The sequence below is a fragment of the Rhizobium sp. AAP43 genome, assembly GCF_001296045.1.
In the GTDB taxonomy this organism is placed as follows: Bacteria; Pseudomonadota; Alphaproteobacteria; order Rhizobiales; family Rhizobiaceae; genus Allorhizobium.
Genome location: NZ_LJHS01000004.1, coordinates 111,918 through 227,260, shown reverse-complemented (window position 1 = coordinate 227,260; position 115,343 = coordinate 111,918). Strand labels below are relative to the sequence as shown.

Below are 115,343 nucleotides of genomic sequence, written 5' to 3'. Positions count from 1 at the left end.
CGCATCGCGTGGTGGATCAGCTGGAAGCCGGAACCCTCTGGATCAACACATACAATCTCTGCCCGGTGGAGATCCCGTTCGGCGGATCCAAGCAGTCCGGCTTCGGCCGCGAGAATTCGGCAGCGGCGCTGGAGCACTATTCCGAGCTGAAGACGGTTTATGTCGGCATGGGCAAATGCGAGGCGCCGTATTGAGATGAACGGCGTGCAGGGTTACCCCCCTCTGTCCTCCTTCGATTGCATCGAAGCGCGGACATCTCCCCCACAAGGGGGGAGACGGGATGGCGGCTGGCCGCTCGGACGTTCGGGAAGCACAGCGCTGGCGGCCACTCTCCCCCCTTGTGGGGGAGATGTCGGCATAGCCGACAGAGGGGGGTATCCCCGGCAACAGAAAGACGGGCATGACTTCGCCCCCCTCATCCGCCCTTCGGGCACCTTCTCCCCGATGGGAAGAAGAGGGAGTGCGCGGCATCTGCAGTCACCTGCCACTCTTCGGCGTCAGCAGGGCACGGGCTATTCGCCCGACCCAATTCAACAGGCTACCGATAGTGTAAAAGACGCAGGCAACAAGCGCCACGCACCAGAGCAGAAACAGGGTCCTGGAGAGGCTCGCCGCCAGAAGCCCGAGAAGGGCGAAACCCGCGAACATCGCCAGCGATCGCAAGTCTCTCACGGCCGCCTTGCGCATGTGACGTCCGACATCCTGCCGATATTCGCTCCAGAGATTGCACAAAGCGGCGCTTTGGGCACGCGCTTCGACGTCGTGCCGTCCCGCCTCGATTCTGGCGCGCTCCTCTGCGACAGCTTCCAGTTTGCGTTGAAGCCTGTCCTGAAGACGATCAGATCTCATGCGCTATACCAGTTCCTCAAGATGACCTTATCGGTCATGTCGCCATGGCTCAGGGTAACTTCAACCCCTGCGGGCAATCCCGCACAGATCTCTTTCATCATACTTAGAAAAGGGTGATCAAAGTGACGACGGAACGCGCGAATGGCGCCCACACTGATCAGAAATCCGGAAACCATAACGTTTCCGGAGCTCCTTATCTGCCGGCTCGCTCACACCACGATATCGTCGAGATCGACCTTCAGGGCCGCAGCAATACGCTTCAGCACGTCAACGGAACCGGTCTTCTTGCCGCTCTCGATCTCGGAGAGGTAGGGCTGCGAGATGCCGGCAGCCGTGGCGAGATCGGAGACGGTCATCTTGCGGTAGGTGCGGAAGGTGCGGATGCGGCTGTCAGTTTCCCAGAGTTCTTTCACGAGTTCGTGCGGCCAGGTTTCCTCACCGGCCCGGATGCGCGCCATGATCTTCTCAGCCTCGATGCCGTCGATCAGGTCTTCGTACTCCTCCTCGGGGATGAGGACATAGGTTTCTCCGTCGATGACGGTCTTGCGCAGTTCGCCCATCGCTCACTCCTTGTAGATTCCGCCGCGCGGTCCAACCTCGACAACAATGACCAGCAACGTCTGCTCATCAATGATGACACGGTCGTCACCGACAGGAATTCTCAGAAGGGTACTGCCCTTCAATTTCTTCAGATCGACGCGGTCTCCACGCGCGAAGGCATCGACTTTCGACCGGATCGCTTCCCGTCGACGGGGCTGCATCCGGTCCAAAACCTTGGTCGCGGCCTTGGAATACTACACCCTCTTCATCGCACCAATATAGCAAATAGCTATAATTCTTCAACCGCTCGGACCTGACACCATGCAGAACGCAGACTTCATCATCATCGGTTCCGGTTCCGCCGGCTCAGCCATGGCTTACCGGCTTTCGGAAGACGGGAAACACACCGTCATGGTGCTGGAATATGGCGGATCGGATGTCGGGCCGTTCATCCAGATGCCGGCGGCCCTTGCCTGGCCGATGAGCATGAAGCGTTACAACTGGGGTTATCTGTCCGAGCCGGAGCCGAACCTCAACAACCGGCGGATCACAGCCCCGCGTGGCAAGGTGATTGGCGGGTCGTCCTCGATCAACGGCATGGTCTATGTGCGCGGATCGGCCGAGGATTTCGACGGCTGGGCGGAGAGCGGAGCCTCAGGCTGGGGTTACGCCGACGTTCTCCCCTACTTCAAGCGCATGGAAAATTCACATGGCGGCCAGGAGGGCTGGCGCGGCACGGATGGGCCGCTGCATGTCCAGCGCGGGCCGGCGAAGAACCCCTTGGTGCGCGCCTTTGTCGAGGCGGGCCGCCAAGCCGGCTTCGAGACGACGGAAGACTATAACGGCGAGAAGCAGGAAGGCTTTGGCCTGATGGAGCAGACGATCTGGCGTTCGCGCCGCTGGTCTGCTGCCAATGCCTATCTGAAGCCGGCGATGAAGCGGCCGAATGTGGAATTGGTGCGCTGCTTTGCCCGCAGGGTCGTCATCGAGAACGGCCGCGCCGTCGGCGTCGAGATCGAGCGGAATGGCAGAATAGAGGTGGTGAAGGCCAATCGCGAGGTGATCGTCTCTGCCTCCTCCTTCAACTCGCCGAAGCTGCTCATGCTGTCCGGCATTGGACCGGCCGCACATCTGAAGGCGATGGGCATCGAGGTGAAGGTCGATCGCCCCGGCGTCGGCGCCAATCTGATGGACCATATGGAATTCTACTTCCAGCAGGTCTCCTTGAAACCCGTGTCGCTCTATTCGTGGCTCCCCTGGTTCTGGCAGGGGGTCGCAGGTGCGCAGTGGCTGTTTTCCGGCAAGGGGCTTGGTGCCTCAAACCAGTTCGAGAGTTGTGCCTTCGTGCGCTCGGCACCGGGCGTCAAGCAACCGGATATCCAGTTCCACTTCCTGCCTGTTGCCATTTCCTATGATGGCAAGGCGGCGGCGAAGAGCCATGGCTTCCAGGTTCATGTCGGCTACAATCACTCGAAGTCGCGCGGCTCGGTAACCCTTGCCTCGCCCGATCCGATGGCCGATCCGGTGATCAAGTTCAACTATATGAGCCATGAGGAAGACTGGGTGAAGTTCCGCCACTGCGTGCGCCTCACCCGCGAGATCTTCGGCCAGAAGGCCTTCGATGCCTTCCGCGGCCCGGAGATCCAGCCGGGCGAAGGGGTGCAGACGGATGATCAGATCGACGCCTTCCTGCGCGAGCATCTGGAAAGCGCCTATCACCCCTGCGGCACATCGAAAATGGGCGCCAAGGATGACCCGATGGCCGTGGTCGATCCGGAATGCCGGGTCATCGGCGTCGAAGGCCTGCGCGTCGCCGACTCCTCCATCTTCCCGAAACTCACCTATGGCAATCTCAACGGCCCGTCGATCATGACCGGCGAGAAGGCGGCGGATCATATTCTCGGCCGAACGCCCCTGCCCCGCAGCAATCAAGAGCCGTGGATCAATCCGCGCTGGGAGACGAGCGACCGGTGAGCGGTCAATCGTAGTCTTCCTCACGCTGGTGGCGGATGGCGAGAACCGAGAGGGTCTCGTCGTCGACGACTTCGAAGAGGATGATGTAGCCGGACGAGCCGAAGGGCACTATCAGTTCGCGTAGCATGATTGCTTCGTCACCTGTTTGGACGCGGCGACCGATCATCGGGAAGTCGACCAGAAGTTCGACATGATGGGCTACAGCGTCATAGGCCTTGTCGGCGGCCTGAGGATTGATGCTGGCAAGATGTCGATAGTAGCGCTGCATGTCACGAAAGAAGATATCTGAATAGTGCAGCCTACGCTTCATCGGGCTTTCGCGACCTTCCCCTTCGCCTCGTCGCGAATCTCGCGCATCATTCCGAGCACGTCCTCGGTCGTGTAATAAACGCCCGTGCGCGCCATTTCTTCCCGCGCCGCCAAACCTCTTGCTATAAACGCCGCCTGATCCTTTCGGCGCTCGACTTCCGCCCGGGCGGAGCGGTCGATCAGGTCGGCCACGGTCTCGCCTTCGCGCAGCACATCTTCTGCGGCGGCGAGAAATTCCGCATCGTCGATGACGGCAGGCTTGACGGTCTCGTTCATGCCGGGGCTCCCATGGGGTTCTCAGCTATCATAACGCGAAAACACAGGCCTGATAAGCCGGGGATCAGCGTTGCTCGAGGCGCGCCAGGATCTTCTCCGCCAGCAGCTCGTAATTCTCATCAAAGTGGTGGCCGCCGGGGCGGGCGATGAGGTCGGCACCGCGCGATACGAGGGGGCCGAGCGCCGGGCAGGCTGTGTCTTCTTCCTCCAGTCCATAGACGCACTGGATCTTGCCGGGCTCCACCTCGGCCAGATGGTCAACTGGATCGCCGTGTTTGCCGCTGCCGGCGACGCCCATCCAGCCGGTGACGGCAATCTCGAAATCGGCCTGATGTGAGAGGGCGAGCAGCGACAGGAGATCGACGGACTTTCGATCCTCTTCGGGCAGCAGGCCATAGACCTTGGGCAGGATATTGGCGCCGAAGGAATAGCCGATCAGCACCACGCGGGGGATGCCGAGGCGCTTGCGGTAGGTCTTGATGATGGCGGAGAGGTCGGCGGCGGTCTCTTCCGGCGTCTTCTCGCTCCAGAAGTATCGGAGCGCATCGACGCCAATCACCGGCACGCCGCCCTGATTGAGCCGGGCTGCGATGCGTTGGTCGATCTCGCGCCAGCCGCCGTCACCGGAATAGAAGATCGCCAGCGTGTCATGTTCGGGCGGGACGATATCCTCAACCAGCGGCAGATCGAGGGATGCGTCATCGGGCTTCAGCCGCGCGACCAGAGCGGTTGCTTCCGTGGCCAGCACGCCGTCTGGCGTGCCCTCGCCCGAGGCGATCACGATATCGGGGTGGCCCTGCTGGAGCGCGGCGGCCTGCGCCTTCGCCGCGCCGTCTGCCGCCGGGGAGAACACAATGCGGACGGGATTGGGCAGGGTGCCGGGCGAGAGGCCATAAGCCGTGCCGCTTGCGGTTTCGCGCTTTGGCGCAGGCGTGCAGAGTGGCTTGGGTAAGGCCACGGCCTCGGTTGGATCGATGGCGACGGTTTCGCCGATCGTTTCGGCAAAGCTGCCATTCGGGGTCTGGGCGGCCATTGCGAGCGCCAGCGCCCCGCCTTCACCGAGCCCCAGGATGCGCGGCGGGCGGTAGAAATCGGCCTTGTGGCGGCGGTGGAGTTCGCGGCTGAGGCGTTCAATATCGGCGGGCAAGAAGAGGCAGTCGCGGTCGGTTTCCTGCGCGAGCGCCGAGAGCCATTGGCGCAGGTCAACGCCGACTGTGATGGCACCAGCGCCGACGACTGCATCGCGTGCTGCGTCTTCCTCGGCATCCCAGCCATTGGCATTGGAGATTAGAACGACGACGCCGGACATGGTGCCATCATCGGGCGCAGCAATGCGGTCCTGCGGCAGGCTGACGATCTTGCTTTCCTCTGCTGTCACCGGGTGAATGACGGCGGAAAGCAGCAGCGCTGCGGCTGTCAGCCTATGGCGCATCCGCATTTGGGCAACCTTCGCCCTGCCCTTGTCTCTCATTTCTTCAGCAGGCCCTTGATGCCGCCGCCAATCAGCAGCGTGACATCGAGGAGCGAGACGACCGGGAAACCCTGGCCGGCGACGGCAAGATAACGCGGCTGCCAGTCCGGATCGAACTTTTCCTTGAAGGCGCGCACGCCACGGAAATTGTAGAACTCTTCGCCGTGCTCGAAAATCTGCCGGCCGAGATGGTTCCAGACCGGGGCGCGCTGGTGGTCCGACAGACCGGCCAGCGGTGCCATGCCGAGGTTCAGCGTCGCGAGGCCACGGGCCTTTAGCGTCTCGATGATGCGGACGAAGAGCAGGTCCATCATGCCGCGATGCACGCCCGGCACATGGCGCATGAGATCGATGAAGGCATCCCCCGCATTGGAGGCTGTCATGACCGAGGCAAAGGCGACAATGCGACCTTCAAGACGAATGACGGCGACGGGACCGGCGGCCACATAATCCCGGTCGAAGACGCCGAGCGAAAAGCCCTTTTCGGCGCTCTGATGGGCGGACAGCCAGGTGTTCGAGACGGTTTCGAGTTCGTCCATCACGCCGCTCACAGCATCCTGTTCCAGCCATTCAAAGGCGAGACCGTCGCGCTCGGCGCGGTTGATCGAGCGGCGCAGCTTGACCCAGTCACCACCGGCGAGCGTGAAGCGGGAAAGGTCGATCACCGCCTGTTCACCGAGCTTCAGCGCCTGCAGGCGCAGGTCGATGGCAGTCGGCAGGAAATCGGGCGAGACCTGGTAGAAAACGGGGCGGCACTTCAGGCGGCGGGCTTCGTCGACAAATTTCATCGCAAGCTCTGGCCAGAGGCGCTTCGGGGCGACCGGATCGAAGAGCGCCACCAGCGAGCGGCCCTGGCGGGCATACATGACGAAGCCTTCACCGCATTCGGAAAACAAGAGGCGCTTGTCGCCGAGGCGCACGAGACCGGCACTGGCATTGGGCTGACCGGACAGGATCTCGCAGGCCTTTTCGAGGTCGCCCTCCCCCATCCCGTCCTTGCGGCGTCGCGGCAGGCGGATCAGGCCGCGCGAGGCAACCAGCCCAACGAGCATGGAGAGGCCGAGCGTGCCTTCCACAGCATCGATGCCATAGCGGGCGAGTGCCAGGCCGAGGCTGACCTTCAGGGCGCTATCCCCCAGCGCCACGACCGTAACAATGACACAGCCAGCAATCGCGCCGAGACCGAGGGCCAGGCGCGGCATGCGCAAGGCAAGCCGGAACAGGACGGAAGCGAGAATGACGGAGACCGCCTTGCCGCGCGGCACGGCCGGGGCGACCGAGGTCTGCGGGGCGGCGGACGAAAGCGCAGACTCGACGTCTGACACGGTAGAAGCCATGGGTGAGAACCACTGTTGTAAAAGCTGGCAATTTATTAGCGCAAGCGCATGGACCGAAGCTTGTGACACTGACGGGTAAACAAGTCGGTAAACCGACGCATAAATTGCGCAAGACACCGATTCTTCCTGAAGGGTCAAGTTGACGGAACGCAAGGCAGCCATGCGGCCGACAGCATGTTCGCTGCCGTCGGCCGTCAGTCCATGGCGTTGATTTTACTGGCCGCGCAGGACGGTTGCGGCCAGAGAGAAGGGACTGGAAATCGTCTGGGCGGCGGCATCAAAGACGAAGGCTCCGGCATCGCCGAGCCTTGCGGCAGAGGCTGGCTGGCCTAGCGCATTGGCAAGAACCCGGGCGTCGACGAAGCGGTTGTGATTGGTCTGATCCGCCGCCGGCAAGGAGGAAATATCGATGATGACGACGTTGGTCTCGCGGGCCACATCTGCCACGCTCTGGTTCGTCACATCCAACGATCCGACGCGCTGGGTGCCGGCACCAAGAAAGCGCGACACGAGCAGCGCCCGATCATCCGGAGCAACCAGCACGGTGATTGGCGTCTTCATCCGACCGACGACGCGCATCTGGGCGACGAAGACGTCCTCGTCGATATCAGGGGCGGCGAGAATGACGCGCAGCCGGTCGAGCACGTCCTGCCGGCCTTCCAGTTTCAGCTGGCGCAGCGCCTCGACCGTCAGCCAGCCACCCATGGAATGGGCGAAGACATCGACTTCGCCCCGTTCGGCGGCGACCAGATCAGAGAGCAGCGAAACCAGCGCATCACGCGAATAGGTGGCGGCATCCTTATCGGCCACATAGGCCGGGATCGCGGCGAAGGACGGCCAGGAGAAGAGAACGGGGGTGCCGTCAATATTGGCGTCCGTCTTCAACTGGGCGAGACGATAGAGCGCTTCCTGGAAATTGTAATTGTAGCCATGGACGAAGACGCCGGGGCGCTTGCCTTGCGAGGAGCGGGACCGCACCTCGTCAATGAAGCTCTTGCGCTCCAGTGCGGCCTGCGACAGCACGGCGAAATCCGTGCGCGGATCGACCTTGCTTCCCTTCGGCCATTCGATCGCGGTCGGCTTGTGGTTCGGCGGGATGGAGATGTCGAAACGGGCATAGTTCGACACGCTGGATTTCTCCGCCGTGAAGACGTTCTTGCCCGGTTCCGCCCGGTTGCGGGTGGTCACGGTCAACACGGTTTCGACCTTGGTCGGCTTGAAAGCCTCAGCCGGCACCGTGGCCAGCGTTTCCGGGCCGGGGCGACCGGCACAGCCGGCGAGCATGAACGAGGCCGTCAGCATGGCCAGGAGACCGGCACGACCGGAATTGCGCAAAGGGCCGAGGGGGGAAATGGGCATGTCGGCCAGTCCTTGTCGTCGATGATCATTCGATCCGGAGGGCGACCGGCATCCTGCCGGACGGTTCGGCCGGACCTATAATGTGTTGCGCATGTTTCGCCAAGCAAGATGCGCGCAACAGCCCGTGAACGGTCCGCATGCCGGCGGGGCGGCACATGAAGGCGCCGCCCATGTCGATATGGTTATGCATTCGGCCAAGATTGTTATTTGCGACGCTCAGGAACTTCTGCAACCATAACCAATGAGGGAGAGGTCCGCTGGAGGAGCCAAGGGTTGCAAGCGGAGTGCATTGTCGAGACTTATGATCCGGTTGTGAAATGCAACGCATGCGCGTAGCAATTATGCCTATTCGATCGAACACTTCATGGGAGGAAATTCATGTTGCGTCCAATCTTTCTTGTAGCGCTTTCCGGAGCCGCATTCACGGTGTCCGGGGCTGCGGCCTTGGCGGCCGAAGTCACCCTGAAACTGCATCAGTTTCTGCCACCGCAGGCGACGATACCGTCCAAGGTGCTCCAGCCCTGGGCCGAGAAGATCAAGGCCGATTCGGGCGGTCGGATCGAAGTCGAGCTCTATCCGGCGATGCAGCTGGGCGGCAAGCCGGCCGACCTGATCGACCAGGTGAAGGACGGCGTGGTGGATCTCAGCTGGACGCTGCTTGGCTATACGCCGGGTCGCTTTCCGAAATCGGAAGCCTTCGAGCTGCCTTTCATGGTGACGACAGGTGAAGCCACCTCGCTCGCCTTCCAGGATTACTACGAGAAACATCTGAAAGACGAGCTTGCCGACTACCATGTGCTGGCCGTGCATACGCATGGGCCAGGCCTGATCCACACCATTGCCGCCAAGCCGGTGCAGAAGCTGGAGGATATGCAAGGCCTCAAACTGCGCGGCACCTCAAAGGTGATCAACCAGATGCTGGAGGCCATGGGCGCTTCGCCGGTCGGCATGCCGGTGACGGCCGTTCCCGAGAGCTTGTCGAAAAGCGTGATCGATGGCTCGGTGGTGCCGTGGGAAGTGACGCCGGCAATCAAGATCGCCGAGCTTGCGCCCAACCATACCGGCTTTTCCGGCAAGAGCGGGCTCTATACCGGCACCTTCATCTTTGCGATGAACAAGGACAGTTATGACGCACTGCCGGATGACCTGAAAAAGGTGATCGACGCCAATTCCGGCAAGGAACTCGCCCGCCTCTTTGGCAAGGCAATGGACGAAGGCGACATTCGCGGCAAGGACATTGCCGACAAGGCCGGCAATACCACCTTCATTCTGGACGACACCGAGACGGCGCGCTGGAAAACCGCCGGCGAGGCTGTGACCAAGGCGTGGATCGCCGAGATGGACGGCAAGGGTCTTGACGGTACGACACTGCACAAGGATGCGCTGGCGCTGATCGAACAGCATAGCCAATAATCTCTCCGCCTTTGTCCGGGGGCCCGCCGAAGGTTCCCGGACAGCCTCCCTTGCCCACCGGAGATCGCCGCCATGGACAGCCCCCCTTCCACCACCAGCCTTGACCAGTGGGCGCGCCGCATTGATGCGCTCGCCAGCGCCCTCGTTTTCTTTGGCGGCGTCTGTCTAGTGCTTGCCTGCGGACTGACGGCGGCCTCGATCATCGGCGGTCTTGCGCTCAAACCCCTGCCGGGCGAGATCGAGCTTGTCGAGGCCTTGTGCGGTCTTGCCGTCTTTGCCTTTCTGCCCTTCTGCCAGCTGAAACGCGGCCATGTCGGCGTCGACATTCTGATCTCGGCCTTCGGGCCAAAGGCCATGAACCTGTCACAGCTGATCGGCGACGTGATTATCGCCATCCTGATTGCGCTGATCACCTGGCGGCATGCAATCGGCACGGTCGACAAGTTCGGCAATGGTGAAACGACACCATTGCTGCTGCTGCCCGTGTGGTGGGGCTTTGCCATTGCGCTGGCGCTTCTTCTCGCCAACCTCGCAGTCAGTCTCTTCGTCGTCATCGCCGACTTCAACGACATCCGGAATGGTCGCAGGATCACGGCCGTGATGGGAGCGCATTGATGAGCAGCATTGAAATCGGTCTCTGGTCCTTTCCTCTTCTGATCCTCCTGATTTTCCTGCGTGTTCCCATCGGTGCTGCGATGCTCGGCACCGGCGTCATCGGCACGTATCTCGTGCTGGGCAAATGGACGCCGATCCTTGCCCAGATGAAGGTTCTGGCCTGGAACACCAATGCGAATTACTCGCTGTCGATCATCCCGCTCTTTCTGCTGATGGGCCAGTTTGCCGCGCGCGGCGGCATGAGCCAGTCGCTGTTCAACGCGGCGGCCGCCTTTCTCGGGCATCGCAAGGGCGGCGTGGCCATGGCGGCCGTTGGCGCCTGTGCCGGTTTCGGCTCGATCTGCGGCTCATCGCTGGCAACGGCGGCGACCATGGCGCAGGTGGCGCTGCCGGAGCTGAAACGCAACGGCTATGCCGGCGGGCTTGCCACGGCGACGCTTGCCGCAGGCGGCACGCTTGGCATTCTCATTCCGCCCTCTGTCGTGCTGGTCATCTATGCGATCCTCGCCGAGCAGAACATCGCCAAACTCTTCCTCGCCGCCTTCGTGCCCGGCATCATCGCGGCGATTTCCTATCTCGTCGTGATCGCCATCTATGTCCGGCTGAACCCCGGTTCGGCAGGACAGGCGGCCCGCATGCCCTGGCGCGATCGCCTGCCGGCGGTAATTGCGGTCTGGCCGGTGGTGGCGATCTTCTTCCTTGTGGTGGGCGGCATCTATCTCGGCTGGTTCACGCCGACCCAGGCTGCCGCCATCGGGGCGGCGGGTGCCGGCCTCGTCGCCTTCGTCAATGGCGGGCTCGACCGAAAGGCGCTCGGAGACTGCTTCAAGGAAACGGCCGTCTCGACCGGCATGATCTTCTTCATCATCCTCGGCGCCTCCGTGTTCAACTCCTTCCTGGCCTTTTCCCGCCTGCCGCAGGTGGGGGCCGAATGGGTGACGGCGCAAGGCTTTGCCCCGATGACCGTGCTGATCATCATCCTCGTGCTCTACATCATCTTCGGCTGCATCATGGATTCGCTGTCGATGATCGTGCTGACAATCCCGATCTTCTTCCCGATCGTGACGGCGATGGATTTCGGCATGAGCCCGGAGCACTTTGCCATCTGGTTCGGCATTCTCGTGCTGATGGTCGCCGAGATCGGCATGATCACGCCGCCGGTGGGCTTAAACCTCTTCATCATATCCGCCATGGCGCGCGACGTGCCGATCCGCGAGACCTACAAGGGCATCGTGCCCTTCGTCACCGCCGACTTGCTGCGCATCGTGCTGCTCACCGCCTTTCCGGTGATCTCGATCTTTCTGGTGTGAGGCGGGGAGAACCCGTTTCTCACCAGGTGGCCGGCTGATCGGGACGGCAGCGCAGGCAAGGGCGGAAACCCTCCCCTTTCGCCTGCGTCACCGTTTTATAACAGACGATGCTTTGCGGCCGCGCCGGGCGGGAAGCGCAGGACGGCCGGCAGACAATGCGGGTGGACAGGACGCCGTAGAAGAAGCGACCGTCGGCCCCGCGGTCGCGGGTCAGGATCGCCTGCCATTGCGCAGGTGTCGTATGGGCACTGGGACTGTCGAAACGCATAAGGCCTCCATCGGCAATGGGCTGGTCGGTGGCTGAAAGATGAGCGGGAAAGGCAGATTGCGCCACCCGATTGTTGCGGGACGGCGTGGCTGGCGATGGAGGCGCGGCAGAAAGCCTTGCAATCTCGCCAGAGATCCGAAGAGCGGGGGATTTCCGCTGTATCGAGCGGGCAAGACAACGAGAAAACGGTTCGCGTAGAGATCATCTTAATCATTCGCGAAGACCATCCGGAGGTTGAATTCCCAAAGGATAGTGCATGGCTTTCGGATTGCGCCAAAGACCCGGCAATACCAATCTTCATTTTTACCCACCCGCCGTCGAAAAACGCGACCTGCCGAAAGCGCTCTGGCTTCTGGTTGCATCGATCGTCATCGCCTGCCTGAGCTCCGTCCCGGGTCTCGGCCCTATGCTGGTATTCCTGCTCATTCCCTTTTTGCCGATCTTGCTGGTGAATTCCTGCATGATTGGCATCGTGGGCGAGGTGTTTACAGGTCAGGTCGCCATGGGCTGGCTGGTTGTACCGCTGCTCTATGTCATGGCCTATCTTTCCCTGGTCACGATCAGCCAGGTGGACCTCGCAAGGCTGGAGAGCGCGATACGGCAGCACAATGCAAACCAGTTGATCGGTTTCGCGGCCACCGATGCGCTGGTTGTCCGAAATGGCGTGTCGGATGGTACAGTGAGACGCCTCCTGGAAGATTATGACCTCCCGATCATCTACGAGGAGAGCCCGCATCCGCGGGAACGCCGCGTGACATCGCGTCGGCTTGCTGTCGGTGCGGATTGTCAGCCCAAACCGCGAAAGGCCTATCGCGCCGATGATCCGGTCATATCAGGAATCTATGAACAGGGCACAGCACGACCTGGACGACCGCCAAGAAGTGATCGCGTCGAGGACATGTGCACGATCGAGCAACCAAGCCAGATCCCCACGAATGCTGTGAGGGTGGAGATCAAGGCGGGAGAATGGGATGAAAGCAACTACTTCCTCTACACGAAACAAAGATCGATTAAGATCACGGGCAAGGACGGCAAGACGGCCAATCTGATCTTTGCCGAGACTTATCCGCTGAGCTGGGTCCCCATGCCCTTCTATATGTGTGCGCGAGCGCCGGGGGGCGACAAGGAAACATGCTTCGGCGGCTTCCTGCGTTTCATTGCAACCATGGTTGGCGGCGAGGGCGACACGCCGGCCGGTCTGATCGCCACAAGCCTTGGCATCAAGAAGGCCTCGGCCAGCAGCCGCAAAGATGCGATCATGGCAATGAGGCAAGCCGCACCCGCGCAGCCCTGAGCCGCGGGATCGGCCGCGCCGCCGCCGTCCAGCCGTCGCCAGCACCACGCAATTTCGGCTGTCACCCGCAGCTAAAGCGCTGTAGGTGTCGGGACACTTGCACTCACATCTTCAGGCCCATGGAAACAACGCTCTACCTGCCCGTCAAAACCTTCCTTGAGGAGGCAGGCTACACCGTCAAGGGCGAGATCGGCGGTTGTGATCTCGTCGGATTGAGCGACGAAGATCCGCCAGTGGTGGTCATCTGCGAGCTGAAGCTGACCTTCAATCTCGAACTGATCCTGCAGGCGGTCGACCGCGCGGCAGTCGCGGACGAGGTGTGGATTGCGGCGCGCGTTTCGGCCAGGGGCCGGGGCCGCGAGAGCGACAAGCGCTACCGCGATCTCTGCCGCAGGCTCGGGATCGGCATGCTTTCCGTTTCCGATCAGGGTATCGTCAGCGTCCTCGTCGGATCGGTCACGCCGATGCCCAGGACCAATCCGAAACGGCGCTCCCGGCTGATGCGCGAGCATCAGAAGCGCAAGGGCGATCCGGCCGTTGGCGGCAGCACGCGGACACCGCTGATGACGGCTTACCGGCAGCAGGCGCTGGGCTGCGCTTCGGCGCTGGCCTCGGGTCCGCTCAAGGTCAAGGAGATCAGGGCGCACGTTCCCGATGCTGCGAAGATCTTGCAGGGCAATGTCTATGGCTGGTTTGAACGCGTTGAACGGGGTGTCTATGCGCTGACGCCGGCGGGGCACGAGGCGCTGGGGCGATGGCAGCTCCCCGCCCCTCTCCCCATCACGCCTTCCGCGTGAACAGGATCACCGCAAACAGCAGCACGCCGGCGAAGGTGACCAGCGAAGAGATTGCGACGACGGGTTCAAGCGCCGGGTTGCCGGTGAGCATCAGGAAGAGCGAGGGGCCCATCACCAGAATGCCCAGCGTATAGAGCATGTACTGGATCTTCGCGATGCGGCTTGCGGCCTGGACCGGGTTTAGCGCGTAATAGATGCCGAAGATCGCCATGGTGACCCAGCCGAGCAGATTGATATGGGCGTGCGCGCCGGTGGCCTCGAACTGGTGTGTGATCGACATGTAGATGCCGACGCAGATACCCGCGATCAGGAACAGGATCGCGGTCCGGAAATACCAGACGGATAGTTGTGGCATGTTGGTCTCCCCCCAAATAGCTGGGGTCAGAATAGCACTGGCATCGCGGCGCGCAAGCAATCTGATCTTTGTCAAACCGGGGTACAGCGCCCCCCTGACCAAGGATTTGCCCGCCCTCACCCCATCGCATCCGCCAAACTCGTCGAGAGCAGCACGGCGCGGGTTTTCATCGGCGATGCGGGCCAAGACGCGGCGGACTTCGCAGTCCGTCTCGCCGTCGCATTCCTCTCAGGGGCGGTAGGCGGTGAGCGAGAGACAGGGCAAGGGCGCACGTACCTGATGCTGCCAAGATCTTGCAGGGCCATGTATAAGGCTGGTTCGAGCGGATCGACCGCAGGCGTCTACGCGATGACACCGGAGGGGCATGAGGCCCTGGGGCGGTGGCAGCCAGCGTGACCCGTGCGCCAGCACTATCACCCATTCGCCGAGAATGGTGGATGGGGGGTGTGAGGGGGCCGCCCAAACCAGCGGCCTCATCCGTTCGGCCTCTTTCCCCACGCTTTCCGGGGAGACAGGGGCACTGCGTGAGCGGCCCGGCCCGGCCCGATCAGTAAGCCGTCCATCCGCCGTCGGTCGCGTATATTCCGCCGGTAAAGTTGGATGCCTCGTCAGAGAGCAGAAACAGCATCATGCCAATCTGCTCCCCGACAGTCGCGGGCCGGTGATTCTTATCGGTATAGGCGAGGATGCTGTCGATCTTCAGGCGCCCCATGACCGGCCCAGAGGTCGCCTTTGCCGAAAGAGCCACCAGTTCGCCGGCCCGCGCGACCATCGGCGTATCGGTCGCTGCCATGTTGACCGAATTCACCCGAATCCCGTAGGGCGCGTAATCAATCGCAGCGTTGCGCGTGAGACCGGTGACGGCATGTTTGCTGGCGACATAGGCTGGATTGCCGGCGAGCCCCGTCATGCCGGCAATCGATCCGACATTGACGATCGCGCCGCCGCTGCCCTGGCTGATCAGTTGCTTGAGCTCAGCCCTCATGCAGTAGAACATGCCTGTCGCATTGGTCTTGAAGACATTCTCCCAATAGGCATCGCTCGCTTCGTGGATGCGGGCAAAGATCAGGTCGCGCTGCTTTTCGAAATTGATCGGGTCGCCGGAATAGACGCCGTCCATCACGCCGGCATTGTTGAGCGCACCATCGAGCTTGCCGAAGGTCGACACCGCTGTTGCGACCGCCTTCTCGGCGACGGCCGGATCGCCGACATCGCCCAGGACGAAAACTGATTTGCCGCCGCCCGCCAGGATCGCCTCATGGGTCTCCTCGCCCAGATCCTTGATCCAGTCGACACCGACAACATTGGCACCTTCACGCGCCAGACGGATCGCAGCCGCCTGGCCCATGCCGCGAGCGCAGCCTGTCACGATGAAGGTTCTGCCGGCAAAGCGGCTGGAAATGAAGAAATCTGGGTCGACAGGCTTGATGTCGACGACCGCATTGCCTTCCGGTCGTCCGGCCGCCTGTTGAGCACTGGCCTTGGTCTCTACCACACCGTCGACCGTCGCCGTAGCGGCGACAGCCCCGGCTGCAAGCGTTATTCCCTTCAGCAAATCGCGTCTGTCCATGTCATGTCCTCCCGTACAGAAAGATGGATTCAAAATGCAATGCGCAGAAATGCCATGGCGCTCCACCACGGATCGAGATCGCCAGAGGCAGCCTGTTTGGCGGCTTCGCCCGGGAATGTTGCTGCAACATGGGCCTGAACCATCATCTGTTGAGAGATGAACCATTTGCCCGTGAGATTGGCTTCATAGCCGAGTTGCTCCGAGCCAAGGAAAGACAGTGCCGGATTGCCGCCCAGATTGGTTCCGCTGTCGGCCGTGAAGATCCAGAATTGCGGCACCAGCTCCACCTTCGGGCTTGGCCGGAGGCGCAATTGGATGCGATGGGTCACAAGATTGCTGTCCTGAAACAGCTTGAAGTGGTTGATGCCCTGGACCCACTGCTCGCCGTTGCCACCCGAGAGCAAAGGGTCCCAGCGTTCGAAGCGTGACGTTGCCGGGTCGTCCCCGGAGAACTGCGCGTAGCGATAACTGATCAGCGGCGTCCAGGGGATCTCCTGAAACTGATAGCCGACCTCGCCTGCTATCGCTGTCGCATACATGTCGAAATTGTCGTTTCGCTGAACGGCAAATTCTGCATCGGCAAAGAACTGCCCATCCGGCTGCTTCCAATTCAACCGCGCATCGTAGACCTGAAGTCCGTCGCGACCGAGCGTGGCGGACACCGGGTCAGGCGGCGTGAGAGCGAAATAGGAATAGTCGGATTCGAGCACCTTGATGAAGGAGCCGGCGAGATTGAAGCCCAGGCCGAGATCTGTTTCCAGGTTGATCCCTGCCATGCGTGTCTGCGAGTCGACCACTGGCAGCTCGTCCGGGTCGAGATAGAAGGCTTCCGCCAACGTGTTGTTGTAGCGCAATTGCCCCAGGACCAGCATGTCGGCTGCCCAGCGCGGATTGGATTGGAGCGCGGCCCTTTCGTCTCCGTTGGACGCCGTGTTGCCAATGATCATGCTGTCGCCGATCGCATAGCGCTTGCGTCCGGCCGAGACGTTCCACAGCAAGCGATCGCCTGCCTCCGAAGTCTGGCCCCCGACCAGTCCGAGATAGGCATCTTCGACCCCGATGTGATAGCGGCTCTCGTCTGTAAACAATTCGGTTCCGGCTGACCCACTGAGGATGCCGCTGAGCCCGCCATAGGCATAGATATTCTCGCCCAGTGGCGTCAGTCCGTAGATGCCGGAGTGAATGAACCCCTCCGCCCACGCGCTTGCACCTTCATCCGCCATCTCCCCGGAGGCGAGCGGATTGCCGGCCAGAAACAGATCCGGTCGGCCATACCAGGCATTGGCATTGCCGTAGATCATGCTCAACGTCTCGAGCTTTCCGACGATCACAGTCCCTTCCCTGTCGAAGAGCACCGGCAAATCGCTTCTCTCACCCGTCAGAAGATAGCCCCGGTCCTCGCGCAACACCTTCTCGCCGAGCGAGGCCTTCACCGTGACAACGAGACCGCCAGTTTGACCGGGCAAAACGTCGAGCTGGGCATCCGCGATTGCAGCCTGCCGTGCGGCGCGGGAAACCCCCAGATTTGCCTCGCTTCGATTGAACGGTTTGCCCGGGAAGATATTGATGTTGCGTCGGACAAGGTCGGTGACGCGCTGGTTCACCTGCGGATCGGCCGATGGATTGAGAATCGAAATCTCAACCTTCTCAACAATTTGCCCATCATCAGAGCCGACCGCTTGCGCCAGTGCATCGCTCTGGGTTGAGAGCAACGCGCCCAAGAGGGTCAGGCACCGCACGCCGGACATGCCGCCTTGGTAAAAAGAGGAGATCCAAGGCGGCCGGATCCGGCTCGATGAAGTTCCCCCAGTCACTCCCTGATCCAGCATCATTCGTCCTCGGCAAATGAAGCTCAACCATCGATAGAAACCCCCATCTTGTCAATTATCGCTCATCGGAAAATTCCGACCGGCGACGGATTGAATGAAGATTGGTCAAAGAAACGCAGCTGCGCAGTGAAAATGAGTGATAATAAGTGACATCCGACGTGAAGCGTCCGAGTATCACTCCATCGCATCCGCCAAACTCGTCGAGAGCAGCACGGCGCGCGTTTCATCCGCTACGCGGGAAAAGACGCGGCGGACTTCGCAATCGGTCTCGCCGTCGCAATCCTCGCAGGCGCGGTAGGCGGTGAGCGAGAGGCAGGGCAAGGGGGCGACCGGGCCATCGATCAGGCGCAGCACCTCGCCATAGGTGATGTCACCGGCTGGGCGGGCCAGCAGATAGCCGCCCTGCTTGCCACGGCGGCTTTCGACCATGCCGGCTCGCTTGAGGTCGAGCATGATCTGTTCGAGGAATTTCTTCGGGATCTTCTGCCGCTCGGCGATCTCGGGAATCTGCACCGTCAGGCCCGGTTCGGCACGGGCAAGAAGGCTGAGCGCCCGCAGCGCATATTTGGCTTTCTGCGTGATCATCGATTTCACCGTCCCGGCGACGGAGCCTGCATGATAGCCCCTGATCAGGCTTAGCATCCGGCATTCCGCGCGGCTTTGGCCATAACGCAGATCGGCCGGGTGTTCAAACGCGCTTGGGCAACACGCGGCAGGAATTGCCGCGTTTTTTACCGGTGAGAGAGATATTTGCTCAGAGCGCGCGTCTCAGTGAAAGCTGATTGCTGTCTTCGCAGCCCGCCTTGCCCGATAATGACGAAAAGCAGCAGGAAGACCCGATGACCCTCCACAGCCCAGAGCAATTTGCCAGTGCGCTTGACGCGCGGCTCGCATCCGCGAATTTGAGCGAACGTCTGCGTATCGTCGCCGCCGAAGAGGGCCGCGCCGTGTTTACCACCTCGCTCGGTATCGAAGACCAGGTAATCACGGCAGCGATCGGGCTTGCCGGTCTGCCGATCGATGTCTCGACGCTGGAGACCGGCCGCCTGTTCAAGGAAACGGTCGATCTCATCGCCGAGACCGAGGAGCGCTTCGGCATCACCATCCAGCGCTTTCATCCACACCAGGACGACATCGACGCCTATGCGGCGAAGTATGGCCTGAACGGTTTTTACGAAAGCGTCGAAGCGCGCCATGCCTGCTGTCATGTGCGCAAGCTTGTTCCTCTGGCGGAGGCGCTCACCGGCGCCCGCTTCTGGATCACGGGCTTGCGCCGCTCCCAGTCCGGCAACCGCGCTGCCACGCCGTTTGCCGAATATGATGCCGAGCGCAACCTGATCAAGGTGAACCCGCTGGCCGACTGGTCGATCGAGGACATCAACAGCTTTGTCGAGGCGGAAAGCGTGCCGACCAATCCGCTGCACAAGCGCGGATACCCCTCGATCGGTTGCGAACCCTGCACACGCGCCATCAAGCCGGGCGAGCCCGAGCGCGCCGGCCGCTGGTGGTGGGAGAATGACGAGAAGCGGGAATGCGGATTGCATGTGCCGGAGGCGGCCAGTTCCGCGATCCCGACACCGGCCTGAGTTGAGACTTTAGAATTCACCCCCCTCTGTCACTTCGTGACATCTCCCCCACAAGGGGGTAGAGCGGGACGCCAGCCACTCGCCTCCCTGCCTGGACTGGGCGCTCGGGAAGCGGATTTCGGTCTCCCCCCGTGTGGGGGAGATGCCGGCAGGCAGAGGGGGGTGCCACGAAATGCCATCGTCGATGGCCATCAAGGCAGACAGAGACCATGCACACACACACATCCGAATTCGATCCGCATTCCAAGGATCCCGTCAGCAAGCCGCCGCTCGATCCGCATCTCAAGGCGCTCGAGAATGAGGCGATCTATATCTTCCGCGAAGTGGCTGCCGAGTTTGAAAAGCCGGTGATGCTCTATTCGATCGGCAAGGACTCGTCCGTCCTGCTGCATTTGGCGCGCAAGGCCTTCTTCCCCGGTCGCGTGCCCTTCCCGCTGCTGCACATCGACACGGGCTGGAAGTTCCCGGAAATGATCGCGTTTCGCGATGCGACGGCGGAGAAGTTCGATCTCGACCTGATCGTGCACACCAATCCGCGCGGCAAGGAAGAAGGCATCGGCCCGTTCAGCCATGGCTCGTCCTATCATACCGACGTGATGAAGACGGAAGCGCTGCGCCAGGCGCTCGACGCCGGCAAGTATGACGCGGCCTTCGGCGGCGCGCGCCGCGACGAGGAAGCATCCCGCGCGAAGGAGCGCATCTACTCCTTCCGCACGCCCGACCACAAATGGGACCCGCGCAACCAGCGCCCGGAGCTCTGGAACATCTATAACGGCATGATCCGCCGCGGTGAGAGCGTGCGCGCCTTCCCGCTGTCGAACTGGACCGAAGTCGACATCTGGCGCTACATCCAGGCCGAAAACATCGAGCTGCCGCCGCTCTATTATGCCAAGAACCAGAAGTATGTGGAACGCGACGGCATGCTGATGTGGGCGGAAGATCCGCGCTTTGAAGCGCTTCCGGGCGAACAGATCCAGGAAGGCATGCTGCGCTTCCGCACGCTGGGCTGCTGGCCGCTGACCGGCGGCATCCGGTCCCATGCGACCACGCTGGATGCGGTGATCGCCGAACTCGAAATCGCCACCGTCTCCGAACGCCAGGGCCGCGCCATCGACCGCGACCAGGCCGGATCGATGGAAAAGAAGAAGCGCGAAGGATATTTCTGAGATGACCGCAGCTGCCAACACCGCCCTCGTCTCCGAGGCACCGCACACCGAAGCCGCCCCCGTCATCCGCGACTCGCGTCCGCTGCGCCTGATCACCTGCGGCTCCGTCGATGACGGCAAGTCGACGCTGATCGGCCGCCTGCTCTGGGATACCAAGGCCGTCAAGGAAGACCAGGCCGCGACCCTGCGCCGCGATAGCGGTCAGCAGAACGATCTCGGCCTGCCGGATTTCGCGCTTCTGCTCGACGGTCTTCAGGCAGAACGCGAACAGGGCATCACCATCGATGTCGCCTATCGCTATTTCGCCACCGATCGCCGCTCCTTCATCGTTGCCGACACGCCCGGGCACGAGCAGTATACCCGCAATATGGCGACCGGCGCCTCGACGGCGGATCTGGCGATCCTGCTCGTCGATGCGCGTGCCGGCCTGCTTGAACAGACCCGTCGCCATGCCACCATCGCATCGCTGATGGGCATCAAGCAGTTTGTGCTGGCTGTGAACAAGTTCGACCTCGTGTCTTACGACCGCGCCGTCTTCGATCAGATCAGCCATGATTTCAAGGAACTGGCGCTGACACTGGGCGTGCGCCAGGTCACCGCCATCCCGATGTCGGCACTGAAGGGCGAGAACGTCGTTTATTCCGGCAAGGCCGAAATGCCTTGGTATGAAGGCCCGACGCTGGTCGAGACGCTGGAGCTTGCAACTTTGCGCTCTGGCCAGTCGACCGGCTTCCGCCTGCCGGTGCAGCGCGTGTCGCGTCCGGGCGAAAGCTTCCGCGGCTATCAGGGCACGGTTGCCGGGGGGGCGGTGAAGCCAGGCGACAGCGTCGCCATTCTGCCGTCCGGCCAGATTGCCAACGTCAAGCAGATCGTGACCTTCGACCTCGTGCGCAACGCAGCCGTTTCCGGCGATGCGATCACGCTGGTGCTTGACCGCCAGGTGGATGTGGCGCGCGGCGACATGATCGTCTCGCTCGATGCCCAGCCGCAGACGGGCCTGGCCTTCGACGCCCAGCTCGTGGCACTGCAGCCTGATGGCATCGTGCCGGGCAAGCGCTACTGGCTGAAGGCCGGCTCGCGCCGCCAGCGCGTCCAGGTGGAGCCAGTGCAGCAGCTGGACCTCAAGACCGGCAAGTGGCAGCCGAGCGAAATGCTGCAGATGAATGCGATCGGCAAGGTGCATCTCTCCTTCGATGAGACGGCGATCTTTGATCCTTACGAGCTGAACCGCGGCACCGGCGCCTTCATCCTGATCGATCCGGACACCAACAATACGGTGGCCGGTGGCATGATCTCGGCCAAGCGCACGGAGATTGGCGGGCTGAACAGCCATGACGGACGGGTCATCCTGTCCTTGCCGGCCGATCTCGCCGAGCAGTTGCTGGCAACCGAGCTTCTCGCCAGCCGCCGCGACGAAGTGGAAACCCGCCGCGTGACGACAGCGGCGGCCCGCCAGTTGCTGGACGAGATCGACGGCTGAACGCTGTTACCGCACCATCCAGCCCCGCGCTGAACATCAACCGCCCGTTTCCCGACGGGCGGTTGACTGTTTTCATGCCACCAGAGAAACTTTCTCCTTAACTACATCAATTTTTGCTAATATCCTGCCAAAGGAGTCTTTCGGGAGAATCGGGTGGCGGTTGATCGTCCAGATCCGGACAGGTCCTTGCTGGGTCTTTCAGAGGTGCTGGCCATTGCGGGCATCAGCAAGCTTGTGCTGCATGCCTGGGAGCGCCGCTATGGACTTGCTCCGGCAGGGCGAAGCGACACCGGGCTTCGCTTTTACACACGCGCCCAGGCTGAACATTTACGCTTGCTGAAGGCCTGCTGCGACGCCGGCTATCGGATCGGAACACTGATATCACTGTCATCGGACGAATTGATGCGGATCGAGGAGGATCATGCTGCGAAGCTGAGCCTCGTCACCCTTCTCGAAGCGATACAGGCGCTGGATGGCGAAGCATTGCAGGAGGCACTGTCGGCACGGGCGGCAAGCGAAGGGCCAGACCGCTTCGTGCGGCGCACGGCATTGCCCCTCTTGAGAGAGGTCGGTCTGCTCTGGTCCATGGGCTCCGTGACGCCAGCGGCCGAACATCTCGCGACATTCAAGATCAAACGCATTCTCGGCCGGATGCTGGATGACTGCCCACCCCCTTTGGCCGATGCGCCACGGCTGATCGCAACCACGCCGGAAGGCCAGCAGCATGAAGTCGGCGCACTCGTTGCGGCCCTGATGGCACGCATGGAAGGCTGCAATGTTCTTTATCTGGGGCCGGACCTTCCCGTTGAAGACATTGCCTTCGCTGTCCGCTCCCGACAGGCGGACATCGTCTGCCTCAGTGCGCTGACCGGAAAGCGTCGCGTGCTTGAAAGCCAATTGCGCGACCTGCTTTCAGCTCTGCCGCCAAAGACGGAAATCTGGCTTGGCGGGCCGGCCTATTCCACCATGCCGTCGATGGACCGCCTGCGCGTTTTTGCCGATCTCGACACGTTTGTCCCCGCGCTTCGAATGGCAAAAAAGCCCGCCGCCCAGATCGGTTGATCTCCGAAGCCCTTCCCCCAGGCCTCTCTTCCGCACATCCGCGACGGTGCCCGTCTGGCATGGTGCTGGCATGGCCACCCCATATACAAGATTGCGCTATTTTAGGGATTTATTTATTTCCTGTCGATATGTCTTGTTTTTCTAATTCACGCGCGCAGCCGTGAAAACTGCCGTGGTTTTCTTTCTGGGGGGATAGAATGGGACTCGCCGACTTCGTGAACGCCAAAGCCGCCGCCAAGACACTTGCGCTTGAAGCGCTTCAGGCCAATGTGATGGTTGCGGATGCCAAACTGAACATCACCTACATGAATCCAGCGGTGATCGATCTGCTGAAAGAGGCCGAATCCGACCTCAAGAAGGAATTGCCGAAGTTCAGTGTGGCGAGCCTGATCGGCAGCAATATCGACGTGTTCCACAAGAACCCTTCGCATCAGCGCAACATGCTGGCAGCGCTCAAGAACCGCCACAGCGCGACGATCACCGTCGGCAATCGTGTCTTCGATCTGCTCGTCACGCCGCTCAAGCAGGGGGCAAAGACCGTCGGTTTCGTCGTGGAATGGGCCGATGCAAAAGCCAGACTTCTCAATGTCGACTATGCCGCCCAGATTGCCGCCATCAGCCGCTCGCAAGCCATCATCGAGTTCGATATCAACGGACAGATCATGGGCGCCAACGAAAACTTCCTTGCGCTGATGGAATATGACAATAGCGAAATCGTCGGCCGGCACCACAGCATGTTCGTCGACAAGGCATTTGCGTCTTCCGAGGAATACAAGGCGTTCTGGACCGCGCTCCGCGAAGGTCGCTACCAGGCCGCCGAGTTCAAACGGCTGACGAAAACCGGCCGCGAGGTGATCATCTCGGCATCCTATAATCCGATCCTCGACATTCACGGCAAGGTGGTCAAAGTCGTCAAGTTCGCCACCGATGTGACCGCACGCGTCAACACGGTGTCGTCGTTGGGCGACGCGCTGAAGCGGCTTTGTTCCGGGGACTTCAGCTTCCAGCTCACCGTTCCCTTTGCCCAGGAATTCGAATTCCTCCGGCATGATCTCAACCGCTCGGTCACACAGTTGCGCGACACCTTCCGCGAGATATCGAGCAGTGTCGACATCATCAGCCAGGGCACGCGTGAGATTAGCCAGGGCATTGGCGACCTGTCTCAACGCACCGAAAGCCAGGCGGCAAGTCTGGAGGAAACGGCTGCAGCGCTTGAAGAGATTACCGCCAATGTTACCTCTTCCGCCCAGCGCGCGCAGGAAGCGCGTACCGTCGCAGGCTCCGCCAAGGCAAACGCCGAGCAGTCCGGAGATGTTGTCGCTCACGCTGTCGAGGCCATGAGCCGCATCGAGGATTCCTCTTCGAAGATCTCCAACATCATCGGCGTGATCGATGAAATCGCGTTCCAGACCAACCTTCTGGCACTAAACGCCGGTGTTGAGGCGGCCCGCGCGGGCGAAGCCGGGCGGGGATTTGCCGTGGTCGCGCAGGAAGTTCGAGAATTGGCGCAGCGCTCGGCCAAGGCGGCGAAGGAGATCAAGGATCTGATCCAGAATTCGGCAACCGAGGTTTCGACGGGGGTCAAACTGGTCAGCGATACCGGGGGCGCCTTGCGCAAGATCAGCGCGTTTATCGTCGAGATCAATGACCATGTCGTTTCGATTTCCACGGCGGCGCGCGAACAATCGACCGGACTTCTTGAAGTCAACACCTCGGTAAACGGCATGGATCAGACCACCCAGCAGAATGCCGCTATGGTCGAGGAAAGCAGTGCGGCCGCGTCCACCCTCTCCTCGGAAACACAGAAGCTGCTGGGCATGATCGGGCAGTTCAACCTGGGTAGCCAAAGCATGGCAACCGATTGGCGGAGCCGGGCTGCGTGAGGATAGCGGATTGTCTTGTCGCCGATGGTGCGACAGGCCTTGCGGCAGGCTCTCTGGACGAGCGCGCACCAATGGAGATGCGCGGAACCTGCCGAAAGTCAATCTGAGCGGGGCGTCCGCGCGGTTGACTGCCGCTCGACGAGCTGGAAGCCGAGATCGACCTTGGCCGGCGGCGGGTTGGTCGATCCGCCGGCACGAATGAGCATATCAATGGCGCGGTAGCCGATCTCGTAGCGCGGCAGGCGAACGGAGGTGATAGACGGAAAGGCGGCACCGGCGAGATCCAGATCGTTGAAGCCACAAATGCCGAATTGCTCCGGCACGGCTATGCCGCGCCGCTGGCATTCGAACAGCACGCCGAGCGCCAGATCATCATTGTGACAGAAGGCGGCGTCGGCATCCGGATGTTCGGCAAGCAACCGGGCAAGCAGCTGTGTGCCGAGCGAGACGCTGGTGTGGCCGTCAACCGCCAGCACCAGGGCGGGGTCAAACAGACCGGCCTCCGTCAAAACGCTGCGATAGCCTTCAAGACGACGGCGCGCACGCACATCCCAACGACCACCGACCATGGCGATCCGGCGATAGCCCTTGGCGACCAGATGGCGCGTGGCCACTTCGGCCGCCTTGCGATGATCGATACCGATGGCCATATCGGCCGGCTCATCGCCGAGATCCATGACTTCGACCAGCGGACAGGGTGCGTTGGCCAGCAATTGGCTGACGGCCTCACCATGTTCGGTGCCGACATAGATGATGCCCGCGGGGTTTTGCGAATAGAAGTAACGCAGCTGTCGAGCCTCATCGGCACTGTCATGGCCGGGATTGGCATACTGGATGCGCAGGTCGGTGGAACGCACCCGATCCTCGATGCCGCGCATCAGCGCCATGAAGGCATAATTGGTTAGTCCCGGTGACATCACGCCGACGAAGCCGCTGTTCTTGCTGGCCAGCGCGCGGGCGGCAAGATCGGGAACGTAGCCCAGTCGCTCGACCGTTTCGAGGATTGTTTCGCGCAGATGCGGCGAGACCTTTTCAGGTTCACGCAGAGCCCGCGAGACCGTGATCGCGCTGACACCGGCTGCTGCTGCAACATCCGACAGCGTTATCTTTTCCTGGCGCTGGCGCCGGCGTCGCGTTCCGGATTTCATGGCTGCCCCACTGCCTCATCACAACCAGAAATAGCGTCACTGAACGCAACGAAGCCGCTATCCCTATGTGTCCCCCAGAGAATTTCTAGACCAAATTCACATTGAACGCAACGATTTACCAGAAGCGACTATCGTCGAACATAAATGCGCAGAGCCGTTATGGTTAACGATTATATGCAATATGTGCAACCTATAAGGTATTGAGCTCAATGGGATTTCGCCTCGAAACCCAAGTCATTACGAGCCGTGTAACGGCGTTTGGCGAACCAATTATAAGCTGGGGATAGCGTCGGGATCGCTCTATTAGCTGGTCGGAGTGGCAAGATTCGAACTTGCGACCCCCACGTCCCGAACGTGGTGCGCTACCAGACTGCGCTACACTCCGTGACCAGCGGCGCCTCTATAGACCAGTGATTTTCTGAGCACAAGCAGGCATGTGCAGATTCATCGCAGAAATTTGATGAAATCATGACACCCCAGTCGGGCCAGGGTATTGCGGATGGGAGGCCGAGATCGGCAGCATGGCTGCGGCCGTTGCTGAGAAGCACCATGGCAAAAAATTCGCACCCGCAGTCACACCGGTGATACCGCCCGTTTCAAATTGAGTCTATTGCAGTGCGGAGCAGCGCTACCGGCGGCGCGCGTCAGATGGTGGAGCCGGATGAGCATTATGAAGACTGTAAGGGGCAGTGTGACAATGAATATGCGTTTTGGCATGGCCGTATCGCTGGCAGCCGCATTGGGGCTGGCACTTGCCGGCTGCACGACGACCGCATCGCCGAAGAACGAAATCGAGACCCGCTGGGTGGGACAACAGGCCGGTGCCTTCTTCGCCAAGTTCGGCCCGCCCGCCAGCGACACGGCTGCCGGAAACTCGACCAATTATGTCTGGCGTGGCGGCAACAAGACGCGCGTCGTGCCGGCGACCTATGAGGAGCTGGAAGGCGGCAAGCGCGGCAAGCTTTTGACCCAGGCGCGTACGGTCTATCTGCGTTGCGAAGTGCAGCTGACTGTGTCTTCCGACTACGTCATCCGTGGGATCCGGACGATCGTCGACCGCCCCGGCGTTGACGGTGGCAAGAGCTACTGCGCGGAATTCCTGGCCGGCGCTTAATTGCCGAGGCACAGATGCGATCATTGGGCCTTCGCTCCTTCGGGTGCGGAGGCCTTTTCATAAGATGCTGCAGCCGCGAGGCGGGCCCAAAATCCGGACGACAGATCAAAAGGAAAAACGGCTTTCCAGTCATGCGGAGGGAGGCCGCCGTGGATGACGTCCTCCCTGGTACGCAAAACTGAAACCGGTGCGCTTCTCGACGCGAGACCTTGATGGAAGCCGCTCTGTTATAAGGACATCGCGGTTAACAGATGCCTTACGAGCGCAGGATTTTATGCTTAATTTTCAGTTACCTGCGCATAAATGTCAAAATCGCATGACAGGCATCGGCAAGGTTGGAAAACCCATATTTTCCGGGGATTCCGGGGGCAGCTTCCGCTCGCTCGCTGCTTCAGCACTTGACGATGTTCTTTCTTTGTTCTTATTGTCCTGGCATGACCCAAACGATCGATACGCTTGGCAAGGCGCTGCGCCACAACATGCTGGTGATCGCCACCTGTCGCGATTGCCAGCGTCAGGCGCGATTTCTGGCGAGTGACCTTGCCACTTTTTATGGTCATGGCCGCGACCCCCGGAGCCTGAAATTCCGCTGCACGGATTGCGACCAGCGAAACTGCAAGGTGACGCTGATGGAGAACCCTTATGATCGCACGCCGGAAACGGTGATCTGGCGGCCGGTCAAGGTGAAGCTGTAGTCGGGCACCATGCCCGCTCCATGAGATTTGCAGGACTGAGCAGAGGCACCTGGAAGTCCTATCTCCCTGGCTGCCGGTAGGTTGCCCCCATCTAAAAAAGTTGATAGGCGCGTTCATCTTTGAACTTCGCGCAGCAAGTCGGCCTCGATCGAGCTTGCTCCCACGCGAACGGCATGCGGTATTTTCAAGATGTTTCGACGCCTCCTTGTTGCGATCCCCCTCCTCCTTCTGACAACGCCCGCGCCTGCCGCAGATCCCGGCTGGGATCCGCGCATTGCGACGGGACGACTGGACAACGGGCTTCGCTACTTTCTGCATGACAGTGGCAAGGACAATGATCCTTTCAACATCCGGCTGATCGTACATGCCGGATCGATCGACGAGGCGGTGCCGAGCGGTGTTGCGCATATTCTCGAGCATATGGTGTTCCAGTCGAACACGGCGCGTGGCCGATCGATGCATGCGGAGATCGAGGCGCTGGGCTGGCGCACCGGCGTGCAGGTGAATGCGGTGACGCGCGAAACGGAGACGCAGTTCATGCTCCGGACTCGTCCCGATGATGCGCTCGATCTTGCCGCCTCGCTGAAATTTACCGCGGATCTCGTGCTTCAGCCCTCGCTTCGTGCCGATGATTGGGAGAAGGAACGCTTCGTCATCCTGGAAGAATTGCGCCAGACGGAAAGCCTGCCAGACCGCGTCAGCCGCCTGAAGAAGGCAGCACTGCGGCCCGGTTCGCGTTATGTCGATCGCCCGACCATCGGCACCGCGGCTGGGATTTCAAAGACCTCGATCGCTGATATCCGCAGCTTCTATCAGACCTTCTACCGTGCCTCGAACATGACGCTGATCGTTTCCGGCCGCTTCGACACGGAGACGGCGCGACGGGCTGTGGAACAGGCCTTTGGCGCGGCACCAGCGCGTGAGGCACCGCTTCGCGACTATCGCGTCCTGCCGCTAAAAAAGGGGTTGAACGTGGCACTCGTGCAAGACCCCAATGGTTCCAGCTCGCAGGTGACCTATGCTTTTCGCGTTGCCATGCCGGACCGGCTGACGGAGGCGGGTCAGCTTGCCTATCTGCAGCAGTATTTCCTCACCCGGCTGATCCGTGATGCTGTGGAAGCCGAGGCGCCGCACCACAAGGACGTTGCGGAGGCCCTGACATTTGTGACGCAGGAGCCGACGGAAGAGCGGCTCATCCTGGCCTTCAATGCCCGCACCGAGACGCATGGCGTGGCGACATCGGCCATCCTCGAGACGGTGGAGCGTCTGCGCCGGGAGGGTCTGTCCCGCACCGGCTTCGAGGCGCTGCTCAGCCGCGCCCGCCAGGTGAACGAGAACAACCGCGAAGCCGCCGAAAGCCGGAGTTATGCGGATTGGGAGGACCGGATTGCCTCGGCCGTGCTGACCGGCTCCGTGGTCGATAACCCGGCGACACGGACGCAACGCACAGCCGCCCTGTTCGACCGCATCACGCTGGAGAGCCTGAACGCCCGCCTGCGCGAGCTCTTATCGGCCGAGGACCAGGTTCTGTTCTACCAGGTTCCGGGCGGACGCAATGACGTGGCGCTTCCCGCCGTGGAGGCGGTGACGGCCGAACGCGACCGGCTGGCGGCCATGGATACGCTTCCCGCACATGCGCCGCTGGCCGAGGCCCCGCCGGCGGAAATCGCGCCAACTTGGCCGGCCGACCTGACGGTGGAGACCTCCGGGCGTATCGTCAGCGAAACACGCGCCACTGATCCTGATGTCATCGAATGGCAGCTTTCGAATGGCGACACGGTGGTCTGGCTCGTTCGGGATACGCCTGATGGGAAGGTCTATCTGTCCGGGCAATCGCTGCCCGGCTTCCGCAACAGCGAATTCGGCAGCATTGCATCGCAAGCGGCGTTGCAGCTCTTCACCCAGAGCGGTTTCCGCTTCTGGAACCAGACGCAATATGATCTCTGGGCCGATGCGCAGACGCAGCGCTGGAGCTTCGCGCTGAAGGATGGGCATCTGGATGCGGGTATTGCTGCCGCCGCCGCCGACCTGCCGGCGCAGCTGCGGACCTATGCCGCGACCCTTGCCTATGGCGCGGTGCGGCCCGAGGCGGTGGAGGCCATGCGCGAGCAGATGGGCCATGACGACAATGGCAGCGCTGATGACAGTGAGGACAAGGCATCCGCGATCCGTGAGCAGCTGCTGTATGGCAGCGCATACGAGGATAGCGGCAACCTTGATACGCTCGCGGCCCTCGCCCCGACGGAGATGACGCGGATTGCGGATGCCCATCTCGGCCAGCCGGTGACCTGGTATGCGGTCGGTGCGGCACCGGATAAGGCCATTCGGACAGCCTTCGCGAGCGTGATCGGTGCCGTGCCACGCAAGGCCGTGCTGACGCCAGACATCGCCCTGCAGCAGCCGGGGCGGCATGCAGTGAAAACGCAGGTCTTTGCCGAGAACCGGGCCCGCGTCGAGATCTCCTTCTATGCGCCCCTGGACTGGACGCCGGAGGCGAGCTTCATCGTGTCTTCGCTGACGCCGCTTGCACAGCAGGGCCTGAAGAAGGAATTGCGCAATGTGCTCGGCGGCATTTACAGCCTCGAGTTCGAACTGGCGCTGGAACCGGATCAGGACCGGGCGATCGGCACGCTCGGATTCTATTGCGATCCTGATCGTGCCGACGAACTGACACAGGCGGCATTGGCCGTTCTTGACCGCATGCCGGAAATCGCCCGCGCCGCAGATACGGACAAGATGCGTGCCGACATCGCCTTTGCCGAAGGCAGCCGTCTGACAGACCCGAACACCTGGCTCAGGCGGCTGGCGCTCAGCTATCGCCGCTATGGCGATGCGGGTTATCTCAAGCGCATGCAGGGGCTGGGCGAGAAGATCACGCCGCAGCGGCTTGAGGCGCATGCGAAGCACATTTTCCGGACCGAGAATGTGGCCGTGCTGACCAAGCTTCCACTCGCGACCATAACCGGCAAGACCGAGGTCGAATGATCCTTTTCGCCGTGGTCCGAAACGCTTTGCCGCCATCTTTATCCGTGCCGGGGCTCCTCCCCCGCCGGGCCTTGAGGATGCGCGGATGAGCACGGACACACAGCGCCTGGACGACGCCTATCTCGGCATGCGGCAAACGCTCTATCGGGTCATCCTGCGGATCGTGCGCGACAAGGCCGAGGCCGAGGAGCTGACCCAGGATGCCTATCTTCGGGCAAGGCGGGCGCTGGATCAGGGCAGCCCGGCCAATATCGAGGCCTTTCTCTGGCAGACCGCCCGCAACCTGGCGCTTGACCACATCCGCCGCCGCAAGGTGCGCGCACTGCATGAGCCCGCCGATTTCGGGGCTGTGGAGGCCACCGTGGTGGCCGACCCGCAGCCCAGCATCGAGGACCAGACGATCCAGAAAGATCTCGTCATGGCCTTCAATCGCGCGCTTTTGAAACTGCCGCCCAGGGCGCGCTCTGTCTGGTGCCTGAGCCGGATCGATGGGCTTGCCTATCCGGACATTGCCAGGCGGCTCGGGGTTTCGCCGAATACCGTGTTCAACGACATGAAGATGGCGATGGCCGTTCTCCTCGAAATCAAGGAGCGGCTCGACCGATGATGCGCGGGTGGAGAATGGCGCGACTACAATTTTTAGGAGAAATTTCATGTTGAAACGTCATTGCATATATCGGGACATTTTTTCGGAAGGCCGTCATGTTTCCATCCACTGACGAGGAGCGGGGTTCAGGATACCGGCATGCCGATCCCGTCATGGATCAGGCGCTGGACTGGTTCTTGAAGCTGCGGGCGGAGGATGCCGACCCTGAGGCCTTCGAGGCCTGGATTGCCGGACACCCCGACCGGGCGGCGGCACTCTCGCGCGTGACGGCTCTGTGGGACTGTCCGGAAGTGGCCGCGGCAACGGCGGAGGTGGCGCGCAAGGGCCAGACCGCACAGACCGCGGCTGCCGCTCCGCCAGAGCCTTTGCGCCCAAGGCGGCGTGTTGGGTTTATCGCCGGTTTTAGCCGCATCTCACCGGTCGCCCTTGCCGCGTCGCTTCTCGCAGCCGTGGCGCTGACGACCGTGGATCGCGACTGGTTTTTCGCGTTTCGCGCCGATCATCGCACCGGTGCGGGCGAGATTGCCACGATCACCCTGCCCGATGGCTCACGCATGCAATTGAACAGCCGCACATCCGTCATGCTCGATTTTGAAGACGGCCGCCGTGCCGTGCGGATCATCGAGGGCGAGGCCTGGTTCGAGGTGGCACATGACACGGCCCACCCCTTCACCGTGACTGGCGGTTTCGGGACAGTGGAGGTGACCGGCACGCGGTTCGACGTGGCGCGCAGAGACGAGGCGGATGTGGTGCATCTGGAAAGCGGCGGGGTTCGCCTCACCCGCGACGAAGATGGCGGCCAGACGCTTGCGATGACGCCCGGACAGACCGCAGCCGTCAGCCGGTCGGCGATCTCTATGCTGCCGGATGACGACACAGACATCCGGCTTTCATGGCGCGAAGGCTGGATCCAGCTGTCCGGCGTGCCGCTTCGCCAGGCGCTGGCCGAAATCGGCCGCCACACCGGCGACCGCATCGTGACACTGCCGGGTGCTGCCCTCGACACGCCGGTCAGCGGCAGTTTCCGGATCGAGGCGGCAGAGGCGGCAATCGAGGCGGTTACGACCGCCGCCGGCGCCACACTCGACCGACTTCCCGGCGGAATTCTAATCATTCGCTAAATCATCAAGTTTTTTTGTGAGATCCGCTCCCCTCACACGTCATCCCGTTCAGAGCCGTTGCACATGAGGTGCGGCGGCGGGGTGACAACAGGGTGACAAGGCCTTGTCAGAGGCCGGGATTCAGATGGCAGAGCGTAGCGTATCCTTCGGCAGGCACAGGCTTGCCATGTTCATGGTGTCCACGGCATTGGTCTTAGTCATGACCGGCGCGACAGGGGGCACGACCGGGGCAAGGGCACAGGATGCCGCTCAGAAACCCGCCGCAGCCCAGAGGGCGACGACCGCAAGATCCATCTCCATCCCCGGCCAGTCGCTCGATGCGGCGCTGAAAGCCTTCACGCGCCAAAGCGGCTGGCAGGTCGGTTATGTCACGGCGCTTGTGGCCGGCCGCAGCTCGCAGCCGGTTGCGGGTGAGACCGATCCGCTCGCCGCCCTAAGGACGCTTCTCGCAGGCTCCGGCCTCGACATCCGCGTCACCGGCGCCCGCACCGTCTCGCTTGTGGCCGCAAGCTCCACTGACGCGGCCGGCGTCGACGCTGATGGTTCGACGGTTCTGGAGGAAATCACCGTGACCTCTTCCGGCGGCGGCGTGAAGCTCGGCACCGACAGCGCCGGCGATACCGGAACGACGGTCATGGATTCCACCCAGGTCGGCATCCGCGCCGATGGCAGCGGCGATGCCAACAGCTTCCTGCGTGGCCTGCCGAATGTGCAGTACCAGAATGACACGAATGACGAGGCCGGCGTCGATAGCCAGGCGATCCTCAATACCAAACCGCAGGAATTGTCGATTTCCGGTGGGCGGACCTACGAGAACAATTTCATTCTGAACGGCATCGGGATCAACACGGTCACGGGGACGGAAGAGCCCTATGATCAGGGGAACCAAGGCGAGTTGTCGGACGCGAACAACAGATACGATGCCGACCGAATTTATGGCCTGCATTCGCAGACGCTCTTCGTCCCGACGGAGTTTGTCGAATCCGCCACCGTGATCGACAGCAACGCCTCGGCCCGGTACGGCTCGTTCCAGGGGGGTGTCGTTGAATACAAGCTGAAGTCGCCCGCGACCGACCGGCTGAGGGCGACAGCCTCGGTGGAATATGAGAGCGACGCGCTTGTTGAATATAATCTGGCGACCAAGGATGGGCTTAATCCCAACAATGTGAAAGAGCCGGAATTCTACAAGAAAAAGAAGGCCATCTCGGTCTCAGGTCCGATCACCGACAATATCGCCGTTATCGGCCAGTACAGCGTCACGGATGCCTGGACCAACAAGGCCAAAGACTACATTTACGGCGACGAAGACGTTGAATCCGAATCGAAAAACGAGTTCTATCGCTTGCAGGCCAATGCCGAGACGGATTTCGGCACGTTCAAGCTGGAGGGCCTGCATACCGATTACAGCCAGGATTTCGAGTCGGCCAGCTACCGGGACCTGGAGATCGATACCGCGACCCAAAGCTATGCCGGAAAGCTGGAACACAGCTATGATTTCGAGGATTTCTCGCTTGGCGGCATTGCCCTTTCCAATGTTTCGCTGACCAGCAAGCTGACAGCTTCCAAATCCGATGCACTCAACCTTGGCGGCGACGATACCGTCCGCAATTGGCAATCCACCTTTTTCCGCACTATTTCCGGTGTCACGAAAAACGTGTTTACATCGACCATGCTGGATGACTGGTGCAGGGTCGATCCGAGCTCGACGACGACCACCTCCTGCCGCGAAGGCGGAATGGGTTCCGAGCGCGGCCAGGGGCAAGAGCGCTACACCTGGTCACAGGATTTGGCCGGCGATGTCTGGAACGGTACGTTTCGCACCGGATATGAATTCGGCTTTACCGAAGCACATCGCTGGCGCGCCAAGGACTATGTCAACTACACCTACCGCGTCGCAGCGTCCTATACGAGTGGCCCGAATCTCTGGCAGAATGGCAACGGCGTCAAAACCTTCACCTGCAACACGACCGAGGAATGCTATGCGGAGCAGTTCGCGGCCACGAAAGCAGTCTACAAGGCGTATGATCTCACGGCCCAGATCATGCAGGCGAACAGCTATCTGGAACTCGACCAGACCTTCGACTGGCTGAATATTCGCCCCGGCATTCGCCTCGACTATGACGATTATCAGGGCAACCTCAACATCGCACCGCGTCTGGTCGCAACCGTGACCCCGATCGAGGATTTCAGCATTTCCGCCGGCTACAACCGCTATTATGACGCCGCCAACCTTGCTTATGCAGTCCGCGACCAGCAACCGCGCATCATAACTTACATAAGGACACCGAGCTCCACAGGTGTCGTCGGCAATTTTACCACCACGCCGACGCAGACCTATTACTCCCTCGACGCTTCAGATCTGAAGACGCCTTATACGGACGAGTTCACCGCTGCGATCAACTTTGTCGATCCGCTGACCGAGGGGGACTGGCGCTTGCGCTACATGCACCGCAGCTCGCGCGACCAGTATGCGTCGTCAACGCCGACCTCGACCTCCTACGTGCTGACCAACAACGCCGAAGGATCCTATGATTCCTTTACGGCGGAATATGCCAAGCAATTGCCGACGGCAGCCTGGAACCCGGCGGACAACTCCGTGCTTTCCGCATCGATTACCTGGGCGGACAACAATGTCTCGGCCGACAGCTATTTCGTCGACGAGGACGATCTGGAGGACCGCATCTCCTATAAGGGCATGTCGTACACCAAAGCCGGCTTCAACGCCATTACCGGCAATATGGATATTCCGCTTCGCGCGCAGGTCGGGCTTTCCGGCAGCTTCTTCGAAGAACGACTGAACCTTGGCGTCAGCGCCAACTACAACTTCGCCTATGACGGCGTGGCCGAGACCGGCGACACGGAAGACATTGACGGTATCCAGCACGACATATGGGACGACAAGGCCTTTGCCGCCGTTCTGACCGTCGATCTCAGCGGTTCCTACAAGGTGGCCGAAGTCGATGAGCATGGCCTGACCCTCAACTTCAAGGTGGCCAATGTGTTCAACGAAATGGGCAATGCCACCACCAAATCCGGCCAGCCCTGGGTAATCGGCCGCACCCTTTGGGTCGGCGCTTCGGCTGAGTTCTGACGCCAGTACTCTGGCCCGGTCCACCCCGGGCCATCCCCTCACCGCACTTGGCCATATCCCAAGGCGATCGCCTTCTCTTCCAGGGCCAGCAGCGCGTCGTAATCCGTCTCGTCGAGCACGGCGATACCTCTGAGGCCGAGGATTTCCCGAGCCTCGTCAAGCTCTGGCGCGGTGACGGCAGTGGCGAGCGCTTGGCGCAGGGCGGCAAGTTCGGTGTCGGATGTGTCAAGCCGGGTGATGAAGGGGAGCGACGGGCCGGAGGGTGTGTGCGCAAGGATCTTCAGGCCGTCGATCCCGTCCGGCGCATGGCGCTTCAGAAGATCATAGGTGATGCAGTCGATCGCGGCGAGATCGGCGGCGCCTTTGCGCACCGCCTCCAGGCTGGCCAGATGACCACCGGTTTCAACGACGCCTGAGAAGAACGGCTTGCCGTGTGCATGCGGTGCCACGGCGGCGCGCAGGAGATTATAGCCGGAATTGCTGATCGGCTCATTGATCGCCGCGACCAGGCCGGCGCAGCCGGACAGATCCGTGGGGCCAGCATCGGCCCGCATGACGATGACGCTGGACATGGACGGCCCATCGCAGCCCGGCGCATCATAAAGAGGTGTTGCCACGAGGCGGACCCGGCCGCGCAGGCGCTTGACGTATGGAAAGCCGCAAGTCTGGGCGAGCAAAAGCCGGGGATCGAGCCAGGCCGCATCATGGGAGAGCGTGGCGTCCAGATGATCCGGCACATCGGCGAGCCCCGCTTCGCGCAGGCGGGTAGCCAGGAAGGCCCAGAGGCTTTGCTGTGCCTCAACGACCACGGATGGTGCGACATACATGGCAAGGCTTGCCAGCCGCTTGGGCGACGCTTCTCTCCCGTTTGCCCCCCGGTGTGCGCCCTGGTGTGGGGCCAGTTGCGCGCTCACGGATATCTCGGATGGGTCGGGTCGTCGTGCTTGCGCAACAGGAAACGGCGGGCGACGTCGAAATACCCGCGATAGACGAGGCCGCCATTCAGTCGCACGAGAAAATCCCGGTGTTTTTCATAGACACGCGGCAGCATGTACCAGGGCAGGCCCGGAACACGATGATGCAGCACATGCAGGTTGTTATGAAGAAAGAGCAGGCCGAAAACGGGGCTCTTCTCGACGATGGCCGTGCGCTCTTCATGATTGTCGGCAAAGCGGTGCTCGGCATAGGAGCGCAGGCGGCCCAGTCCGGTGCCGGCATAGATGAAGCCGAAGAAGAACAGAAGGAAGGGCATGTCGCAGACCACAAGCACCCACCACAGGACGATGGCGACACCGAGCGCATGTCCAGCCCAGAGGCGGCGGCGATCGCCCTCGCCGCGGATCACCATCAGGCCTTCGTGCCAGAGGAAGGAACCGAGAATGATCGCCGGCCCCACCGTCAAACGACCGGCCAGCGTCAGGTTGAACTCGCGGAGCCCCCGGCCGAACCAGCCGAACCGCTCCCAATCTTCCCGGGTGAAATAATAGGATTCCGGATCCTCGATCGGATCAGTCAGATGCTCATCGCGATGATGGGCGAGATGGCTTTGCTTGTAGACCCTGTAGGGCAGCCAGAGCGAGATCGGCACAAGGCCGATCGCATCGTTGATAAACGTGTGGCGGGTCGGGTGATTGTGGATCACCTCATGCTGCAGCGAGCCATGCCAGGCAATCAGCCAGGCGCCAAGCGGCACCAGAATATAGAGTGGGATCTCCCGCCAGAACCAGGTGAGCCCCAGGAAGCCCCCATAGATGACAAGGGCCAGCACCACCGTCTGCCATTCGATCCGCGCGATGCGCGGTAATGCGATCTCACCATCGGCAAGATGTGCCATGCAATCCCCACAAACGAGTCCCCTATGAAACACAGGGTATCCGGCTCTTTGCGAAGATAAAGAAAAAATCGCGGCGTCCGACGGCGCAGACAGAGAATTTTATTGGCTGGGGCGCCAGGACCATAATCCAACGACACAACCGACCCAAGCGTCGCAAGCAACGTCAAGATCGCAACGGGCACGCCACCTCAAACCATCCATCATGCGCCCCGGAAAATCCGCCACTTCAAATCCACCCAGATATGCTTCAGGAGAAATGGAACCATGGCTTTGTGAATCTGCTGCTGCGTCGGAACATGACCGTGGATCCGCTGGCGGATACGGTTCATTTCCTGAAACCCGATCTCTGAAATCTCGGCAGAGGTCTTTTGTTGTTGATGAATACGAAAGGCGCCCATGAAACGGGGAATATGCGCGAATTTCGCCCCGGCATCCCGGAAGCGGACCAGAAGATCCCAGTCCATCGCAAACCGGAAGGACTCATCGATCTGCCCACCAACCTTTTCCCAAATCTCCCGGCGCCAAAAAAGCGTCTCCTGCGGCACATAATCTGCCCAGGATAAAATGCTCGAATCGTGACCGGGCATGATCCAACGACCGATTTCAAAACCGTTCTCGTCAACAATGATACGATTACCATAGACCACATCCACCTCAGGGTGATCTGCAAAATATCTGACAACTGTTTCGATGGCTCCGGGTAGAAGTAGGTCGTCCGAGTTTAACCAGCCCATTAAATCACCGCTGGTCCTTTTAAACCCCTTGTTAATCGCGTGAGATTGGCCCTTATCCGGCTCAGATATCCAACCGGACAGTTGACTTTCGTAGGTTTTCAAGACCTCAAGCGTATTATCATCTGAACCACCGTCTTCTATGAAATATTCAAGATTATGGTAATTCTGGCCCAATACGCTGCGGATTGTTTCACCAAGATAATGCCCTTGTCTAAATGACGGCGTTACCAATGAAACGCGCGGGGCGGCATCAATATCAAATGCCTCCCAATTTTCTTTATCTGTAATCTGGAGAAGCGGTCGCGGTGTGTATTGATGAAGCACGCCCAGCCTAGGCCCTAGCAACCGCCAAGCCTTATGTTTAAGCCTATCCAACTTCAGTATCTCGGCAAATGGAATTGAAACACTCATCCCCAGAGTTCTCCCAATTTGAACCCGATGCCTGGCGGCAATCCTGGGTAGGATCGGCCGCTTACAGCAAAATTTGCCGAACGAGTTCGCACACTGGACTGGAACAACTCACCCAAATACTTTACCGGCTTTATATCATAACGAACATATACGCGCCTGATCTCCTCTAGCCCCACCGAAGCAAGTTGCGTAGTAGTCTTCGCGTCATCGTGCATTCGAAACGCTGCCAGAAATCTGTTCACACGCATGAATTTACCCGATCGCATAAAGCGAACGAACAAATCATAGTCCATCGCAAATCGATATGACGGATCGATGTTACCTTCTCTTTCAAAAATCCGACGACGCCAGAAACAGGTCTCCTGTGGTATCAAGTCCCATCGTCGCATCAAAAAACTACTATGTGGCGGAAGAACCCAGTGACCTTTGACAGTACCGTCTGCATCGATGATGCAACGGTGCGAATAAATTACATCAACATCCGGATTTTTTTCAAAAAATTGCACAACATAATTCAAGGCACCCGGCAAGAGGACATCATCGCTATTCAGATAGGCCATAATTTCACCGGTCGTCTTCTCAAAACCGCATGCAATTGCAGCACTTTGACCACCGTCCGGCGCCGTCTGAAAGTATGAAAACCGGGATATGTACGGCTCGACAACATCTAAAGTCTCATCTGAAGAGCCACCATCCATCAAAACATACTCCAAATCTGGGTACCTTTGATCGAAAACCGAGTCCAATGTTTCTTTTATATATCGCCCTTGATTAAACGAAGGGGTAACAATGCTGATGCGTGGAAGACTTTTCATGCTCAATACTCTCGCATTACGACATAGATATAGTCACCGCGACCGAATCGGTCATGCAAGACCTTCTTTGCTACCGAAATTTTTATGGCATTTTGGGCAACATGGCTGGGAACATCGACTTCGTGAGATACAGCCCCTCCCAGCCCTTCCTCATTCAGCATCAGGCTCATACACGTCCAATATGCGTTAGAGAATGTTCTGGACGACAACGCCCTCAATCCGGCTTGCTTGGCCAGCGAATACAAACCATCGCGAGAAAAGATGTGCCGGTGATAAGGCAAATGCCAATGCGCCCACGTCGGACCAAACCATTTAACTTCGGCGGAGTTCAAGTTGGGCGTACTCATCACAATCACGCCGTCAGGGGCCAGCAACAAGCGCAAGCGACGTAAGACTTGAAGAGGATTATCGACATGTTCGATGGTCTGCCCCAAAAATATGACGTCAAATTGCAAACCAGCATCAATCACATTCGGGGCATCTTCTACATGGCAGTTCCAAACTTTATGACCTTTCGCTTCCGCAATTGCAGCAGCTTTAGGATTGGGCTCTAGTCCATAGCCTTTCCAGCCAGTTTCCTTTGCAATCCGATCGAGCAACGCGCCCTCAAAACACCCGGCATCGAGGATGCGCGCGCCCACATTCAACCGCACCCCCGCTGATACCAAGACGCTCTCGAATTCTGGCAGTGTATTATCTGCCCACAAATTCGGAAAAAATCGGGAGAGGCGGTGAAGGGGAAGATGCACCACTGCACGACGCACAATATTACTGCGCCCAAACCCCCTATACGGAGAATTTTCGCCACCCTTTTTCAACTCCACGGGAGGAGAGGAGTAATTTCTTTCGTATAGCCCGTCGAGATATTCAAGTTTAATCTTCGGATGAGCAACCGCGACCTTGGCATCATCATCGAGATACACGTAGGTGAGAACGTCTTCACCGAAACGCGTATCGGGACTACAGAACAAGAACCTTGACAGTGAACTACCGTCAATAGGGTTAGTCGGACCAACATCGGCTCGATCGGGCAAAATACCAGGAGGTGGCGGCATGTTTTGAAAATCGATCGGGTAGTAGAAAGCATCCGAACTTTGAAATCTCGCAATCTTCTTTGAGAGCTTTCGTATCAGCTGGTGGACTTTCCATATACCTCTCTTCAGACTGGAAACGCCGGCAAGGAAGTCGTGGATTGCAGTCTCCTGCTCCCGTGCGTACGAAATCATATCGTTACTGAGCTGCCCAGGGCGCAGCCTAAAGCAACTCACGCGCCCCTTGCGGTGATGGAACTTATATTGAGCGGAAAGCCGCAGCCAAAAATCGAAATCGCCCGCGAGCTTGAAGTCCGACCGGAAGCCGCCGACAGCACGATATGCGCTACTGCGCCAAAAGACGCCGTCTTGAAACAAGATATGCCCGCCAAGTAGGTCTGCTGTACCTACACGTTTGGGCTGGTCGAGATTGCAGAACTTCCAGTTCTCGAACAGAACATGGTCGCTGTGATATATAACTTTTTGATCGGGGTAACGAGCGAAGTGCTGGCCTACACCCCTTAACGCTCCGGGTTCGAACGTGTCGTCAGCATTCAGATAACAAAAAATGTCGCCTGTCGCCATTGAGAAACCCTTGGAAAGGGCGTCGTACATTCCCTTATCACGTCCTGTAACGAGGCGAACATTACGGTCTCGATAGGCGTCACGCCCTAGGATTGAGCGAATTACGTCAAGGGTTCCATCAGTTGACCCCCCATCTACGATAATATATTCAATATCAAGATAATCCTGATCAAGAACGGAAACAACCGCTTGCTCAATAAATTCTACACAATTGTAGCATGGCGTTACGACGCTTATCCTACCAATTGCAGAATACTTCTTCCTCGTATTAAGGCGAGTTAGAGCCACCGTGGCAATATGCTCTAGATAGTTGCGAGGCCGCAGGAGGCTCCTCGTGGCCTCTAACTCTTGCCTTGTAGCCTTCAAAGTTGACTGGACTCTGTCTGCTTCATCTAGAGCCTCTTGGTACAAAGCTTTAAATTCGGCGGCACTTTTAGATGCCAGGACGCCGTCTCTCTGAATTTCCTGCGCCTTTTCATATGCCAATTCTGCCGCTGAATCGTCTTCGGGTGCACGGCTATATTCGAGCGCCGATAGGTATTCATTTGCATACCCTAGGCTTTCAAAGCCACGGCGGCCGAGAGAGTTTACAAGAGTTGCAACATCGGCGGGATCAAAAATCTCTTTCCAACGATCGACAGATTTACTGTGCAGCGTTGATGTATTGATTATTTTCTTGTCTCCAAGACTTGATGCACCAAGATGATTTAACTCCAATCTTGTCTCTTTAGTAATTTTAATCGGATCGACACCTAGGTATTTAAAAACAGCATTCATAACCGCCGTTGGGTCGGACACAAGAGCCTCATACCGAACTACCATGATGTCTTGCTGCAAAAGGAGGTCGGCAAGCCTTCTAAAACCCATCACATAATCGAGATAGAAAGGGGATTTAGCTCGAGCAGACAATATAGCGGGAATATCTACTTCCCACGTATCCTTATATGACGCCGCAACATCCAAAGGATTTCTAAGTAAAACTATCTTCCTTGCATCAGGCACCATATCGATGACATCTAAACAGTGAAAATTTCGCGGTGTCTTGTCTATAAAGATCTTTTTGCCAACCTCCCGAAGACGCTGCTCATAAACGGCTTTGGCGGCTGTTGCCCGCATCCTATTTGAGTCAGCTCCTAGGAAAGCTGCTACGGCTGTATGCATCAGCACTGAGTCCGCCGGATGTTCTGGATATACATCTCCCAGCGACTGAGCTGCCAGCATGAACCAGGGTTCGGCGGGGCAATGAATTTCCGGATGCTGATTCAGCAAAACTGAAAACAACGTGCTGCCGGAGCGCGGTGTCGAAAGAATGTATCCGATGCTCATTCTACAGTGACCGATCCTCGAAGGTTTACCATACCAAAATAACTGCCCGCCTCTGATGCCCTTACGCGGAAATGGGCACAATCAACCATCCGATGGAGAAAGTGGTCCTGTCCCTCGTTTGTTTCACTGACACCGACGGTCAGGAAAAAATCGCCGACCGGGAGAACATTGCGCTCCGGCTTGAACGAGAATTCTACAGTCTGCCCAGGGCGGCCATGGATGAAGGACCCATGCCTCATATGCGTATTGGTTGCATATATGACCTGCCCCTCGGTGTTCATGATCTTGAAGCCGAAAACACATTTGGGCACATCGTCTGCAAACGTAACCTTGTAGGTCAATGAAAAAGGAGCGTCGGAATCTATGACTTCAACGGGTTCCCCGCGCCCATCCAGGACCGCGACATTGTGGATGCGGGCTTTTCCGTTGCCATATTCATTTCGCTTCGACGCAGGTTTTTCGGATCTGCGGGCTTCCTTGTTACTGGCGTCAAGATCAAATTCATAAGCGGCCGAAACCTCAGCCGGGTCACCCATGGCTTTGAGGCGTCCATCCTGGATGTAGATCGCACGATTGCAGATACGCCGAACTGTTTCCAGCGAATGGGATACGAAGAGAAGAGAACCGCCGCGCTCGATGAAATCCTCGATACGGGCGTAACATTTCCTCTGAAACAGCGCGTCGCCAACCGCCAGAGCCTCATCGACGATCAGGAGATCTGGTTCCAGGCATGTCGAGACCGCAAAGGCGAGCCGCATTGTCATCCCAGATGAGTAATTTTTAACGGGCTGATCAATGAAATCGCCAATTTCCGCGAAATTCAGTATCTCATCCATATATTCCGATATCTGTCGGCGGCTGAAGCCAAGTATCGCACCGTTCAGGTAAACATTTTCACGACCGGTGAATTCCGGATTGAACCCACTGCCAAGCTGAAGCAGTGCCGCAACCTTACCAGAAACGGAAATTGTGCCGGTGGAAGGCGCGACTGTGCCGGTGATAATCTGCAGAAGCGTGCTCTTGCCTGCACCGTTGCGGCCCACAATACCAACAGCTTCACCACGGTGGATCGAAAACGAAATGTTCTGGAGCGCCCAGAATTCCCGATCCGTGCCCGTATCGCCACGCGTGAAAAGTTGACGAAAACGATCACCGGCGGATTCGTAGACCCTATATTTCTTCCCGATACCGGCGGCGTTGATCAGAACATCACTTTCACTTTGAATACGGTTTTCCGTCATACCACGTCTCCAAATCCGCGGCGGATCCGTTGGAACCAGGCAAAACCGATGATGGCGACAAGCAGGGAAATCATTAGATACACCAGATACGAATGAAGCGAGGGAACAGTCCCGTTAATCAAAGTGCCCCTGACGCCTTCAATGACAAAGGTTAGCGGATTGAGGTTGAGGACGGGTCGAATGGCCACGGGGACAGCGCTTGCCGGATAGAAGACTGGCGACAGGAAGAGGAGGCCAGCCGAAATGAAACTGACAAGCTGGCCGAGGTCTCGGAAATACACCGTCGTCGCGGCGAATGCCCAGCCAATCCCCAGCGCGATCAAGCATAGCGGGAACATCAGCAAGGGGATCAAAAGGACAGCAGGATGAAGGCCATGATGCGTGAAGGCCCAAATACAGAGCAGAAGCCCCAGACTTATTGCCGAATTAAAAAGAGACGAGAAGAGCGAGACGATCGGCAAGATTTCCAGCGGGAAGACGATCTGCTTCACATAGGATGGATTTCCGACGATCAAATGGGGGGCGCGCATGATCACCTCTGATATCAGCCCATGGACCACCAGCCCAGCAAACAAAGTCAGCGCAAAATCGAACGTTGATTCACCGGCAATTCCCCATCGGGCCCTCAGGACAATGCCGAATACAAACGTGTACATTGCCAGAGACAGAAGCGGACCTATCAAGGACCAGAGGATTCCAGCAAAAGACCCCCGATAGCGCGAAGCGACGTCGCGCATTGTTAGCTGAACGATCAGTTGCCAGTGCCGAAAGAGAGATACACACGCAGTCACGGGCGAGATTGAAAAATCTTTCATGCATCCAACATTGGGTACGAGAACCTTGCGAGCTTAGCCGTCTGTGTCATGTCCAGATCTAACGGATACGCCACGCCAAATCTGAATGCGCTATGTTGTGGCGCAGGCCTGTAATTGGCCTCTGACGTGTCTCCGGCTACCACGGAGACGCGGCATGGCACCAGGTCTCTGTTTCCACGCAATTGCAGAGGCAAAGCCGGTCCGCACTTCTGCGCGAATTGCTCTTGCGTTGAAGCCAATCCGATTGAATTCAAACAGGGCTCAGCGGTCGATTGGACAATCTTCATGACTGAACCTCGGACGAATGGGCTGCCAAATAATCCCATACCCTTGCAGCCAGATCGACTGGCTCCGAATGCTGAGTTTCAAGATGAATTTCTGGCTTCTCCGGTGATTCATAAACGGAGTCAATGCCGGTGAAATTACGTATCTCGCCGGCAAGAGCCCGCTTGTAGAGCCCCTTGGGATCGCGGCGTATGCATTCCTCCAGGGGAGTATCCACGAAGATCTCGATGAACTCCCCCTTTTCCATCATGTCCCTGGCCATTTGCCGTTCCGAGCGGAAAGGGGAGATGAAGGACACAATCACAATAAGCCCGGCTTCCGTCATCAACTTGGAGACTTCGGCTATGCGGCGGATGTTTTCTACACGGTCGGCGTCGGTGAAACCGAGGTCGCGGTTTAGACCATGACGAACATTGTCGCCGTCGAGCAGCATGGTGTGAAGGCCCTCGGCATGCAACAATTGCTCCAGACGATTGGCAATCGTGGATTTGCCGGAACCCGACAGACCGGTGAACCAGAGCACCTTGGGGATCTGCCGTTTCTGCGCAGCCCGGAAAGCCTTGGTGATATCAAACGCCTGCCACTTGATGTTATCAGAACGCCGCAGCGCAAAATCGATCATGCCCGCACCCAGCGTGGCATTGGTGAAGCGATCGATCAGGATAAAGTTTCCCGTGGTACGGTTTTCACGGTAGGCGTCGAAGGCAATGGTCGCTTGAAGAGAGATATTGCAGACGCCAACCTCATTCATTGCGAGTGACCGCGCTGAGGCATGGCTTAGCGTATTGACATCGATGCGGTGCCTCAGACTGCTGACACTTGCCGACACCTGATCACACTCGGTTCGCAAGACATAACTGCGACCAGGAACCATCGGCTTCTCGTCGAACCAGACTACATGCGCTTGGATCTGATCGGCCAGTTGCGGTCGCTCATCTGGTGACGACAACATATCTCCACGCGAGATATCAAGCTGGTCTGAAAGGACCAAAGTAACTGGTTGCCCTGCCAGAGCGACCTCCAGGGACCCGTCCATTGTGACGATCTCGCTCACCGTCGAGGCGCGTCCGGACTTTGCCACGACGACCGGATCGCCAACTCGAATGCTGCCTGAGGCAACTTCTCCATTGAAACCACGAAAATCGAGGTCCGGCCGTGTCACGGACTGTACCGGAAACCGAAACGGCTGCCTTTCTGGCGCCTGGCGATCGGTTATCACCTCTTCGAGATAAGTTAGCAGCGGCGGGCCCACATACCAAGGCGTATGCGGTGATGCAGCAATCACATTATCTCCAAAGCGGGCTGACAACGGAATGGCGGTGACTGTTTCGAAACCCAGGCTTTCGACAAAACTCCGATAATCGGCAGCGATGGAATCGAACCGCGATCGCTCGAAGCCGACCAGGTCCATTTTGTTCACCGCGAGCAGGACATGGCGCACCCCCAACAGCGAAACGATGAAACTATGGCGGCGGGTCTGCTGCAAAATGCCGTGTCTGGCATCCACCAGGACGATCGCAAGATCGGCAGTTGAGGCGCCCGTTGCCATGTTACGCGTATATTCCTCGTGACCCGGTGTATCGGCCACGATAAATTTCCGCCGTTCGGTCGCGAAAAACCGATAGGCGACATCAATAGTGATGCCTTGCTCGCGCTCGGCCTGCAGCCCATCAACCAGAAGGGCGAAGTCAAGATCTTCGCCAGCAGTGCCATGGCGCGCACTATCCGTTTGGAGGGTTGCAAGCTGGTCCTCGAAAATCTGCTTGCAGTCATAGAGGAGGCGTCCAATCAAAGTGGACTTACCATCATCAACAGACCCACAAGTAAGGACTCGCAAAAGTGACTTAGCTTCCCGCCGACACAGATGGTCGGGGACCGTGCTACCTCTATCGGAGGCCTGATGCATCAGAAGTACCCCTCCTTCTTCTTGAGCTCCATGGCCCCCTCTTCGTCTCGATCGATAAGGCGGCCCTGGCGCTCCGAAGTTGTCGCAGTGAGCATTTCCACCACGATGTCCTCAAGGGAAGTCGCATCGGATGGTATCGCACCGGTGAGCGGATAACAGCCGAGGGTGCGGAATCGCACCTTCACCGTCTCCACGCTCTCGCCTGGACGCAGCTTCATGCGGTCATCATCCACCATGATCAACATCCCGTCACGCCGGACGATCGGCCGTTCACGAGCGAAATACAAAGGAACGATCGGTATCTTTTCCCGCTCGATGTATTGCCAGATGTCCAGTTCGGTCCAATTGGAAAGCGGAAACACCCGTATGGATTCCCCGGGGTTGACGCGCGTGTTGTAGGTCTTCCACATTTCAGGGCGCTGCCTCTTGGGATCCCAAACATGCTGGTCGTTTCGGAAAGAGAATATGCGCTCCTTAGCCCGGGACTTTTCTTCATCACGTCGCGCCCCGCCGAATGCGGCATCAAATCCGTACCGTTCCAGAGCCTGACGAAGACCAAGTGTCTTCATGACGTGGGTATGGTGGCTTGATCCATGCAAGAAGGGATCAATTCCTTCGTCAATACCGTCCTGATTGATATGAACGATCAGATCCAAGCCGAGCTCCTCGACGGTCCGGTCGCGAAAGGCGATCATCTCGCGAAATTTCCAAGTCGTATCGACATGCAGAAGCGGAAATGGAGGAGGTGCGGGGAAGAATGCCTTACGTGCCAGGTGAAGCATCACCGACGAGTCCTTCCCAATCGAATAAAGCATCACCGGCTTGGCACAGCACGCCGCCACCTCACGGAATACGTGAATGGATTCGGCTTCCAGTCGCTGCAGGTGCGAGATCGACAAAATTGGGAACTCCACATCTGGTTTGGCAAACCGCAACTCGGCAAGCCTCAGGACTTTGCAGGTCAGGGACATTTCCAAGGCGACAGAGCCTCGGCCAAGGAATGGTGAGGCACCTACCTGCTCAGCCTCGCCTGTTTGCTATACGGTTCAACAGGGCCTTGTACCAAACAGCATACGGCTGGGCGAGCCACCATTTAAGGGGCACTCGCCCGTAGTGCTTGCGAACAGTACTGATGGCCTCATCATAGTGTCGGCGCCGCAAACTGCTGGTTTTCGTCTGCTCATGCTCGCGATTAACGGCGACGAAATCATCAACATAGTGAAACGCTCCTTTGCTTCGATAGAGTCGCCACCAGAGATCATAGTCCATCACCATATGAAGCCTTGCATCCAGGCCGCCCACGCCCTCCCAGGCAGAACGGCGTATCAACGTGGCAGGCTGAGATACGATGCATCGCAGCGCCAGCCGGTGCTCGGAAAACGGTTCGGTCCAGACAGGCGATCTCGCCCCCGTTCGTTCTGCAACATTCAATGCGCGGCCGTATGCCACGGGCGCAGTAGGTTCGTCCTTAAGCGCCCTCAGAAGGCGTGACAGCCCGCCCGGCAGAAATAGGTCGTCGCTGTTGAGCCAGCACACATATGGAGCGCTACCTCGACCTATGCCCTCATTGATAGCAGAAGCCTGACCATCGTCCGCATGGCTTCTCCAACCGCTTAGTTTGGACTCCCACCGGCGAATGACGTCAAGTGAGCCATCCGTGGAGCCGCCATCCATCAGATAGACTTCCACAGGGATATCCTGCGAAAATATGGACGTCAGCGCCTCGTCGAGAAATCGCCCTTGGTTGAAGGACGGAACAGCGACCGTAACCAGCGGCTGATCCGCCATTTCAAGTTTCGCTTAGGTTAGACTGGAAATCTGCATAAGCCTTGGCGATCCCGTCACGCAATTGGGTGGTGGCAGACCATCCGAGATCATTCATCCGGTCCACATTGAGGAGCTTACGAGGCGTTCCATCTGGCTTTGTGCTGTCATACGAGATCCGGCCCTCAAAACCGACGACATCCATGACCGTCTCGGCGAGTTCTCGGATCGTCACATCCTCGCCGGTCCCGATATTGAACAGGCCATCGCTGACGCCCTTCTCCATCAGAAAGACGCAAGCGTCGGCCATGTCGTCAACATAAAGGAACTCTCGCATGGGCTTGCCGGATCCCCAAACAACCAGTTCCTGATCGCCCCTAAGCTTCGCCTCGTGCGCCTTACGGATCAGTGCGGGTAGAACGTGGCTGTTGCTAAGATCATAATTATCATTGGGGCCGTAGAGATTCGTCGGCATCGCCGAAACATATTGCGTACCATACTGGCGATTGTAGCTCTCGCAGAGCTTCACCCCGGCGATCTTGGCGATTGCGTAAGGCTCGTTGGTCTGCTCCAGCGGCCCCGTTAGCAGATACTCCTCTTTGATCGGCTGCGGACAGTCTCGCGGATAGATGCAGCTAGAACCGAGAAACAACATTCGGGTTACACCTGACTGCCAGGCCGCATGCACTATGTTTGCCTCAATCATCAGGTTACGATAGAGGAAGTCGGCTCTCAGGGTATTGTTGGCATGGATCCCACCAACCTTGGCTGCCGCCATGAATATATATTCCGGCTTCTCTTCACCTAAGAAATGCGTGACGTCCCTCTGATCGACAAGGTCAAGTTCGGCATGTGTCCGCGTGACAATATTGGAGTAGCCGAGACTGGATAGTCGGCGAACAATTGCCGAACCGACCATGCCTCTGTGCCCGGCAACATAAATCTTTGCGTCTCTGTCCATGACCTACTCGTGATAATCGTAAGCGGAGAAACCGTGGCGCTTGACCAATTCATCGCGCTCGGCAGCCTTCATATCTTCGCGCATCATCTCAGCCACAAGCTCCTGGAAGGTGATCCTGGGTGTCCATCCCAGCTTCTCTTTGGCCTTGGATGGATCACCAAGAAGCGTTTCGACTTCCGTCGGCCGAAAATAGCGCGGATCGACCGAAACGATACAGCGACCCTTGTCGTCAAACCCCTTCTCTTCGACCCCAGAACCCTTCCACTCGATCTTCATGTCGATCTCGGCAGCGGCGGCATTCACGAAGTCGCGGACACTATATTGCACGCCAGTGGCGATTACGAAATCTTCAGGTCTCTCCTGTTGCAGCATCAGCCACTGCATTTCCACATAGTCTTTGGCATGCCCCCAGTCGCGCATAGCGTCCATATTGCCGAGATACAGGCAATCCTGGAGACCGAGTTTGACGCGCGCCAGGGCTCTTGTGATTTTCCGCGTCACGAAAGTCTCACCGCGAACCGGGCTCTCGTGGTTGAAAAGGATGCCGTTGCAAGCATAGATGCCATAGGCTTCACGGTAGTTGACAGTGATCCAATAGGCATAGAGCTTCGCCACAGCATAGGGCGAACGCGGATAGAAAGGTGTCGTTTCTCGCTGCGGGATCTCCTGCACCAAGCCGTAGAGTTCAGAGGTGCTAGCCTGATAGAATCTTGATTTCCGCTCTAGCCCCAGGATCCGGATCGCTTCCAAAATGCGAAGGGCGCCAAGTGCATCGGAATTTGCCGTATACTCAGGCTCCTCGAACGACACCGCGACATGCGACTGTGCTGCAAGGTTGTATATCTCATCAGGCTGAACCTGCTGGATAATGCGAATTAGACTCGAGGAATCCGTCATGTCGCCGTAGTGCAACACAAGCCGCCGGTCATTCTCGTGCGGATCCTGATACAGATGATCGATACGGTCGGTGTTAAAAAGCGAGGTTCGGCGCTTGATCCCGTGGACAACGTATCCCTTGGCAAGCAGAAGCTCGGCGAGATAGGACCCATCTTGGCCCGTAATTCCCGTGATCAATGCGACTTTTGGCGCGACACTCATGCCATATCTCCGTCAGAATACTGCCATCGTCATCGATTGAGAACGAATGAACTCATAGAATCGGCAGCACCCAAAATTGTTCGAACTGAACTAGGCTCTAGCTGACTGCGCTAGGATCGTCCAGCAATGGCCCGAGCGCACTGGCAGCGTCACGAAAAGTTGCCCATCGACCTTCCTTCCGAGAAATGACGCCAATCAATGAAGAAGGCGCCATGTCGATTTCAATCCGCCTACCGAATCATTTGTAGTCTGTCATCGCTTCGTCCTAGTCGAGCCGAGCCCGAAAGCTCGCGATGCGTTCTAGTCCATGCGACGGAAATTCCTACCCTAGATATCCATTGGTTTTGCCACCGACATGTGTGGGTTTTGCTCCGCAGCGTGAAGCCATCCTGCAACAATTTAGAAGCCTGACCAACAGGCTGGCATCGCTGCGTACTGACCCCACCTCCATTCACTGAGATGAATGCGCCTTTAGCGGAAACGTTAAAGAGAAAGCTGGGTTGTCAGAATTATTCAGTCGTTGCGGTGGAATCGCTCTAGAAGCCAAATCCTTGATGCCAGATGCTCGTTTAAACGCCGCATCGATAAGGCCTACACTGAAAATCCAACTTGCGTGTATTTACAAATGCCGGGCGTACCCACTACCCAAAGAAGCAAGCGCGACGGAGCGCACACGGGCAAGAGGAATGAGGGGATCTGCAAGATGTCGAGCCAAAGCAACATCTATCGGACGATCATCCTGTGTCTATTTCTGATTTACATCACAGTGCTTCTAGGTGAAGTGACGCTTGACCCTAGGCTTGCCGACGGAACTTTTTTCAACAAGGAGAGCGCCCTTCTCACGACAATGTCCGGCGGAATATCTTTAATATACCTAGGTTTATTGATCTTCATAACACGTCGAATCATTTTCTCGACCGCAATCGTCATCCTTACGTTCGGAACACTGCTGGCAATATCGAGAACAAAGCTCTCCTACCTCGGGGTACGACTATCCTACCAGGATCTTTACTACTATCTTCGGGATTACTCGGAAGTTTCTTTCTTTATAGATCACTATTTTGGACTTGCGCTATTGCTTGGCGCTACCGCATTTCTCGTGCCACTCGCCGCCTATGTCGTGTTTCAACTAGATGGGAACCATGTTCGGAGGGGACTCTCGATCCCCGCCATATCTCTCGGCGTATGCTTGGTGATAATCGGGTGGACGGCGGTCACGCCCCAAGTCAAAGCAGACATCTTTTTTCGCTCAGCTTATGACCAGCGGCACTTTTCAACACTCTTCATCTCAGCAGTGGCCTTCTCGGAAGCCATCGCTCGCCCGATGGAGATCATGGCCCCCCAACCGGACCTCGCGACCGCCCCGCCCCTCAAGCTGAGCGACTTGCCACAGCCCTCCACCGCACAGGAAGACGAATATCCTGACATAATTGCGATCCTCCACGAGTCGTCTGTCGACCCCGGCATCTATTTCGATGGCGAGAGGTATCAGGTTCCGTCAGACTTCTTTGCATCGGGCGATGGAGTAAGGCGAAGGCTCCATGTCGAGACCTTCGGAGGGCGCACCTGGATCTCCGAGTACGGCTTCCTGCTCGGTCTGAACGCTTCTTATCTGGGGCCTACATACGAATTTCTCGGTATCATTCGTGAAGGCAAATTCAAGAATACCCTGCCAGCGCGTCTGCAGGAACTGGGGTATACAACAATTGCGAACTATCCCAGCCCACCAACCTTTATGAACACAGGCAGATTCTACAAAACGTTAGGCTTCGAGGTCATCAACGATCCCAAGAAACTGGGCCTCAAGATCATTGAAAACAATCGCCCCCGCGATCGGGCGTATTTTGAACGCGTCATCGCCGAGATCGAGGAGCGGGGTATCGAGCCCAATGGTCGTCCCGCGTTTTACTTTGTCTGGACCACAGCGACGCACTATCCATACAGGCAGCCCATGCATCCCGACATTCGGGCAAATGAAATCATGGCAGGTGATGATGGAGCCGAATTTGCACGGCGCCAACGAATAGCTCGAGACGATCTCAAGTGGTTTGAAGGGGAATTGAAAACGAAATTCCCGAACAAAAAATTCTTGGTGGTTGGGTTTGGAGATCATCATCCGCTGATTACAGCCGGGTACTTCAGCGAGAAACCGGAGCTGAATTTTCGGCCTAAGGACGCCAAAGAGACAAACACCATGACCTATTATCGGATAAACGGGATCAATTTCGAACCGGACTACAAACGCCTGAATGACGAGATCGAAATTGGCTTCCTTGCCGACAGCATCATGGCTGCAGCGCGTTTGCCTCTCGGCCCTTCCTTTGCCGTTCGATCCTGGCTGCGCCAGCGCTGCAATGGCCAGTGGCTGAAATGCCCTGACGCCACTGCTGTGCGGCAGGTCAATACCCTCCTGTCCAAGGGACCGACGTCTCTGTTTAAGTAAGTAGTTTCAGCCGGCGACTGATTTCGCCTGAAACGAACTGCTGGCATGGCACAAGCTCTCGCTTGTCTGCCCAAATGATAAGCCATGGATGGACCACATGCCAAGCGAGGCCCTCCCTCCACCTGCAGCCGGCCGTTCAGGCACTAGAAGCAGGCAGATCCGCTCGTTGATGTACTTCATTGCCCCGTGACAACCTCCCAGGATTCTGCTTTCCAAGGCGCTCCAGAGAGACGATACTGGGTGACAGGCAGGTATTCGGTCTGCCAGTAATCGTTCGTCCACTCATAGTAGTTGTACAAACGTTTTTCGCCAGCGGTTGCCAAGGACGGCTGGCATGCACGCGTAATGGCGCAAACTATGGATGGAACCTCAGGAAGCCAGCGCCTCTCGGATGAGAACTGCATTTCGCCCTGAGCGCCAATGGGCTTGACCACCAGTAGAGAATTCGCTGAACCGGATAGTTTTACCCAACCACCATCGCCGTCAGCTTTCCTGTTTGGGAGATCCTGCCCATGATCGGACAACAAAATAATCGCAGTCTTGTCATACAGCTGCTGCTGCTTCAAAGCCGTAATCAAGGCACCAAATGCACTGAGAGCACATTCAGCTTGTGTAACAAAGGCCTCTCTCGTCACAGCAAGTGGTTCTGTGGAATAGCCACACTCCTCGCCGAAAACCACGGGCAGATGCGGTGAGAAAATATGCAGGAACCTCGCCGTTGGCTGGCCACCATTCGGATTGAGATTGTCCGCAAACAGCTTGAGCAACGCCCGACCTTCGACATTGTGATCGCTCAACCGCGCATCAGCGACATATCGGGGGAAAAGCCATCGGCCCTCATCATAGGCGAATTCCTTCAGCAGTAGAGGCGCGGCTTTAAAGAAAGACAATCCAAGCAGGCGCGCGATCCCCGTCTTTCTCATAAGCGTATGGTCATTCAGGATCATGCCTCCTCCAAGACACATCGTCCGTCTCGGGCAAGCGCCGTTAATCGGGTTCACCAGAAGCGATGAATATCCCGCGCTAGCGAGCTCACTCATGAAAGAATGTTGTTCGATAGCCTCTCTAAAGAAAGGTTGAACCGCCGTCCCGGGCGAATACACTCTCCCGCTATGGATTGATGGAAGGGCGAGGAACGTGGTTCGCGAAACACCGACCATATCTGGATAGTAAGTAAAACCGGACAAGTGACGCATCCAATCGCCATTCGCCTCTATGATTTCTTCGAACACATCTGAAGGGAAGCCATCCAGGAGCACCACGATGAGGTTCGCTTCGCCCATATCGAACAGCGCATTTTCGTCTGCCACTTGCGGTGTGAGCTTTGTCTCCATAGCGGCGGACCACAATGCCGGGATGGCAATCACGCCCGCGATGAGAAGAAAGAACAGAGAACCAACCTTGGGTGCTTTCACCCAATTTCGCAACACGACGGCAGCGATGACAAAAGCGCAGACCTCGAAGGCATAACGCGCTGGAGATATTGCCAAATTTACCTGAGCGCCAGTAAACGTACCGAAATCGGGCATTAAAACGAAAACTTCAGCGCAGGCCATAATCGCCGCCAGCGATAAAATATATGCTAGCCATTTTCGCCCCCGCGCTGGCAAAAACAACGAAAACAACGCAACAACGCACGTGATTATTAGAGAAACAGCCAAAAGAGGGGCAATGTAATCCAACAAGGAGAGAGGAAAATCAATTTCATCGCTACCGAAATATACAGAGGCCGGGGAATATATAAAAATTACTGAGACGATCAAAACGATTGCTGAAATTGCCAAAAGCATTGCATGTCTCCGCGACGCAGGGATTGTTCGATTCTCGCGTTAATTTCTGATCAGGACATTCGTCTTGATCCGAGCCCGCCACATGCTTTCAAACAGGGTCGCCGTCACCCGACGATCCCGGAGGATTTGACCTTTGGACGGATCAGGATCGGTTCGTGTCAAGCCGCATCGTTAAAACCTGCGTCTGTATTGAAACAAGATCCTGCCCGACTGCGACACGACCTGTGAACGAACTATCTCGGCTACGGTTGCCAATTGTCGCTCGAACTCACTGGTTTCATAGTTGAAGAAGATGTCATCCCTGAGGGCGAGCATCTTCTGGACAGTGGTATCGGTCTTCGGGACGAATTCGATGATCCCGGTTGGCGCCAAAGAGACCAACCAACTGACCAGTTGATCAAGCGGCACGTTGTGGGCAATCGCCAGATGGTGCTCAAACGCCAGCGCGAGAAGACCATCAGCCTTAACTCGCTCTCCAAAACCGGTGCGCTCTGTTCCCAACCATCCTTGATTTGGCGAAGGGTTTCGTGCGTCGAGAAACAAGGGTAACAGGGCCAACCCCTTGTTGATGGCTCTCCCATAGGCACGGTCGAGCGCCTGGACATCGTAGTCGAAGCCAATGACCGCTTCAGCGCCCGCCGCCAATGCCCGCTCAGAATATTCGCCAGTATTACAACCGAGATCCACAACGGTTCTCGGCTTCGCCTCTGTTACATATTCAGCAACAAACCGATGCTTCGCATCTCTCTCGGAGTCACTGTACGTGTTGGTGAGCGAGTAATCAGCCCAGACCGTTTTAGCCTTATCACCGGGGCTAAGAGAGTTGATCCAGCTCCTCAATTGCCGCAGCATCGCTGCGAACGCATGCTTCGGTAGGCTCTTGCCCGTGACTGAGATCTTGACAGCGTCTCCGCTGGTACCAGCCTGGAAACGGTTTTGAAGAACCACATTCGTGAAGACGTTCCATGAAAATTTGCGGCGAGTTGGGATGATGGCCGCCATGTCTGCAACGGCTACACCCTCCATGGATCCCCTATACCAAGCATTGTGGGGACGACCTAGGTAAGCTCGCAGCAGCAGCGGATTGAGGAATTGCTCACAGAACTGTCGGTGCCCATTCCAGAACTCGCCATCGCGGTAAGGACGGATCGACAAATGGTCGATGAAAACAGGTTTCGAACCGATAAACTGCACGTTGTACGCGGTTGCATCTGACAAGGTGAACCCTCGCTCAAGGAGCTCAAGATGCAGATCCAGATGAAAAAGTGCTGCTGAGCGCAACAATTCAAACGACCACTCATATGGATAAGTGATCCATGGAATGCGATCGACCTTCAGAATATAGGCGGCGCAATCTGCTCCCGCGAGTTCATCGCAGATCGGAGTCAGCCATCCTCGTGCAGAAAGCTCTGAAAATATTCCGGCGTCTCTGGCTGCCTCATAATTTGAAGCGCCATGTGCGGTTACCGCACGAAAGACGCCTCCATCTCGTTCAAACACGTATCCAGCAGGGTCTCGAAATGACCCTGGAACGCGAATTCCTGCAGACGATGAGACGTCAGCCATCCTGACTGCCGTCACGCTTTTTGGCAGCAGCTTTGCGGATTCCGAGAAATGATTTTATTTTTTGGATGTACAGGGAACCGGTCGCAAGGGCGACGGCGGCACCTCCGAGGAGGGCCTGAAGAACGATGCTTCCAGTACCAGGATCAAGGTATGCAAATGCGCTTTCGGTTGAAGCCATGAGAAGCAGCCCCCCCGACATCAAAACGGTGATGATCTTCATTCGCAAACCCCTCAAAAATTGAGAATTTCATTAGCGATACATCATGTTTTGTCATGGTTGTGTCATAAATGGAAGGACGAACGAGACCTATGCACACGTTTGAGTAGCGCAAAGACCTCAACGCATCGGTTACTGGTGGTTTGCGTCACCTCGGTGGTTTCTGGATGCAACGCTCACGAAGGTGCCAAGTTCATTGCTTGGTACCGACCGACGTCAAATTTGAGGAGCGATGCGCAAGTACGCCTGGAGCGAGCTGGTCTAAATCAGGAACCAGCTCTGGCTCTCCACAATGCAAAATACGCATTCGCGTAGGATCGAACCATCAGAGCTGATCGTAGTTTCTGCGAATATTGGCTGGCAGCATTTCGCGAAAAACGTCCCGCAACGTTCTGGCCCATCATCTCGAGCATCGCGCCCGCCAACGCCCCCGCATCCTCAGGCGGCACCACAATTCCCGTTTCGCCATGCTTATTGACGAAGCTTGTCCCCGTCCCAATCTCGCAGCTGATCATCGGCTTGCCGAACATCGCCGCCTCGACCAGCGACAGCCCGTAGGCCTCCGACCGCATATGAGACGGAAACACAAAGGCTGTACAAAGCTCGAGCAATGCCGCCTTGTCGAGGTCACTGACGGCGCCGAGGAAATGCACATTGGTAAGGCCCGCACCTGTCGCTCGCGCCTTCAGTTGCCCTTCCATGGGCCCCTCCCCCGCAATCAAGATGTCGGCATCCACGTTCTTCGCGGCCTCAATCAGCGTGTGCAGGCCCTTGTAATAGCGAAGCACGCCAACAAACAGGAAGAACGGCTTGGGAAAGCGTGACCTCCAGTGATCCTTGAGCTCCTGCGGTGCGCGGGGGTAATCCACCTCGTCGAGGCCGATCGGGATGACGTCTGTCTTGTCGCGATATCGCTGCAGCACCTCGCTGCTCTCCAGGTAGTTCGGCGAGGTCGCAACAATCCGCGTCACGCTCGACAGGAAGCGATGCATCAACGGCTTGTAGAGCTGCAACAGCAGCTTCTGCTTCACGATGTCGGAATGATAGGTGACGATGGTCGGCTTTCCCGGCGGATGCAGGAGATGCAGCAGATCCATGAGCGGCCAGGGAAAGTGGTAGTGCACGACATCGGCTTTTGCGCTCAGGTTTTTGAACATTGAAAAAGCCTCGCGCGAAAAGCCGGTGGAGGCGAATTCAAGATCGAGTTTCGCTTTGTACGCCATGTGACCGTCGAACTCGACTGTGTTGGCAGCCGGATCGCGGCTGAGCGACAGCACATCGGACTGGATACCGTGCGCCAATGCCCCCTTTGCGATTGCGTGGATTGTCCGCTCAACACCGCCGAATGTATCCGGATGATAGGTCTTGAAGACATGAAGAACGCGCATTTCAAGATCCTCGAATTCAATCCGCTACGGCGCCACCAGCCCGGTCGATGCCTCCATTCTCTGGAAGCAGCAGCTAGCCGCGTCCGAAGTCGTCGGACACTCGGACGATATCATCTTCGCCGAGATAAGACCCAGTCTGCACCTCGATCATCTCCAGCATGATCTTGCAAGCGCGCTAGAGCGCGACAAGGGCCAGACCCGCGTGCCTTTGCCACTAGCCATGGTAACAGGAATGATTTTTTTGCGTCATAACACTCTCTCCGCGGGTCGACGGCTTGAGGTTGTATGGGCTCGGCGTCGACTTGGCAAACCACCGAGAACCGGTTTGCCTTGGCTCTGTTGTGGAAAAGTAGCCGAGGTAGGCGGTCAGGCAATCATAGAATAAACGCCGCAACTAACCGCACTCACAGGCGCTCTCTCATGCCTGGGCAGCATGGCCGGCTCATCGCTCGCGCTTCAGGAAGCCTTCCATCAACAGGGAGACGATATGGGCGCGGACAATCAATAGGTGCAACCGGCCCAGTTTTTTTCACTGACGGTCTCGACGAATGGCAATACTGCTAACGTTGACAGGGCGGCCGGTCCCTCAAATCGCTGTCACCATCTGGAACGATCTCGCTGATGCGCAGTTGAACCTGCAATTCTGGTCAGGAGAGTTGGCGCAATGGCATCCCCGAGAGCGAATTGGAAGGGTTATATCAAGTTCGGGGAAGTGTCTTGCCCCGTGGCGCTCTATACGGCCACCTCTTCGTCAGAGCGCATCGCGTTCAACACGCTCAATCGCAAAACCGGAAACCGCGTCAGCCGCGAGTTTATCGATAGTGAAACCGGGGAGGTGGTCGAGCGTGACGATCAGGTGAAAGGCTATGAGGTTGAGGATGGCCGGTATGTCATCTTCGAGCCGGAGGAAGTCGCAGCCATCGTGCCCGAGAGCGACAAGACGCTCAGGATCGGCAGCTTCATTCCCTGCTCGCAGATCGACACAACCTATTTCGACAAACCCTATTATCTGACGCCGGACAAGATGGGGCTGGAAGCGTTCGTCACCCTGCGTGATGGCATGAAACAGGCGAAGGTCGCAGCACTCGCAACAACCGTGCTTTTCAGGCGGCTACGCACGGTGCTCATTCGCCCGCATGGCAAAGGCTTGATCGCATCCACGCTCAATTTCGACTATGAGGTCCGCTCGGCGGCCGAAGCCTTCGAGGATCTGCCGGATCTCAAGATCGAGGGCGAAATGCTTGAACTTGCCGAGCACATCATCGGCACCAAGAAAGGCAGCTTCGACGCCAGCACATTCGATGATCGCTATGAGGAGGCTGTCGCCGAGCTCGTGAAAGCCAAGATCGAAGGACGCGCCCTGCCGAAGAAGAAAAACGTGAAGGCCGCCAAAGCCGTTGACCTCTTGCAGGCGCTGCGGGAAAGCGCCGGCGTCAAGTCGAAGAGCAAGACCTCAACGCGCAAAGCGGCAAATGCAAACAGCAGCGCCACTCGCGCCAAACCGAGCAGGAGCGCGTCCAAATCGAAGAGTGCGAAAGCACCCTCGCGGCGCGCGGGTTAAGGGAGGGAAGTATCCATGGTGGTTCGCCCCTATTGGAAAGGCTATCTGAAGCTCTCCCTGGTCACATGCTCGGTGCAGATGATGCCGGCAACATCCGAAGGCGAGAAGGTCCGGTTTCACACGTTGAACCGCCAGACGAAAAATCGCGTGCTCAACCAATATGTCGATACTGTCACCGGCAAGGAGGTGGCCGCTGACGATGAGGTGAAGGGATATCGGCGCGGCGACGACGAGTACGTCATTCTCGAGGACAAGGAGCTGGAAAACGTCGCGCTCGAAAGCACGAAAACCATCGACATATCCACTTTCACGCCGCGCGATAGTATCGAGTGGATCTGGCTGGATACGCCGTATTATCTATCCCCCAACGATGCCGTGGGTGAGGAAGCATTCCTCGTCATTCGCGACGCCATGAAGGCCCAGGATATGGTGGGCATTTCGAGGCTCGTGATATCCCGGCGAGAGCGGGCCATCATGCTTGAGCCTCGCGACAAGGGCATTGTGCTCTGGACGCTGCGCTTTGGCGACGAAGTGCGCGATGAGAAGAGCTACTTCGATGCGATCGGCGATGAGAAGGCGGATGACGAGCTGATGCCGCTCATCCAAAAGCTGATCAAGCAGCAGACACGCGACTGGTCGCCCGAGATGGTCTCGGACCCGGTCCAGGACAATTTGTTGCAGCTGATCAAATCCAAGAAAAAGGCGTTGAAAAAGCCGGCACGACGGAAGGCCACGTCGGCGGAGACCCCGCAGGAACCCAGCAATGTCATCAACATCATGGAGGCGCTGAAGAAGTCGCTGAAGGCGCAATCCAGATCCCCGAAGTCATAAATGTGGTCTGGCCCTCCTGTGGGCCAAACTTACTTTCCCCGCCGCTTTATCGCTTGGTCCAGCGAGCGCTCTCCATCGCAATAGTCCTGCCATGCTCGGGATTTGGACAGGAGTGCCGGAACCGTCCGGATGGTGAACCGCTTGGGATCAAGATCTGTCTTAACCTGTGCCCAGGTCAGCGGCATGGAAACAGGCGCGCCAGCTCTCGCACGCGGCGAAAGCGGTGCCACGGCAGTCGCCATCCGATCATTGCGGAGATAGTCGAGAAAAATCCGACCTTTGCGCAGGCTCTTGGTCATCTTGATCAGGTAGCGATCGGGATCTTCCGCAGCCATTTGCTGGCAGACATCTCGCGCAAACCCTTTGGTTTCGTCCCACGAGAGCGGTTTCTTCTTGTTCACGGCCAGGGGCGAGACAACATGAAGTCCCTTGCCGCCCGTCGTCTTGCAGAAGCTGACCAGTCCAAGTTCCTCGAGGCGATCACGCATTTCCCGCGCGGCGTCCACGACCGCAGAGAAAGGAACATCCGGGCCTGGATCAAGATCGAAGACCAGCCGGCCGGGAACATCGGGCTGTCCAGGCGCGCAGTTCCAGGGATGAAGCTCCAGACCACCGATCTGGGCTATGGCGATCAGACCTTCGACACGATCCAGCTGCAGATAGGGTTTCTTATCGCCCGAGACTTTGACGAGATCCACAAGATTGGAGGCGCCCGGCATGGCGTGGCGCTGAAAAAACTGCTCCCCTCCGATGCCATCAGGGGCGCGAATGATCGAGCAGGGACGGCCCCGAATGTGCTCGATGAGCCAGGAACCTACCGCTTCGTGATACCGGGCTAGGTCCTCCTTGGTCACAGGCTCGCCATCACCCGCGTCTGGCCAGAGCGCTTTGTCGGGGTTCGAGATCATTACGCCCATCACCTCGGACTTCGCGCCCTTGCGCTGTGCCTTCTTAACTGCAACCAGTCGGGCGGGATTTGGGGCGTCTTCTGCCTCCGGCGATACCGGGCGTTCGGCTTCGACTTCGTCTGCGGGTTTATCCTCGCGCAAACCCTTGAAGGCGGCCTGACGTACCTGTCCATCACCCGTCCATCCGGCAAACTCAATTTCCGCAACGAGTTCCGGTTTAAGCCAGGTGATGTCGGAGGACGTCTTCGGCGCACCAATCCCGGTGAATGGAGATTTCGAGCTCTCGTGCTCCTGCAGCTTGGGCAGGAGCTGAGCCACGACCTTGGCGCCATACCCTGTGCCGACGCGACCGACATAGACGAAGTGATTGCCGCGGTTGACCCCGACCAGCAAGGAGCGGAATTTGCCATTGGTCGTGGCATAGGCACCGATCACGACCTCATGGCCCGCCCGACACTTCGATTTCGCCCAGCTGTCACTGCGGCCCGATCGATACGGTGCGTCAGATTTCTTGGAAACGATGCCTTCAAGCGACAACCGACAGGCGGATTTGAGCACGGCATCACCGCCGGTCTCAAAGTGTTCGGCAAACCGCAAACGTGGATCCTCGCCCGCTTCCGTCAACAGCCTTTGCAGACGCTCCTTTCGTTCGATCAACGAAAGCGCTCGCAGGTCTTCGTCCCCGCTGAAGAGAAGGTCGAAGCCAAAAAAGACGAGGTCGTCGGTTTTCCCTTCCGAAAGGGCGGCCTGCAGCGCTGCAAAATCGGGCGCGCCGTTTTCATCGAGCGCACAGATCTCGCCGTCGATCAGACAGTCGGGAAGGACTGAAGCCGACGCCGCGATTGCCGGCCACTTCTCCGTCCAGTCCAAACCTTTGCGGGTTTTAAGCGTCACCTTGCCGCCTTCCACCCGCATCTGAATCCGGTAGCCGTCGAACTTGATCTCGTGGACCCAATTGGCGCCAGATGGCGGGCGGTCGAGCGACTGGCAGAGTTGCGGTGCGACAAAGGCCGGCATTGTCGACTTCGCCGCGTTCTTTTTCGCTTTCGTCTTCCTCCCCTGTGGCTTCAGGTTCATGCCCGCCTTGCGCTCGTCGGCAGCCAGGCCTTCGCTGCTGTCCCAGACGGCATCAGCTTCAACAGCGGCTGCATTCAACAGGAAAGGCTTCGGTTTACGACCCTTGCCAGAGGCGATGGCCTCCATGGTCCGGCCTGAGGCAACCGATGTCAGATTGTCTTCAAGGATCGCTGCGCCGTCCTCGGTCACTGAATGCGCGTCTTGGTGCTTGATCAAAAGCCAGTTGGTGCGTTTCCCACCCTCACGATCGTTGCGCATTCTAACCAGCACGAAACTCCCATGAAGGCACTGTCCCTCGAGCGTGAATTTGAAGTCGCCCTTTTCGAGCGCTTCCTCCGGCGTCCTGTTGCCTTCCGGTTCCCAATAACCTCGATCCCAGAGCATGACGGTTCCGCCACCATATTGCCCTTTCGGAATCGTGCCTTCGAAATCACCATAGTCCAGCGGATGATCCTCGACCTCGACCGCGAGGCGCTTGTCCTGCGGATCAAGCGATGGTCCCCTGGTGACTGCCCAGGACTTGAACACACCATTGAGTTCAAGCCGCAGGTCATAGTGAAGCCGTGTCGCATCGTGTTTCTGGATGACGAAACGCCGACGGTTCGAAGATTTAACCTCAACCTCTCCACTGGGCTCATTGGTCTTTTTGAAGTCGCGTCTGGCGCGGTAGGTTTTGAGATTGTCTGCCATTACAGCACCTCTAAGCAATCTACAGAAACGGTCGGTGGCCGCTGGGTATCACCCGCCAGATACGCGAATGGCGCCAACCTCGCCGAAACTGCGCTGGACAGTTGGAACAAGGTTGCTCGCAATATCAACCGACACCTCGATCTCGCCTTCGTGCGGTGCATCGCTGCGGTCCACATCTCCTCTTGAGGATCGGGTCCCGGTGGTATTCTGATCCGAGGTCGATTGGATGAAGATATCGGGACGAGAAATCCCATGCTGCTGGACCAGATGTTCAACGGCGAGATCCGCCGCCTCACGCGTTTCGAAGGTCGCACGTAGGGTCTTTGTTGCATTGTCTGCCATGGCGAGGCTCCTTGACGATTTCCGCTGAAGGCAGCAACGCCCCCAGGGTCAAGGAGTTTCACCCCGAAAAAGATTTAGGAGGCGGCAGGGCTCGGCAGTTGCAGCTGCAGCAAACCGATCGCGCACGGCCGGAATCTTCACGCTGAATGCAGTCTCAAACGGGGTCGAATGGAACGCGCTAGAGAGCGTGTTCCGCTGGGTCTTTGCCCTGCGCCTGATTTGACCGGAAACATGCGCCGCTAAACTGTTCCGGTAACGAATTTTATCAACTCGCAAACCATTGAAAAATAACGACTTTGGGAAGATGGCTGGGGCGCCAGGATTCGAACCTGGGAATGTCGGTACCAAAAACCGATGCCTTACCGCTTGGCGACGCCCCAGCAGGGCTTCGAAGCGCGTTTGCGCTCCGCAAGCGAGGCCTGATTAGCAAAGCGAAAGGCGGGCGGCAACTCTTCTTGTCGGGTGGTTTGCAGTTTTTCCGGGGAACGATGGGGCGGTTTCGGTGTTTTCCTTTCATCCCTTGCCAAAATGACAGACGAAAGGACATCCCATGCCTTCCATTCAATCCGCCCGCATCCTCATTCTTGCCACCCATGGTTACGAGCGCTCGGAACTGCGCGTGCCGCTGGACCAACTCACCGCCCGCGGCGCCAAGGTGTCCATCGCCTCCCTCACGAAGGAGCCGATCAAGAGCTGGGACGAGAAGAACTGGGGTGACACGGTTGCCGTCGACCTGACGCTCGAAGAGGTGTCGATCAATGATTTTGACGCGCTGGTCATTCCCGGCGGCCAGATCAATCCCGATCTCCTGCGCAAGGAGCAGAAGGCGGTCGACCTGGTCAAAACCTTCGTGAACTCCGGTAAGCCCGTCGCCGCGATCTGCCATGGGCCTTGGCTTCTGGTCGAGGCTGGTGCCGTCAAGGGCCGCAAGGTGACCTCTTATGATTCCATCCGGACCGACCTCATCAATGCGGGCGCCGACTGGCGCGACGAAGCCGTGGTCACCGACCAGGGCATTGTCACTTCGCGCAACCCCGGCGATCTCGATGCCTTCGTGGCCAAGATCGTCGAGGAGGTCGAGGAAGGCCGTCACGAGCGCCGCGCCGCCTGACAGGCAAAGTGCACTCCGCTCCTGATTCGATGCTTCTGATATGATGAAATAAGACCCCGGTCATTGCGGCCGGGGTCTTGTCGCGTCCGGGCCTGTGTCCGATCCCCGGTGACAAAACGGGCCTGTTGTGGAATAGGCTCTGGCGAGAACGGGATCGCAGGCGGTTGAGATGAAGAAGCAAAAGCAGCAGCGCGGCCAAGCCAAACCCCGGCCCTCCACGCCCCAAGCATCCGCGGCTCACGCGGCAAGCCATGCGAACGCCCCTTCCCAGCCCCTGCCCGCTGCTGGTGGCAGGTCCGGAGCCGCCGTGGCACGGCTGAAGGCAGGCGCGCGGACGACGGGTTTCAAGGTCGCCTTCGCCGTCTTTCTCGCCGGCGTGGCGATGGTTGCCACCTCGCTCAGCATTCAGCACGACTTTGCCTTTTTTGAACTCGGCTACCTGTTCACGCTGTCGATCTATGATCTCGTGCTTGCCATGCTCGGTCTGTCGATCGCCATCGGCATGGCCGGCACGATACGGCAGGTGCAGGCGATCACGCTCGGCTTTCTTGCGCCCCTTGTGCCGATGCTCGCCTTCTTCGATCCAATCTTCAGCGTCATTCTGGCAAGCCCGCTGGGTCACGAACTCTTTCTGATTGCGCCAGCAGCGGTGATGCTCTCGGGGGCCGTTCTCTGGCTTCCGGAACGCCTTCGCCGATACGGCGCGCCGCTCGCGGCCGCTGTCGTCGGCTTCTCGCTGTCGCTGTTCATCGGGCTCGACGATTTCGGCATCGGCATCAAGGACTTCATGCTTTCCGCCGTGCTTGGCGCCCTGTGGATCCTGATCGTGCCCGGCATGATGCTGCGGCCGTTCCGGGGCGAGTGGCTGACCATTCCCGCCCGCATCATCGGTTCGTGGCTCGTGGTGATCGGCATCATCGTGACCGTGTCGCTTTATGTGCCGCTTGCGCCCAATGCCCCAACGCCACCCTTGCCGACCGGGAGCCAGCCGGATGCGCCTGCCTTTCCACCGCTCGATCCGGCCATGGAGGAAGGCCTGATCGTGGCGCCGGACCTGTTCAGCGACGAAGCGCTTCAGGCCGATCAGCCGCCATTGCCTGAAGAGCCCAGCATGCCGAATGAGGGGGAGAACCCGCTTTTCAACAGCCGCCCCGAGGCGCCCAGCTTTGCGCCATCCATCACACCGCCTGCCCTGCCGTGATTGGCGGGGTGTGCAGCCTTGTCGACGCCCCGCCCGCCAGCGGTTACAAACGCTTCCGACCTGCCTCCTGATTCCGGTGATGCCGCATGATGATCCGCTATGACCGCCCCGTATCGCGATCCGCATTCCTTGCGCGTCGGCTGGGTTTGCTGTCGCTGGGGCTTTTGACCGTCGTTCTGCTCCTGCATCGGTTCGGGCCGCTGAAAACGCCGGAATTTGTGCTTCTGGTGTTGTTCTGCGCGATCCCGGCCGCCCTGGCCCTGCCGCTTGCCCTGGTCGCCTTTGTTCGGCTCTGGCAGATCGGGGCGCTGGGCGGACTGGCTGCGGTCTCGGCGGTCGTCTATGCGGCCCTGCCGCTCGCCCTGCCGGGCTATGCTGCCTATCTGTACCAGACCAAGCCGCAACTCACCGAGGTCTCGACGGATCTAGCCGACCCGCCGGCCTGGGTTTCTGACCCAGCCACCGACCAGCGTTTTCTGCCGCGTGCCGTAAAGGCCGCCGAGGGGGCGGGTGCTCAGGGCCGCGCCTATCCCGGCCTCAACGGACGCCGCTACGAGGGTGCAATCGACCGCGTTTACGAGGCGGTGCGCAAGGTGGCCGCTGACAGTCGCCTTGTGGTGACGGCCACTCGCGGCGAGGAATATGGACTGCCTGACCTTTCGCTGCGGACCGGGACCGACGATGGCGTTGCGGCCACCGGGGCTGAGACGGGCGCCGGCCCCACAGATACGGACCCTGCCGGAGAACCGGACATCATCCCGGGTGAGGCCCTGCCGGAAACCGGGCCGCTGCCGGTGGCCCGCCCGCTGCCGGAGATCCTGGCGATGGAGGCCGAGCGGGCACGGGCCGACGGCGAGCCGGAAGGCACCGCACGGATGCAGCTTTCAACCCGCACGCTTCTGCTCGGCCTGCCCTTCGATGCTGTGATCCGGCTGCGCGAAGAGGCGGAGATGACCCTTGTCGATATGCGCGTTGCCGCACGCTATGGCCCGCACGACCTCGGCATGAGCGACCGCATCGCCGAAGACTTCCTGCATGCGCTCGATGCCGAGCTCCTGGGCATAGCCGGCAACTGAGCTGCGGGACTGCGTCACCCCATCAGGCCGGGCGAAAAACGCCCGTCAAACGCGGCGGGCCGTCGGTGGCGACAAGGCCCTTTTCGACCAGATCCTCGATATGGGCGAGCACGGAGAGGGCTGCCGCCCCATGCAGCCGCGGATCCGTGCCGGCATAGATCGCCCGCACCATATCCGGGATCTTCCGGTCTCCCTTGCCGATGCGCTCCAGCACGGCGCGCGCACGCATGCGGCGATGGGTTCGCAAACCGCGGATAAAAGACTGAGGCTCCGTCACCGGACCGCCATGGCCGGGCAGATAGAGCCGGTCCTCGCGCTCCAGAAGCCGTTCCAGCGAGGCCATGTAATCGCCCATGGCACCATCGGGGGGTGCCACGATCGAGGTGGCCCAGGCCATGACATGATCGGCGGAAAACAGGATGCCGGTGCCATCAAGCGCAAAGGCTGCGTGGTTGGCAGTGTGGCCGGGTGTGTGGATCGCTGTCAGAGACCATCCGTCGCCCGCGATCCGCTCTCCGTTGCCAAGCGCGAGATCAGGCACGAAATCCGTATCAGAGCTTTCGGCAAACGGGTTGACCTCGCCTTCGAACAGCGGCCGCGATGGGCGATGCGGCCCCTCTGCCACCAGGATCGCACCGGTTTTTTCCTTCAGGCGGCGGGCGAGCGGAGAATGGTCGCGATGGGTGTGGCTGACGGCGATATGGGTCACCTCCCTGCCCTCAAGCGCCGTCATCAGGGCGGCGAAATGCGCATTATCCTCCGGGCCGGGATCGATGACGCAGACGGACTTTCGCCCGACGATATAGGTGTTGGTGCCGTGGAAGGTGAAGGGGCCTGGATTGTTGACCGTTACCCGCTGCACATCATGGGCAACCGGGACCGCCTGCCCATGATGCGGTTCGAATTCAGTGGTGAAGACCGGCGGGCGATCCTGATCGGCAGACTTCATTTGTATTCGATCTCGATGAAACTCATCGGCTGCTCGCCGCCATTGACGACATTGTGCTCAACACCGGCATCGCGGCGATAGGCCTCGCCGGCGCGGCTGGTGACCCGGCGCTCGCCGGCCGCATCCTCGATCAGGAAATGGCAATCGGTGAGCGGCACGACGACATAACCGAGGCCATGGGTGTGATGGCCGGTCGCGGCACCGGGCTCAAAATCCCAACGGGTGATGCGGGTGACGGCATCATCGAGCACCACGGTGGGAATGGCGGGCGGACGGGCGGAATAGCCGGGCATGGGTGTCTCCAGAATTGAGAGGATGACGACTGCGGCGCGGTACCGACTGGCATGAAAGGATCAGTAGCCACCACCGGACTTACCAACAATCGTTGAAACAGCAAGCGTATCACGCAGCGGCACCTTCACGCGGGGCTCCATAGCGCGACGGCGGGACGCCGACGAAGCGGGTAAAAGCGGTGGAGAAGGCGCTGGCCGAGCCATAGCCGATGCGGCCGGCGATTTCCTCCATGCCCAGATCCCGCTGATCAAGATAGGTCTTGGCCAGCGCCATGCGCCAGGCGGTGAGATATTCCATCGGCGGCATGCCAAGGGCTGCGCGGAAGCGCTTGTAAAAGGCCGAGCGTGAGAGGGACGCCTCGCGGGCGAGGCTCTCGATCGTCCAGTCCTGCGCCGGGTCACCATGCAGGCACCGCAGGCTTGCCGCCAGGCGTTCATCTGCCAGGCCGCGCAGGATGCCGGAGGGGGGCGTTTCGCCCGGTGCCGTCTCATCCGGTGCTGCACGCAGTGCTTCCAGCAGGATCACGTCGAGCAGGCGGGCGAGGATCATCTCGCGCGCCGGACGGGCTGCCCGCGTCTCGTCCGTCAAAAGCCGGACCAGGGCCGAAAGCCTTTCTGCCCCGCGCAGATGCAGGAGGCGCGGCAGGAGCTGGACGAGCAGACGCGCATCCGGCGAGCCGAAATGGAAATGGCCGACCAGCAGCCTGGCATTGACCGACCCTTCCGGATCGCCATGGCGGATCTCGCCCGGCAGCGGCGTTGCCAGCGACGGGTCGAGGACCGTCAGGCCCTCCCTTGCTGTCCCCTCTTTGCCTGCTCCCTCCATTTCCATGCTCTCCATGGCAAAGTGGAAGAGAGACGGCACAAGGACAAAATCGCCGGCCTGCAACTGCACGGCCGGATGTCCGTCGACGGTCATACGAGCGGCGCCATCCAGCACGACACAATAGAAGGGTTCGCCATCCAGCTCCCGTGTCACACGCCAGCGGCCTGCCCCGCTTGCCACCTTGGCAAAGCCGGCGCGCGGCCTGAGCAGAGAGACGATTTCGCCCAATGGATCGCTTGTGGGATCGGCCAAACGACACTCCTGATAATGAAGATTAGACTTTGTATTATAGATAAGATTTCGACCGCGATCTAGTCTCCGTGCATCCCATAACGGACAGGAGACGACACATGAACACGGTACTGATCACGGGCGCTTCAGCGGGCTTCGGGCTCGAAACGGCGAAACTCTTCCTCTCAAAAGGCTGGCGGGTGGTGGCCGGCATGCGCAGCCCCCGCGAAGACCTGCTGCCCGCCTCTGAACACCTTGAGATCGTCAAGCTTGATGTTACCGATCCGGACAGCATTGCCGCTGCGATCTCTGCGACCGGGCCGATCGACGTTCTGGTCAACAATGCCGGCATCGGCTGGATGAATGCGGTCGAGGGAACGCCGATGGAGACCCTGCGCGGCCTGTTTGAGACCAATACATTCGGCCCGGTCGCGATGATGCAGGCCGTGCTGCCGCAAATGCGCGAGCGACGCTCGGGCGTCATCATCAATGTCTCCTCCAGCGTGACCCTGAAACCGCTGGCTCTGCTGTCGGCCTATACCGCGAGCAAGGCCGCGCTGAACGCGCTGACCGAGGTGTCTGCGCTGGAACTTGCCCCCTTCGACGTGCGTGTGCGCATCGTGCTGCCCGGCCGTGCGCCGACCACCAGCTTCGGCGACACGGCCCGCGCCAGGGTTCAGGGTGCAGGCGGCTTTCCGGAACCCTATCTGCCGGTGGTGAAGGCCGTGTTCGACGCTTGGGCCGAGGAAAGTGCGTCCGAGGTCACGCAAGCCTCCGACGTCGCCGAAGCCGTGTGGTGGGCCGCCACCGATGCAACATCGCCCTTGCGTATTCCGGCTGGTGCCGACGCGGTAGCGCTGGTCTGGTAAAATCTGCGAAGGCGACCCGGGTGGTCGGGTCGCCTTCGTCAATCCATGGGGGGGGTGGACGGTCAGTCCGCCATTTTAATGCAGGTGCTGGAGCTTGTCCGGATTGCGCATGACATAGATGGCGGTGATGGCAGCGTCCTCGATCTGCAGCGCCGTGGTCTGCAACTCGCCGTCCGCCTCCCGCGTGACGAAGCCCGGCAGGCCGTTGATGAGGCCGACACGCAGGAGTGTTGATCCTGACGGCCAGATCTTCTCCGCGAGATAGGTATGAACTTTCATCACGGCGGCATGGCCGAGGATCGGTGTGATCGCGGCCTGCCGCTTGCCGCCGCCATCGGAATGCAGGCCGACATCGGCGGCGAGCATGGCGGAAAGCGTCGTCATGTCGCCGCTGCGCGAGGCGTTGAAAAAGGCCTGCGCCATCTCCAGCCCGCGCTTGGAGTCGACCGTGTAGCGGCTCCGTGCTTCCCGCACGTTCCGCCGTGCTCTGGTTGCCAGCTGGCGGCAAGCGGCGATATCGCGCTCCAGGGTATCGGCTATCTCCTCAAAGGGCAGGCCGAATACATCGTGGAGCAGCAGGGCTGCTCGCTCCAGCGGGGAGAGCCGTTCCAGCGCCAGCATCAGTGGCAGGGTGACGTCCTCTGGCTCGTCCTCGTCTTCGACCACCGGTTCCGGCAACCATGGGCCGATATAGGTCTCGCGCTTCAGGCGGGCCGATTTCAGCTGGTCGAGACACAGCCTTGTGACGACGCGGCGCAGAAACGCCTCGGGCTCGCGGATCTCGCGGCGGTCGGCCCTCATCCAGCGGATGAAGGCCTCCTGCAGCATGTCTTCGGCATCCGTGACCGAGCCCAGCATGCGATAGGCGAGCCGCATGAGCTTCTGCCTCAAGGGATCGAAGCTCGCTGCCGCATCCGTGTGCTGGGAAGACAACATCAGGCGGCCACTCCCTGGGCTCGGGTCGCCGGTGTCTCGATCCAGAGGCCGAAGCCCACCGCGAGCCTGTTCCAGCCGTTGATGACATTGATCATCAATGTCAGATTCACCTGCTCCTCGTCGGTAAAGGCCGCCTGCAGATCCCGGCGCGCCGCCTCCTGCGGATGGCCGGCGGAAAGTGTGGTCAGCGCTTCGGTCCAGGCCAGCGCCGCCCGCTCACGCTGCGTATAACACGGCGCCTCGCGCCAGGCCGAGAGGAGATAGATGCGGTTCTCGGTCTCGCCCTTGGCCCGGGCTTCGGCCGCGTGCATGTTGAGGCAGTTGGCGCAGGCATTGAGCTGGGACGCACGGATCTTGACGAGTTCGACGAGGCTTGGCTCAAGGCTTGCGGCGATGTCGGTCGAGACGGCCATCCATTTTTTCATCAAGGCGGGAGAGGCGGCGAAAGGATCGAGTGTTGCGGTCATGAGGTCGTTTCCTTCTGTGGGGTACGAGATCATGACGAGCGGGGCAGCGTCAACGTGACATGGGCGGGGATATTTTTTCGGCACCCTCATCTTCGCGTAAGGGCAGGATTATCCAACAATCATGTCTTTGGTAGCAGGAAGCGTCGAAGGGCGGCAAAGTCTTGCGCGCATGTTAGTTCCGGCTCATTTTAGGGGGCGTTTTGAGATGGATATTTAGACGCTACTGGAAATCGCCTAACATTCGGACCGGAACCATCCTCGAAGGGACAACCATGAAAAAACTTCTCATAGCCTCTGTTTTCGCGATCTGCATTCCGTTTGCCGCATCTGCTGCTGAACTCGTGTTCCCCAGCGACGCTCCTGTGGCGTCTATTAGCATTCCCGACAGCTGGGGACCGAAGGAAACCGAAACCGGCGTTGACGCCACATCTGAAGACGGGGCCATCTATTTCTCTATCGATGTGGCCGACGCCAGCTCTGCCGACAAGACGACAGATATCGCTATCGACTTTCTGACCAAGAATGGCGTGCAAATCGATGCTCAGTCGATGAAAGAAACTGGCGAGACCGATGTCAACGGATTGAAGATCTCGGCTCTCAGTTACGAGGGTACCGACGAGGAGGGTCCGGTCGAAATATCTCTCGGCTTTGCCGCAGCCGGCGACAAGGTTTTGATCTTCACCTATTGGGGTTCGAAGGGCACGTATGAAACCCACCAGAAGGAACTGGGAGACATTCTGGCCTCTCTGAAGCCAGCGAGCTGACGGCGAAAAAGAAAGCTGTTTAGCCCCACACTGTTTAGAAACCCGCCGGCCGTTCGGCGGGTTTTTCTTCTTTGCGCGGCCGGGCGATCCAGACGAACGAGGTCTTTGGCATCGAAGAGGTCCGGATGCGGCAATCCTCCTTCGACCGCGCGCAACACGTCACTCGTCAGCGTCAAAGCTTTCATCTTCGGCGCTCAAGCACATGTCGGCACCCTCTGCGAGATCAGTCTCGCTCAACCCATCAAAGAAGGCGACGCTGCTGCCGATCATCTGGTTTGCTGCGTCCTCGCCACCATTCAGTTCCACTGACGTCTCACGCATGGTCTCGGCAGCATCCCTGTACGCCTGCTGGTCAGCGGCATCGATGACGCCTTTGTCGAGCGCAAGTCCAATAAGCACCACGCAGACCGAAGGAGACGCATGGTCGGGCAGCGCGTCTTCCTCGGCATGCACTGGAGCGGAAAGCGTCGCGGCAAGCAGGAGGACGTATAGCGGCAATCTCGGCACTTCTGGACATCCCCATGACATTTGAGAGAGATTTTGTCTGGAGGATCTGCCACATCTGCTGTTTAAAAACCGTGAAGTGGTGAGGTTACCCACGGTCTCAAGGATTGCCTGTGTGAGGGGCTGGCGGGTTCCGCACAGTGATGTAGACTCAGCGCGATCATCAGGTCGATCATGTTCCACGCAAGGTGAGCAACGAACTCCCCCTCACCCCCGCGCTTTGATCGCCGCCTGGGCCGCAGACAGCCGCGCAATCGGCACGCGGAACGGCGAGCACGAGACGTAATCCAGCCCTACATCCTCGCAGAAGTGGATCGAGGTCGGGTCGCCGCCGTGTTCGCCGCAGATGCCGAGTTTCATGTCAGGCCTCGTCTTGCGGCCGCGTTCGGCGGCGATGCGGATGAGTTCGCCGACGCCGTCGAAATCGAGCGAGACGAAGGGGTCGTGGATGATGATGCCCTTCTTCTGATAGGTCGGGATGAAGCGGGCAGCATCGTCGCGGGACATGCCGAAGGTGGTCTGGGTCAGGTCATTGGTGCCGAAGGAGAAAAATTCGGCGGCTTCCGCGATGATATGGGCGCGGATCGCAGCGCGCGGCAGCTCGATCATCGTGCCGACGAGATAGGAAATCGATAGCTCCGCTTCGGCCATGACCTCCGTCGCGACACGGTCGATGACGGCTTTCACGTAGTCGAGCTCGGAGCGAAGGCCGACCAGTGGCACCATGATTTCAGGCACGACAGGCGCGCCGGTTTCGCGGGCGGCGCTCACTGCGGCCTCGAAGATGGCGCGGGCCTGCATTTCGGCGATCTCAGGATAGGAGATGGCAAGCCGGCAGCCGCGATGTCCGAGCATCGGGTTGAACTCGTGCAGGGCATCGATACGACGGCGCATGAAGCCGGGTTCGAGCTCCATGGCATTGGCCACTTCTTCGATTTCGTCGTCGCTCTTCGGCAGGAATTCATGCAGCGGCGGGTCGAGCATGCGGATGGTGACAGGCAACCCGTGCATGATGGTGAAGAGCTCGGTGAAATCAGAGCGCTGCATGGGCAGGAGCTTGTCGAGCGCTGCGCGGCGACCGGCCTCGTCTTCGGCGAGGATCATCTCGCGCATGACATGGATGCGGTCGCCCTCGAAGAACATGTGCTCGGTGCGGCAAAGGCCTATGCCTTCGGCGCCAAAGGAGCGTGCGGCGCGGGCATCGCCCGGCGTGTCGGCATTGGTGCGCACCGTCATGCGGCGCGTGGCGTCGGCCCATTCCATCAGCTGAGCAAAGTCGCCGGAGAGTTCCGGCTGCAACATGGGCACTTCGCCCTTCAGCACCTGGCCGGAGGAGCCGTCAATCGTGACGATATCGCCCTTGGTGAGCGTGACGCCCATGCCGACCAGTCTTTCATTGCGCAGGTCGACGCGCATACTGCCGGCACCGGCCACGCAGGGAATACCCATGCCGCGGGCCACGACCGCCGCATGGCTGGTCATGCCGCCACGGGTTGTCAGGATGCCTTCGGCGGCATGCATGCCGTGAATGTCTTCGGGGCTTGTTTCGACGCGTACCAGAATGACCTTGCGGCCCTCGCCTGCGGCATCGACCGCCTCTTCCGCCGTGAACACAATTGCGCCGGTTGCCGCGCCCGGTGAGGCGGGCAGACCGGAGCCGATAACGTGGCGGGCGACGCGCGGGTCGATGGTCGGATGCAGCAGCTGGTCGAGCGAGGACGGCTCGATGCGCATGACTGCCTCTTCCTCGGTAATCACACCTTCCGCGACCATATCGACGGCAATGCGCATCGCGGCCTTGGTGGTGCGCTTGCCGGAGCGAGCCTGCAGCATCCACAGTTTGCCGCGCTCGATAGTGAATTCCAGATCCTGCATGTCGCGGTAATGGGCTTCGAGCCGCGTGCAGATCGCGCCGAATTCGGCAAAGGCTTCCGGCATCAGCTTTTCGAGCGAGGGCTTTTCCGAACCGCTGTCGATGCGGGCGGCCTCGGTGATCGATTGCGGTGTGCGGATGCCGGCAACGACATCTTCGCCTTGCGCATTGACGAGGAACTCGCCGTAAAGCTCCTTGGCCCCGGTCGAGGGATTGCGGGTAAAGGCGACGCCAGTGGCAGAGGTGGAGCCGAGATTGCCGAAAACCATGGCCTGCACGGTGACGGACGTGCCCCATTCCTCCGGGATGTTGTGCAGCATGCGATAGGTCTTCGCACGCGGGTTCATCCACGAGGAAAACACCGCGCCGACCGCGCCCCAGAGCTGCACATGCGGATCCTGCGGAAAGGGCTCGCCCAGTTCCTGCTCCAGCATGTCCTTGTAGAGCGAGACGATATGCTGCCATTCCACGGCTGAGAGATCGGTATCGAGTTCGTGGCCGAGACGGGCCTTCTCGTCTTCGAGGATTTCCTCAAAGACCTCGTGGTCGAGGCCCATGACGACGTCGGCATACATCTGGATGAAGCGGCGATAGCTGTCCCAGGCGAAGCGCGCATCGCCGGAATGATGGCCAAGCGCTTCCACCGTGTGGTCGTTCAAGCCGAGGTTCAGCACCGTATCCATCATGCCTGGCATTGAGGTGCGGGCGCCAGAGCGGACGGAGAGCAAAAGCGGATGGCTGGTATCGCCAAAACCGCGACCGGTCGTGGCTTCGATGCCGGCAATGCCGGTGAGGACCTGCGCCTTCAGGTCATCGGCAAGCGTCTTGCCGTTCTTGTAGAAAAGGGTGCAGGCATCCGAGACGATGGTCAGGCCGGGCGGCACGGGCAAACCCAGGCTCGCCATCTCGGCCAGATTGGCGCCCTTTCCTCCCAGCTGGTCGATTTCGGCCCTACTCCCCTCGGCCGCTCCTCCGCCGAAGGTGTAAACCCACTTCCGCATTGCCCTCTCCACCCAAACAGGCTTTATTTTCCATCGTTTACAGCAATTGTGACGGATTGGAAATGCTGCCCTGTCAAGTTTATGCTGCATTGCATCATAATTGCGGCAATCGGCAGGCGTTTGTCTCACGGCGATGTGAAACGGCGTGGACAGACGTGAGAAGCGGCGCGAGGGACGGCGGTGTATGCGAGCCTATCGGGGACACGCGATATTGGACGGGGATACAGGAATGTCGATGACATGGACGCGGCGTCAGCTCTTGCGGCTGGCGGGAACGGCAACGCTTTCAGGCGCAATGGCCGGAGCGCTCAGGGCGGAAGGCGCGGAAGGCACAGGCGAAATCCCGACGGAGCTTCGGGATGGCGCGGCCAAACTGCCGTTTGCCCTGACGCGGCCGATCCATGTCGACGCCGTCTGCCTGCGGGTGCGCGACCTCAGACAGATGACCGATTATTACAAGAGCGTGCTCGGCCTCGAAACCCTGACCGACGGCACAGATCTCGTCACGCTCGGCGCGGGTGGCGTTGCCCTTCTGCATCTTGCCTCCCACCCCAATGCCGAACCTCAGAGCGGCAATCAGGCCGGGCTCTATCACACGGCCTTTCTCATGCCGGATCGCGCGCATCTCGCCCGCTGGCTGGTGCATGTGGCGCGCGCCCAAGTGCCGCTGACCGGCTTTGCCGATCATTCCGTGTCGGAAGCCGTCTATCTCGATGATCCCGAGGGCAACGGCATCGAGGTTTACTGCGACCGCCCCGAAGATCGCTGGCTCTGGGCCGGCAATCAGGTGTCCATGGGCACAAAAGAACTCGACATCGACGACATCTTCACCAAGACAAAAACGGCGACCGACCGGGATCTCTATAAGGGAGCGCCCGAAACCTTGAGGATCGGCCATATCCACCTGAAGGTCGGCGCCCTTTCGCGCGCACGCGACTTCTATGCGACCGGGCTTGGGCTCGATGTGGTGGCGGGCAGCGACCAGCGCGGCGCGACTTTCCTCTCCTCCGGCCGCTATCACCACCATATCGGCGCCAATATCTGGCAGAGTGAGAATGCGGGGCCACGCCAGGACACGATGACCGGGCTCGACTGGTTTTCACTGAAGGCGGAGAACGAAGCGATCCTTGCCGCATGCAAGGCGGAACTTGAAACCCGCGGCTATGCCGTCAGCGCGATCGATGGCGGGTTCGAGGCGAAGGATCCCTGGGGCACGCGGGTGCGGCTGATCAAAGCCTGAGCGGCGCAGTTCGGCTCGCAATTGTTACAGTCGATCACGTCTTGCAATGAACGGTCACGCAAAATGACCAGGAAATGCAACAGAGGACGGTGCCATGTCGATCAGGGTTTGCTAGTGGGCATGTGCAGATATTAAAAAACTGGAATCAATTGGCACATGAAGTCCCCCGTTTCCCTGACGCAGATCTCCGAGAATACCCTGTATCGCAAGGGTGATGTCTTTGTCCTGTTCGGCGAACTGTTCGGTCGCGGCTATGTGACCGGCCTGCTCGACCAGGCCAAGAAGGCCGGCATGGAGATCATCGGCATCACCGTTGGCCGCCGTGACGAGAACAACAAGCTGCGTCCGTTGACGGCAGATGAACTGGCCCAGGCGGAAGCCAATCTCGGCGGGAAAATCATCAATGTGCCCGCCATGGCCGGTTTCGACCTCGATGCGCCGGAAGGCGAACCGACGCCGACCGATCTCCTTTCCTCGCTGACGCTGGAAAACTGGGAAACCGAAAAACTCGACTGGGCGCATATCGAAAAGTGCCGCCAGGTTGGCGTTGAGCGTTTCCAGAATGCCGTGGCCAAGATCATGGCCGAGCTCGAAGGCATGATTGCCGACGGCAAGAACGTGCACTTTGCCCACACCATGGCTGGCGGCATTCCGAAGGCCAAGGTCTTCCTCGTCATCGCCAACCGCATCTACAAGGGCCGTGGCGCGCGCCACATGTCTTCGCAGGTGCTGCTGGAAAGCGATCTTGGCAAGCTGATCCTGCAGAACTTCGACGAAGTCTCGGCCAATACCTTCCGCCACCTGATCGAGGGTAGCGCTGCGATCCGCGAGCGCATTGAAAAGAGCGGTGGCCAGGTTCGTTACTCGGCCTATGGCTATCACGGCACCGGCATCTTGATTGGCGACGAATATCGCTGGCAGACCTATACCAACTACACGCAGGGCTATGCGAAGATCCGGCTCGAGGCGATTGCCGAAGAGGCCTTTGCATCGGGCATCAAGGCGACCGTGTTCAACTGCCCGGAAATCCGCACCAACTCGTCGGATGTGTTTGCCGGTATCGAGCTGCCGCTCCTGCCGCTCCTGAAGGCACTCAAAAAGGAACATGGCGGCGCACGGGCCGAGAAGATCTGGGCTGACTGCGAAGCGCTACTGGTCGAAGGCGCGACGATCGACGACGTGCTTCAGAAGATCGCCGACTTCCAGGCCAGCGACGTGATGATCCCGTTCTACGACTTCAACAACTGGCCGATGCCGAACAGCCAGGGCCAGTCCGACATCACCATCGGCACCTCGGCCGAAATCGCCCAGATGCACAAGGACAGCAAGGCGCTGATCTCGGACTATCTGAGCGTGCTCGTGGTCGAGGCGACCGGCGCACTGATCTTCGGTGAGGTCGCGAACCCGTCTGCACCTGTTCTCTGGCTCAACCACGACATGGTTGCACGGCAGATCAATTCGGCCGACTGAGCGAATAGGCCGTCACCAATAGAAGGATGCCGGGAGCTTGCTTCCGGCGTTTTTCGTTTGAATGGATCGTCATCCTCGGGCCTGCCCCGAGGATGATGGCGCGTAGGGGCACGCCCCCTGCCCGCCAGAAGTCTCGGCGCGCAGCACCAATCAAAAGGCCTTTTCCGGGGGCGAACCGATTGGCGGCGTCGATGGCTGGACTTGCCGGACTGATGCTGGCAGGTCGGTATCTGGTTGTCTGACAAATCGAGTCGTCCCGATGCATATCCCCCCGCAGTTTCGCGTCTACATCGCCTTCTTCCTGTTCGCCATGTCGACGGGATCCTTGTTTTCGCGGCTGCCCGACTTGCAGGCGCATCTCTCCGTCAACAAGGCGGAGCTGGGGCTGACGCTGATCGGCATGGCGATCGGGTCGCTGATTTCGCTGACCTTCTCCTCGCCGCTGATCGTGAAGCTCGGCACGCGGGCGACGCTTGCCATCTCGCTGCTCGGCGTCATGGCGCTTCTGGCGACCATTCCGCTCCTGCCGAGTGCGCCCATGGTGTTTTGCGTGCTCTTCTCCATCGGCCTTCTCGCCGGGGCGCTGGAAATCTGTCTCAATGTCGAGATTGGTCGCATCGAGGCGGAGGTCGGCTTTGGCATCATGAACCGGGCGCATGGCTGCTGGAGCCTCGGCTTCTTCGTCACTGCCATTACCGCTTCACTGGTTCGACAGGCCGGCATCGGCATGCAGATGCATATGCATCTGCTGCTCGGCATGATGTTCGTCATTGGCGCGATCACCATTGCCGGCATGAAGAATGCGCCGCATGTGGTGAGTGCGACCACGCATGAGAAGCAGCCGCATTTCGCCCTGCCGACACTGGCGCTGCTGCCGCTCTGCATCATCGGCACCTCGGCCTTCCTGATCGAGGGGGCCGGCATCGACTGGTCGACGATCTACATGGAAGAGGTCTTCGACGTTTCGCCCTTCATCTCGGGGTCCGGCCTGACGCTGTTTGCCTTCTTCATGGCGCTGGCGCGCCTCACCATCGATCCGGTCGTCGACCGGCATGGTGCAAGGCTGGTCGGTCGCGTGCTGCTCTCCATCGCCGCCTTCGGCATTGCGCTGGCCTGGCTTGCACCGCATCCTTATGCCGCGCTTCTGAGCTTCGCGCTGATGGGCGCCGGCTGCAGCGCGGTCTATCCGATGGCGGTGTCGGCCGCCGCCCTGCGCACGGATCGCCCAGCGGTCATCAATGTCGCGGCAATCGCCCAGATGGCTTTTGTCGTCTTCTTCCTCGGACCACCACTGCTCGGTTTCGTCGCGGAAGCCTTCGGCATCCGCAATGCCTATCTCGTCTGCCTGCCGCTGATCCTCGGCTCGATCTTCGCCAGTGCCGCCCTGCCGGCAGGCCCGGCACGGCGCGAGGCGGTGGCTGAGTGACGGCGGCTATGGCCGGGCGATGAAGGCCAGCTCCTGCGGCGTCGGATCGCCGAAGATCTTGATGCCGAGTTTATCGTCAGAGATGTAAAGAAGCGCGCGCTTGCCATCAGCCGAAAACAGCGCCCGAAGCCAGCTTGCCTCGCATCGGCGCGCCTCGCAGGCGCGGAACAACTGCATTGGCGTGTCCTTCACCCGGATCTCCTGCGAGGCCAGCGCCACATAACGCGGCTGGCGCACCAGCGATCTGACCCAGTAGGGCAGTCCGGGCTGCCCCTTGATCATCGCCGTCAGACTGTCGCGATGGGCTTGCGACGCGGCAAGCACCTGCGGCAGGTAGTTGCCGGACAGTGGGGCGGAGTTGGGTTGGGCCGCAAGTGAACTGGCCAAGAACATGCCGGCGATCAGCACAATCCCGCGCCCCTTCACGCCAGATCTTTCTCGCGCAAGGCTTCTGCCATCTGCAGATCGACGGAGACGAGCTGGGAGACGCCCTGTTCGGCCATGGTGACGCCGAAGAGGCGGTTCATGCGGGCCATGGTGATCGGATTGTGGGTGATGATGACGAAGCGGGTCTCGGTCGAGGCGGCCATTTCGTCCATCAGGTTGCAGTAGCGCTCGACATTGTGGTCGTCGAGCGGTGCGTCCACCTCGTCCAGCACGCAGATCGGGGCTGGGTTCGTCAGGAAGACGGCGAAGATCAGCGCCATGGCGGTCAGAGCCTGTTCGCCGCCCGAGAGCAACGTCATGGTCTGCGGCTTCTTGCCCGGTGGGCGGGCGAGGATTTCGAGGCCGGCTTCCAGCGGGTCGTCGCTTTCGATCAGCTGCAGTTCGGCCGTGCCACCATTGAACAAGTGGGTGAAGAGGCGCTGGAACTGAGCGTTGACCACATCGAAGGCGGCGAGAAGGCGTTCACGGCCTTCGCGGTTGAGGCTCTGGATCGCACCGCGCAGCTTGCGGATCGCATCAATGATGTCGTCGCGCTCCTTGACCAGGGCTGCGAGCTTGTCCGCCAATTCCTTCTGCTCTTCTTCGGCCCGCAGGTTGACGGCGCCGAGGCGTTCCCGCTCGATCTTCAGGCGGTCGAGATCGCGCTCAACCTCGCGCAGATCGCGGATTTCAGAAGGGTCCTTGAGGCCCGTGAGGCGGAAAGCCTCGTGCGGCGGCACGTTCAGCGTTTCAGCGATACGGGTCTCGGCCTCAATGCGCCATTCGCGGGCAGAGACAAGGCGCTCTTCGGCGCGGCCCCGCTTTTCACGGGCTTCGGCAAGGGTGGCGAGCGCGGCTGCCGCCTTCTGGTCGGCCTCGCGCTGGCGGCTTTCCGCCTCGATCAGCCTGTCTCCCGCCTCGCGGCGGTCCTTGTCGGCCTTGTCCAGCGCGCTCAACAGTGCGCGACGCTTGTCCTCGAATTCATCCGGCGCCATTTCGAGATCGGTGATCTCCTCGCGCGCCTCGGCCTCGCGCTCGCGCAGCGTCGCGATATGGTCTTCCGCAGACTTGGCGCGGTTCTGCCAGTTCTGCTTTTCCTGGCGGATCGACAGGATGCGGCGGCGACGCATTTCGTCTTCGCGCGCAAGGCCTTCAAAGCGAGCACGGGCTTCGGCCAGAAGGCCGCGATCACGGGCGACAATCGCCTCGGCGTCACGCAGCTTGACGTCGAGGGCCGATAGATCAGGCGTCTCCTCCATCTCGATGCGCGCGGATTCTTCCTGCTCGACGATCTCTTCGATCTGGCCCTTCAGGCCATTCACCGCCTCCTCGATCACCTCGCGGCGGCGGATCAGATCGCCGGAGGCCCGTTCGGCCTGGGTCAGCGCCTCGCGAGCTTCGGCGAGTGCGCGCACCGTAAGGCGGCTGCGGTCGCGGGCATCCGTCAGGCGGGCCTCTTCAGCGCGAATGGCCTCTGCGGCTTCGGCGAGGCGATCTTCGGCCTCGACCATCTGGTCGCGGGCTTCTTCGGTTTCCAGCTCGATTTCGGCAAGGCGGTTCTTCTGAGCAAGCCGTAAAGCCGCCGCACTCGGGGCATCGGCACCGGTGACATGACCATCCCAGCGATAGACGGCACCGTCACGGGTGACGAGGCGCTGGCCGGGGGCGAGTTTTGCCATCAGGGCGAGCGCGTCCGGCTCTTCGACCACGCCGATCTGGCGCAGTGACCTCGAAAGCACATCCGGTGCGCGGACATGGGCGATCAGCGGTTTGGCACCCTCGGGAAGGGCCGGATCCCCTGCCCCGTCGCCATTCCCATGCCAATGGGCGGGGGCGTCGAGATCAAGCGCACTGTCGAGATCGTCGCCAAGGGCTGCCCCCAGCGCCGTCTCATAACCGCGATCGACGGAGAGTTCGTCGGCCACGGCGGCAAAATCACCTGTCGTGGTCGAGGCCAGGATGCGGGCGATGGTGCGGGCTTCGGTCTCCAGACCGTTGACGCGGGCACGGGCGGCTTCGAGCGGCTGGCGCAGATGGCTTTCGGTGCGGCGGGCTTCGGTCAGCGCTGCCTCGGCCTCCATGGCAGCACTTTCGGCATCGGCGACGGCCTGTTCGGCGATCTCGACCATTTCGCGCTTTTCGTCCGGATCGGGCAGCGATGCGATGCGGTCAGAAATCTCGGAGAGTTCGCGGGAGGCCTCCGACACCTGACGCTCGAGACGGGCACGGCGTTCGCTCAGATCACGGATGGCGCGTTCCAGTTGGTTGCGGCCGGCAGCGGCCTCGGCGCGCTCGGCGGTCAGCCGGGTGAAGTCGCGTTCGCTGTCGGCAAGCGTTGCCGCAGCGGCGTCAAAGCTATCCTTCGCCTCTTCGGCAAAGCGTCCGGCATCGGCAAGGATTTCCTCAAGTTCTGACTCTTCTTCCGAAAGCCGGCCGATGACCTCGGCATTCTCGGAGACGAGGCGCTCCTCGCGGCGGATATCCTCATCGAGCTGGGCAAGCCGGCGGGTGAGTTCGTCACGGCGGCGCATGAGGCGCGAGGCCTCTTCGTCCAGCTGGGTGCGGGCGATCTGCAGGCGCTGCAGGGCAGCGGCGGCCTTTGCCTCCTCCTCACGCAGTTCCGGCAGCTTGAGGCTGGCAATCGCCTGGAGCTTGGCCGCTTCCATCTGAAAGTTGGCCTTTTCAGCCACGATCGACATGGCCTGATTGAGCGCGCTTTCCGCCTCGCCCTCGGCCTGTTTAGCCTGAGCCCAGCGAATGTGGAGAAGCATCGCATCATGCGCGCGGATATCGGCGGACAATTGCTTGAAGCGGTTGGCTTGCCGGGCCTGGCGCTTGAGGCTCTCGATCTGCGTTTCGAGCTGGGCGGTGATGTCTTCGAGGCGCTCGAGATTGGTCTCGGCGGCGCGCAGGCGCAGTTCGGCCTCGTGGCGGCGCGAATGCAGGCCGGAAATACCCGCAGCTTCTTCAAGCAATTGCCGGCGGGCCTGCGGCTTGGCCGCGATCAGCTCACCAATGCGGCCCTGGCCGACCATGGAGGGCGAGCGGGCACCGGTGGAGGCATCGGCAAAGAGGAGCTGCACATCCTTGGCGCGGGCTTCCTTGCCATTGATGCGGTAGACCGAACCATTGCCGCGCTCGATGCGGCGGGTCACCTGAATCTCGTCGGCATCGTTGAACGCGGCGGGTGCCGTGCGGTCGGAATTGTCGAGATAGAGGCCGACTTCGGCCGTGTTGCGGGCCGGGCGATTGCCCGAGCCGGAGAAGATCACGTCGTCCATGCCGGACGCGCGCATGTTCTTGTAGGAATTCTCGCCCATGACCCAGCGCAGGGCCTCGACGAGGTTCGACTTGCCGCAGCCATTCGGCCCGACAATGCCGGTCAGGCCGCGCTCGATGACGAATTCGGAGGATTCGACGAAGGACTTGAAGCCGACGAGGCGCAGACGGTTGAACTTCATCGAGCCCTCTCCTTCGCGGAGAGGGCGGAAACGGGCGCGCAGATATCACCGGCGCCCGTCATCATGACGGAACGTCGATTAGAGCAGGCTGTCGATGAGGGCCGACATGGAGTCAACCGACATGTCTCCCGAATAGGCCTTGCCATTGATCAGGAAGGACGGCGTGGACTGGATGCCGAACTCCTGTGCGCCGCGATCGCGGATCGCGGACACATCAGCCGCAAGCTTCGCGTTCGTCAAGCACGCATCGAAGCTCTCCTGTGTAAAACCACCGAGCTTGGACAGCTGGAGCATGGCGCCGCGCACATCACCATCGGTCGGGGCGGCCCAGGCGGCCTGCTGCTTGAGGAACATCGAGACGAAGGGGAAGAACTTGTCTTCCGTGGTGCAGCGCGCCAGCATGAAGGCGGCAAGCGAGGCCGTGTCCTGCGGGAAGGGGAATTCGCGCAGCACGAAATAGACCTTGCCGGTGTCGACATATTTTGTCTTGATCGTGTCGAAGGTCTTTTCATGGAAGTTGGCGCAGTGCGGGCAGGTCATCGACATGTATTCGATGATCTTGACCGGCGCATTGGGATCGCCGAGCGCCATTTCCTTCAGCGCGCCGGGCTTCAGCGCCTCTTCCATATCAACATCGCGGTCGGATGTCGGAAGGTCCACGGCAAATGCCGTTGACCCAGTGGATGCGGCGAGAGTGACGCCGACGGCTGTGGCGGCGATGCCGCCCAGAAGGCGGCGCTTGGTGATCGAGAGTTCGGAAAGGGACATCTGTGTCTTACCTGCTGGGAGATGAAAGGCGTATTTCTCGTTATAACGCGAAGTCGCGGCAAACAAGGCAGCCCCACCTTAGAAAAATCAAAGTTGCGTGACAGAGCTCGGTCCTGAATTTGTCCGACCTGGAGTCGCACCCTGCCTTTGGCCACCGACAAATGGACGGCCAGCGGTCCTTTTCGGCACTGATCTACACTTACTTTCGAAATTGATTGAACAGAGACTGTTCAATTAACCAGACACACGGGAAAACCTTACGTAACGGAAGTTGACAGGATTGCGTTACCGCCTGCTCACGATTAAGTTACGCTTCGCTGAGGTACAGAGGGACGCGAACAAGATCCCAGACTTGGTCGTTAACCCGTGAAAACTCGGTGTTTAACAGAGCTTTAACTTGCACTAGAAACAATTTACGACTTCGTAACCGAGTATACCTTCATGGCGTCGCCCCTCCCCGCCGTCTCCCGTTTTTCCGTTACGGCAGCCGTTAATATTCTGGCAGTCCTCACCACCGTCGTTGGTTCGCCGGCGCTTGCGCAGTCGTCGGAAAACGTGGCTCCGCGGACTGGCGAGCTGTCGGCAGACGCCATCCAGGCAGAGCGAGACCGGCTGTTCCAGCTGATGATGGAACGGCCCGACGATCTCGACGTCGCCTTCCAGTATGCGGCTCTCTCGTCGCGCGCCGGGGATCTCGAAGGCGCCATCTCGACGCTGGAACGGATGCTGATCTACGCACCTGGCCTGCCCCGTCTGCAGCTTGAACTCGGCGTTCTCTATTTCCGACTAGGCGCTTACGAGACGGCCCGACAATACTTCGATGCCACGCTTGCCGGGCCGGATGTGCCAGCGGAAGTGCAGACGCGCGTGGCGCAATATATTGCCGCGATCGATCGCCAGGGATCGTCGGCCTCCGACTTTGCCGGATCGGTTCGCAAGGGGTTGCGCTACCAGAGCAATGCCAATGCCGGCCCGACAAACTCGACCGTTACCCTGAACGGACTTCCCTATCTGGTCGACGACCTCACCGTCGCCGGCGAAGACGTCAACGCCTATGCCAATGGATCGGTGCGCTATCGTCACGATCTCGACGAGCAGGGCATTGCGATCGAAGCGGGAGTTTCGGGTTATGCGGCCGGCTACGACAAACGCGACACGCTGAATACGGCAGCGGCTGAAGTCTATCTGGGGCCGACCTTCGATCTCGCCCGATTCGGGCTCGATGATCGCTCTCTGTCGGTCTTCCTCGTGTCGAGCGGCGTGCTGCTCGAAGGGGATCGCTATCTGGGTTCGCTTGGCGCATCGACGACCTTCGACTGGCAGATCTCGCCGATCGATGCCTTCAGCTTCCAGTTCACCTATCGCTACGAAGACTATACCAACACGAAGACACGACTGACCGCCGAACAGCAGAGCGGCAACCGGTTCGACACGCAGGTCTCCTATTCGCGCTACCTTACCGAGAGCCTCAGCGTGACCGGCAGGCTTCTGGCCTCGCGCAAGGAAGCACGTGACGGCTATCTCGCATCGAGCGATGTCGGGGCGGTGATCAGCACGGCCCTGCGCTACAAGGCGCCGGTCGGCGAAGGCCCGGCCTGGATCCTGGCGCTCGATGCCGGTGTTTCGCGGCGCAATTACGACGACCCCGACATCATGATCAATGCGGAAGAGCGCCAGCAGGATACGGAGCTTTCACTCAACCTGCGCCAGATCATGCCGTTCACCGAACGGGTCGCGCTCGTGACCGAGGCGGGGTATCGCAAGGTCTGGTCCAACTACGACATCAAGGCCTTCGACAACATCACGTTGTCGGTGGGCGTGCAATCTGCCTTCTAGGACGCGTGCAGTGAGCGCAGGATCACTGGACAAATTCTGTCTGTTTGTATTTTCGCCTTTCTGGACACCAGGCCGCTGAGGCGGTTCGCCGGAAATGTTGCAGGAGCCGAGACTTGAGCAAGATGATGACGATCAGAACAGCACTCGCCGCGTCGACGGCTCTCTTCTTCGGCTTGTCGGGTCCAAGCTTCGCCGAGGGCGAACGCGCCGGTGTTGCAGCGGCTGTTAACCCCCAGGCGGCTGCGTATGACGGTCAAGGCAAGGGCAAGCTGATTTCGCTCGGTGACCCCGTGATCCGTAATCACCGGATCGAGACAAGTGCCGAGGGACTTGTCCAGATCCTGCTCGCCGACGGTACCGCCTTTACGATCGGGCCGAACTCTTCCGTCGTCATCGACAACTTCGTTTACGACCCGAAATCCAAGACGGCATCGCTCACCGCGACCATGACCAAGGGCGCACTGCGCTTCATCGGCGGCAAAGCCTCGAAGAAGGGTGGCAATGTCACGATCAACACGCCGATCGGCACCGCTGGTATTCGCGGTGCGGTCGTCGACATCAATCTCGACGGCCGCGATGCGCAAGGCCGCAGCATGCCGCCGCACATGTCGCTGGTCTATGGCAAAGAGGTTGAGTTGACCGGCCGTGGCCGGCCGCAGCGGCTGTTCAAGTCGGGTTTCTCGATCATCTCGGACGGGACCAATTCAAGGGTCAGCCGGACACCTCTCGATTGGGTGAGCGGCTTGCAGCAGCATCTTGCCGGTCGCCCGGGCTTCGATGGCGGCTCGATCAACCGGCCAAACGACCAGACGGTGGAAAAGAGCCGGCTGGAGCGGAGCAATTCCGGCGTCGCACCGAACCAGAACAAGATCCCCGTTCCGCAGCCGAAGCCAGCCACCAAGCCCTCTGACCAGCTGGCCGGTGATTCGACCCGAGACACGCTGCGTCCCGTGCCCGTCACGATCGTGACCCCGGATACTTCCGGCAACGTCAATCAAGCTGTCGGCCTGATTACCGAGGGCGCGAACGGCGGGTCGAAGGGGACCTATGGCACCAGTGGCCGGTTTACCCTGCCGACGCTTGCACCGACCGCAACGCTGACCGAACACCATGTTTCTGGTTATGCGCGGGGCGTCGGCCGGGTCTCCGGCACGGCCTATACAGGCACCGGCGATTTCGTCGCATACATGCTGAAAAACGCCAATAACAAGCCATTCTACGTGATTGGTGGCACGCCGGCGAATGCTGTCACAACGCTCGCCAGCGGCGAAATCCTGCGCTACAGGCTTGAACCAGACGCACTGGCTTCCCTGACAAATGGCGAGGGGACGACGATCCCCTTCGTCGGTGATGCAAGCGGCTTCACCGACAACACGGTTTCAAGCGACCTCTATGTCATGGGCGTCCAGCCCACGGCGGGCAGCACTGTGATTGGTCGGTCGCTGCAGGCATCGCTCGACATCAGCGGGACCGGCGCCACCCAGACCAGTGCGATCAACGTCTTTGCCGGCACTGTCGGCCTGCTTCAGGGCGGCGGCTATGGCCTGACCGGCGGCATGGCTGGATCGAGCCGCACCGATGCAACGGACACGGCAAGCCATAATCAGGGCGCGGCCGAGACGATCGGATCGCAAGTGGGCAAGGACCAGTTCCTCGGCGCCAACGGCGAATATCTGGTGATCGGTTCGGGCGACTTGCCGGATGTCGTTGCCGGCGGGGTCGAGCAACCTCTCAGCGGTTATGACAATGTCCATGTTGGCTCGCGTACGGATGTGGCAACCGACGATACGCGCAGCTTTGGCAGCAATGACACGACGGGCTTTGCGTCGGGCGTCGGCACCATGGGCAACAGTTCCTCCGTACTGGTCGGGCGCACCGATCTCGACTTCAATGCTGGCAACGGCAGCCTTTCCGGCACGATTGCCGTCGGCGCTTCGGGCGAATTCCTGGTCGACTTCGATGCCGGCGACGATTCGGCCTATCTCTCCGACCAGTTGATGGCCGCGACGACCCGCGACGGCAGCTACATGGTCTCATCCGACGTGGTCGCGGCGAAGATCTTTGACGACAGCACAGTCAACGGCGGCAAGACAGCCGAAATTTGCCAGGCCTGCGATTTCATGACCTGGGGCTGGTGGGGCCGCAATAGCTCCGCGACCGCTGACAAGACGGTGCATCTGGGCAACTGGATCGTCGGCAAGCAACCGGAATACGCAGCGGTACCGGCGACAGGCACTGCCACCTATAACGGCAATGCGGTGGGCACGGTCGTCAATGGCGGGTCGCAGTATATCGCGACCGGCTCGATGGAAGCGACAATGAATTTTGCCAGCCGCGATGGCCGCGTCACCATTTCCGATTTCGACGGGAAAACACTCGCCACGGATGTCGGCTTCGGCTCCAATACGGCGACGTTCAGCGGAACGGAAACAGTTACCGGCGTGACCACAACAGTTGACGGAGCCTTCGCGTCCAATGGCGCAGATCCGGTCAAGGGTGTGATGGGCAATTTCACCGCTGTCGATGGCACATGGTCGGCAGGCGGCATCTTTGCCGGAAGCCGCAACAGCCAATGACGATCGGGCTTCGGCGCCGTCGGCGGCTCTCCGGTGCGCAGAGACGTCGACTGGGCACTGTGCTGATCGGCGCAGCTGCACTGGTTGCCATCATCCTTGTTCATGCCCTTCTGGAGCGGCAGGCTTTTCGCCTCGCCGCTCTTGTCTTTGACACATACCAGGATCTGAAGCCGCGCGAGGCGACCGATCCGCCGGTCGCTGTCGTCGACATTGACGAAGCCTCGATCGCAAGACTTGGGCAGTGGCCTTGGTCGCGCCGCATCGTCTCGGACATGGTGACCTCGGCAAGCGCGCTAGGGGCTGCCGCCATCGGCTTCGATATCGTGTTTTCCGAACCCGACCGGACCGCGCCCATGCGCATGGCCGAGGAAATGCGCCGACAAGGTGTGGCCCTCGATCTGCCGGCCAGCCTGTTGCCGGATCCCGACCGGCTGCTGGCCGAGACCATCAATGACGATCCGGTGGTGATCGGCATCGCCCTCACCAATGAGCACTCGTCGCCGGTGCCACCGCCGAAGGCGGGTTTTTCCTTTCTCGGCGCCGATCCGTCTTCTCGCGTGAACGACTATAGCGGCGCCCTGGCCAATCTCTCAGTGCTGACGGACGCCGCCGATGCGATGGGCTATTTCTCGTTTCCGCCGAGCTCCGACAACATCGTGCGCAGCTTCCCGCTCGTTTCGCGGGCGAATGGGCATCTCTACCCAGCGCTGTCCGTTGAGACGCTCAGAATTGCGCAGCAGGCCGGCAGCTACATCATCCGTACCGCCGGAACCGACGCCAATCCGGCCATTACCGATCTCAGGGTCGGCGCCCTCGACGTGCCGGTCAGCGCCGGGGGCGAGTTGTGGATCTATTACTCAGGCATGCCGAGAATGCCGGTCATATCTGCGGCAGATCTCATTGACCCGGCAAAACGGGCGGCCATCGCGCCGCTGATCGAGGGCCGCATCCTGCTCGTCGGCACGAGTGCGGTCGGCTTGCGCGATCTGGTCGCCACACCGCTCGATCCGGCCATGCCTGGCGTCCGGGTCCATGCGGAGATCATCGACCAGATTACCAGCGGCATCTTCCTGCAGCGGCCGGACTGGATTACCGGGGCCGAACGGAGCGCGACGCTCGCCGCAGGCCTGATCATGCTGTCTGTGCTCTGGCTCGCGTCACCGGCCATTGGCGCGGTTGCGGCGGTGGTTCTGGCGACGCTCGTCGCCTCCGGATCATGGATTGCCTTTTCTCGCCATCTCCTGCTCTTCGACCCTCTGCAGCCCCTTTTCGGCATTGCCGCTATTCTTCTGACCACGCTGCCACTGCTCCTGATGGTCAGTCATCGGGAAAAGCGCTTCGTGCGCGAGAGCTTCGGGCGCTATCTGGCGCCGGCCCTTGTGGAACGGCTGTCGGAACATCCCGAGGCGCTGCGACTGGGCGGCGAGGACCGGGAACTGACGATCCTCTTCTCCGACATCCGCGGCTTTACAGCACTTTCGGAAACACTTGAGCCGACCGAGCTGACCAGCCTGCTCAACGGCTTCCTGACGCCAATGACCGATGTGCTTTTGAAGCGCGAGGCAACGATCGACAAGTATATCGGCGATGCGATCATGGCCTTCTGGAATGCGCCGCTCGACATTGCCAACCATCCGGCCAAAGGCTGCCAGGCGGCCCTCGACATGGTCGCCGCCGTCGATGCGCTGAACCGTGACCGGGGCACGCATCTCAAGATCGGCATCGGTCTCAACACTGGCATGGCCTGTGTCGGCAATCTCGGCTCAGACCAGCGCTTCAGTTATTCTTGCCTCGGTGACAGCGTCAATCTTGCCTCGCGCGTCGAAGGCATGACCAAACTCTATGACCTGCCGGTGCTGGTGACAGAAGAAGTCCGCCTGCGCACAGAGGGGTTTGTCTTTGCGGAAATCGATCTGGTGCGGGTCATCGGACGCAAGGCGCCGGTGATGTTGCATGCTCTGATCGGGCAAGAAGGCGACCCGGCGCTAGCGGCCAGTGCCGAGTTGCTCAACCGGCATGCTGGCCTGATTGCGGCCTGGCGCTCCGGTAACTTCGAGGCAGCGCGGGCAGCACTCGTCGAACTGGCAGAGATGGCAGGACGAAAGCTGACGCCGCTTTCCGGACTGTTCTGCGGAACACATCGGATCTACCGCGACCGGCTGGAAGCCTTGCCAGCTGACGCCCCGGCCGACTGGGACGGGATTTACGCGGCGACACGGAAGTGATGCCGGGGAGGTCGCTCCTGGCCGCTTGGGAGGCTGGCCACCCGGACGTCTGCCGGGTCGTGTGAAGGGTTCGTCGATCGACGCCCGAGCTTGGCGCTATTTGCGCTTCGCCTGCAGCACGGCTGTGCCTAGGCGCTCGATTGCGCGACGGAGATTATCGTTTTCGATACCCTCCATCATCTCGTCCAGCCGACGGGCCTTCTCGCCTTCCAGCTTGCGGGGCCGCCTTCGCTTTGGCGGGGCGGCAACCGGTTTCTGGACGATTCGGATCTGGCCAATAGCGGGATAACCGAAAAAGCCGTTGATACGCGACACGAGTTCATTCTGGGTGTGGGAGAGGAAGAGCGCGCGGGCGCCCTCGCAGGCAATGGTGAGCACGCCCGGGCGATGGCCGCCATCATCGGGGAGATCCGAGCGCCGGGGCCAGGCGATCTTTTCCGGCCGGGTGCAATCGGCAAAGTTCTCGCCGACAATCTCATCCCAGGAGCCGAGCAATGCGGTATTGATGCCCGCACGGCGTGCGAGCACCGGATCGACGATGCCATTGGCGATCTCTGAAATCTGGTTGGCGCCGTAGCGCCTAGGCGGAGAGCTCATCTGTGATCGGATCCGGGGTGGCACTGACGGCTATGACGATGCCCGTCCAGAGAAAAACCGCGTCATAGATGTCGTGGCCGAAGATGAAGTTGGTCAGACCACCGATAGCATAGGTCGCGACCAGAGAGAATGCGAGAAACAGCCGCCTTCCATAGAGCGTATTGCGTGGCGCGCGCCAGGCAATGTAGAGCGGCGATAGCAGCAATCCGAGCAAGGCGACCAGGCCCAGAACGCCATTATCGACCATGGCGGTCAGATAACCATTATGCATGTGCGAATAGGCATAGCCGAAGCTTTGGATGACCGACCGACGGTTCTGAACGCCGTGACCTTCCAGAGGCGCATCGGCAATCGCACTCACGGCCTTCACCCAGATGTCCCATCTGACGGAATAGGATGCATCCAGTTCGACATGCTCGTCACCCATGGCTCTTTGTGCGACATCGTGGAAGCGTTTGTGGCTGCCTGAACCGTAGAGGCCGGCGACCACGAGTGTGCTCAATAAAACAAGCAGGCCGACGGCCTGTCCAATCCTTATCCTCTGGCGGAAAAAGACGATTGCGAAGACGAGAGCACAGACCAGCGGAACCGGCATCAGACCCTTGGTTTGGGCAAGGAAGACACAGATGTAACCACTTACGAAGCCTGCGCCCGCCAGAATTCGAAACCGTCTGTTATCATCGAGAAGCCCGGCAAGCGATGTGACGCTCAAGAGTGCGCTGGTCAATGCGAAGGGAATGGCGTTTCCGCTTCCGCCCTCGGCACGCTCTCCGAGCCCATACAGCTGGAAAAGCGCCAACGGCAGAACAGCGATGGCACCGATTGCAGCCCCCCTCCAGAGCGCAGGCAGAAGGCTTTCCCCAGGCGAAATCGCAAGGCGCCACATTATGGGGATTGCTGCGAGGAACAGGATTTGCGGTGCAATCTTACGAAGCTCCACAAGAGGCTCCGTGAAGACTTTGCCAAAATTTACAATGAAAAACAGAAGGTTGACTGAAACGTACGCCAGAAGAACAATGGAGAAAATTGCAATGCCTGCGGAAAATTTCGGGCGGATGCGCCCGATGAGAACATAGACCAATGCCCAAAACGCCGACACAATCAGCAGTCCCGTGATCACGGACCCACCCAGCGCAGCCAGCACGAAAACTGCATAAATCGCCGCCAGGTTGTTTGCAGTCATCGATCTCTGGAATACATGCATGGATTACCACCTTCATTCATGCGCGACAGGTAGCGGCAAACGTGGCAGGCGACAAGACGGCAATCAGGGCGAGTGCCCTTCTCTCCTGGTACGACCGTCATCACCGCGATTTGCCGTGGCGGATCTCGCCGGCCATGGCCAAGCGTGGTGTCACGCCCGATCCATACCATATCTGGATGTCGGAGGTGATGCTGCAACAGACGACGGTTGCAGCGGTGAAGGCCTATTTTGCCAAATTTACGCAGCGCTGGCCGACGGTGCGCGATCTTGCCGATGCGCCGAACGAGGATGTCATGGCCGCCTGGGCGGGACTTGGCTATTATGCCCGGGCGCGCAACCTGAAGAAATGTGCGGAGGCCGTCGCCTTCGAACATGGCGGGGTCTTCCCCGATACCGAGGAGGGGCTGAGGGCGCTTCCCGGGATCGGCGACTATACATCGGCTGCGGTCGCGGCAATCGCCTTCAACCGGCCGGCAGCGGTGATGGATGGCAATGTCGAGCGGGTCATCTCACGTCTCTACGCGATCGACGCCCCCCTGCCCGGGTCGAAGCCGCAGATGAAGGCGCGGGTGGCCGAACTGACGCCGCAAGACCGGCCCGGCGATTTTGCCCAGGCAATGATGGATCTTGGGGCGACGATCTGCACGCCGAGGCGGCCGGCCTGCGCGCTCTGTCCGTTCAACGATGTCTGTATTGCGTTGGCGACCGACGAACCGGAACGTTTTCCCGTGAAGGCCGCAAAAAAGGCGAAGCCGGTGCGGCTGGGGGCGGCCTTCATTGCGGTGGATCGCGACGGGCGACTTCTTTTACGCAAGCGGTTGGAGACCGGTCTTCTCGGCGGCATGACCGAGGTGCCAACGACAGCCTGGACATCACGCATCGATGGCGAAACGGGAACGGAGGCCGCCCCGTTTGTTGCCGACTGGCAGGCTGCGGGCAGCATCTCCCATGTCTTCACCCATTTCGAACTTCGATTGTCGATCTTCCGCGCCGGGCCGCTCGACGCTCCCGAGGGCGATCACGGTTTCTGGGTGCCGGTCACCGAACTTGATGGGGAAGCGCTGCCGACTGTCATGAAGAAGGCAATTGCGGCGGCTATTCCGACAGCCTTTCCAACACTTAAGGGATAACACATGACTGAGATCCGCCACATCGTCTTCGACATCGGCAAGGTGTTGATTCACTACGATCCCAATCTGCCGTTTTCGCGGATCATTCCCGACGAAGCGGAGCGCGCCGATTTCTTTGCCAGGATCTGCACCCATGACTGGAACCTCGAACAGGATCGCGGCCGCAGCTGGGATGAGGCCGAAGCGCTGCTGATCGCCGATTTCCCCGAGCGCGAGGCGCATATTCGTGCCTTCCGCAAGCATTGGGCCGAAATGGTGCCGCATGCCTATGACGACAGCGTTGCGATCATGACCGGCCTGATCGAAGCCGGCCGGGACGTGACCATGCTGACCAATTTCGCCGCAGATACTTTCAAGGAAGCGCGGCAGATGTATCCGTTCCTCAACGCGCCGCGCGGCGTCACCGTGTCCGGCGAAATCGGGCTGATCAAGCCGGATGTGGCGATCTACGAGCGTCATGCGCAGGATTTCGGGCTGGAGCCGGCCCATAGCCTCTTTATCGACGACAGTCTGGCGAATGTCGAAGGCGCACGCGCTGCCGGCTGGCATGCGGTGCATTTTACAGGCGCTGAAAAGCTGAAAGCGGATCTTGAAGCGCACGGCGTCACGGTCTGAGCGGTGCCTAAGGCGCTGGCGCGGGCGGTGTTGGCGGACCCCAGCCCGCGCCAGATCGATCGCAAGCGACCGATGTCTGTGTGCCTTAGTGACCCCATCTTGCACGAAACTGGTCAGTCGTATGTGACCGTGCGCACTCAGCGCTCAAAATGGGACACCCGGCGCAAGAGACACCGGGTGAACTAGACCGAGATGTGACCGGTATCACGCCAAATGGCGCCTTGGTCCTTATTCGAGGCCGGCCATACGGGCGCGGATGACGCTGCGCAGATCATCGATCGGGCGAATCACGCCCTTCTCTTCGAAATGCCAGAAGGTCCAGCCATTGCAGGCATCAAGCCCCTGCACCTTGGCACCGAGGCGGTGGATCGAGCCAGCCTCGCCGCCGGAGACCAGCGTACCGTCGGCGCGGATGATCGCCGAATGGCGGCGCTTGGCATCGGTCAGAACCTGACCGGGCTTGACCAGACCGCTTTCGACCAGCGTGTTGAAGGCAACGCGTGCTTCACCCTTCTTGCCGGTCAAGACGGTCAGTTCGACCTTGCCGAGCGGTTCGACGGCGGCGATGCGGGCCGAGGCTGCATCGATGTAATCCTGCTCGCGTTCGATGCCGACGAAATGGCGACCGAGACGCTTGGCAACGGCGCCCGTGGTGCCGGAGCCGAAGAAGGGATCAAGCACGATGTCGCCCGGCTTCGTCGAGGCCATCAGGATGCGTGCAAGAAGCGCTTCCGGCTTCTGGGTCGGATGGACCTTCTTGCCGTCATCACCCTTCAGCCGCTCGCCGCCCGAGCAGATCGGGAAGAGCCAGTCGGAGCGCATCTGCACGTCGTCATTCGAAGCCTTCAGGGCATCGTAGTTGAAGGTGTAGCCCTTTGCCTTCGGATCCGGCGAGGCCCAGATCATCGTTTCATGGGCGTTCTGGAACCTGCGGCCCTTGAAGTTCGGCATGGGGTTGGTCTTGCGCCAGACGATGTCGTTGAGGATCCAGAAATTGAGGTCCTGCAAGGTCGCACCGACGCGGAAGATGTTGTGATAGGAGCCGATCACCCAGATGGTGCCGGTCGGCTTCAGCACGCGTCTGCAGGCAAGCAGCCAGGCGCGGGTGAAGGCATCATAGGCCTGAAAGGAGGCGAACTGGTCCCACTCGTCGTCGCAGGCATCGACCACGCTCTGGTCAGGGCGGTGAAGCGCACCACCAAGCTGCAGGTTATACGGCGGGTCGGCGAAGATGACATCAACGGACTTGTCCGGCAGCGCTTCAAGGGCTGCAACGCAATCCCCCTTGATGATGCTGTCGACCCAGGAAAACGGGTCCGAAGAACGGCGGAGTTCGGCAATCGGGAATACAGAAGCCATCGGTTACTCACTCTTACGCTGACGCAGCACGGGGTTCGATGCTTATGGTTACCGAACTTGGTTACTGAAGGGTGAACGGGGCGTGAGATTTTGTGCGGCGGTGGGATGCGTCACCGCCGGAAGGCCGAGCCACAGGACGAACTCGCCAAGGGAAAGACACAGCAAAATGCCCTGATCGTAGGCGAGCAGTCCGGCGCGCCATTTCCGTATGTTTTTGAAGCGTTCGAAGCGCGCAGGTGGGGGCGTTCCTTTGGAATCCCCTTCATCCGGCGCTACGCGCCACCTTCTCCCCGCCGGGGAGAAGAGGAGAATCACCGCCCAGCATCCCAGGCCTTGACCACCGTCTTCTTCGCCTGATCGCGCCACACCCGCATGAGATTGGCTCGCACCCATTCCACATCGACACTGTCCGGGCGGGCCAGCACCATGGGATAGGGCCTGTGGTGGTCTGTCGTGAAGAAGGTGCCGGGATCCCGCTCAATCAAATGATCGCGCTCCTCGAAAGGCAGCTTGAAGACCGGGCAGCCATGTTCGAGGTTCCAGAAGAGCATGGCCTTGCCATTGACCTTGAATGAGGGATTACCCCAGGACGAGGTCTCCTCGGTGCCGGGCAGCGCAAGGATGATCTCGCGGATTGTGTCGAGGGTGATCATGGCGTGGCCTCCGGCGTATCGTCTAAAGTCTGCCAGAGGTTGCAGGTCGTGTCATCCACCTCAGCTTTGCCGGCCGTCACCCGTCACGTGCAGCGAAAAGATAGCGCATGCCTCAAGGCGCGACCCGCACGCCCAGATAGCCTTCCTCTGCCACCGTGTCGCACAATCCGCTCCATTCGCAGCCCGAACACGCGCTGCGGATCTCGCCGGTTGCGAAGGTATTTCTGAGATGCGCCAACAGCGTGGCCGACGGCGTGATGCGGGCGCCTGGGCCAAGCGGGCCACCCAGAAGCCGAGCCACCGATGCTTGCGCTTGCGCATCGCGGGCCGTCACGCTTGCGCCATGGCAATGGGCCTCGGGATCGGCGTTGAGTGGCGCGCAGATGTCATCGGGGCCTTCGATGAGCTCGATCTCTTCACCCGCCGAAAGCCGGGCGGCGATCCGCTCGTAATTCTCCACGAAGGTTGGAGAATAACCCTTGCCGACATAGGTCAGCATGCAGAGGAGATGATGGGGGCGAAGGCGGATGGTCATGCAGGCCTCAAGAGCGGCCGAGCGAGCTTAGAGCCGGCGCGGCACAAGGAGAGCCACGTGCATGGCTTTCACTCCCTTAAAGCAGAGTTTCTCCGCTTGTCGAGTTTACCGGTGACCTCGCACCTCCCTCACCCATGCAGAGGCCCGGGCAATGCCGTCGCGACCCGTAAGGACGAACCGCGACGGGCTGAGATCAATTCAGGCTGTCGATGAATTCGACCTTGCCGGTGGCAATGTCATAAACGGCCGCAACCACCTGGACTTCGCCTTTTTCGACCAGTTCGCGCATGATCGCACTTTCATTGGCGATCCGCACGGCGCCACTGATCGCGTTGCGACGAACCGTGTCGGCGATCAAATCAGACGCGCCGGCGCTGCGGGCGGCGATGGCGGCGGGAAGGATCGGCTGGATCATCTTGCCAATCGAACCGCCGGGCTCGCTGCCCTTTTCGACTTCCTCGCAAGCCGCGCTCACAGCACCGCACTTGCTGTGGCCCATGACGACGACCAGCGGCGACTTGAGGTGCTCTGCGCCGTATTCGATGGTGCCGAGCGCACCGGTGTCGAGCACGTTGCCGGCATTGCGGACGACGAAGAGTTCACCGAGCGTTGCCCCACCGAAAACCAGTTCCGGGCTGACACGGCTGTCTGAACAGGTGAGAATGGTTGCCCAGGGATGCTGACCACCAGTGAGTTCGCCGCGCAGCGAGGCGAGGCCTGCGGCACAGGCATCGGCATCTTCGACGAAGCGGCGATTGCCTTCCTTGAGTTTGGCGAGCGCTTCAGCCGGCGAGCTGACTGGTTTTGTTGGCGTCCGGGCAGCCGCCGTTGTCGCGCCGCCCGTCAGGGCGGCTGCGGTGAAGCCTACGCCGGCGAGGCCTGCAAGCTTGAAGAGATTGCGGCGGTTAAGGCCATTGGTTTCGCATTCCTGGCACATATTCGATGTCCTGTTGACGAGTATAGGCGCCCTCGGCGCCGGACGGGAACTCGCTCCGCGATGGCGGCAAAATTGTGATGCTTACTTACAATTATACTTACCTTGTTCTTTCGATAGGCAAGTAGTGTGGCTGCGCACGTCGACACGTCACAAACGCCAGGTCAGCTCTTGTGAACAAACCGACCATTCGGTATGTTTGAGGGGTCACTCAATCGAGATCGCTGCCATGAACCCTCTCCTGCCCGCCTATGGCGCGCTTGCCGCCGCCATCCTGCTCGAAGTCATCGGCACGACGTTGCTGCAGAAGTCTGACCAGTTCAGCAAATTCCTGCCGACAGCCGGCATGATCGCCTTCTATGCCGCGTCCTTCTACCTGCTCAGCCTTGCACTGCGCAGCATGCCGCTGGGCGTCGCCTATGCCATGTGGAGCGGGCTTGGGATCGTGTTGACTGCTGCGATCGGCTTTTTCGTCTTCAAGCAGACGCTGGATGTGCCTGCCATGCTTGGTATCGGGCTGATTATTGCCGGTGTTATCGTGATGAACACGCTATCCGGGTCGGTATCCCATTGAGCGCGCCGGCTGACAGCGCCTATCGGCGTCGCAAGCAGCCGGAACAGGTGCGCCGGGCGCTGATTGACTGCGCTGCCCGGATTGCGGCGGAAGACGGACTTGGCCGTCTGACACTTGAGGCGGTGGCCCGGGCAGCGGGCGTGACCAAGGGCGGTCTGCTTCATCATTTCGACAGCAAGCAGGCCCTGATTGCGGCCCTCTTCGCCGATCTGCTCGGGAAGCTCGGCGACGAGATCGCGCAGAGCATGGAGACCGACTCGAAAGCTGACGGACGGTTTACACGGGCCTATGTGAGAGCCTGTTTTGCCGATCGCCTGATCGGTGCGCAGAGCCTGTGGGCGGCCCTCTCGGTGGCGATCCTTTCGGAGCCGGCACTCCGGGCCCTTTGGTCGGACTGGCTCGATGAACAGCTGACGGCGCATCGGCAGACGGATGCAGACCCGGCACTTGCCGTCGTGCGGCTTGCGGCCGACGGGGTCTGGCTTGCCGACATGCTGGAGCGGGACCGGGCGCTTGAACGCTATCCGCAAGATTTAGAGACACGCCTGCTGGCGCTTGCCGGCGGCTGACACTGGCGCGGTGTGCGCGTCTGCTGGCCGAAGAGCTGCCATGCAGCCGCCTGCATTGTCCTTCAGGGCGTGATCGTGTAGGGAGGCGCCATCCTCGAACATCACCACGGATTGTCCAGCATGAGCGGTTTCGACCTTATCCTTTTCGATTGCGACGGCGTGCTCGTCGATTCCGAAATCATCGCCGCCAAGGTCGAATCGAAGCTGCTCAACGATGCCGGCTACCCGATCTCGGTGGAGGAAATGGGCGAACGCTTTGCCGGCATGACCTGGAAGAACATTCTTCTGTCGATCGAGAAGGAAGTCGACATTCCGCTGTCTGCCAGTCTCATCGACAAGTCGGAGCAATTGCTTGACCAGCGGCTTGCCCGCGAGGTGAAGGCAATCGAGGGCGTGGCCTTTGCGCTTGCACGGCTGAAGACCCCACGCTGCATCTGCTCCAATTCATCTTCACAGCGGCTCGACATGATGCTGACAAAGGTCGGCTTCAAGGAAGCCTTTGCGCCGCACATCTATTCCGCCAAGGATCTCGGCGCCGACCGCGTCAAGCCGAAGCCGGACATCTTCCTGCATGGCGCCAGCCAGTTCGGCGTCAGCCCTTCGAAATGCATCGTCATCGAAGATTCCGTGCATGGCGTGCATGCGGCCCGCGCCGCAGGCATGCGGGTTGTCGGCTTTACCGGTGCCTCGCACACCTATCCTTCGCATGCCGACAAGCTGACGGATGCGGGCGCTGAAACCGTGATCGCGCGTATGACCGACCTGCCGGGCGTCGTTGCCGCCATGGCCGAATGGGAAGGCGCCTTCTGAGGCGCTGAACCTCCTCAGAAACGCAGATTTTTCTCAAGTTCGGATTGTCAGCGCGCCGGGCAGGATTTCGGCGACGAAACCGCCCTGAATCGGCATCTCGCCGTCAACCTCGACGGGGAAACGCGCCGTGTCAGTCGGTCGGAACTCGACGCGGCGGCCGCGATGAAAGCTCAATTGCGGATGGCCGACATGGCCAGCCTTATAGAGGCTTTTCAAAAGACGGATCAGCCCGCTTACCCTCTCCTCCCGCATCACCGCCACATCGAAAAAACCATCTGCAACGTCTGCCTCCGGCGTGACATGCATGCCGCCGCCGAACCAGCCGCCATTGGCAACGGCCGTCAGCGCCAGGCGGCCGTCATGCACCTTCATGCCGTCGATGAGAACGTCGAACGTGTAAGGGCGGTAGCGCAGAATGGTGAGCAGCGAAAAGACGAAGAAACGCACCGGGCCGGAGAGCCAGCGTCTGGCACCGGGCGCATTCACCCTTTCAACGATCTCGCCGGAAATTCCGACACTGGCGATGTTGGCGAAGTGGCGATGAAATTCTTTCCCCCCGGCATCGCGGGCCGTGATCCGGCCGGCATCGATCTGACGCGGGGCGGATGCTGCAATCCGGGCGGCCAGTTGCTGCGGATCGGCCGGCAGGTCGAAGTTTCGGACGAAATCGGAGCCGGTGCCGAGCGGCAGAAATGCGAGGGGTGTTTCCGGCCGGCTCGATGACAGGATGCCGTCGACGACATCGCTGATCGTGCCGTCACCGCCAGCAGCGATCACGAGGTCCACGCCAGAGGCGGCGAGATCCATGGCGAGCCGGCGAGCGTCTCCGGCTGAACGGCTTTCATGCACGGTGAGATCGGGAAACTGCTGTCGGAAGGCGTCAAGCGCCCGGGCCCAGCGGACCGGCTGGCCATTGCCTCCGGCCACCGGATTTCTGACAATCGCAACCATCAATTCCGCATTCCCCAAAACTCGTTCTCGTCGCGCCACATGGAACCATGCAAGGCGCGATGCGACAGATCTAGTACAGATAAGGGTCGGAAAACAACCTCCTGTATTCGCGAGGTTTTCCAGCAGTCAGCGGCGCCCGCCCGCCAGTCGCCGGGAGACGGGATCCCGTCGCAACAGGAGCATGGCAAGGGTGCCGATGGCGGGGCCAGGCACAAGGAAAAGGAAGACCCATTGCCAGCTGCCAAGGGCGGCGGCGAGCACCGGGATCAGCCAGATCGCCAGAACTGTCAGCAGGAAGCCGAGAGCCATCTGCAAGGAAAGGGCGGTGCCGACCAGATGCTGATCGGAAAGTTCGGTCACGGCTGCGGAGAATTGCGCGGAATCGCCGATGATCGCCGCGCCCCAGACCAGGATGACGAGGGCAAGCAACCAGGCGGGACCCGTGAAGACAAGGCCGACCAGTGCGGCACAGGTGCCAGAGGCAATCATCATGCCGGCGGTGGTCGCGGTGCGGCCGTAGCGATCGGAGAGCACACCGCCCGCGAAACAACCGAGCACGCCGGTCGCAATGGCGGCGAAGGTGAGCATGGAGGCTGCCGATTGGGAGAGGTGCGACAGGGCGGGCGCCGACCTCAGATAGGTCAGCAGCCAGGCCCACATGGCATAGAGCTCCCACATGTGACCGAAATAGCCGAGATTGGCCAGGAGCAGCTTGCGATCCGTCATCACTTCGCGGATCTGGCCGAGGCGAAAGACAGCGCGGGAAAAGGGGTAAGGCCCCTCGCGGACCAAGGTTGCGAAGAGCACGGCGGCCGCGACCAGCGCAAGGCTGGATAAGGTAACGACGACCTGCCAGTCGATTGCCCCGGCAAAGGCCCGCGTCAGATGCGGCAGGGCCGATCCAGCCGTCAGCGCTGCTATCACGGCAGCGAGCGCCAGCCCCCGGCCTCGAACGAACCAGGTGGCGGTCAGCTTCATCGCCGGCGGATAGATGCCGGCTAGCGCCATGCCTGTCAGGATGCGGCTGGCGAGCGCGAGTTCTGGCGACGGCGACAGGAGAAGAGCGGCATTGGCGATGGCAGCAACCAGTGCTGCCATCGCCATCAGGCGGTTGAGGCGGACGATGTCCGGCAGATTGACGAAGCTCGACAGGAGTGCACCGGTGACGAATCCGATCTGCACGCCATTGGTCAGCCAGCCGGACATGGCCGGTGAGAGCGACCAGAGACGCACGAGGTCCGGACCGATGGCCGTTGCGGAAAACCAGGCGGTCATCGAGAGGACGACGGCGAGGCACAGGATCGACAGGTGACGAAGCGCGCCCGTTCCTTCAGCCACGACGCACCCGATGGCTGGCGGCAATATGGCTTTGCGGCAGGCGCGGTGCGCCGAAGAGTTTCTGGCGCAGCGGGCCTTCGGCATAGGCGGTCTTATAGAGACCCTTTTCCTGCAGACGGGGGATGACGAGTTCAATGATGTCATCGAAGCATTCCGGGACCACCGTACGCGACAGGTTGAAGCCATCGACGCCGGTATCCTCCACCCAGTCGACCAGCCAGTCGACCACCTGATCGGCGGAGGCGACCAGCGGCGGCTGGCGGCTGCCGAGCACCATCTGCTCAAGCAGCTTGCGCTTGGTCCACTGCGGCCCGGCGGCGCGGTCCATGGCCTTGATGTTGGAGGTGATCGCCTGGCTCTTGGCCGTTTCGACAGGCTCATCCAGATCGAACTTGTCGAAATCAATGCCCATGGAGGCGGCCGCGTGGGTGAGTGCCGCCTCGGAACTCACATAGCGGCGATAGTCTTCAAACTTGTCGCGGGCTTCCTTGTCGGTTCGCCCGGTGACGATGGTCGCGCCGAGAAAGACCTTGATGTCATCCCCGCTTCGGCCGAGTGCTTCAGCGCGGGCGCGGATATCGCCGACGATCTCGCGCACGCCGTCCTTCTTCTGGCCGTTGACGAAGACGCATTCGGCATGGGTCGCGGCGAAATGCCGGCCACGCGGCGAAGATCCGGCCTGATAGAGCACAGGGCTTCGCTGCGGCGAGGGTTCGCTCAGATGCACCGCATCAACACGGTATTGCCGTCCATGATGGTGGACGGCGTGGACCTTGGTGGGATCAGCATAGAGATGGGCGGCGCGGTCTGCGACCACGGCATCATCTTCCCAGCTGCCCTCCCAGAGCTTGTAGACGACCTCCATGTATTCATCGGCCAGATCATAGCGATCGTCATGGGCCATCATGCCATCCAGCCCGATGGCGCGGGCCGCACTGTCGAGATAGCCGGTAACAATGTTCCAGCCGATCCGTCCGCCCGTCAGGTGATCGAGCGTGGCCATGCGGCGGGCAAAGAGGAAGGGCTGTTCATAGGTGAGGTTGGCGGTGACGCCAAAACCGAGATGGCTGGTGACCGAGGCCATGGCCGGCACCAGCATCATCGGGTCATTGACCGGCACCTGCACCGCGCCGCGCAGGGCGGGTGCCGGACTTCCGCTCAGCACATCGTAGATGCCGACGACATCGGCAAAGAAGATGCCGTCGAACAGGCCCTTTTCCAGCCGCTTTGCATAGTCGGTCCAGTAGCCAAGCCGGTTATACTCCATCGAGCGGTCGCGCGGATGGGCCCAGAGGCCCTGCTGGATATGGCCGATGCAATTCATGTCGAAGGCATTGAAATGGATCTGGCGTGGCACGGACAGCGCTCCCGTTCGAGGTGGTGGGATCGATGACTTGCCTGAAGTCATCCCCTATCGTATTCTTTCGTCCACTATAGAAGACGAAGTCTTTGCAGTTTGGCAAGAGGGATTGGATGGCGGACAAGGAAGAGGCAGGCGTAGATGCGGATGACGGGGGCCAGGGCCGCGCCATTGCTGCGCGCATCCGGCTGGAGCGCGAACAGCGCGGCTGGTCCCTCTCCGAGCTTGCGACGCGGTCCGGTGTTTCCAAGGCCATGATCAGCAAGGTGGAGCGGGTGGAAGCGAGTCCGACGGCAACGGTGCTCGGGCGACTTTCCGGCGCCTTCGGCCTGCCGCTGTCGGCACTTCTGGCACTGGCGGAGCGCGATGCCGAGCGGCTGGTGCGCCATGCGAGCCAACCAGTCTGGACCGATCCCGCTACCGGCTATACGCGGCGCACCCTCTCACCTGGTAACGGCGGTCATCTGGAATTGCTGGAGGTCGTGCTTCCGGCGGATGTCGAGGTGCCGTATCCGGCTTCCGCCTTCAGTTTCCAGCACCAGCAGATCTGGGTCATCGATGGAGACCTCGATTTCATCGAGGGCGAGCGGCGGCATCAGCTTAAAGCCGGCGACTGCCTGCAACTCGGGGCGCCGGTCGATTGCGTCTTTGCCAATCGCTCGACGCTGCCGGTGCGTTATCTTGTAGCGTTGACGCGGCGGGGCTGACCCTGACGCATCCGGCGATTCGAAATGCCTTATTTTTTCTTCTTCGCCTTGCCGTCGTCAAAGCCGATATGGACGCGGGTCAGGCCAGAGACATTGCCGGGAACGGTGACGGCGCGGCTGTAGATGAACTGGGTCGGCTGGTTGACGTCGGCAATGGTGACGCTGAATGGCTCGATCTCGGAATAAACCTGCTGATCGCCATCGATGACGGTGATGCGGACCGGAAGGTTGATCGTGCCGGCCGTGCCCTGCGGGCCCGAAACCAGACGGCCCTGGGCGAGCACATTCACGGTCAGCGTGGCTTCGGTGCGTGAGCAGGAGCGCGTCGTATCGGCAATCGAGGCCTGGTAGACCACCTGGGTCGGATCATTGTCCTTGCCACGCGCATAGACGCGGTGAACGGTCGTGCCGTCGCGAAGCGCAACCTGCGGGCAGAAACCCTGGACGAAAGCATCGGAGCCAACTGGGGCGGCAGCGGTCGCGGCCGGAGCGGCCGGCTGAGGTGCCGACTGGCCCATGAGGCCGGATACGGGATTACCGGTATTGCAACCGGCGAGAGCCATCAGGAGCGAAACGGCCAGAACACCGCGCGACATGACTAGGGACACCAGACTCCACCTTCCGCATGCTCGGCCTCGCAAGGCCGGAAAAACAGTCCAATTCACGGGTTTTCACGCCCGGCGCCGATGGTCTATAGCAGCGGTGCGGCGAAAAATCGATTGGGTTGCCGGCAATTTGCGTGGATTTTCGATTGCGCGCAAGAGAGTGGTACGCACCGCCCTTCGCGCCGCGAAAAACACAATGCGCCGGCTTGCGAAATTCAACGGACCGGACTGGCGCAAAACGGCAAACCTCTTTATCGGAAACGCCATAGGTTCTTCTGGACATCGGCTGCGACTGTTCAACTTCGAGGATAAGCGACGTGGAATACATCTCGACCCGCGGAGAGGCCCCGAGCCTCGGCTTTTGTGACGCGCTTCTGGCAGGGCTTGCCCGCGACGGCGGCCTTTATGTGCCGCGTGAATGGCCACAGATGTCGAAAAAGGCGATCCGCGGCCTGCGTGGCAAAAGCTATCAGGACGTCGCCTTCGAGGTGCTCCTGCCCTTTACCAATGGCGAGATCGAGCCTTCCCTCTTCCGCAGCATGATTGACGAGGCCTATGCCACGTTCAAGCATCCGGCCGTGGCACCGCTTGTGCAGACGGGGGCCAATTCCTTCGTGCTCGAGCTTTTCCACGGCACCACGCTGGCTTTCAAGGATGTCGCCATGCAACTGCTCGCGCGGCTGATGGACCATGTGCTGGAAACCCGGGGTGAGCGCGCCACCATTGTCGGCGCGACCTCCGGCGATACGGGCGGGGCGGCGATCGACGCCTTTGCTGGCCGCGCGCGCACCGACATCTTTATCTTCTTCCCGCATGGCAAGGTTTCACCGGTGCAGCAGCGCCAGATGACCACCTCGAAGGAAGCCAATGTTCACTCGATCGCCGTCGAAGGCAATTTTGACGACTGCCAGAACCTGGTGAAGGCGATGTTCAACGATGTCGCCTTCCGCGACCGGGTGAAACTGTCGGGCGTCAATTCGATCAACTGGGCCCGCATCATGGCGCAGGTGGTCTATTACTTCACGTCCGCCGTGGCACTCGGGGCGCCGGACCGCAAGGTATCGTTCACGGTTCCGACCGGCAATTTCGGCGATGTCTTTGCCGGCTATGTGGCCAAGAAGATGGGCCTGCCGATCGACAAGCTGGTGATTGCGACGAACGACAACGACATTCTCGCCCGCACGATGAAGACCGGGCGCTACGAGATGAAGGGCGTGTCGGCCACCACGTCGCCGTCGATGGATATCCAGATATCCTCGAATTTCGAGCGCCTGCTGTTTGAAGCCTATGGCCGCGATGCCGCCGCCATCCGTTCGTCGATGGAAGGATTGAGGCAGTCCGGCGCCTTCGAAATCCAGCCGGATGCGCTCAAATTCATCCGCAAGGATTTCCGCGCCGGCCGCGCGACACAAAAAGAAGTGGCAAAGACCATCCGAGCCGTGCTTGACGAGACTGGTTATCTGCTCGATCCGCATACGGCCGTCGGCGTGCATGTCGCGAAGAAGTTCGAAAAGCCGCAAAGCCCGATGGTTGTGCTTGCCACTGCCCATCCGGCAAAATTCCCGGCGGCAGTAAAATCGGCCTCCGGTATTGACCCCGCGCTTCCGACATGGCTTGCTGACCTGATGGATAGGGAGGAGCGCTTCGAGGTTCTGTCGGCGGACTTGAAAACCGTCGAGAATTTCGTCGGCAAGCGTTCTCGTGCCGCCCAGTAGGAAGCGCAGAAAGACGGACCATGAGTGTTGAGTGCACCCGACTACCCTCGGGTTTGACTGTCGTTACAGAAAACATGCCGCATCTTGAAAGTGTGGCATTGGGAACATGGATCAAGTCCGGGTCACGCAACGAGACGGAGAGCGAGCATGGCATCGCGCATCTGCTCGAGCATATGGCCTTCAAGGGGACCAGCCGACGCTCTGCCCGTCAGATTGCCGAGGAAATCGAGAATGTCGGGGGCGAACTGAATGCCGCGACCTCGACCGAAACGACCTCCTATTACGCCCGCGTGCTCAAAGACGACGTACCGCTGGCCGTCGACATCCTCACCGACATCCTGACGGATTCCGTCTTCGACGAAGAGGAACTGGCGCGCGAAAAGCATGTCATCTTGCAGGAGATCGGGGCTGCCGACGACATGCCTGACGATGTCGTCTTTGACCGCTTTTCCGAACGCGCCTTCCAGAACCAGACGATCGGGCGCAGCATTCTCGGCACGCCCGATACGGTGAACTCCTTCACCAGCGACCAGATCCGCGGCTATCTTTCACGCAATTACACAACCGACCGCATGTTTGTCGTGGCGGCCGGCGCAGTGGACCATGACGCCTTCGTCAAACAGGTCGAAGAGCGATTTGCCTCGCTGCCGACACAGCCGTCCGCGCCGCCCGTCATGGACGTTGCCCGCTATACCGGCGGTGAAGCGCGTGAAGAACGCGACCTCATGGATACCCAGGTCCTGCTCGGTTTTGAGGGCAAGGCCTATCACATGCGTGACTTCTACTGTTCGCAGATCCTGGCCAATATTCTGGGCGGCGGCATGTCGTCCCGTCTGTTCCAGGAAGTGCGCGAGATCCGCGGCCTTTGCTATTCGGTCTATGCCTTCCATTGGGGCTTTTCCGACACCGGCATCTTCGGCATCCATGCCGCGACCGGCGGCGACAATCTGCCGGAACTCGTGCCTGTGATCATCGAGGAGCTGCGCAAAGCGTCGCAATCGATCGACCAGCAGGAAATCGAACGCTCGCGTGCCCAGATCCGGGCGCAGCTTCTGATGGGCCAGGAAAGCCCGGCCGCACGTGCCGGCCAGATCGCCCGCCAGATGATGCTCTATGGCCGGACCATTCCGAACCAGGAAATGATGGAGCGCCTTGCCGGAATTACCACCGAGCGCCTGACCGACCTTGCCGGACGGTTGTTCTTCGACACCGCACCGACGCTGTCGGCCATCGGCCCGGTTGACCAGCTGGTGTCGCTTGACGAGATCGCCGGCCAGCTATCGACGACATCGCCGGGAAGCCGCAAGGTCGCAGGCTGAACCTGCTGCACTCAAGTTTGGCCGGTGGATATTTCCGCCGGCGTCCACGGGGATAGACGATGACGCGCTCGGTCTTTCGGTTTCTGTCGCGGCAGCCGGAGCCACCGGTTCTATCTGGGCGTCAGGTGACGCTCAGACTTCCCCGTTTTCGTGACTTCGATCAGTGGCACAAGCTGCGCCGGGAGAGCCGCGCCTTTCTGCAGCCCTGGGAGCCGACCTGGCGTGCCGAAGACATGACCGAGCGCGCCTTTCGCCAGCGCGTGATCCGCAACGAACAGGAATTCATCACCGGCATGGCCGTGCCGTTTTTCCTGTTCCAGACTGAGACCGATGATCTTCTCGGCGGATTGACGATCGGCCTGATCCGGCGTGGGGCGGCGCAAAGCTGCATGATCGGATATTGGATGGGCGAGTGTCATGCGGGCAAAGGCCACATGTTTGCCGCACTTGAGCTGGCAATACCCTATATGTTCAAGGTGCTCGAGTTGCACCGGATCGAAGCAGCCTGTATTCCGGACAACGTCAACAGCCTGCGCCTATTGGAAAAGACAGGTTTCGAGCAGGAAGGTCTCTTGCGGGAATATCTCAAGATCAACGGGGAATGGCGCGACCATCTGCTGTTTTCCAGGCTGAGCGAAAGCCCCTCGTCACGCAAAGGCAAGTCGGGCTGATGGAAAGCTTGCGAAACACAGGATACCGGATGCCACGTCTTTACACTCACGCGCTATCCGGCCTGATGGCACTCGTCTTCTGGCTGACCGCGACGATGGCGCAGGCCGTAGAGCCGGTGAAGATCGCCCGTGACGACAACGCGCTCGACCTCACCGGCACCACCGAAATCTACACCAACCAGGGCGAGGCCTTCCAGGTTTCGACTGCCGCCGGCGCCGACGGCATTCGTCGCCGCATCGAGGTGCGTTCCAGCACGCCCGAGCATCAAGGTGACTGGGCTGTCTTTGCGCTCGCCAATGTCTCTGAAGAACAGCTGGAACGCGTGATCGTTGCGCCGCATTTCCGCCTGTCCGGCTCGAAGATGTTCTGGCCCGATCTCGGCTCGCAGCGGATCATGGCGATCACGCCGTCGGAAGGCTTTGCGCTCGACCGCGTCGCAAGCGCCGATGCCGACGTCTTCCGGATCACGCTCAATCCGGGCACGGTGATCACCTTCGTCGCCGAACTTGCGACACCGGAACTGCCGCAGATCTATCTGTGGGAGCCGGACGCCTACAAGGATACGGTCAACGCCTTTACGCTTTATCGGGGTATCGTGCTCGGCATTGCCGGCCTGCTCGCGGTCTTCCTCACCATCCTCTTTGTCGTCAAGGGCACATCGATGCTGCCGGCGGCGGCCGCTCTTGCCTGGGCTGTGCTTGCCTATATCTGCGTCGACTTCGGCTTCCTCGAAAAGCTGATCTCGCTGACAGCGAGCGATATAAGGGTCTGGCGTGCGGGAGCTGAAGTGGCGCTTGCCTCCTCGCTGGTGATCTTCCTCTTTACCTATCTCAACCTCAATCGCTGGCATGTGCATCTCGGCTATGCGACGCTTGCCTGGATGCTCGGCCTTGCCGTTCTGTTCGGGGTTGCGGTCTTCGATCCCTCGATTGCCGCCGGTATTGCCCGCGTCTCCTTTGCGCTCACCGGCGTCGCAGGCATTGGTCTCATCATCTATCTCGGCATCAACCGCTATGACCGCGCCGTGCTTCTTGTGCCAACCTGGGCGCTGATCCTGGTCTGGCTGTTTGCCGGATGGCTGACAGTGACGGGCCAGCTCGACAACGATATCGTCCAGCCGGCGCTGGGCGGCGGCCTTGTTCTGATCGTTCTCCTGATCGGCTTTACCGTCATGCAGCACGCCTTTGCCGGCGGCGCCTATCAGCAGGGCCTGTTTTCCGACCTCGAGCGCCAGTCGCTGGCGCTGACCGGGTCCGGCGATACCGTCTGGGACTGGGACGTGGCCCGCGACCGGATGGTGACGAGCCCTGACATTTCCATGCGCCTTGGCCTGTCGCCTGGCACCATGCACGGCGCTGCACGCAATTGGCTGCCGCGTCTGCATCCCGATGATCGCGACCGTTTCCGCGCGACGCTCGACGTGCTTCTGGAGCACCGAAAGGGTCGGCTCAGCCATGAATTCCGAATCCGCGCCGAAGACGGTCATTATCACTGGCTGAAGATCCGGGCGCGGCCCGTGCTTGGCTCGAATGGCGAGGTCATCCGCTGCGTCGGGACGATCATCGACGTCACCGAGCAGCGCAATTCGATTGACCGGCTGCTGGCCGATGCGATGCATGACAACCTGACCGGCCTGCCCAACCGCGAGGTTTTCCTCGATCGGCTGCAGGCCATCCTGTCGATTGCCGGAAGCACCGAGGCCGTGCGCCCGACCGTGCTTGCGATCGATATCGATCGCTACAAGACGGTCAATGACTCGCTCGGGATCGCGGCTGGCGACAATATCCTGATCGCCATCACCCGCCGCCTGCGCCGTCTCTTGAAGCCGCAGGACACGCTGGCGCGTCTTTCCGGCGACGAATTCGGCCTGATCCTCGTCTCGGAGCGCGACCCGGCCAAGATCGCCGATTTTGCCGATGCGATATCGAAGGCGATCATGGTGCCGATCAACTTCGCCAATCGCGAGATTGAACTCACCGCCTCGATCGGTCTTGTTTCTTGGATCGACCAGCAGGAAAGCGCGTCCAGCCTGCTGGCCGATGCGGAGCTTGCCATGTACCGGGCCAAGCGTGCCGGGGGCAATCGCGTCGAGCCTTTCCGCCCGGCTTTCCGCACCGTCAGCACCGACCGGCTGCAGCTGGAAACAGATCTGCGCCGCGCCATCGAGCGCAAGGAACTCTCGGTCGCCTATCAACCGATCGTGCGTCTCGGCAATGGCGAGATTGCCGGCTTCGAGGCACTGATGCGCTGGGATCACCCAAAGCGCGGCAATATCCCGCCGCTCGAATTTATCCCGATTGCCGAAATGACTGACCTGATTGGTCCGCTCGGCATGTTCGCCCTCGAACGCGCCTCGACCGACCTGATGGACTGGGAGCGCCAGACCGGCGAACTGCCGATCTTCGTCTCGGTCAATCTCTCTTCGGCCCAGCTGATCTCCAGCGAACTCTACAATGACGTTCGTGCCATGCTGACCAAGACCCAGTGCGATCCGAGCCGGATCAAGCTGGAACTGACGGAGACGGTGGTCATGGAGAACCCGGAACAGGCACGCCTGATGCTGGAGAAACTGAAGGCGACAGGCATCAGCCTCGCGCTCGACGATTTTGGCACGGGCTATTCCTCGCTCTCCTACCTGACCCGCTTCCCCTTTGACACGATCAAGCTCGACAAAGCGCTGGTCTGCGACCAATCCGACAAGCGCTCGGTGCTCTTGCGCTCCGTCGTTTCCATGGCACGCGGGCTAGACATGCAGGTGGTGGCTGAGGGCATCCAGTCCGATCAGGACGCAGCCGACCTTGCGATGATGGGCTGCGAATTCGGCCAGAGCTACCTGTTCGGCCCACCACTGGGCGCCGAGTCTGTCTTGCGCTTGCTGAAGGAACGGTTTCCGCTGATGAAGCGGGCGTGAGGTTTCACCCCCTCACATGCGCTGGAAAGCAATGTGCAGGCCAAGGCCGCACGCGAGTGCGACGCGGCCTTACGCGTGCCCCACATCCATCGATAGCATGGCGGGGTTGATGCCCATCATGGCAAGCGCTCGGTCATACTTGTCGTCGAGGAAGCGATCGAAGATCAGGTCTTCGGTGGCGGCGCAATGGAGCCAACCGTTGCGGGCAATCTCCTGTTCGAGCTGGCCTGGCCCCCAGCCCGCATAACCGAGCATCATCGTGGCGTGGCGCGGTCCGCGGCCGTCGGAAATGGCCCGCACGATGTCGAGCGTGGCTGTCAGCGAGATATCGTCGCTGACGGGAATGGAGCTGTCGGAGAGATAGTCGTCGGAATGCAGGACAAAGCCGCGGCTCTGATCGACCGGGCCGCCGCACTGGATCGGGAAATGGCGGGCGTGATCCGGCAGCATGATCGCATCATTGCGGTCGATGAGTTCCAGATGCAGCAGAAGATCGGCGAAGGTGACCGGTTGCGGGCGGTTGATGATGAAGCCCATGGCGCCGGCATCCGAATGGGCGCAGATATACACGACGGAGCGGGCGAAATCGCCACTCGTCACGCCGGGCATCGCGATCAGCAAATGGCCGTCGAGAAATCCCCGTTCCGTCAGTTCCATTTTCGACGACGGTGCCATGCCTGCCTCCTTGGTGTGCCATTCGGCAACCGGCTTGCTGCGTGGTTGAATGTGGTCTGAATATGAAACATGGGGCAGAAGCCCGTTGCGATCAACCCAAAATGATGTGACCCGCGCAAGCTTGACTGGCAAAGGCAGGGACAATCTTCTAGAGCCATTGCGGTTCAACCGGTATCGGCAGGTCCATGATCGTCTCGCGCATCACATTCCGTCTCGCCGTTTTCGTCCTCGGTCTCTGTGGCCTTGTCAGTTCGGCCAGTGCCGCCAGCAGTGACTGGGCGGTGAACGAAGGCGGCCGCATGCGGCTGATCCTGCTTGCTCCCGACGAAAGCGGCGACCGCCAGGGCGCGCTGGTGATCGAGCCTCAGCCCGGCTGGGTTACCTATTGGAAGGAGCCAGGCGATGTCGGCATTCCGCCCTCGCTGACGGTGCCTCCGGGGGCGCCGTATGCGGTTGAGCATATCGCTTTTCCAGTGCCGAAACTGCTCGATGCAGGCGATATCCGCGATGTGGGCTATGACGCACCGGTGGTCCTGCCGCTCACACTGTCCGGGAGCACGGCAGACATGCCGGTGACGCTTCATGCCTTTATCGGCGTGTGCCTCAATATCTGCATACCGTTTCAAGCCGATCTCACCGTCGCGCCTGCCGTCAGTGCAGCCACCAGTGCGGAGGAGCAAGCGCTGATTGCCGACGCGCGGAGAAAATTGCCGCAAGCGCCCTCCCCCGAGTTTTCTGTCAAACAGCATGTGCTGCAGCCCGATCTGAAACAGTTCGACGTGACGCTCACCATCCCGCCATCCGCGACCCCGCCAAGCTTCTTCCTCCGCGGGCCGAGCGGCTTCGTCTTCGTCAAGGGCACATTCACCACGACGGCGACAGGGGACACGCAGTTGTCCATACCGATCCGCAAACTGCCGAAGAATTACAAACCCTCGGGCAAGACCTGGGACCTGCTGGTCGTTGCCGGCGAGCGGGCAATGGAAACAACACTTACCCTTGAGTGACTTGCCCGGTCGGGCTTGTCCGGTCCGGCTTGTCCTCGTCCGCCTTGCCTTTAAGGAACCGCCTTCTATATTCGCCCACGATCCGATGACCGGCATAACCGGCATCCCAACCGGAACGAGGGACGATTTTCATGACCATTGCAATCGGCGACAAGCTGCCCCAGGCGACCTTCAAGGAAAAGACGGCCGACGGCGCAGCCGAGATTACAACCGAGCAGCTGTTTGCGGGCAAAAAGGTCGTACTTTTCGCCGTTCCCGGCGCCTTCACCCCAACCTGCACGCTGAACCATCTGCCCGGCTATCTCGAAAACCGGGATGCGCTCATGGCGCGCGGCGTCGACGACATTGCGGTCGTCTCGGTCAATGACTGGCATGTTATGGGCGCCTGGGCACAGCATTCCGGCGGCATGGGCAAGATCCACTTCCTCGCCGACTGGGATGCCTCGTTCACCAAGGCGCTCGGCCTTGACATGGACCTGTCTGCCGGCGCGCTCGGCGTGCGCTCGAAGCGCTATTCGATGCTGGTTGAGGATGGCGTGGTGAAGAGCCTGAACATCGAGGAAAACCCAGGCCAGGCCACCGTATCCTCGGCTGCGACCATGATCGAGCAGCTCTGATCGACTGTATCCGTTTTTGAAACTGATGAGGCCGTCCGCTCTGCGGGCGGCCTTTTCATTGGGGCGAGCCCCGTAAGCAAGCCTCAGCAGGCGAGGTCGAAGACCAGGATGCCGGCCAGACCGCCATCCGTTGCCCCGACAATGCGCTCGCCGACTTCGACATGTTTCGGATGCTTGAGATAATAATCGCGGACCATCTCGTCCTCGAAGGTGACGATGAAGCCGTCATTATAGCCGCCGCTCAAGCCCTCCGGCGAGACATTGGCTCCGGCCTTCACCTGCAGCATGCCCGGCACCACGTCCTTCAAGGCTGCGATCGCGGCATAGATCGCCTGCTTCTCGGCCTCCTGAACGGCCGACTTGAAGCGCAGGAACACGCAGTGCTGGATCATGGAAGTCTCCCGGTTTGTGTTTTGCCGGAGCATAGGGAGAATGGGGCAAAGGGCAAGGGCGGGCCGATGGGTGGCGTGACCGGTGAAGGTCTTGCAACGCGCATCGGTTATGTCTGCCGGGGTCGAAAAGGACCGCTCATAGTGGCATTCATCCAGCTACGTCCGTGGCAGGCAAAGATTGCCGATGCGGTTCGAAGGCAAGATCTTCACTTCACCAGGAGCGACTTCGGGAAACCGGATTTCTTGAAGGGCTCCATGCCCTTGCGGGCAAGCTCGTCGGCGCGTTCATTTTCCGGATGGCCGGCATGGCCCTTGACCCAGTGCCACTTGACCGTGTGGCGCTGGTTGGCGGCGTCAAGCGCCTGCCAGAGTTCGCCATTCTTCACCGGCTTCTTGTCGGCAGTCTTCCAGCCGTTTTTCTTCCAGCCGAAGATCCACTTGGATATGCCGTCCATGACGTATTTGCTGTCGGTGTAGAGATCGACCTCGCATGGGTCCTTCAGGGCGTTCAGCGCGCTGATGGCAGCCAATAGTTCCATGCGGTTGTTGGTCGTGTCCGCCTCGCCGCCGTTCAGTTCCTTTTCGGTCTCGCCGTAGCGAAGCACAGCACCCCAGCCGCCGGGACCGGGATTGCCCGAGCAGGCACCGTCGGTGAAGATATCGACATGTTTCATGAAATCAGTCCGTATTCCGAGGCATTGGTGACGGCGCGGTGGAAGCGCAGCTTTTTCAGGTATTCGAGCGGGTCCTTCTTCACCACGAGCGCGCCGGCGGGCGTCGTCAGCCAGTCGTAGAGACGGGTGAGGAAGAAGCGTAGCGCCGAACCGCGGCAGAGAATGGGCAGCGCCTCGATTTCATCGCCAGAGAGTGGCCGCACCGAGAGATACCCCTCGATCATCGCCTTGCCCTTGGTGATGTTGTAGGCGCCGTCCTTTTCGAAGCACCAGGAGTTCAGGCAGATCGACAGGTCGTAGACCAAGAGGTCGTTGCAGGCGAAATAGAAGTCGATGAGGCCCGACAGGCGATCGCCGAGGAAGAAGACATTATCGGGGAAGAGATCGGCGTGGATGACGCCGGACGGCAAATCCTTCGGCCAATGGGTGGCGAGGAAATCAAGCTCGGCGCCGATCTCGGCCTCAAGCCCCTCCTCCACCTCGTCGGCGCGCGCTTCAGACTTGGCCCAGAGGGTCTGCCACCCCTCGAGCGAGAGTGCGTTGGGGCGGGTGAGTGTGAAGCCCTCACCGGCGATATGCATCTTGGCGAGAGCAGCCCCCACTTCGCGGCAGTGCTGCGCCTCGGGCTTTCGCAACCACATACCTTCTAGGAAGGAGATCAACGCTGCCGGACGGCCGGAGAGTTCGCCAAGCAACTGACCATCATGACGCGGCAGGGGCAGCGGGCAAGTCAGCCCGCGCTCCGAGAGGTGATGCATCAGCCCGAGG

The 115,343-nt window shown here is 60.1% G+C and carries 100 protein-coding genes, 2 tRNA genes and 1 pseudogene (2 of these 103 cut by a window edge); 44 read left to right on the top strand and 59 right to left on the bottom strand.

Annotated elements, in window-relative coordinates; translation table 11 throughout:
- A protein-coding gene (betB, locus tag IP76_RS03135; protein ID WP_054156713.1) for a betaine-aldehyde dehydrogenase crosses the window boundary here: on the top strand, positions 1-194 show its final stretch. It extends 1,270 nt beyond the left edge of the window; the window shows 194 of its 1,464 coding nt (coding positions 1,271-1,464); its start codon lies off the left edge, out of view; its stop codon occupies positions 192-194.
- A 283-nt stretch (positions 195-477) separates the two neighbouring features.
- Here the strand turns inward: betB and IP76_RS03130 are convergent, their stop codons facing one another.
- The 3 genes from IP76_RS03130 to IP76_RS03115 all read right to left on the bottom strand — a co-directional run bounded on the left by IP76_RS03130 (position 478) and on the right by IP76_RS03115 (position 1,610).
- Positions 478-849, bottom strand: coding sequence for a hypothetical protein (locus tag IP76_RS03130; RefSeq protein ID WP_054156712.1), 372 nt, complete (start codon positions 847-849; stop codon positions 478-480).
- A 209-nt stretch (positions 850-1,058) separates the two neighbouring features.
- Positions 1,059-1,409, bottom strand: coding sequence for a helix-turn-helix domain-containing protein (locus IP76_RS03120; protein WP_054156710.1), 351 nt, complete (start codon positions 1,407-1,409; stop codon positions 1,059-1,061).
- 3 nt (positions 1,410-1,412) lie between these two features.
- Entirely contained in the window at positions 1,413-1,610 is a 198-nt protein-coding gene (locus tag IP76_RS03115; protein WP_245281370.1) for a type II toxin-antitoxin system RelE/ParE family toxin, read from the bottom strand.
- Between the two features lie 100 nt (positions 1,611-1,710).
- Between IP76_RS03115 and betA the strand changes: the two genes are divergently transcribed.
- Complete coding sequence (gene betA / locus IP76_RS03110) at positions 1,711-3,363, top strand: choline dehydrogenase (RefSeq protein ID WP_054156709.1); 1,653 nt, start codon at positions 1,711-1,713, stop codon at positions 3,361-3,363.
- A 4-nt stretch (positions 3,364-3,367) separates the two neighbouring features.
- Here betA and IP76_RS03105 read toward each other — a convergent pair whose 3' ends face one another.
- From IP76_RS03105 to IP76_RS03085, 5 genes are all read right to left on the bottom strand, one after another.
- Positions 3,368-3,673, bottom strand: a complete 306-nt coding sequence (locus tag IP76_RS03105) for a type II toxin-antitoxin system RelE/ParE family toxin (RefSeq protein ID WP_054156708.1) — start codon at positions 3,671-3,673, stop codon at positions 3,368-3,370.
- A complete protein-coding gene (locus IP76_RS03100) occupies positions 3,670-3,948 on the bottom strand; it encodes a hypothetical protein (protein WP_054156707.1) in 279 nt (92 codons plus the stop codon). The genes IP76_RS03105 and IP76_RS03100 overlap by 4 nt, the downstream gene beginning before the upstream one ends.
- A 64-nt stretch (positions 3,949-4,012) precedes the next feature.
- The gene (locus IP76_RS03095; RefSeq protein ID WP_054156815.1) at positions 4,013-5,386 is read right to left on the bottom strand and encodes a virulence factor family protein; all 1,374 of its coding nucleotides are present in this window, start codon (positions 5,384-5,386) and stop codon (positions 4,013-4,015) included.
- A gap of 29 nt (positions 5,387-5,415) precedes the next feature.
- Complete coding sequence (locus tag IP76_RS03090; protein WP_054156706.1) at positions 5,416-6,756, bottom strand: phosphatidylglycerol lysyltransferase domain-containing protein; 1,341 nt, start codon at positions 6,754-6,756, stop codon at positions 5,416-5,418.
- A 213-nt stretch (positions 6,757-6,969) separates the two neighbouring features.
- Positions 6,970-8,115: an alpha/beta hydrolase gene (locus IP76_RS03085; protein ID WP_054156705.1), complete on the bottom strand. Its 1,146-nt coding sequence runs from the start codon at positions 8,113-8,115 to the stop codon at positions 6,970-6,972.
- Positions 8,116-8,493: 378 nt separating this feature from the next.
- On the opposite strand from IP76_RS03085, the gene IP76_RS03080 reads away from it, so the two are divergent.
- From IP76_RS03080 to IP76_RS03070, 3 genes are all read left to right on the top strand, one after another.
- Positions 8,494-9,528: a TRAP transporter substrate-binding protein gene (locus IP76_RS03080; protein ID WP_054156704.1), complete on the top strand. Its 1,035-nt coding sequence runs from the start codon at positions 8,494-8,496 to the stop codon at positions 9,526-9,528.
- A gap of 72 nt (positions 9,529-9,600) precedes the next feature.
- Positions 9,601-10,143, top strand: coding sequence for a TRAP transporter small permease (locus IP76_RS03075; protein WP_054156703.1), 543 nt, complete (start codon positions 9,601-9,603; stop codon positions 10,141-10,143).
- Positions 10,143-11,453 carry a TRAP transporter large permease gene (locus IP76_RS03070; protein WP_054156702.1) on the top strand — a complete coding sequence of 437 codons (1,311 nt, stop codon included), beginning with the start codon at positions 10,143-10,145 and terminating at the stop codon, positions 11,451-11,453. Before IP76_RS03075 ends, IP76_RS03070 begins: the two co-directional genes overlap by 1 nt.
- Positions 11,454-11,472: 19 nt before the next feature.
- On the opposite strand, the gene IP76_RS03065 is transcribed toward IP76_RS03070, so the two are convergent.
- Positions 11,473-11,721: an Ada metal-binding domain-containing protein gene (locus IP76_RS03065; RefSeq protein ID WP_054156701.1), complete on the bottom strand. Its 249-nt coding sequence runs from the start codon at positions 11,719-11,721 to the stop codon at positions 11,473-11,475.
- 256 nt (positions 11,722-11,977) lie between these two features.
- Between IP76_RS03065 and IP76_RS03060 the strand changes: the two genes are divergently transcribed.
- On the top strand, positions 11,978-13,015 hold the full coding sequence (locus tag IP76_RS03060) for a hypothetical protein (protein WP_054156700.1): 1,038 nt from the start codon (positions 11,978-11,980) through the stop codon (positions 13,013-13,015).
- A gap of 119 nt (positions 13,016-13,134) precedes the next feature.
- Positions 13,135-13,812, top strand: a complete 678-nt coding sequence (locus IP76_RS03055; protein WP_054156699.1) for a DUF2161 domain-containing phosphodiesterase — start codon at positions 13,135-13,137, stop codon at positions 13,810-13,812.
- On the opposite strand, the gene IP76_RS03050 is transcribed toward IP76_RS03055, so the two are convergent.
- The 4 genes from IP76_RS03050 to IP76_RS03035 all read right to left on the bottom strand — a co-directional run bounded on the left by IP76_RS03050 (position 13,796) and on the right by IP76_RS03035 (position 18,151).
- Positions 13,796-14,167 (bottom strand): hypothetical protein, encoded by a 372-nt coding sequence (locus tag IP76_RS03050; RefSeq protein ID WP_054156698.1) that lies wholly within the window; start codon positions 14,165-14,167, stop codon positions 13,796-13,798. The two genes, IP76_RS03055 and IP76_RS03050, sit on opposite strands and share 17 nt — an antisense overlap.
- 547 nt (positions 14,168-14,714) lie before the next feature.
- Complete coding sequence (locus IP76_RS03045; protein WP_054156697.1) at positions 14,715-15,737, bottom strand: SDR family NAD(P)-dependent oxidoreductase; 1,023 nt, start codon at positions 15,735-15,737, stop codon at positions 14,715-14,717.
- 29 nt (positions 15,738-15,766) lie between these two features.
- A complete protein-coding gene (locus tag IP76_RS03040; protein ID WP_054156696.1) occupies positions 15,767-17,485 on the bottom strand; it encodes an alginate export family protein in 1,719 nt (572 codons plus the stop codon).
- 255 nt (positions 17,486-17,740) lie between these two features.
- Positions 17,741-18,151 (bottom strand): Rrf2 family transcriptional regulator, encoded by a 411-nt coding sequence (locus IP76_RS03035; RefSeq protein ID WP_054156814.1) that lies wholly within the window; start codon positions 18,149-18,151, stop codon positions 17,741-17,743.
- A gap of 254 nt (positions 18,152-18,405) precedes the next feature.
- On the opposite strand from IP76_RS03035, the gene IP76_RS03030 reads away from it, so the two are divergent.
- The 5 genes from IP76_RS03030 to IP76_RS03010 all read left to right on the top strand — a co-directional run bounded on the left by IP76_RS03030 (position 18,406) and on the right by IP76_RS03010 (position 24,743).
- Entirely contained in the window at positions 18,406-19,152 is a 747-nt protein-coding gene (locus IP76_RS03030) for a phosphoadenylyl-sulfate reductase (RefSeq protein WP_054156813.1), read from the top strand.
- Between the two features lie 209 nt (positions 19,153-19,361).
- Positions 19,362-20,318 (top strand): sulfate adenylyltransferase subunit CysD, encoded by a 957-nt coding sequence (gene cysD / locus IP76_RS03025; protein ID WP_054156695.1) that lies wholly within the window; start codon positions 19,362-19,364, stop codon positions 20,316-20,318.
- Between the two features lies 1 nt (position 20,319).
- Positions 20,320-21,798 carry a sulfate adenylyltransferase subunit CysN gene (gene cysN, locus IP76_RS03020; RefSeq protein WP_054156694.1) on the top strand — a complete coding sequence of 493 codons (1,479 nt, stop codon included), beginning with the start codon at positions 20,320-20,322 and terminating at the stop codon, positions 21,796-21,798.
- Between the two features lie 153 nt (positions 21,799-21,951).
- Positions 21,952-22,860, top strand: a complete 909-nt coding sequence (locus tag IP76_RS03015; RefSeq protein ID WP_054156693.1) for a cobalamin-dependent protein — start codon at positions 21,952-21,954, stop codon at positions 22,858-22,860.
- Between the two features lie 197 nt (positions 22,861-23,057).
- Positions 23,058-24,743: a methyl-accepting chemotaxis protein gene (locus tag IP76_RS03010; protein WP_054156692.1), complete on the top strand. Its 1,686-nt coding sequence runs from the start codon at positions 23,058-23,060 to the stop codon at positions 24,741-24,743.
- Between the two features lie 98 nt (positions 24,744-24,841).
- Here the strand turns inward: IP76_RS03010 and IP76_RS03005 are convergent, their stop codons facing one another.
- Together IP76_RS03005 and IP76_RS03000 are read right to left on the bottom strand one after the other, a co-directional pair.
- Positions 24,842-25,891 (bottom strand): LacI family DNA-binding transcriptional regulator, encoded by a 1,050-nt coding sequence (locus tag IP76_RS03005; RefSeq protein WP_054156691.1) that lies wholly within the window; start codon positions 25,889-25,891, stop codon positions 24,842-24,844.
- A gap of 308 nt (positions 25,892-26,199) precedes the next feature.
- Positions 26,200-26,276 (bottom strand) — tRNA-Pro (locus IP76_RS03000).
- Between the two features lie 312 nt (positions 26,277-26,588).
- Here IP76_RS03000 and IP76_RS02995 point away from each other — a divergent pair.
- The 6 genes from IP76_RS02995 to IP76_RS02970 all read left to right on the top strand — a co-directional run bounded on the left by IP76_RS02995 (position 26,589) and on the right by IP76_RS02970 (position 35,504).
- On the top strand, positions 26,589-27,005 hold the full coding sequence (locus IP76_RS02995) for a hypothetical protein (protein WP_054156690.1): 417 nt from the start codon (positions 26,589-26,591) through the stop codon (positions 27,003-27,005).
- A 434-nt stretch (positions 27,006-27,439) separates the two neighbouring features.
- Positions 27,440-27,700: a hypothetical protein gene (locus IP76_RS02990; protein ID WP_054156689.1), complete on the top strand. Its 261-nt coding sequence runs from the start codon at positions 27,440-27,442 to the stop codon at positions 27,698-27,700.
- A 189-nt stretch (positions 27,701-27,889) separates the two neighbouring features.
- On the top strand, positions 27,890-30,685 hold the full coding sequence (locus IP76_RS02985; protein WP_054156688.1) for a M16 family metallopeptidase: 2,796 nt from the start codon (positions 27,890-27,892) through the stop codon (positions 30,683-30,685).
- An 85-nt stretch (positions 30,686-30,770) separates the two neighbouring features.
- Positions 30,771-31,292: an RNA polymerase sigma factor gene (locus IP76_RS02980; RefSeq protein WP_054156687.1), complete on the top strand. Its 522-nt coding sequence runs from the start codon at positions 30,771-30,773 to the stop codon at positions 31,290-31,292.
- Between the two features lie 95 nt (positions 31,293-31,387).
- Positions 31,388-32,413: a FecR domain-containing protein gene (locus tag IP76_RS02975; RefSeq protein ID WP_054156686.1), complete on the top strand. Its 1,026-nt coding sequence runs from the start codon at positions 31,388-31,390 to the stop codon at positions 32,411-32,413.
- 124 nt (positions 32,414-32,537) lie between these two features.
- On the top strand, positions 32,538-35,504 hold the full coding sequence (locus IP76_RS02970; RefSeq protein WP_156318454.1) for a TonB-dependent receptor: 2,967 nt from the start codon (positions 32,538-32,540) through the stop codon (positions 35,502-35,504).
- A 38-nt stretch (positions 35,505-35,542) separates the two neighbouring features.
- On the opposite strand, the gene IP76_RS02965 is transcribed toward IP76_RS02970, so the two are convergent.
- The 12 genes from IP76_RS02965 to gmd form a co-directional block, all read right to left on the bottom strand.
- Positions 35,543-36,418 carry a phosphate/phosphite/phosphonate ABC transporter substrate-binding protein gene (locus IP76_RS02965; protein ID WP_245281369.1) on the bottom strand — a complete coding sequence of 292 codons (876 nt, stop codon included), beginning with the start codon at positions 36,416-36,418 and terminating at the stop codon, positions 35,543-35,545.
- Positions 36,415-37,338, bottom strand: coding sequence for a fatty acid desaturase (locus IP76_RS02960; RefSeq protein ID WP_054156683.1), 924 nt, complete (start codon positions 37,336-37,338; stop codon positions 36,415-36,417). The genes IP76_RS02965 and IP76_RS02960 overlap by 4 nt, the downstream gene beginning before the upstream one ends.
- 200 nt (positions 37,339-37,538) lie before the next feature.
- A complete protein-coding gene (locus IP76_RS02955) occupies positions 37,539-38,483 on the bottom strand; it encodes a glycosyltransferase family 2 protein (protein ID WP_054156682.1) in 945 nt (314 codons plus the stop codon).
- Positions 38,480-39,298, bottom strand: a complete 819-nt coding sequence (locus tag IP76_RS02950; protein ID WP_054156681.1) for a glycosyltransferase family 2 protein — start codon at positions 39,296-39,298, stop codon at positions 38,480-38,482. The genes IP76_RS02955 and IP76_RS02950 overlap by 4 nt, the downstream gene beginning before the upstream one ends.
- Positions 39,299-39,300: 2 nt before the next feature.
- On the bottom strand, positions 39,301-42,240 hold the full coding sequence (locus tag IP76_RS02945; RefSeq protein WP_054156680.1) for a glycosyltransferase: 2,940 nt from the start codon (positions 42,238-42,240) through the stop codon (positions 39,301-39,303).
- Positions 42,237-43,481 (bottom strand): ABC transporter ATP-binding protein, encoded by a 1,245-nt coding sequence (locus tag IP76_RS23245; RefSeq protein WP_054156679.1) that lies wholly within the window; start codon positions 43,479-43,481, stop codon positions 42,237-42,239. The genes IP76_RS02945 and IP76_RS23245 overlap by 4 nt, the downstream gene beginning before the upstream one ends.
- A complete protein-coding gene (locus IP76_RS02935) occupies positions 43,478-44,296 on the bottom strand; it encodes an ABC transporter permease (RefSeq protein ID WP_054156678.1) in 819 nt (272 codons plus the stop codon). Before IP76_RS02935 ends, IP76_RS23245 begins: the two co-directional genes overlap by 4 nt.
- Positions 44,297-44,579: 283 nt before the next feature.
- Entirely contained in the window at positions 44,580-46,487 is a 1,908-nt protein-coding gene (gene cysN / locus IP76_RS02930; RefSeq protein WP_054156677.1) for a sulfate adenylyltransferase subunit CysN, read from the bottom strand.
- Positions 46,487-47,389, bottom strand: a complete 903-nt coding sequence (cysD, locus tag IP76_RS02925; RefSeq protein ID WP_054156812.1) for a sulfate adenylyltransferase subunit CysD — start codon at positions 47,387-47,389, stop codon at positions 46,487-46,489. Before cysD (IP76_RS02925) ends, cysN (IP76_RS02930) begins: the two co-directional genes overlap by 1 nt.
- Positions 47,390-47,507: 118 nt before the next feature.
- Complete coding sequence (locus tag IP76_RS02920) at positions 47,508-48,275, bottom strand: glycosyltransferase family 2 protein (RefSeq protein ID WP_054156676.1); 768 nt, start codon at positions 48,273-48,275, stop codon at positions 47,508-47,510.
- 1 nt (position 48,276) lies between these two features.
- Positions 48,277-49,212 (bottom strand): GDP-L-fucose synthase, encoded by a 936-nt coding sequence (locus IP76_RS02915; protein ID WP_054156675.1) that lies wholly within the window; start codon positions 49,210-49,212, stop codon positions 48,277-48,279.
- A 3-nt stretch (positions 49,213-49,215) separates the two neighbouring features.
- Entirely contained in the window at positions 49,216-50,310 is a 1,095-nt protein-coding gene (gene gmd / locus IP76_RS02910) for a GDP-mannose 4,6-dehydratase (RefSeq protein WP_054156674.1), read from the bottom strand.
- A gap of 703 nt (positions 50,311-51,013) precedes the next feature.
- On the opposite strand from gmd, the gene IP76_RS02905 reads away from it, so the two are divergent.
- Complete coding sequence (locus IP76_RS02905) at positions 51,014-52,753, top strand: sulfatase-like hydrolase/transferase (protein ID WP_156318453.1); 1,740 nt, start codon at positions 51,014-51,016, stop codon at positions 52,751-52,753.
- Positions 52,754-52,929: 176 nt separating this feature from the next.
- Here IP76_RS02905 and IP76_RS02900 read toward each other — a convergent pair whose 3' ends face one another.
- The 5 genes and pseudogenes from IP76_RS02900 to IP76_RS22685 all read right to left on the bottom strand — a co-directional run.
- The gene (locus IP76_RS02900) at positions 52,930-54,543 is read right to left on the bottom strand and encodes a sulfatase-like hydrolase/transferase (protein ID WP_054156672.1); all 1,614 of its coding nucleotides are present in this window, start codon (positions 54,541-54,543) and stop codon (positions 52,930-52,932) included.
- A 171-nt stretch (positions 54,544-54,714) separates the two neighbouring features.
- Positions 54,715-56,043 carry a class I SAM-dependent methyltransferase gene (locus IP76_RS02895; RefSeq protein ID WP_245281368.1) on the bottom strand — a complete coding sequence of 443 codons (1,329 nt, stop codon included), beginning with the start codon at positions 56,041-56,043 and terminating at the stop codon, positions 54,715-54,717.
- Positions 56,044-56,101: 58 nt separating this feature from the next.
- Positions 56,102-56,329: a hypothetical protein gene (locus IP76_RS02890; RefSeq protein WP_054156670.1), complete on the bottom strand. Its 228-nt coding sequence runs from the start codon at positions 56,327-56,329 to the stop codon at positions 56,102-56,104.
- 263 nt (positions 56,330-56,592) lie between these two features.
- A complete protein-coding gene (locus IP76_RS02885; protein ID WP_054156669.1) occupies positions 56,593-57,714 on the bottom strand; it encodes a glycosyltransferase family 4 protein in 1,122 nt (373 codons plus the stop codon).
- Positions 57,715-57,787: 73 nt separating this feature from the next.
- A pseudogene (locus IP76_RS22685) lies at positions 57,788-57,880 on the bottom strand (hypothetical protein); the annotation flags it as partial.
- 498 nt (positions 57,881-58,378) lie between these two features.
- On the opposite strand from IP76_RS22685, the gene IP76_RS02880 reads away from it, so the two are divergent.
- On the top strand, positions 58,379-59,275 hold the full coding sequence (locus IP76_RS02880; protein ID WP_054156668.1) for a Ku protein: 897 nt from the start codon (positions 58,379-58,381) through the stop codon (positions 59,273-59,275).
- Positions 59,276-59,290: 15 nt separating this feature from the next.
- Complete coding sequence (locus IP76_RS02875) at positions 59,291-60,106, top strand: Ku protein (RefSeq protein ID WP_054156667.1); 816 nt, start codon at positions 59,291-59,293, stop codon at positions 60,104-60,106.
- A 29-nt stretch (positions 60,107-60,135) separates the two neighbouring features.
- On the opposite strand, the gene ligD is transcribed toward IP76_RS02875, so the two are convergent.
- From ligD to IP76_RS02860, 3 genes are all read right to left on the bottom strand, one after another.
- A complete protein-coding gene (gene ligD, locus IP76_RS02870) occupies positions 60,136-62,781 on the bottom strand; it encodes a DNA ligase D (protein ID WP_054156666.1) in 2,646 nt (881 codons plus the stop codon).
- Between the two features lie 48 nt (positions 62,782-62,829).
- Positions 62,830-63,123 carry a hypothetical protein gene (locus tag IP76_RS02865; protein WP_054156665.1) on the bottom strand — a complete coding sequence of 98 codons (294 nt, stop codon included), beginning with the start codon at positions 63,121-63,123 and terminating at the stop codon, positions 62,830-62,832.
- Positions 63,124-63,428: 305 nt separating this feature from the next.
- A tRNA-Gln gene (locus tag IP76_RS02860) sits at positions 63,429-63,503 on the bottom strand.
- A gap of 170 nt (positions 63,504-63,673) precedes the next feature.
- Here IP76_RS02860 and IP76_RS02855 point away from each other — a divergent pair.
- The 3 genes from IP76_RS02855 to IP76_RS02845 all read left to right on the top strand — a co-directional run bounded on the left by IP76_RS02855 (position 63,674) and on the right by IP76_RS02845 (position 66,511).
- Positions 63,674-64,234 (top strand): type 1 glutamine amidotransferase domain-containing protein, encoded by a 561-nt coding sequence (locus IP76_RS02855; protein ID WP_054156664.1) that lies wholly within the window; start codon positions 63,674-63,676, stop codon positions 64,232-64,234.
- A gap of 307 nt (positions 64,235-64,541) precedes the next feature.
- Entirely contained in the window at positions 64,542-65,435 is an 894-nt protein-coding gene (locus IP76_RS02850; RefSeq protein WP_197278299.1) for a hypothetical protein, read from the top strand.
- Between the two features lie 86 nt (positions 65,436-65,521).
- Positions 65,522-66,511, top strand: a complete 990-nt coding sequence (locus tag IP76_RS02845; RefSeq protein ID WP_054156662.1) for a DUF1499 domain-containing protein — start codon at positions 65,522-65,524, stop codon at positions 66,509-66,511.
- A gap of 22 nt (positions 66,512-66,533) precedes the next feature.
- Here IP76_RS02845 and IP76_RS02840 read toward each other — a convergent pair whose 3' ends face one another.
- From IP76_RS02840 to IP76_RS02830, 3 genes are all read right to left on the bottom strand, one after another.
- Positions 66,534-67,460, bottom strand: a complete 927-nt coding sequence (locus IP76_RS02840) for an MBL fold metallo-hydrolase (RefSeq protein WP_054156661.1) — start codon at positions 67,458-67,460, stop codon at positions 66,534-66,536.
- Positions 67,457-67,753 (bottom strand): cupin domain-containing protein, encoded by a 297-nt coding sequence (locus tag IP76_RS02835; RefSeq protein WP_054156660.1) that lies wholly within the window; start codon positions 67,751-67,753, stop codon positions 67,457-67,459. The genes IP76_RS02840 and IP76_RS02835 overlap by 4 nt, the downstream gene beginning before the upstream one ends.
- 109 nt (positions 67,754-67,862) lie before the next feature.
- A complete protein-coding gene (locus IP76_RS02830) occupies positions 67,863-68,831 on the bottom strand; it encodes an AraC family transcriptional regulator (RefSeq protein WP_054156659.1) in 969 nt (322 codons plus the stop codon).
- Positions 68,832-68,929: 98 nt separating this feature from the next.
- Here IP76_RS02830 and IP76_RS02825 point away from each other — a divergent pair, with 98 nt between their 5' ends.
- Complete coding sequence (locus IP76_RS02825) at positions 68,930-69,679, top strand: SDR family oxidoreductase (protein WP_054156658.1); 750 nt, start codon at positions 68,930-68,932, stop codon at positions 69,677-69,679.
- Between the two features lie 75 nt (positions 69,680-69,754).
- Here IP76_RS02825 and IP76_RS02820 read toward each other — a convergent pair whose 3' ends face one another.
- Positions 69,755-70,615, bottom strand: a complete 861-nt coding sequence (locus IP76_RS02820; protein WP_054156657.1) for a sigma-70 family RNA polymerase sigma factor — start codon at positions 70,613-70,615, stop codon at positions 69,755-69,757.
- A complete protein-coding gene (locus IP76_RS02815; RefSeq protein ID WP_054156656.1) occupies positions 70,615-71,082 on the bottom strand; it encodes a carboxymuconolactone decarboxylase family protein in 468 nt (155 codons plus the stop codon). Before IP76_RS02815 ends, IP76_RS02820 begins: the two co-directional genes overlap by 1 nt.
- A 272-nt stretch (positions 71,083-71,354) precedes the next feature.
- Here IP76_RS02815 and IP76_RS02810 point away from each other — a divergent pair, with 272 nt between their 5' ends.
- Positions 71,355-71,846, top strand: coding sequence for a histidine kinase (locus tag IP76_RS02810; protein WP_054156655.1), 492 nt, complete (start codon positions 71,355-71,357; stop codon positions 71,844-71,846).
- A gap of 159 nt (positions 71,847-72,005) precedes the next feature.
- On the opposite strand, the gene IP76_RS02805 is transcribed toward IP76_RS02810, so the two are convergent.
- Positions 72,006-72,344 (bottom strand): hypothetical protein, encoded by a 339-nt coding sequence (locus IP76_RS02805; protein ID WP_054156654.1) that lies wholly within the window; start codon positions 72,342-72,344, stop codon positions 72,006-72,008.
- Positions 72,345-72,557: 213 nt separating this feature from the next.
- Positions 72,558-75,224 carry a pyruvate, phosphate dikinase gene (ppdK, locus tag IP76_RS02800; RefSeq protein ID WP_054156653.1) on the bottom strand — a complete coding sequence of 889 codons (2,667 nt, stop codon included), beginning with the start codon at positions 75,222-75,224 and terminating at the stop codon, positions 72,558-72,560.
- Between the two features lie 235 nt (positions 75,225-75,459).
- Here ppdK and IP76_RS02795 point away from each other — a divergent pair, with 235 nt between their 5' ends.
- The 3 genes from IP76_RS02795 (at position 75,460) to IP76_RS02785 (ending at position 79,360) form a co-directional block, all read left to right on the top strand.
- The gene (locus IP76_RS02795; protein ID WP_054156811.1) at positions 75,460-76,464 is read left to right on the top strand and encodes a VOC family protein; all 1,005 of its coding nucleotides are present in this window, start codon (positions 75,460-75,462) and stop codon (positions 76,462-76,464) included.
- Between the two features lie 156 nt (positions 76,465-76,620).
- On the top strand, positions 76,621-77,934 hold the full coding sequence (locus tag IP76_RS02790; RefSeq protein WP_054156652.1) for a hypothetical protein: 1,314 nt from the start codon (positions 76,621-76,623) through the stop codon (positions 77,932-77,934).
- A 259-nt stretch (positions 77,935-78,193) separates the two neighbouring features.
- Entirely contained in the window at positions 78,194-79,360 is a 1,167-nt protein-coding gene (locus IP76_RS02785) for an MFS transporter (protein ID WP_054156651.1), read from the top strand.
- Between the two features lie 6 nt (positions 79,361-79,366).
- On the opposite strand, the gene IP76_RS02780 is transcribed toward IP76_RS02785, so the two are convergent.
- From IP76_RS02780 to IP76_RS02770, 3 genes are all read right to left on the bottom strand, one after another.
- Complete coding sequence (locus tag IP76_RS02780; protein WP_054156650.1) at positions 79,367-79,786, bottom strand: Ivy family c-type lysozyme inhibitor; 420 nt, start codon at positions 79,784-79,786, stop codon at positions 79,367-79,369.
- Entirely contained in the window at positions 79,783-83,247 is a 3,465-nt protein-coding gene (locus IP76_RS02775) for a chromosome segregation SMC family protein (RefSeq protein ID WP_054156649.1), read from the bottom strand. Before IP76_RS02775 ends, IP76_RS02780 begins: the two co-directional genes overlap by 4 nt.
- A 78-nt stretch (positions 83,248-83,325) precedes the next feature.
- Entirely contained in the window at positions 83,326-84,015 is a 690-nt protein-coding gene (locus IP76_RS02770; protein WP_054156648.1) for a DsbA family protein, read from the bottom strand.
- Between the two features lie 441 nt (positions 84,016-84,456).
- Here IP76_RS02770 and IP76_RS02765 point away from each other — a divergent pair, with 441 nt between their 5' ends.
- The 3 genes from IP76_RS02765 to IP76_RS02755 all read left to right on the top strand — a co-directional run bounded on the left by IP76_RS02765 (position 84,457) and on the right by IP76_RS02755 (position 90,652).
- Entirely contained in the window at positions 84,457-85,851 is a 1,395-nt protein-coding gene (locus IP76_RS02765; RefSeq protein WP_054156647.1) for a tetratricopeptide repeat protein, read from the top strand.
- Between the two features lie 122 nt (positions 85,852-85,973).
- Positions 85,974-88,427 carry a FecR domain-containing protein gene (locus tag IP76_RS02760; protein WP_245281374.1) on the top strand — a complete coding sequence of 818 codons (2,454 nt, stop codon included), beginning with the start codon at positions 85,974-85,976 and terminating at the stop codon, positions 88,425-88,427.
- Positions 88,424-90,652 carry a CHASE2 domain-containing protein gene (locus IP76_RS02755; RefSeq protein ID WP_054156645.1) on the top strand — a complete coding sequence of 743 codons (2,229 nt, stop codon included), beginning with the start codon at positions 88,424-88,426 and terminating at the stop codon, positions 90,650-90,652. The genes IP76_RS02760 and IP76_RS02755 overlap by 4 nt, the downstream gene beginning before the upstream one ends.
- 96 nt (positions 90,653-90,748) lie before the next feature.
- On the opposite strand, the gene IP76_RS02750 is transcribed toward IP76_RS02755, so the two are convergent.
- Both IP76_RS02750 and IP76_RS02745 read right to left on the bottom strand, forming a co-directional pair.
- Positions 90,749-91,249 (bottom strand): DUF721 domain-containing protein, encoded by a 501-nt coding sequence (locus IP76_RS02750; RefSeq protein WP_054156644.1) that lies wholly within the window; start codon positions 91,247-91,249, stop codon positions 90,749-90,751.
- Positions 91,233-92,189, bottom strand: coding sequence for an O-antigen ligase (locus IP76_RS02745; RefSeq protein ID WP_197278298.1), 957 nt, complete (start codon positions 92,187-92,189; stop codon positions 91,233-91,235). Before IP76_RS02745 ends, IP76_RS02750 begins: the two co-directional genes overlap by 17 nt.
- 305 nt (positions 92,190-92,494) lie before the next feature.
- Between IP76_RS02745 and mutY the strand changes: the two genes are divergently transcribed.
- Both mutY and IP76_RS02735 read left to right on the top strand, forming a co-directional pair.
- On the top strand, positions 92,495-93,583 hold the full coding sequence (mutY, locus tag IP76_RS02740; RefSeq protein ID WP_054156642.1) for an A/G-specific adenine glycosylase: 1,089 nt from the start codon (positions 92,495-92,497) through the stop codon (positions 93,581-93,583).
- A gap of 3 nt (positions 93,584-93,586) precedes the next feature.
- Complete coding sequence (locus IP76_RS02735; RefSeq protein WP_054156641.1) at positions 93,587-94,198, top strand: HAD family phosphatase; 612 nt, start codon at positions 93,587-93,589, stop codon at positions 94,196-94,198.
- A gap of 228 nt (positions 94,199-94,426) precedes the next feature.
- Here the strand turns inward: IP76_RS02735 and IP76_RS02730 are convergent, their stop codons facing one another.
- From IP76_RS02730 to IP76_RS02715, 4 genes are all read right to left on the bottom strand, one after another.
- Entirely contained in the window at positions 94,427-95,557 is a 1,131-nt protein-coding gene (locus IP76_RS02730) for a site-specific DNA-methyltransferase (RefSeq protein WP_054156640.1), read from the bottom strand.
- A gap of 311 nt (positions 95,558-95,868) precedes the next feature.
- On the bottom strand, positions 95,869-96,210 hold the full coding sequence (locus IP76_RS02725) for an MmcQ/YjbR family DNA-binding protein (RefSeq protein ID WP_054156639.1): 342 nt from the start codon (positions 96,208-96,210) through the stop codon (positions 95,869-95,871).
- 112 nt (positions 96,211-96,322) lie between these two features.
- Entirely contained in the window at positions 96,323-96,745 is a 423-nt protein-coding gene (locus IP76_RS02720) for a DUF1284 domain-containing protein (RefSeq protein WP_054156638.1), read from the bottom strand.
- Between the two features lie 193 nt (positions 96,746-96,938).
- A complete protein-coding gene (locus tag IP76_RS02715; RefSeq protein ID WP_054156637.1) occupies positions 96,939-97,682 on the bottom strand; it encodes a carbonic anhydrase in 744 nt (247 codons plus the stop codon).
- Positions 97,683-97,908: 226 nt separating this feature from the next.
- Between IP76_RS02715 and IP76_RS02710 the strand changes: the two genes are divergently transcribed.
- The 3 genes from IP76_RS02710 (at position 97,909) to IP76_RS02700 (ending at position 99,632) form a co-directional block, all read left to right on the top strand.
- Positions 97,909-98,253: a multidrug efflux SMR transporter gene (locus IP76_RS02710; protein ID WP_054156636.1), complete on the top strand. Its 345-nt coding sequence runs from the start codon at positions 97,909-97,911 to the stop codon at positions 98,251-98,253.
- Positions 98,250-98,822: a TetR/AcrR family transcriptional regulator gene (locus IP76_RS02705; RefSeq protein WP_245281367.1), complete on the top strand. Its 573-nt coding sequence runs from the start codon at positions 98,250-98,252 to the stop codon at positions 98,820-98,822. The genes IP76_RS02710 and IP76_RS02705 overlap by 4 nt, the downstream gene beginning before the upstream one ends.
- 120 nt (positions 98,823-98,942) lie before the next feature.
- Positions 98,943-99,632 (top strand): HAD family hydrolase, encoded by a 690-nt coding sequence (locus IP76_RS02700; protein WP_054156635.1) that lies wholly within the window; start codon positions 98,943-98,945, stop codon positions 99,630-99,632.
- Positions 99,633-99,665: 33 nt separating this feature from the next.
- Here IP76_RS02700 and IP76_RS02695 read toward each other — a convergent pair whose 3' ends face one another.
- The 3 genes from IP76_RS02695 to IP76_RS02685 form a co-directional block, all read right to left on the bottom strand.
- Positions 99,666-100,583 (bottom strand): diacylglycerol kinase family protein, encoded by a 918-nt coding sequence (locus IP76_RS02695; RefSeq protein WP_082352380.1) that lies wholly within the window; start codon positions 100,581-100,583, stop codon positions 99,666-99,668.
- Between the two features lie 126 nt (positions 100,584-100,709).
- Positions 100,710-101,921 (bottom strand): MFS transporter, encoded by a 1,212-nt coding sequence (locus IP76_RS02690; RefSeq protein WP_245281366.1) that lies wholly within the window; start codon positions 101,919-101,921, stop codon positions 100,710-100,712.
- Positions 101,914-103,278: an LLM class flavin-dependent oxidoreductase gene (locus IP76_RS02685; RefSeq protein ID WP_054156634.1), complete on the bottom strand. Its 1,365-nt coding sequence runs from the start codon at positions 103,276-103,278 to the stop codon at positions 101,914-101,916. The genes IP76_RS02690 and IP76_RS02685 overlap by 8 nt, the downstream gene beginning before the upstream one ends.
- A gap of 116 nt (positions 103,279-103,394) precedes the next feature.
- Between IP76_RS02685 and IP76_RS02680 the strand changes: the two genes are divergently transcribed.
- Positions 103,395-103,988 (top strand): XRE family transcriptional regulator, encoded by a 594-nt coding sequence (locus IP76_RS02680; protein WP_054156633.1) that lies wholly within the window; start codon positions 103,395-103,397, stop codon positions 103,986-103,988.
- Between the two features lie 29 nt (positions 103,989-104,017).
- On the opposite strand, the gene IP76_RS02675 is transcribed toward IP76_RS02680, so the two are convergent.
- Positions 104,018-104,596 (bottom strand): hypothetical protein, encoded by a 579-nt coding sequence (locus IP76_RS02675; protein ID WP_054156632.1) that lies wholly within the window; start codon positions 104,594-104,596, stop codon positions 104,018-104,020.
- Positions 104,597-104,901: 305 nt separating this feature from the next.
- Here IP76_RS02675 and thrC point away from each other — a divergent pair, with 305 nt between their 5' ends.
- The 4 genes from thrC (at position 104,902) to IP76_RS02655 (ending at position 111,210) form a co-directional block, all read left to right on the top strand.
- On the top strand, positions 104,902-106,308 hold the full coding sequence (gene thrC, locus IP76_RS02670) for a threonine synthase (protein WP_197278300.1): 1,407 nt from the start codon (positions 104,902-104,904) through the stop codon (positions 106,306-106,308).
- A gap of 20 nt (positions 106,309-106,328) precedes the next feature.
- Positions 106,329-107,627, top strand: coding sequence for a pitrilysin family protein (locus IP76_RS02665; RefSeq protein WP_054156630.1), 1,299 nt, complete (start codon positions 106,329-106,331; stop codon positions 107,625-107,627).
- Between the two features lie 59 nt (positions 107,628-107,686).
- Positions 107,687-108,298, top strand: coding sequence for a GNAT family N-acetyltransferase (locus IP76_RS02660; RefSeq protein WP_054156629.1), 612 nt, complete (start codon positions 107,687-107,689; stop codon positions 108,296-108,298).
- 65 nt (positions 108,299-108,363) lie between these two features.
- Positions 108,364-111,210 (top strand): EAL domain-containing protein, encoded by a 2,847-nt coding sequence (locus tag IP76_RS02655; protein WP_245281373.1) that lies wholly within the window; start codon positions 108,364-108,366, stop codon positions 111,208-111,210.
- A gap of 69 nt (positions 111,211-111,279) precedes the next feature.
- On the opposite strand, the gene IP76_RS02650 is transcribed toward IP76_RS02655, so the two are convergent.
- Positions 111,280-111,885 carry a YqgE/AlgH family protein gene (locus tag IP76_RS02650; RefSeq protein WP_054156807.1) on the bottom strand — a complete coding sequence of 202 codons (606 nt, stop codon included), beginning with the start codon at positions 111,883-111,885 and terminating at the stop codon, positions 111,280-111,282.
- A 185-nt stretch (positions 111,886-112,070) separates the two neighbouring features.
- On the opposite strand from IP76_RS02650, the gene IP76_RS02645 reads away from it, so the two are divergent.
- A complete protein-coding gene (locus tag IP76_RS02645; protein ID WP_054156627.1) occupies positions 112,071-112,892 on the top strand; it encodes a protein-disulfide reductase DsbD domain-containing protein in 822 nt (273 codons plus the stop codon).
- A gap of 131 nt (positions 112,893-113,023) precedes the next feature.
- A complete protein-coding gene (locus tag IP76_RS02640; RefSeq protein WP_054156626.1) occupies positions 113,024-113,509 on the top strand; it encodes a peroxiredoxin in 486 nt (161 codons plus the stop codon).
- Between the two features lie 83 nt (positions 113,510-113,592).
- On the opposite strand, the gene IP76_RS02635 is transcribed toward IP76_RS02640, so the two are convergent.
- From IP76_RS02635 to IP76_RS02625, 3 genes are all read right to left on the bottom strand, one after another.
- A complete protein-coding gene (locus tag IP76_RS02635) occupies positions 113,593-113,901 on the bottom strand; it encodes a Dabb family protein (RefSeq protein WP_054156625.1) in 309 nt (102 codons plus the stop codon).
- A gap of 206 nt (positions 113,902-114,107) precedes the next feature.
- Entirely contained in the window at positions 114,108-114,575 is a 468-nt protein-coding gene (rnhA, locus tag IP76_RS02630) for a ribonuclease HI (protein ID WP_054156624.1), read from the bottom strand.
- Positions 114,572-115,343 carry the 3' portion of a homoserine kinase gene (locus tag IP76_RS02625; protein ID WP_054156623.1) on the bottom strand. It continues 194 nt past the right edge of the window, so only the last 772 of its 966 coding nucleotides appear in the window; the start codon falls outside the window, past its right edge; it ends in the stop codon at positions 114,572-114,574. Before IP76_RS02625 ends, rnhA begins: the two co-directional genes overlap by 4 nt.

Coding starts and splice junctions, on each gene's coding strand:
- IP76_RS03130 (WP_054156712.1), bottom strand. CDS start 849: ATGAGATCTGATCGTCTTCAGGACAGGCTTCAACGCAAACTGGAAGCT.
- IP76_RS03120 (WP_054156710.1), bottom strand. CDS start 1,409: ATGGGCGAACTGCGCAAGACCGTCATCGACGGAGAAACCTATGTCCTC.
- IP76_RS03115 (WP_245281370.1), bottom strand. CDS start 1,610: ATGCAGCCCCGTCGACGGGAAGCGATCCGGTCGAAAGTCGATGCCTTC.
- betA (WP_054156709.1), top strand. CDS start 1,711: ATGCAGAACGCAGACTTCATCATCATCGGTTCCGGTTCCGCCGGCTCA.
- IP76_RS03105 (WP_054156708.1), bottom strand. CDS start 3,673: ATGAAGCGTAGGCTGCACTATTCAGATATCTTCTTTCGTGACATGCAG.
- IP76_RS03100 (WP_054156707.1), bottom strand. CDS start 3,948: ATGAACGAGACCGTCAAGCCTGCCGTCATCGACGATGCGGAATTTCTC.
- IP76_RS03095 (WP_054156815.1), bottom strand. CDS start 5,386: ATGCGGATGCGCCATAGGCTGACAGCCGCAGCGCTGCTGCTTTCCGCC.
- IP76_RS03090 (WP_054156706.1), bottom strand. CDS start 6,756: ATGGCTTCTACCGTGTCAGACGTCGAGTCTGCGCTTTCGTCCGCCGCC.
- IP76_RS03085 (WP_054156705.1), bottom strand. CDS start 8,115: ATGCCCATTTCCCCCCTCGGCCCTTTGCGCAATTCCGGTCGTGCCGGT.
- IP76_RS03080 (WP_054156704.1), top strand. CDS start 8,494: ATGTTGCGTCCAATCTTTCTTGTAGCGCTTTCCGGAGCCGCATTCACG.
- IP76_RS03075 (WP_054156703.1), top strand. CDS start 9,601: ATGGACAGCCCCCCTTCCACCACCAGCCTTGACCAGTGGGCGCGCCGC.
- IP76_RS03070 (WP_054156702.1), top strand. CDS start 10,143: ATGAGCAGCATTGAAATCGGTCTCTGGTCCTTTCCTCTTCTGATCCTC.
- IP76_RS03065 (WP_054156701.1), bottom strand. CDS start 11,721: ATGCGTTTCGACAGTCCCAGTGCCCATACGACACCTGCGCAATGGCAG.
- IP76_RS03060 (WP_054156700.1), top strand. CDS start 11,978: ATGGCTTTCGGATTGCGCCAAAGACCCGGCAATACCAATCTTCATTTT.
- IP76_RS03055 (WP_054156699.1), top strand. CDS start 13,135: ATGGAAACAACGCTCTACCTGCCCGTCAAAACCTTCCTTGAGGAGGCA.
- IP76_RS03050 (WP_054156698.1), bottom strand. CDS start 14,167: ATGCCACAACTATCCGTCTGGTATTTCCGGACCGCGATCCTGTTCCTG.
- IP76_RS03045 (WP_054156697.1), bottom strand. CDS start 15,737: ATGGACAGACGCGATTTGCTGAAGGGAATAACGCTTGCAGCCGGGGCT.
- IP76_RS03040 (WP_054156696.1), bottom strand. CDS start 17,485: ATGTCCGGCGTGCGGTGCCTGACCCTCTTGGGCGCGTTGCTCTCAACC.
- IP76_RS03035 (WP_054156814.1), bottom strand. CDS start 18,151: ATGATCACGCAGAAAGCCAAATATGCGCTGCGGGCGCTCAGCCTTCTT.
- IP76_RS03030 (WP_054156813.1), top strand. CDS start 18,406: ATGACCCTCCACAGCCCAGAGCAATTTGCCAGTGCGCTTGACGCGCGG.
- cysD (WP_054156695.1), top strand. CDS start 19,362: ATGCACACACACACATCCGAATTCGATCCGCATTCCAAGGATCCCGTC.
- cysN (WP_054156694.1), top strand. CDS start 20,320: ATGACCGCAGCTGCCAACACCGCCCTCGTCTCCGAGGCACCGCACACC.
- IP76_RS03010 (WP_054156692.1), top strand. CDS start 23,058: ATGGGACTCGCCGACTTCGTGAACGCCAAAGCCGCCGCCAAGACACTT.
- IP76_RS03005 (WP_054156691.1), bottom strand. CDS start 25,891: ATGAAATCCGGAACGCGACGCCGGCGCCAGCGCCAGGAAAAGATAACG.
- IP76_RS02995 (WP_054156690.1), top strand. CDS start 26,589: ATGAATATGCGTTTTGGCATGGCCGTATCGCTGGCAGCCGCATTGGGG.
- IP76_RS02990 (WP_054156689.1), top strand. CDS start 27,440: ATGACCCAAACGATCGATACGCTTGGCAAGGCGCTGCGCCACAACATG.
- IP76_RS02985 (WP_054156688.1), top strand. CDS start 27,890: ATGTTTCGACGCCTCCTTGTTGCGATCCCCCTCCTCCTTCTGACAACG.
- IP76_RS02980 (WP_054156687.1), top strand. CDS start 30,771: ATGAGCACGGACACACAGCGCCTGGACGACGCCTATCTCGGCATGCGG.
- IP76_RS02975 (WP_054156686.1), top strand. CDS start 31,388: ATGTTTCCATCCACTGACGAGGAGCGGGGTTCAGGATACCGGCATGCC.
- IP76_RS02970 (WP_156318454.1), top strand. CDS start 32,538: ATGGCAGAGCGTAGCGTATCCTTCGGCAGGCACAGGCTTGCCATGTTC.
- IP76_RS02960 (WP_054156683.1), bottom strand. CDS start 37,338: ATGGCACATCTTGCCGATGGTGAGATCGCATTACCGCGCATCGCGCGG.
- IP76_RS02955 (WP_054156682.1), bottom strand. CDS start 38,483: ATGAGTGTTTCAATTCCATTTGCCGAGATACTGAAGTTGGATAGGCTT.
- IP76_RS02950 (WP_054156681.1), bottom strand. CDS start 39,298: ATGAAAAGTCTTCCACGCATCAGCATTGTTACCCCTTCGTTTAATCAA.
- IP76_RS02945 (WP_054156680.1), bottom strand. CDS start 42,240: ATGAGCATCGGATACATTCTTTCGACACCGCGCTCCGGCAGCACGTTG.
- IP76_RS23245 (WP_054156679.1), bottom strand. CDS start 43,481: ATGACGGAAAACCGTATTCAAAGTGAAAGTGATGTTCTGATCAACGCC.
- IP76_RS02935 (WP_054156678.1), bottom strand. CDS start 44,296: ATGAAAGATTTTTCAATCTCGCCCGTGACTGCGTGTGTATCTCTCTTT.
- cysN (WP_054156677.1), bottom strand. CDS start 46,487: ATGCATCAGGCCTCCGATAGAGGTAGCACGGTCCCCGACCATCTGTGT.
- IP76_RS02920 (WP_054156676.1), bottom strand. CDS start 48,275: ATGGCGGATCAGCCGCTGGTTACGGTCGCTGTTCCGTCCTTCAACCAA.
- IP76_RS02915 (WP_054156675.1), bottom strand. CDS start 49,212: ATGGACAGAGACGCAAAGATTTATGTTGCCGGGCACAGAGGCATGGTC.
- gmd (WP_054156674.1), bottom strand. CDS start 50,310: ATGAGTGTCGCGCCAAAAGTCGCATTGATCACGGGAATTACGGGCCAA.
- IP76_RS02905 (WP_156318453.1), top strand. CDS start 51,014: ATGTCGAGCCAAAGCAACATCTATCGGACGATCATCCTGTGTCTATTT.
- IP76_RS02900 (WP_054156672.1), bottom strand. CDS start 54,543: ATGCTTTTGGCAATTTCAGCAATCGTTTTGATCGTCTCAGTAATTTTT.
- IP76_RS02890 (WP_054156670.1), bottom strand. CDS start 56,329: ATGAAGATCATCACCGTTTTGATGTCGGGGGGGCTGCTTCTCATGGCT.
- IP76_RS02885 (WP_054156669.1), bottom strand. CDS start 57,714: ATGCGCGTTCTTCATGTCTTCAAGACCTATCATCCGGATACATTCGGC.
- IP76_RS02880 (WP_054156668.1), top strand. CDS start 58,379: ATGGCATCCCCGAGAGCGAATTGGAAGGGTTATATCAAGTTCGGGGAA.
- IP76_RS02875 (WP_054156667.1), top strand. CDS start 59,291: ATGGTGGTTCGCCCCTATTGGAAAGGCTATCTGAAGCTCTCCCTGGTC.
- ligD (WP_054156666.1), bottom strand. CDS start 62,781: ATGGCAGACAATCTCAAAACCTACCGCGCCAGACGCGACTTCAAAAAG.
- IP76_RS02865 (WP_054156665.1), bottom strand. CDS start 63,123: ATGGCAGACAATGCAACAAAGACCCTACGTGCGACCTTCGAAACGCGT.
- IP76_RS02855 (WP_054156664.1), top strand. CDS start 63,674: ATGCCTTCCATTCAATCCGCCCGCATCCTCATTCTTGCCACCCATGGT.
- IP76_RS02845 (WP_054156662.1), top strand. CDS start 65,522: ATGATGATCCGCTATGACCGCCCCGTATCGCGATCCGCATTCCTTGCG.
- IP76_RS02840 (WP_054156661.1), bottom strand. CDS start 67,460: ATGAAGTCTGCCGATCAGGATCGCCCGCCGGTCTTCACCACTGAATTC.
- IP76_RS02835 (WP_054156660.1), bottom strand. CDS start 67,753: ATGCCCGGCTATTCCGCCCGTCCGCCCGCCATTCCCACCGTGGTGCTC.
- IP76_RS02825 (WP_054156658.1), top strand. CDS start 68,930: ATGAACACGGTACTGATCACGGGCGCTTCAGCGGGCTTCGGGCTCGAA.
- IP76_RS02820 (WP_054156657.1), bottom strand. CDS start 70,615: ATGTTGTCTTCCCAGCACACGGATGCGGCAGCGAGCTTCGATCCCTTG.
- IP76_RS02815 (WP_054156656.1), bottom strand. CDS start 71,082: ATGACCGCAACACTCGATCCTTTCGCCGCCTCTCCCGCCTTGATGAAA.
- IP76_RS02810 (WP_054156655.1), top strand. CDS start 71,355: ATGAAAAAACTTCTCATAGCCTCTGTTTTCGCGATCTGCATTCCGTTT.
- ppdK (WP_054156653.1), bottom strand. CDS start 75,224: ATGCGGAAGTGGGTTTACACCTTCGGCGGAGGAGCGGCCGAGGGGAGT.
- IP76_RS02795 (WP_054156811.1), top strand. CDS start 75,460: ATGACATGGACGCGGCGTCAGCTCTTGCGGCTGGCGGGAACGGCAACG.
- IP76_RS02790 (WP_054156652.1), top strand. CDS start 76,621: ATGAAGTCCCCCGTTTCCCTGACGCAGATCTCCGAGAATACCCTGTAT.
- IP76_RS02785 (WP_054156651.1), top strand. CDS start 78,194: ATGCATATCCCCCCGCAGTTTCGCGTCTACATCGCCTTCTTCCTGTTC.
- IP76_RS02775 (WP_054156649.1), bottom strand. CDS start 83,247: ATGAAGTTCAACCGTCTGCGCCTCGTCGGCTTCAAGTCCTTCGTCGAA.
- IP76_RS02770 (WP_054156648.1), bottom strand. CDS start 84,015: ATGTCCCTTTCCGAACTCTCGATCACCAAGCGCCGCCTTCTGGGCGGC.
- IP76_RS02765 (WP_054156647.1), top strand. CDS start 84,457: ATGGCGTCGCCCCTCCCCGCCGTCTCCCGTTTTTCCGTTACGGCAGCC.
- IP76_RS02760 (WP_245281374.1), top strand. CDS start 85,974: ATGATGACGATCAGAACAGCACTCGCCGCGTCGACGGCTCTCTTCTTC.
- IP76_RS02755 (WP_054156645.1), top strand. CDS start 88,424: ATGACGATCGGGCTTCGGCGCCGTCGGCGGCTCTCCGGTGCGCAGAGA.
- IP76_RS02750 (WP_054156644.1), bottom strand. CDS start 91,249: ATGAGCTCTCCGCCTAGGCGCTACGGCGCCAACCAGATTTCAGAGATC.
- IP76_RS02735 (WP_054156641.1), top strand. CDS start 93,587: ATGACTGAGATCCGCCACATCGTCTTCGACATCGGCAAGGTGTTGATT.
- IP76_RS02730 (WP_054156640.1), bottom strand. CDS start 95,557: ATGGCTTCTGTATTCCCGATTGCCGAACTCCGCCGTTCTTCGGACCCG.
- IP76_RS02725 (WP_054156639.1), bottom strand. CDS start 96,210: ATGATCACCCTCGACACAATCCGCGAGATCATCCTTGCGCTGCCCGGC.
- IP76_RS02720 (WP_054156638.1), bottom strand. CDS start 96,745: ATGACCATCCGCCTTCGCCCCCATCATCTCCTCTGCATGCTGACCTAT.
- IP76_RS02715 (WP_054156637.1), bottom strand. CDS start 97,682: ATGTGCCAGGAATGCGAAACCAATGGCCTTAACCGCCGCAATCTCTTC.
- IP76_RS02710 (WP_054156636.1), top strand. CDS start 97,909: ATGAACCCTCTCCTGCCCGCCTATGGCGCGCTTGCCGCCGCCATCCTG.
- IP76_RS02700 (WP_054156635.1), top strand. CDS start 98,943: ATGAGCGGTTTCGACCTTATCCTTTTCGATTGCGACGGCGTGCTCGTC.
- IP76_RS02695 (WP_082352380.1), bottom strand. CDS start 100,583: ATGGTTGCGATTGTCAGAAATCCGGTGGCCGGAGGCAATGGCCAGCCG.
- IP76_RS02680 (WP_054156633.1), top strand. CDS start 103,395: ATGGCGGACAAGGAAGAGGCAGGCGTAGATGCGGATGACGGGGGCCAG.
- IP76_RS02665 (WP_054156630.1), top strand. CDS start 106,329: ATGAGTGTTGAGTGCACCCGACTACCCTCGGGTTTGACTGTCGTTACA.
- IP76_RS02660 (WP_054156629.1), top strand. CDS start 107,687: ATGACGCGCTCGGTCTTTCGGTTTCTGTCGCGGCAGCCGGAGCCACCG.
- IP76_RS02655 (WP_245281373.1), top strand. CDS start 108,364: ATGGCACTCGTCTTCTGGCTGACCGCGACGATGGCGCAGGCCGTAGAG.
- IP76_RS02650 (WP_054156807.1), bottom strand. CDS start 111,885: ATGGCACCGTCGTCGAAAATGGAACTGACGGAACGGGGATTTCTCGAC.
- IP76_RS02645 (WP_054156627.1), top strand. CDS start 112,071: ATGATCGTCTCGCGCATCACATTCCGTCTCGCCGTTTTCGTCCTCGGT.
- IP76_RS02640 (WP_054156626.1), top strand. CDS start 113,024: ATGACCATTGCAATCGGCGACAAGCTGCCCCAGGCGACCTTCAAGGAA.
- IP76_RS02635 (WP_054156625.1), bottom strand. CDS start 113,901: ATGATCCAGCACTGCGTGTTCCTGCGCTTCAAGTCGGCCGTTCAGGAG.
- rnhA (WP_054156624.1), bottom strand. CDS start 114,575: ATGAAACATGTCGATATCTTCACCGACGGTGCCTGCTCGGGCAATCCC.